Here is a 115,343-nt window from a genome sequence, read left to right on the forward strand (position 1 = left end):
TCTCTTGCTTGTTCTTCCTTTGATTTTTGCAGCTGTTTTAGCTCTTCGATACTTCCATTTATCTCTTGTAATAAATGTGTTGAAAGCTTAGGGACCTCTTCAGTTTGATCCGCTTTTTGTTCAACAGGAAAAACAGCTTCTTCAATAAAGAATGCAATCTCCTTAATATTCTGTTCCGTTGTAAGTTTCCATTCCAGGTATGTTTGATTCCACTGGTTTTGCATTTCAACGGTATGCTGGTGCTCTTTGCCTATTTCTTGCTGCTGAGAATCTAAGGCGTCCTTCTGTTTTTCTTTTTCGAGTTTCACCCGTTTGTTTTCTTGATGCAGCGTTTTTTCTTGTTCAAAATCCTCTAATTTCTCTACATTTTTTGTTAGTTTTTCTATCTTCCCCTTTGTCTTTTCTAGCTGTTGTTTCAACTCTAGTTGTAATTCTCTTTCCTTGTCCTCTTGTGTCTTAATTTCCTGTAGTTTTGTTTTCAGAGAAAGTAGAGTATTTTGTTCCTGAATGATAGCCTTTTCGATATCGCTAGAAAGCTCACTAGATGAAAAACGATCGATTTCTTTCAAAATACGACGCAGGGAAGTTTCAGTTTTTTCAATTTCAGATAGTGTATCTTTTTTGTCATCTATTTGTTTAGCAATCTTTATTTTCCAGCTGGTAAATTGATTTTTATCAATTAATAGCTCTTTCTCTTTTCCGTTAATGATGACAAAGGAAGGCTGGCGCTGTTCCTTGTTCATTTCTTCACGCAAAAAAATTGGAACAGGGCTTTTAAACATTCTACCTGAAAGAACCTGCTGGTTTATTTTTTGCCATTGCTGTACGCTTACGACCAAACCGTATGGAAGGAGCGGATAGGTGATAAGGGTATTCGCTAGTTCTTCGGGACTTAATGATTGGAGAAATTGAGTACCATAAAAAACATCAATTCCAGTCTTCTCATCAATCCATTCCTTTAATTCTTTCACATCTTTATTGGCAATCCAAAATGGCTCATCGTTTAAGGAATGATCGAGTTGTGATTCCCAAAGTTCTTTTTTCATTTGTTCCGCTTGTTGGCGGTTATTGGTCAGTATATCTTCTATTTGTATTGAATACTTCGATAAGAGCGAGTGCGTAAATGGTGCTGTGACATCATCTAATAAACGATGAAGCTTGTCTAATAGCTTCGCTTCTTTCTCCTTTTGCTTTTCATTTGCTAGGTTTAACTCCTCCAGTTTTTCTTCTGAAAACTGAATCGATTGAACGAGCGTTCCGCTTGAAGTGGCAAGTTGATTTTGCTTTTCACTCGATTCCTTATCTTTTGTTTGCAGAACAACTAATGTTGCTTTTTTGTCTTCAATTTGTTTTAAAAAACTGTCGGTCAAGCCCTTTAAGTCATAGGTTAAGCGGTCCCCAAATTCTTTGATGAGTGCTGCTTCCTTTGAATCAAAGTTATGCATTTGCGTATATAGAAAATCAATTTCAGTACTAAGCTGCGCAATGTCTTTGGTCTTCTGTTTATCTTGCTGCGACAGTTCCTTTGCTTTTTTAGTTAAGAACTTTTGATGCCCTACATACTGCTTAATTCCTTCTTGTATCGATAAAAAGGAATGCTCCCATTGCTTTCTCGCTTCTTGTTTAATTTCATCCATTCTTTGGTTCACTTGCTCTAAACCGCTATTTTGTTCCAACGTTGCAATCTGCTGAGAAAGTGAAACAATACTTTGTTCGTTTTCATTCCATTCTTTTAATAAAGCTTGAAAGGCAAGCTGTTCTTTTCGTTCCTGTTTCTCTTTGACAATACCTTGCAGGGAAGTATGTTTTTCCTTTTCCTCGACTAATTTCTTTTCCCAATCCATGACGTCTCTATGTGCTTTTGCAAACTCTAAATTATCCTTTTGATAACGTAAATTTGCCTGCTTTATGATTAGTTTCTCTATGTCTTTCTGTAAAGCAAGCAAACCTTGCTCTTCTGTTTGCTTTAAATGCTCTAACGCACCAAGAAGCTGTCTCCCTGTCTGGATACTTGCCTGTACAATTTCTTTATGTTCTACCCCTTTAGCTAAGTGCTCTTCAAATGGGACAATATCTTCCAAAAATTCTTTATGTGCTTGCTCTCTTTTTAAAAGAACTGGCAGGTCCTTCGCGATACTTGCCTGACTCTTGAATATTTCCACCAGATCGTTCTTTTGATGTTCAGTTCGATGTAAAACCTGACTTACAGTAGGAATGATTCGTTTTTGGAACAGAGAATGATCATCCTCAGCTCCCTCGAAGTATTTCCCAACACCGCCTTCATCCTTATTAATATCCTTCATAATATCCCAGTCTTTACGGTTAATGCCGTAAGTATCAAGGATGCGGTAGTGCTTCTTGGTATCTCGGTAAACGTCATATCCATTCCATTTTAAATAGTCCTTCAAGCTTTCGGTATCAGCAGCCTCACCATTTTCATAAAGTGGAATATGCTCAAGCGCTGCCTCTTCCTTCCGTTCAAATTCTCTTGTATAGAATGTGATATTAGGGAGAATCTTAGCTTCCTGTTCCAATGTTTTATTTTCGTTTTCTTCACTCATCGAAATCCGCTGCTCGGCTGAAAACATTCCTCCGGTTATCAAATGGCGGCGGTCCGCTCCGTCCAATTCCCACTGAATGAGAACATGAAAGGTATAGGGAATAAACTGCTCTTTATTATTAAAAAAGAACTGCTGATAATAACGATTGTTTTGCTTTCCCCACGAAGTTCCTGGTTTAAGTATTTGGAAAATGGTTTGAAGGAACACACCTTTTCCGCCGCCATTCATCATCGCAATCAGACCATTTGTCGATGTTTCCTCATTATGGAAATTAAACGTCGTATCTTTATATTGCTTTTGCATGCCATCATACTTCAGGCCGACTATTCTAATTCGATGGATTTTCGGCATGCTCATCCTCCTCAGCTGTCATTAACTTTTTAAAAAGTTCATAACGGTCATAATCGTGATACAAGTATTCAATCCGCTCAAAAAGCTCATTCTTAGGGATGACCTTAGCGATATCGTCCCGATCCAATATGACAATAAGTCCTTCTGTCTCCAATAAGCGCATAGCGCCCGCAATTAAACCGATTCTGGTTCGTCTATTGCCCTTCTTTAACCCAAAATCGTCACTATCGACCTCCATGTATTTCCACGTGGTCACTACTTCCTTCATATCAATTCGTTCTTCTTCTCCGAAGGCCGGTTGATTTTTAAGTATGCTCTCCCATTTAATGATTAGATCATTAACTTGGCGTTCTAATGCATAGTAGCTAATTCCTTCACGCTTCGTGCGGATTTTTGCTGCCTGGTTGCGATCGATGGCTGCTAAAAAAGACATAATGATGATGCTAATAAGATGAAAATGTTTTTTCGTTTCAACTTGCTTATGCTTATCTTTCAAATGGGTAAAATTCGTTGCAAAAACCGAACCAGTTGGCTGAACCACTAAATGGATGCGTTTAGGTGCTTCAATGATATATGTACCGGATTCGTCTGCTAATAAAAGTACCGTCTGTCTTACTTCCGGATCAAAATAAGTCTGGAAGTGTTCACTACTTTCGTCGATTACTTTTTCTTTTAATAGAGTAAAATAGACAGCGGATGCTTTTTTGATTGTTTCTGCATTCATCACTTATTCTCCTCTACACACATTTTAAAAGCGGTGATTTTCATTTGATACCATAGGAATGGCTCTGCCCGATGGTCGAACATCGTATAGATCTTTAAACCTTCAAACATTTCAAATTGTGGGTACTCCTTCATTAATTTATAAAGAAGAATTTCCCTCTCATCGCTTAAGGTTTCTTCCTTTCGATGGAGCACTTGGACCTTCAGCGGCTTTTTATCGAACATCATCCACAAATCGATGGTTTCAGATTCTTCGAACCATAAATCCTGCACTTCTAATGGCAGCTCTTTTAAATTCATTAATGAAAATTCACCGTTTGTTTGTAAAAACTGAAATACATAACTCCATGCTTTAATAACAGAATCCCAGTTCGTTACCCGCAGTCGAGTAATACTTTCTTCTGGCTCTTCTTCAATGATCGCGTCGGTTACTTGTTTTTCATTGAGCTCTTGCTCACCCCAAATCCAATCAAGCGGCAAGATAAATTCATTCTTCGGCGAGAATAAAGGAGAAAGCACCTTTTCTATGACGGTGAAACCCTGAACGCCTTCCTTCATTAGCCAATTTTCATAAAAGTGCTCTCGAAATGAAACGAGACTGTTCTCCCAAAACAATGAAGGGTTTTCCGCTTTTAATTTCATCTCATAGGAAATATTTTGAATCACTAACTTTGCAAACCGATCATGCAATTGCCTTGTATGGCCAATTTTTTCTTGGAGAAGAATCAATTCTTTCTGTATATAATCATCTTCTTCATTTCTACGTTTTGTCTTTTCTATCATACTAGTAATCGTACGGAAGTGATTTTTCTCTTCTTCAAATTGCTTTTCAATTTCAACTCGATTGTCGGCTCTTTGCCATTCTTCTTCGATCAATAAGATTTTGGGATTGTTGATCATTTCCTTCTGGAAAGAGAATTCATTTGCCATTAAGCGGTTTACGCGTGAAATGAGGTGATCGAGGTTTCGAGTAGCTTTTCTAAAATTACCGTTTTTAATTAGCTGCATACTATAGAGTTGTTCAATCGTAATGGAAAATTCCTCAGCCATTTCCCTGCTCATAAAAATCATTTCCTGAGCCACGTCTGTAAGTTTATAAACAATGGATCCGCCCATCTCCAGATTTGTATACAATTCATCCATGGTCACATATCGAAAGACCTGTGTCTCCCAGGATTGTCGTATTTCGTCGTAATATAAGGCTTCAAACGGTTTACTATACTCTTCTTTTCCCTGATATAATAGTCCGCTCGTAATTCGTTCAATTTGTTTATCATCTGCTAAAAGCTTCATTTGTTTAATAGAATCTTCCACCATATACTTGATATCTGACTTGCGCCTATGATCATCATCATTCAATTCACGATAAAAGATGGTGAGGAGCACTTGCATGAGAATGGTTTGGATATGAGGTTTCAGTTCCCCTACTTCCATTCCCCTGCCAAGCTCAAATAATGGATTTAATCGCTGCATTCTCTGGGCGAAACCTTCCCATGATTCGTTCACACCCATCTCCTCCATGTTTCGATTGTTAAGACTTCTTGAGCTATCCGTTTATTTTCCTGCCATAATTGCATTAATAGATTTTGCTCCTCTTCGGTAAACCATTGAAAGAAGGAATCACGGTATTTGAGGTTTTGTGATTGGCCTTGCTTTTGGTCATTCCTTTGTTCTATACATTCAAGCATTTTACGATAAATTTTCAAGGCAGGTTGAATACAGCATTCAGGGTATTTTTCTATTAGCCTGCTAATAATACCGTATCCCGCAGCGTCAAGATCTCCTGCGTAATAGAAAAGATAGTTGTTGGCAGGAAACATTCGGAAGAAAAAGGAAAAGCTCCGTTCAATTTTCGTTCCTTCACCATAAATAATCAGTTCAGGTTCATAATCAAGTTGATTGGCTTCCAATAGCTTAATGGATGTATGGAAGAAAGAAAGATTCTCGACAATCAGTACCCGCTGAATATCCTTTATTTCTTTCCCCTGTTTCATCCAAAATACAAACGGTTCCCCGTAGTTCACCATCTTCAGCTGCTCTTCTGATACTCCTATTCTAGCTAAAAATCCTTTCCCTTCAGGAAAACTATCACCGTCGAGTAAAAATTTCTCATGACCAAAGAGCTCCAAACTTCTTTCTTCGACTGACACGATTTCCCGTTCCTGACTGGATTGGAGAAAAGAATATAAATTCTGGATTCGCTCCCATTCCTCTGTGGTTTGCCATTGGGGATGGCGTTCATAAAAGGAAAAAGCAAACTGATCACTTAATTTCATCATCGCAAGACGATCCCATTTAGCACTTTGAACTTTTATATTAACCCAGTAATATAAGGGCAGCGCCGGGGTTCTGCCATTATATTGATTATTTTGTATAGGAATAAGGATTCCCTCAGTTTGCAAGGTTTCAATGGCACGGTAAAACAATGTATACCCGTCCATTTCGAAATAATCATCCAACAGCCTGCGCAGCTGTATTTCCAAATCGTTAATATTAATCTTCTTTTTCTGTTTAGGGTGTTGAATATCTGCGATAAAACCTCTCACCCGAGTTTCAATGATGTCGATTGTACTCACCTACTTAAATCTTCTTAGATTCATAGACAATAGATCCCTGCTATCCTTTTTGGACATCCTTATATTATAAACTAGTTATGTGGTGGTTGGTAAATGGATTTTTCTTACTAAAATGGCCGGCTGCTGTTTTTCAGCAAAAATGGATACATTACCATTTATTGTGAAAGGATAAAACATAAACATTGTTGTTGAGGAGGATGGATATGAAAACTCGTACTCCTATCCCTTTAAAAAAATATGTACAAGATAAACATGAAGCCAAATTAAAAAAACAATTAAAAAAGCTGGATCAAAGTGACTCACTAAGCCAGGAAAAAAAAAGAGAACTGATGCAGGATCAAGAATCTGCTCAAAATCAAGACCAAACTCCACAAACTAAAGAAGCTATTCTACTTTTTTCAGCCCTAAAGAAGAATATTGACTTTATTAAGGAAACTATTGGAAATAGTTCAGATATTGTCATAAGGGAGTTTCAAGCGGGTCAAAAGGGCGAAATTAAAATTGGCATCATTTTCACAGAAGGATTAACAAAATCAGATGAGCTTCAAAATTTTGTTCTTAACACCCTTATGGTTGAAATCCGAAATGTGGAGCTAAACTCAATGAATTTGGATACAACTAACCTATTTAATCTGATCAAGAACCATTCTCTTCCTGTTGCAGGGGTTAGTGATATCACTGATTTTAAGCAACTCTTGCTCAATTTATTATCGGGGGATTCTATTCTATTAATGGATGGTTGCTCAAAGGCTATTTCTATCAGTTTAAAACATTGGGCTGACAGAGGCGTAAATGAGCCATCTTCACAGACTGTTGTAAGAGGACCAAAGGATGGATTTACAGAAACGCTCCGGAAAAATACTGCATTAGTTCGACGTAGAATAAAAGATCCGAATCTTTGGATTGAAACACACCAAATCGGGGCGAAGACTCAAACAGACGTGGCGATGATGTACTTAAAAGGTGTTGCCAATGATAAAACGGTCGAAGAGGTACAAAATAGGTTAAATCGAATCAGCATTGATGCGATTCTTGAAAGTGGTTATATTGAAGAGTTGATCCAAGATGAAACCTACTCACCTTTTCCAACCGTGTATAATACAGAACGTCCCGATGCTGTAGCTGCTGCAATCTTGGAGGGAAGGATTGCAATTCTTGTTGACGGAACACCATTTGTCCTTGTCGTACCCGCACTTTTTGTGCACTTTCTCCAAGCAAGTGAAGATTATTATCAACGGACAGATATTGCCATATTAATTAGATTACTTCGGTATTTTGCCTTTTTTCTAGCTTTGTTGACGCCATCACTCTTTGTTGCCGTTACAACGTTTCATCAAGAAATGCTGCCTACACAATTACTCATTAGTTTGGCCTCGCAGCGTGAGGGGGTTCCCTTTCCAGCCCTTGTCGAGGCCGTAATGATGGAGTTAACGTTTGAAATCCTAAGAGAGGCAGGGGTGAGATTACCCAGAGCAGTAGGTTCATCAATTTCCATTGTTGGTGCATTAGTTATTGGCCAAGCAGCCGTGGAAGCGGGGATTATTTCTGCCTCTATGGTCATCATCGTTTCCTTAACAGCCATTAGCAGCTTTGTGTCACCGAACTTTAACATGTCAATCTCTGTTCGGATGCTTCGCTTTTTGTTTATGTTACTTGCTGCTTCGTTTGGGATATTTGGAATTATTTTAGGTCTGATTGTAATGGTCCTCCATCTAAACAGCTTAAGGTCATTTGGGGTCCCCTATTTAGCTCCTTTTGCACCATTTATTTTAAAGGATCAAAAAGACAGCATTATTAGACTGCCACATTGGGCATTATTTTCACGCCCTCGCTTGATAAGTCAGAAAGACATAAAAAGAGAAGATACACCTTCTCCAAAACCATCGAATTAATATGGGAAGCATGAGAGAGGTAGTAAAATGAAAAAAATTATAAGCTTTTTCATTATGTTCCTTCTAATAATAAGTCTTCTTACATCCTGCTGGAGCAGTAAAGAGCTAAATGAGATTGCCATTGTTTCTGCCATAGGGATTGATAAAACAGAGGATGGGTATCTCGTTTCCGTTCAAATTGTTAATCCAGGTGAGATTGCCGGTAAAACCGCTACTGGCCGAACGGAAGTTATAAGGTTTATGAAAACGGGAGATACCCTGATGGATGCTATGAGGAGATTATCAACGGATGTACCAAGAAGAATTTATGTAGCTCATCTCCGAAATGTTGTTTTTGGAGAGGAATTGGCTAAAGAGGGAATCGGAAAGGTCCTTGATGTTCTTTCCCGGCATCATGAAATGCGTTCAGATTTCTTTCTTACGGTGGCTAAGGGATCGAAAGCTTCCGATATTCTAAATGTCCAAACGGCTCTCGAAAAAAGCCCAGCAACAAAACTTTCCAATGCCTTAGAGACTGCAGATAAACGATGGGCACCGACAAAGAGCGTTACAGTTGATGAATTAATAACCAGTATTGTTAGTAAAGGGAAAGAACCTGTTTTAACAGGTGTTCATGTATATGGAAACCCTGAATCTGGCAGTTCTTTTACAAATGTGCAAAATGTTTCACCAAAAACAGGCTTAAAAATTGACACAATTGGAGTATTTAAAAATGATAAACTTATCGGTTGGTTAAATGAGGAGGAAAGTAAAGGCTTTAATTATATTACGGATAATGTAAAGTCTACAGCGGTAACTTTCCCATGTGAAGACGGAAAAATTACAATTAGTACAATACGCTCAAAAACAAAAGTAAAAGGGAAAATGGAGAACGGGAACCCAAAAATATCTATTCAGGTCACTACTGAAGGAGATGTCGGTGAAGTTGCATGCGAATTCGATTTATCGAAACCAGAAAAAATCAAACAATTGAATAAAAAATATCAAAATTGGATTAAAGAAAGAATAGAATTAGCTATTAAAACGGTCCAAGAGGAATATCAAAGCGATATCTTTGGTTTCGGAGAAGTAATTCACCGGGCAGATCCGAAAGCTTGGAAACGTCTTCAAAAAAATTGGGATCAGGAATTTGCCAAATTGGAAGTAACCGTTAATGTGAAAGCGGAGATTCGTCGTTTAGGCACCATTACAGAATCATTTCAAAAGGAAATCGAGGAAAAATGATCGATGTGGGCAATTATTGGGATTTTATTGACAGGGGCTATTATTACTTTCTTCGAAATACCGCCCCTTGTGAAAAAAAAATGGCGGCGTGAAATGATTGTTTATTTCCTTTTGCTTTCAGCAGGTATGACCCTGGCTATTCTATTATGCAAAGATGTTTCCATTCCAACACCGTTAGACTGGATAGCGAAAATTTTTAGTCCGGTAACTTCTTTCTTCGAACGGAATCTGTGATAGGGAGGTGTATCAGCGATAATGCTTGAGAAGGGGAAAATTAATGCTGGTGAATTTAGTATTATAGTCATTACTTTTACTATTGGAACCGCCATACTTCATATACCTGCTTTACTTTCTACAATAGCCAAACAGGATGCCTGGGTTGCGGCTGCATTAACGATTCTACCCGGCTTATTTTTTTTATTTATATATAACCAGTTCATTTCCCTTTATCCATCCATGACTTATGTAGAAATGAATGAAATAATATTAGGAAAATGGCTGGGCAAACTAGCAGCCGTTCCATATCTGTTTTATGTTTTCCACATTACCTCTGGAGGGTATAGAGGGATCGGTGACTTTTTTACAACGCATGTATTGGTAGAAACCCCAACTGAAGTCATCATGATCTTGATTGTATTGACTAGCATAATTGGCGTGCGATTAGGATTGGAAGTTATTTGCCGTACAGCAGTAATCTTTTTCCCATGGATCGTCTTACTGCTTTTGATGCTATTCTTATTTCTTATTCCACAGATCAAATTAGAGAATATTCAACCTATTTTCGGCGAAGGAATAAAACCAATTATAAGTGGATCTTATCACCACCTGGGATTACCCTATTTACAATTACACATTTTATTAATGATAGCACCTTTTGTTACCGAAAAAGCAGAGATGAAAAAAGCTTTTTATAGAGCAACAATCATTGGCGGCGTCATCTTATCCATTATTGTCTTATTCAGTATTTTAGTATTAGGACCTGACTTTACCTCTAGACAATCCTATCCTACCTATATATTAGGGAAAAAAATAAGCATTGGAAATTTTTTTCAACGGGTTGAAGTGATTGTAGCGATTATTTGGGTTTTCACCATATATTTCAAGTTAACTATCTGCTATTATGGGCTTACTCTTGGGTTAGCTCAATTATTTGGGCTGAAAGATTACAAAAACCTTATTTTTCCATTAGCATTTTTAATCTTACCCAGTTCTATTATTATGCACCCAAATGTCGTACACGTTAGTAACTATATAGCTAAAACGCTGACGCCGTTTTCCTTAACGATTTGTTTTTTTATTCCATTACTATTATTAATGATTGGAAAAATAAGAGAGAAACGGGCTTCTGCCAAAGTATCTAACCATTCGTCGGGTTAAGTTCAAATTAATGGTCATACCCTTTTTGTTGACGGCAATAGTCATGAAAAAAAAGAAAATACTGAAGTAATAAAAATCTCACCTTCGATACAAAAAGTGGGATTTTTATCATTCAGTTCTTCCATCTTATTGATTATTTTGGTTAGGGATGAGTTTTTATTTGACTATTTAATGAGCATATAAATCCATAACAGACCTTACTTTTACTGCACTTAATTTAAATCCTGGCATTTTGCATATCGGATCCAGGTCTTTTGAAATTAATAGATTCACATTTTGCGTGTCGGCCCAATGAAAAGGAACAAATACTGTATCCTGGCGAATGGTTTCCGACCATATACTCCTGACAACAATACTGCCTCTTTTGGATTCGATCCTTACTAAGGAACGATCTTCTATCCCGTATTTTTTAGCGGTTACCGGGTGAATTTCTACAAAGGATTCTACATTTCTAGCTGCCAATGCCGGACTTTTTCTCGTTTGTACGCCTGTTAAATAGTGTGCCATCACTCTTCCTGTTGTTAAATAAAGGGGATACTCCTCACTTAGCTGTTCCTTAGCTGGGTCTGGACGGTTAGGGACTGCCACCATTTCTGCTCTGCCATCAGGGTGGGAAAACGAGGTTTCAAACAAACGTGCTGTCCCTTTATGCTCAAGGTCTGGGCACGGCCAAAGGATACCTCCTTCCTTCCGCAGACGATAATAGGTGATACCATAATAATCCGCTTTTCCTCCACGGCTCGCTACCCGCAATTCATTAAAAATTTCTTCCGCACTAGAAAAGTTAAAGTATTCTCCTTTTCCAAGTACGCGAGCTACTTCGCATATAATTTGCCAATCATGTTTCACTTCTCCCGGACAAGGATAACTTGCTTCCCTTAATGTCACCCTTCCTTCCACATTCGTCATCGTTCCTTCATCCTCTAAATAAGAGGAAGCTGGTAAAATAACATCTGCTAATTTCGCAGTCTCTGACACAAACAGATCTACCGCTACTAAAAATTTCAACTTTTGTAATGCCTTTTTAACAAATTGTGCGTTTGGATTGGAAACAACCGGGTTCGAACACATTAAAAACATGCCGGTAATCTCACCGTTATCGATTTTTTCCATCATTTCATACGCGGAAACACCTTTTCTAGGTATTTCATCTTTTTCCACGCCCCAAACACTGGCTATATATGCGCGGTGTTCCTCATTTTCAATCGATCGATATCCTGGCAGTTGATCTGCTTTCTGTCCGTGTTCTCTTGCACCCTGACCATTTCCCTGTCCTGTTATGGCTCCAAAACCACAATTTTGCTTGCCAATTTTTCCAGTTGAAATAAGAATATTGAGGAAATTACGAACAGCTATCGAGCCGTCTGTATGCTGTTCCACCCCTCTTGCAGTAAAAATCATCCCCGAATCTTCTTTACCAAACTTACGAGCTGCTTTTTGAATTTGTTCTTTAGGAACACCTGTTATATCCTCAATTTCTTGTAAATCCGTAGATGATAAATGTTTTAGTACATCCTCAAAACCTTTTACCCGGTCACTAATAAATGCTTGGTCAATATAGTTTTCCTCTATAATCACCTTTAATAACCCATTTGCTAAAGCGGCATCTGTTCCTGGTTTGACTTTTAGATGCAAGTCCGCCATTTTCGTTGTTGCTGTTTCCCGAGGATCAATTGCAATAATATAAGCACCATTTTCCTTTGCTTTCTCAAAATAAGGCATAATCGTGGGCTGACACTCTGCGATATTCGTCCCGGCCAAAATAATACATCGAGTAAATGGAATTTCCTGCAGGGTATTTGTAAATCCTCTGTCGACCCCAAACGTTTGACTGGCTGCAGATGCAGCTGCTGACATGCATAATCGACCATTATAATCAATGTATCTCGTTTTCAAGGCAACCCTTGCAAATTTCCCAAGTAAATAGGCTTCTTCATTTGTGATGGACGCACTCCCGTAAACAGCTAAAGCATTCAATCCATCTTCCTCTTGAATTCTAGTAAAGTTATTCTTAATATGTTCCAATGCCTCTTCCCAGCTGACGCGGACGAATTCCCCATTTCTTTTAAGCAATGGATATTTCAACCGCTCGTTATGAAAACTATGTTGATGGGCATTCATCCCTTTCATACACAATCGGCCCTCAGAAGTAGGGTTGTTTTTTCCAATCGTTACATATTTTTTTCTGGTAACAATGGATTGTTCTAGTAGCTGCATTTTGCATTGCATACTGCAAAATGGACATTGTGTATCATATCTTTTTTCTGACTTCACTTCCTGCTGCTTGGAGCGGAAATACTTCAATAACAATTCCGTCAACAGTCACTCCCCCTTTTAACACTATTTTGAATTTATTATAAAAGGCTCTTCTCTACTAATCTCTTGCGTAAAACAATTTCCTCTGCCAAATGCTCGAGCAGCTGCTGGCGAAGGTTTTCTTCAAATAATACTTCCCTAACATGAACCAATCCCACTCTTTCTACCCATTCCCATGTACGCTCCAGATAATTAGCTGTCTCACGATAATATTGAACAAAACCTCTGATCAACTCAATCGCTTCTTCAGTCGTTGCAGCAACACATAATAACTCACCCGAACGAACATTCCGCCCGCTGCTTCCACCGATATAAATCTCCCAGCCCCTGTCAACCCCAATGACGCCAACATCTTTTGTGGTCGATCCTGCTCCGTTATGCAAGCAAGATGATACACCCATTTTGACCCGGTAAGGGCTAGTAAGAAATTCAAAATGCTTTTCGAGGCTAACTGCGAGCTCAATAGATGGTTTTTTATCACATGAACAAATATGTTCCCCTATACATGTTTTAATGTTTTGGACACCATTTGCTTGGGGTAAACTTAACGGCATGTTTAAATCTGCCCATACTTCCGCCAAATCATCTTTCTTGACACCAAGTAAATGAATTCTTTGGTCACTCGTAATTGCCACATCGTTTATATGATACTTTTCAGCTACTTGAGCAATTTTTCTTAATTGCTCTGGGTTTGTTAGACCACCATACATTTGAGGGATAAGGGTATAGGTCCCATCAGATTGAATTCCTGCATTCATTTTTTCGTTTATAAAAAGAGCTTGTTGTTTACTCTCATATTCTGGATTAATCATTCCTAAATAATAGTTAATTGCTGGACGGCAAATAGAACAGCCTTCGTTATCTTTCCAATCTAAGACTTCCATAACTTCCTTTAGAGATGTTAATCCTTGTCTCTGCATCTCCCGAATAATCTCATCATCATTTAACGTGGTACAAGAACACAGACATGACTTTTCTTCTAAGACTTCTTCAAATTCATTATTCTGTATATATGACAGCAGGTCGGCCACGAGTGGTTTACATCCTCCGCAGGAGCTTGAAGCTTTCGTACACTTTTTTACTTCTTCAAAAGTAGTTAACCCTTCTCGTAGAATAGCCTCCTGAATAGTTCCTTTCGTCACACTATTACAATTACAAATAATCTTACTAGCTGGAATCGAGCCTATAGAAAATTCACCGCCCTTTTCCTGTGGAAATAGTGAAACCTTTTCTAACTCGGACACATCCTGATGTTTGAGAATCATATCTAGCAGCTTTGTTCGTTCTTTTGTATCACCAAACAACACTGCGCCGATAATCTTATGATCCTGAAAAACTACTTTTTTATAAACTCTTTCAACCTCATCAAAAATCTTTATAGATTGGTTTGAAGAATCCTCATCATGAATGATTCCTACTGTAAACAGGTCTACTCCTGAAATTTTCAGTTGGGTAGAGAGAACACTTCCTTCGTAGCCTTGCCCTTCTATACCACAGATCCGTTTTGCTAATGCTTTACCTTGTTCATAAAGAGGCTGTACCAACCCATAAACCATTCCACGATGCTCCACACATTCTCCTACTGCGTAAATGTTCGGTACACTAGTCTCCATATAGTCATTTACTAGAATCGCTCGGTTTGTTTCAATTCCGGTTTCTTTTGCAAGTTGAACATTCGGCCTGACACCTGCAGCCATCACAACCAAATCGGCTTCAACTTCTGTCCCATCATTAAAATGGACACCTTTCGCCCCAATACCTCCAACTATTTCTTTCGTCTCCTTTTCTAATAGGAACTTCATTCCTAGACTTTCCAGTTCTTTTTGAAGCATTCTTGCTGCTGTTTCATCTAACTGCCTCTCCATTAAATAACTGCCAATATGAACGACATACACAGTCATCCCGAGATTAAGAAGTCCCTTTGCTGCTTCTAAACCCAATAAACCTCCACCAATCACCACTGCTGTTTTATTTTTTTTAGAGATCTCTATCATTTTCTGACAATCTTCAATTGTTCTGAACGTAACGACTCCCTGTTTATCGGCACCTGGAATCGGAAGGGAAAACGGAACAGAGCCAGTAGCGATAATCAATTGATCATAAGAAACGATTCGGTTTTGATCCGACTTAACAACCTGTAAATGTTTATCAATTTCAATTACTGTTTCTCCTGTATACAATTGAATATGATGACGCTCATACCATTCACGGTTATGCAGCGTAATATCTCCAAAAGAAGTGCCTCCCTGTAAAATGGAGGATAAAAGAATACGATTATAATTTACGTGGGGTTCACTTCCAAAAATAGTAATCTCAAAACCTGAAGGATCCAGCTTTAATATTTCCTCTATACAGCGGACACCAGCCATTCCGTTTCCCACTAATACCAGCTTTTTTTTACCCATTTTAAACCTCCAGCTGTTATTTCATCTCATATTAAACTTAATGCCATCAATTATCACATAAAGTCAAAATAAAAAAACGAATCACGTTATATTTCCTTACATACTAGTTTTCTCTCAGCTAAAGGAAGAAAGAATCCTTATGAAGATTTAAATTTTTTTGAATAAGCGATAAACCTTGTAATTCTACGGATTTTTCATGGAAGAAAAAAATACATGTGTTAGGTTTCTTCACAGCAATTGAGACAAAATATCATTAACAGACTATTCTTAAGACTATAAAAACTAGGAGGTATACAAAAATGAAAAATAATATTGGATTGATTTCATTCGTCATTTTATTAGCTAAAGTCTTATTTTCAAAAGGAACGAAAAATATCGGGTGGTAACAAAGATTACTTGAGAGGAGTAGATTAAGATGAAACTAGCAGATTTAAAAAAGGCAGGCCACACACCATCATTAGTGGCGTCATTTCTATACTTTGATATCAGTTTTATGATATGGGTGATGTTGGGGGCATTAGGGGTTTATATCACAAACGATTTCAATCTTTCACCTTCTGAAAGAGGTCTAATAGTAGCAGTTCCTATCTTAAGCGGTTCATTTTTTCGACTGATTCTTGGTTTCTTAACCGATCGCATTGGTCCTAAAAAAACAGCTATCAGCGGGATGACTGTGACGATCATTCCACTCCTATGGGGATGGTTATACGGTCAAACACTTACAGAACTTTTCCTGATTGGAATTCTTCTTGGAGTAGCAGGTGCAAGTTTTGCAGCGGCCATTCCAATGGCGAGCCGGTGGTACCCGCCGCATTTACAGGGATTGGCCATGGGTATTGCAGGTGCAGGTAACAGCGGTACGCTATTGGCTACTTTATTTGGACCTCGTTTGGCCGAAACGATTGGCTGGCATAATGTAATGGGACTTGCACTTATCCCCCTTTTCATTGTTATGGTTTTATATGTTGTAATGGCGAAGGATGCCCCATCACAGCCCAAAGCAAAACCGATGAAAGAATACTTTCAGGTTTTTAAACAAAAAGACACCTTATATTTCTGCCTGCTTTATAGTGTTACCTTTGGGGGCTTTGTCGGGCTATCTAGCTTTTTAAGCATCTTTTTTGTAGATCAATATCAGTTAACAAAGGTACATGCTGGTGATTTCGTTACCTTGTGTGTCGCAGCCGGAAGTTTTTTCCGACCAGTTGGCGGATACATCGCAGATAAAATCGGCGGGGTTCGATTGTTAACATTCTTATTTATTGGGGTTGGAATCACCATGTTCAGCATAAGCCAGCTTCCTGCCCTGCCAATTGCTATTGCAGGATTGTTTATCGGGATGCTTTGTTTTGGAATGGGTAATGGTGCGGTATTCCAATTGGTTCCTCAGCGATTCCAAGAGGAAATTGGTGTGATAACTGGTATTGTCGGAGCTGCTGGCGGCGTGGGAGGATTCTTTGTTCCTAACATACTGGGGTCACTTAAACAAATGACAGGAACGTATGCTGCCGGATTTTACATTTTAGCCGGGATTGGATTATGTGCCCTTATCGTTCTAGTCATGGCTCAAATATCCTGGAGGAAAAACCTGGAGTCAAATCGTGCATCCATTTAAAAACAATGAAAACAATGGGGACGGTTCTCCTGGACTTTTTGGTCCAGGAGAACCGTCCCCTTAGCTTTTTAACGATTTTAATAGGAATATTCTTTAACCTTCTTTCCCGTATTTTGCTTAATCATTCCGTCCTCTACATATATGATTCGTTTCGCCATGGCCGCAATACTTTCATCGTGGGTAATCATTACGATTGTTTTTCCTTCATTCTAATTACCGGTTTTACCGCCTTGTCCACCTTGACCATCACCTGTTCTTTTCTTTCTGATTGTAATTTTCTCAATGGTTTTCCCATCGTCCTGATAATAAATGGACAACGTTATACTAGATGTTAATTCATTCATACTGTTTTCCGTTTCCACCATTCCCTCTTCACCTCTGGTCATTTCTATTTTCTGTTGTACCTGAATGATGATTGATTATCCTTATTATGGAGGAACATCCTTAAACTTTTCTTAAACTTAGAAATTCAATATAAAAACAAAAAAATCTAGTCTATGTGAATATGGTAAAATTAATAGAGTAGAAGTTATTAACCTTTACTAGAAGGTCATGTTTGTTTATTATGTAACAGATACTATTAAGAATTGTTTAAGGTTTATACTGCACAATAATAGGGATTGATAGATAGATAGAGGACGAAAACTTGGCTTCGAAGGAGCTTTGTAGTCTTTTGGATACGAAAGGAAGAGGCACCATGAAAAGGATTAAATTGTTACTTTTCCTACTTGTTCTAGGGATCAGTACTATTTTTATATTAAAAGACAAAGAAACCACACCGTCTAAAGCAACAGGCATTGAACAGAAGAAAGATGTACCCTTACCGACAGAACTCCATCCCGTCGTAAAGGAACGTAGCGATCAATTAGTCCAACAAGCAGCAAAGATAGGAATTGTTGTTTTGATTACTGACGGTTTCCGTAGTATAGAAGAGCAGAACACCATTTATGAACAAGGACGTACTACAGAGGGAAATATTGTCACGAATGCAAAAGGTGGAGAATCCTATCATAATTATGGGCTTGCGATTGATTTTGCACTTGAAACTCCTTCAGGAGATGTTATTTGGGATCGTCAATATGATGGCAACCAAAACGGAAAGCCCGATTGGTCCGAGGTAGTTAAAATGGCTAAGGCACTAGGGTTTGAATGGGGCGGAGATTGGAAAGATTTTAAAGATTACCCACACTTCCAAATGAATTTTGGACTGACAATTGCCGATTTACAGAATGGGCAAAGACCAGATGAATCATCAAACCTGGCGGATATACAGTGACAAAAGGGGACGGTTCTCCTGGCCATTTTTGCCAGGAGAACCGTCCCCTTGGTGTTCTATTTGTGGTCGATAATCGCCCAATAGGCTGGTTTTACATTGTATTCCGGATCAAATACAAATGGTGCATCTTTTCCTGATCTTCTTTCTACTCTAGCATATGTTGCGTTTGCGTTTGTTACTACGTTACCATCTCCATCATAGTAAACATCTGCACGGTCGTTCAGCCATGTATGGTTATCGGCAATTCCCCAGAATGTGACATTACTGATTTTATCGCCCAATTTCTCATATAATTTAAATAAACGGTCATAACGGTCTGCTTGATCTATGAATTTCTGTTCTGGAATAGAATCATAGGTAGGATACGCTCTTACTGGCCAGCCATACATACTCACATCAAGTTCGGTAATTTGGTTATCTAAGCCCAGATCCGCAAACATCGTAATTGACTTTTCAATATCTGCTTCAGAAGGCCAGCCAATTTGGATGTGGGACTGATGTCCAACGCCATCAATGGAAACTCCCTGGTCCAATAAGCCCTTAACTAAGTTATAAAGACTGCTTCGCTTAGGTTCAACTTCTGTATTGTAATCATTGATATAGAGCTTAATGTCATCTCCACCAGCTTCTCTGGCTGCCTCAAACGCAGCTTTTATATAATCTGCCCCTGCGATTCTGTACCAATTGGTATCGGTGCGCAAACCACCGCCATCAGATATGACTTCATTTACCACATCCCAAGATTTCACATCGTCCTTATAACGTTCTACAATTGCTTTAATATGGGCCTCTAAGCGCTGTAATAACAGTTGTTTGTTTGCTTCACGTTTTACTGGATCTGTTTCATTTGGCATCCATTCACCTTGTTTATTAGTAAAGAACCAATTTGGTACCTGTTGATGCCAAACAAGCGTATGGAAGCGAAGTTCCATGCCATTTTCTTTGGCAAACTTCACAATTTTATCAGCATTTTCCCAGTTAAACTGCCCTTCTACTGGCTGGATACTGCTAGGCTTCATGACATTCTCTGCTACGATACTATTAAAATGTCGCTTTAACATTTGTGAGTCTTTTGCATCTAACAATTGATAAGGCTCCACGGCTGCACCGATGGTGAAAGAATCTTTATATCGTTGGTCCAATTGTGGTGCTGTTAATCCGCTAATACTTGGTTTATTTGAGATATTTGTCTCGGCACCAACTGTCGATCCTACAGGTAATAATAAGGCTAAAGCTAATCCAGAAAGGATAGGTTTACGTAGAACTTTTAGCATGTTTTATTCTCCTTTTTAATAAAAGACTTTTATTTTGAAAAGGCTTACTAAAAACTCTGAACTAAAAATAGTTTACAGGTTTACAATTAATAAATTGGTTAAAAGGATTAAAGTTCTGTAATTACTCCTTACCAACCTCCTTTTTAAATTCATTTTGTAAAAGACATTTCTCTTTCCAAGAACTTTCTATCTTTTCTGATTTTATTTTAACTAAAATAACTTTGTTCAAATACCCAACAAACTAAAGGTTTTACTTCTATTACTAAAGGTGATAATTTCAATAAAATAGATGTTAAGTGAGAGGTTAATAAAGCATACAACAAAAAAAAGGCATCATTTAATGAAAATGATGCCTGCAACTTTTCTTCCCTATTATGGACTATTCGAAAGAACCTTGATGTTTTAGTGGTTAATAAATGCGACCCTTATTGACCACAACTTAAAAACCGATACTATCTTTTAAATTAGACAAGAATACCAATTTCACTACGCCATCAAGTATTTATCCACTTCACGAGCAACTTCACGGCCTTCGTTGATTGCCCAAACGATGAGGCTTTGGCCTCTTCTGGCATCGCCTGCAGCGAACACTCCTTCTACGTTTGTTTTGAATTCACCATATCTAGCAGAAACCCTTTGGTTGACTGCCTTTACACCAAATTCGCTTAATAGGGGCTGTTCAGTACCTTCAAAGCCGATTGCAATAAACACAAACTGAGCTGGCCATACCTTTTCAGTGCCTGGGATTTCTTTAAAATAATAACGACCTTCTTCATCCTTTAGCTTTTCCATTTGGATGGTGTGAAGTTCTTTTAGATTCCCATTCTCATCGGCGACGATTTTCTTTGTTTGAATTGAATATTGGCGTGGATCTTCCCCAAATTTGGTTTCTGCTTCCTTATAAGCATAATCCATGGTAAAAACGTTTGGATACGCTGGCCATAAATTATCAGCTGTACGTGCAACAGGTAATTGTGGATGCTTGCCGAACTGAACGACACTCTTGGCATTTTGACGAAGCGCTGTTGCCACACAGTCGGCACCTGTGTCACCGCCACCGATTACGATGACGTCTTTATCTTCTACATTAATAAATTGACCATCCTCAAAGTTCGAATCTAAAAGACTTTTTGTCGCTAGCGTTAAATAATCCATCGCAAAGTGAATTCCCTTTGCTTCACGACCTTCAATCACTAAATCCCTCTGTTTTTGGGCTCCTGTACAAAGGATAACCGCATTGAACTGTGCTTGAAGTTCTGCTGCTGTGATATCTTTACCCACTTCTGTATTCGTAACAAAGTCAATTCCTTCCTGTGTCAATAAACGAATCCGGCGTTCTACAACCTCTTTTTCAAGCTTCATGTTCGGAATTCCATACATCAGCAAACCACCTGGACGGTCTGCACGCTCATAAACCGTTACGGAATGGCCAGCTTGATTAAGCTGATCGGCCGCTGCCAAACCAGCAGGGCCGGAACCAATAACCGCCACTTTTTTTCCAGTTCGTGACTTTGGAATCCTCGGTGTGATCCATCCGTTTTCAAAGCCTTTATCGATGATTGCTTGTTCTATATTCTTAATTGTAACTGCTGGGTCTGATATGGCTAACGTGCATGAACCTTCACATGGTGCCGGACAAACCCTGCCTGTAAACTCAGGGAAATTATTTGTTTTCATCAGCCGGTCGAGTGCTTCTTTCCAACGGCCGCGGTACACTAGATCATTCCACTCTGGGATCAAGTTGTGAATCGGACAGCCTGACGTTGCTCCTTGAATCTCCATTCCGGTATGGCAGAAGGGGATGGAGCAATCCATGCACCGCGCCCCCTGAATACGTAACTTTTCATCAGAAAAAGGAACCGTATATTCGCCCCAATCGTTTTGGCGTGTTAGTGGATTCCTCTCTCCCACTTTTTCGCGGGCATATTCCATAAATCCCGTTGGTTTCCCCATTGTTCCTCTCCCCTTTCTTAGCGGTTTACAGCTTCCTGCTGTTTAGAATGTGTTGGTTTTGCAGAGGAGTTCGCTAAAAAGGCGCTCATGACTGCTTCTTCTTCCGATAATCCTGCTAATTTTTGCTCTTCTATTAAATGAATCATCCGTTTATAATCCTTCGGAATGACTTTGACAAATTTTCTAACACACTTTTCCCAGTTTTCTAGAACACAGCTAGCCTTTACACTTTGAGTGTAACGGAAATGGTTTTCGATTAACTGTTTTAGCTCATCCTGTTCGACAGCAGTAGATAACGATTCAAACTCAATCAGTTCCTGATTACATAAACGCTTAAATGCATCTTTATCTTCTGCTAGAACGTAGGCAATTCCGCCGGACATTCCTGCTGCAAAATTTTTGCCTACATCACCTAATATAACAACACGCCCGCCAGTCATATATTCACAGCCATGGTCACCTACACCTTCAACAACCACATTGACGCCGCTATTCCGAACAGCAAAACGTTCGCCTGCACGTCCGTTAATATAAGCTTCACCACTTGTTGCCCCAATAAAGGCGACATTTCCAGCGATGACATTTTCTCCAGAAGCGATCTTCGTATACTCATCTGCTCGAACAATAATCTTTCCGCCAGATAGACCTTTACCAACATAATCGTTTGTGTCTCCAGTAAGCTCTAAAGTCATTCCTTTTGGTACAAAGGCACCAAAGCTTTGTCCTGCAGAACCGGTAAATCTTAGTGTAATGGTATCCTCTGGAAGACCATCTTCACCGTAGCGTTTGGAAATTTCACTCCCGACGATGGTTCCCGCCACGCGATTGATGTTTGAAATAGGGAAGGTTAAATCTACAGGTGTCCCCTGGTCTAAAGCTGGTTGAACTGCCGGAAGAATTTGTTTAATATCTAGTGATTCGTCAATTTTGTGATTTTGTGGAGTTTTGAAGGTACGGTGTCCTTCAGGCTTATACAGCAACGATGTCAAATCCAAATGCTGTGCCTTCCAATGTGCTTTTGCCCGCTCACTTACCGTTAATACATCTACGCGGCCGACCATTTCATCAACACTTCTGAAACCTAGCTCAGCCATAAGCTCACGCACTTCCTGAGCAATGAAACGCATAAAGTTCACGATATAATCAGCTTCCCCCGTGAACTTTCTGCGAAGCTCAGGGTTTTGAGTCGCAATACCAACCGGACATGTATCCAAATGACACACGCGCATCATGACACAACCAAGAACAACCAGTGGTGCAGTTGCAAAGCCAAATTCCTCTGCCCCAAGCAGGGCTGCCATTACAACATCCTTACCTGTCATTAATTTTCCGTCGGTTTCAAGCACAACCCGATCACGTAAACCATTTAACATAAGCGTTTGGTGTGCCTCTGCCAATCCAAGTTCCCACGGCAAACCGGCGTGCTGAATGCTGGTTTTCGGTGATGCACCCGTTCCGCCATCGTAACCGCTAATTACAATTACATCGGCTACTGCTTTTGCCACACCGGCAGCAATGGTTCCGACCCCGCCTTTTGAAACAAGCTTAACGCTAATACGGGCGTCGCGGTTTGCATTTTTCAAATCATGAATCAGCTGCGCCAAATCCTCGATGGAGTAAATATCATGGTGCGGCGGCGGTGAAATCAAGCTGACTCCCGGCGTTGCCCCACGCACGTCTGCAACCCATGGGTATACTTTTGTACCCATCAACTGTCCACCTTCACCAGGCTTTGCTCCTTGAGCCATTTTTATTTGCAGCTCTTGGGCATTAACAAGGTAATGACTCTTTACACCAAAACGACCGGATGCAACCTGTTTAATCGCACTTCCTCTGTTGTCGCCATTTTCATCTAAACATGAACGGCTTGAATCTTCCCCGCCTTCACCTGAGTTGCTTTTTCCACCTAAACGGTTCATAGCAATGGCTAATGTTTCGTGTGCTTCCTTACTGATGGATCCAAATGACATCGCACCTGTTTTAAAGCGGCGGACAATTGAATCAACTGATTCTACTTCTTCAATCGGCACAGCTGGCTGCGCTCCATTAAAGGAGAATAAGTTTCGTAAGAAGCCAAGTCTTTCTTCATTTGCCTGTGTCGAATATTTTTTAAATAATTCATAATCACCGTTGCGGCACGCCCATTGCAGGGTATGAATGGTTCCTGGATTAAAGGCATGGTGTTCACCATCATGTCTCCATTGAAAGTTACTGCCTGACTCTAAGGTCTTGTCGGTTGATTCATTAAATGCTTCACCATGACGCAGCTTCGCTTCTTTAGCGATGGTGTCTAACCCAATTCCTCCAAGCTGGGAAACTGTTCCTGTGAAGTAGGTATCGATAACATCTGAGCTGATCCCAACTGCTTCAAAAATTTGAGCACCACGGTAGCTTTGCACCGTTGAAATCCCCATTTTTGACATGACCTTTACTACACCCTCAGTCATGGCATAGATATACTTCTTCACTGCTTCTTGATAAGTGAATGGTATCGTTCCTTCCTCAACAGCTTGCTGATAGGTAGCGAAAACAAGATATGGGTTAATCGCATCAACACCATATCCAAGTAGTACAGAAAAATGGTGAACTTCTCTTACTTCCCCTGTTTCAACAATAATGCTTGCCTTGGTTCTTAATCCTTCACGAATCAAGTGTTGATGAAGGGTGCTGGCTGCCAATAACGAAGGAATCGCAACTCCTGCTGCATTCATATTTCGGTCAGACAGGATAATTAAGCTTGCCCCACCTGCAATTGCTTGGTCTGCTTGACGGCAAATTTCGTTAAGGCTATTTTCTAAATCCTCAGCGAACAGGATGTCGATTACTTTGCTTTTAAATAATTCGTTCATCTTTAAATCTTCAAGTTGGCTATTCGTTAGGATCGGTGACTCCAACTGAATCCGACGGCAATTTTCTGCTGATGGATGAAGTAAATTCCCTTCTGCTCCTAAATAGGAAATGGTTGAAGTAACAATTGATTCACGAATCGAGTCAATTGGCGGATTGGTTACTTGGGCAAATAATTGCTTAAAGTAGTTAAACAAAGTTTGAGGGCGGTCTGATAAAACTGCAAGCGGCATATCATTTCCCATCGCTCCGAGTGGATCTTTACCTTCAGTCACTGCCGGAAGGATATATTTTTGAATATCTTCATACGTATAACCAAAGGCTTTTTGAAGGACCAGTAACTCAGCAGGGATCTCTCCTTCAGCCTCTACGCTATCTTCCAAGCGAACAAGCTGTTCATTTAGCCATTGCTGATAAGGCTGTTCCTGAGCCAATTGTGATTTGATTTCCTCGTCGGAAATAATTCGACCTTCTTCTAAATCAATCAAAAGCATTTTTCCCGGGCGAAGTCGCTCTTTGTACAATACCTTTTCCGGCTCAACATCGATGACACCGACCTCAGATGAAAAAATAATATAATCATCTTCTGTTACATAATAACGAGCTGGACGCAGGCCGTTCCGATCCAAAATCGCACCAATTTGTTTTCCATCGGTGAAAGAAATAGCGGATGGTCCATCCCATGGCTCCATTAGTGAACTGTGATATTCATAAAAAGCTCGCTTTTCCTCAGTGATATGAGGGTTTTCAGACCATGGCTCTGGGACTAACATCATAGCTGCATGGGCTGGCTTTCTGCCGGCAAGGACCAAAAATTCAAGCGCATTATCTAAGATTGAAGAGTCACTTCCATCCGTATCAAGGATTGGCAGTACTTTTTCCAAATCCGTTCCAAACGCCTCTGATACAAATTGACTTTCCCGCGCCTTCATCCAGTGAATATTTCCCTGAAGTGTATTAATCTCACCATTGTGAATTAAATAGCGGTTTGGATGTGCTCTTTCCCAGCTTGGAAATGTGTTTGTACTAAAGCGGGAATGCACTAAAGCAAACGCCGAGACAAAATTCTCATTCTGCAAATCCAAATAGAACTGATCTACTTGTTCAGGCGTTAACAGACCTTTGTAAACAATAGTCCTGCTAGAAAGACTAGCAAAGTAAAAACGATATTCTGATTCCTTTGCCCATTTTTCTGCTTGTTTTCTAATTACGTATAATTTTCGTTCAAACGCTAATGAATCCGTACTTTTTTCGCTATCAGCAACAAACAACTGACGAATGACAGGACAGCTTTCCTGTGCTGTTACCCCTATTGGTTCGGGATTAACTGGGACTGTTCTCCAGCCAAGCACCGTTTGACCCTCTTGTTCGACCATTTTATTGATATAGTTTTCAATTTCTTCCCGTTCACGATCATCCTTAGAGAAAAACAGCATCCCCACACCGTATTTCCCTTTTTCTGGTAATTTGATTTCTGGACATTCTTGGCGGAAAAATTGATCCGGTATTTGAACCATAAGTCCGGCGCCATCGCCTGTAAGCGGGTCACTCCCCTGTCCGCCGCGATGATCCAATTGACAAAGCATCTTTAGTCCTTTTGCCACAATATCATGTGTTGCATTCCCTTTTATGTGAGCATACAAGCCGATTCCACAGGCATCATGTTCAAATTCTGGACGGTAGAGACCTTGTGCTTTTGGTAGTTGATGATACGTCATTTCAAATCTCTCCCTGTTAGTTTAATTGTCGAAATAGTTATATCCACTATTCTAGGTTTTCTATTTAATTCAAACAATATATAATTTATATCAAACCAATCTAATTCTTATATTAATGAAAGAAGGAATAACAATGGAGCTTCGTCAATTACGTTATTTAATCGAAGTGGCAGAACGGCAGCATGTTACAGAGGCAGCTGATCATCTAAACGTGGCACAATCAGCCGTTAGCTATCAAATTACCAAACTGGAAGAGGAGCTAGGGGTTAAGTTATTGGAAAGGGCCGGCAGGAATATTAAGATTACACCGATCGGAAACATTTTTTTACAATTTGCAATAAGTGCTTTAAAAACTTTAGATGAAGGAAAGGAAAAAGTAGAAGAATATCTCAATCCCCTAGGAGGAACGCTTCATATTGGATATCCTTCAAGTCTCTCCATCTATTGGCTTCCAAATCTTATTTCGGCTTATAAGGAAGTCGCTCCAAATGTTAATTTCCATTTGCGGCATGGCTCCTATGCCTACTTAATTGATGCGGTTAAAAACGGTGATATCGATTTAGCCTTTCTCGGCCCTGTTCCCATGAAGGAAACCGATCTCGAGGCCAAGATTTTATTTATGGAAAATATCGTCGCCTTGATTCCTGAGCGTCATCCCTTGGCTGATAAAAAAAGGCTGAATTTAAGTGACTTGCGGACAGATCCATTCGTTTTATTTCCAGATGGATATGTCCTTCGAAAAATTGCTGTCGATGCCTGTCATGAGGCTGGCTTTGAACCGAACATTGCGTCCGAAGGGGAGGATATGGATGCATTAAAAGGACTTGTCTCCGCTGGAATCGGCGTTAGCCTGCTGCCTGAGAGTACTTTCTATGACTCGGTTCCACGGTTCACAGTCAAAGTACCTATTGAAACACCCAAAGCCATGCGTACAGTCGGGGTTATTACGCCTAAACATAGAGAAATTGGACCATCCGAAAAGAATTTTCATCAATTTCTAATCCAATTTTTCAACCGGTTGGACCAATACAAATAATGAGTTTCACAAAAATCACTCTCCTTGAGCTGCGTTTGGCAATAGAAAAAAGGATTTAAATGCTTATATTTACGGTTAATCCAAAATGTACATGGGAATAATAAAAAGTGTTCGTAAATTTTAAAAATAGAAAGGAGATAATTACATGCCACAAGGAGCTACTGAAACAAGCACCTTAAAAGTTGGTGATATGGCACCTGATTTCACAGTGGAAGCCCATGGCGGCCGCAGAGTGACTTTGAGTGAATTCCGCGGATCTAAAAATGTATTTCTTTGTTTTTATCCTCTAGATTGGACCCCAGTTTGAGGCGCGCAAATGCCTTCATATGAGGATGATCTCCCTCGTTTTGAAGATTTTGATACCCAGGTCCTGGGTATTTCAGTCGATAGCGTTCACAGTCATGATGCATGGGCAAAATCTATTGGTGGAATATCATATCCGCTTTGTTCCGATTTCTATCCACATGGAGAAGTTTCGGAGAAATATGGCGTTCTTCGTAAAAACAAAAGCGAACCAGCATATGGAGCTTCCGAACGAGCCCTCTTTATCATTGATAAAGAAGGAATCGTTCAATGGATTGATGTTCATCCACTTGATAAGCAGCCTGACAACGAAGAGTTGTTTGATGTTTTAAGAAAACTTTAATCCTAATTTTGTTAGTAGAATATAAGGAGGCTGTGTATGGAACTATCAAGAAAAGCTATCCCATATACACCTAGCACCAAACCACTGCATGAAATGACTATTATGATTGTTTCCACTTCTGGTGTTCATCTAAAGGATCAAGAGGCATTTAACACCGATCCTTCAGTAGGAGATACGACCTTCCGTATTATTCCAGGAGATGTTGATGCAAAGGATTTAACAGTCACTCATGCAGCCCCAAAGGAGCATTATAATACAGTTGCCCCGAAAGAGGATATTAATTGCGTTTTTCCTATTGACCGACTGCGGGAAATGGTAGACGATGGAGACCTAGGCGGGGTTGCTGAAAAACATATGACCATGATGGGTTATTCCATGCGTTTAAATATTATTAATAAGGAAACAATCCCTGCACTCGTAAAGGAAGTAGTTCGTTCCAAAGCGGATGCTGTCCTTTTAACTGCCGGCTGACCTCTCTGTCATCGCACTGTAGTTACAGTGCAGCGCGGCATTGAATCTCAGGGAATTCCTACAACATTGATTACGTTGGACGTTGAACAATCCAGCTTGATGAGGCCGCCACGGGCTATACATCCAGTAGGGTTCGAATTTGGACATTCGTTAGGAAAGCCTCATGATAAAACAACACAAATGAAAGTATTAATGGCAGCACTGGCAGAACTAAATGAAAGACAAGAGCCAGGAAATATACATGATGTACATTTTCCATCTTATTAAATAAACCAAGGGGACGTTTCTTCCGGCCTTTTTAGGCCAGAAGAAACGTCCCCTCTGTTTTAGACCGGATATACAGGGTGTTTTCGTTCTGAGAAAATGAGATATTTGGAAGAATATGCCTCGAAACGATTTACGAGTTCCTTACGTAATGAGTTTGCTGGGATAATTCCGTCAATCACCATTTCAGATGCCAAATTATAAATATCAATATCCTCTTTGTATTCCTCACGCTTTTGTTCGATAAAAGCGGCACGCTCTTCTTCTGGAAGCGCAGCAATTTTATTGGCATAAACGGCATTAACGGCTGCTTCTGGTCCCATAACTGCAATGGACGCGGAAGGTAAAGCTAGACACGCATCTGGTTCAAATGCAGGACCAGCCATTGCATAGAGACCAGCTCCATATGCTTTACGTACGATAACAGAGATTTTCGGAACACTTGCTTCAGACATCGCTGAAATCATTTTCGCACCATGGCGAATGATTCCTGCCCGTTCTACCTTTGTACCAATCATAAATCCAGGCACATCAACTAGAAATAAAAGTGGAATATGGAAGGCATCACAAAGATTAATAAATTTCGCTGCCTTATCGGCTGAATCGTGGAATAATACCCCGCCTTTAACACGCGGCTGATTGGCAATGATTCCCACAGGTTTCCCATCCATGCGGGCAAGTCCTGTTATCAGTTCGCCAGCAAAAAGTTTTTTGATTTCAAAGAAAGAGCCTTCATCAATAATCCCATTTATTAGATCAAGCATATTAAATGGTGAATTTTGATTAACTGGAATTAACTCTTCCAATGGTTTCTTCAATTGTTTAGGATCCACAGCCTCACGAACTGGCGGTTTCTCTGAAAAATTGGCTGGAAAATATGAAAGATAGTCTCTAGCCATTGAAATGGCTTCTTCTTCATTTTTCGCAAGAACATCACCACAGCCTGAAACAGAACAGTGCATGCGAGCGCCGCCCATTTCCTCCAAGGTTACATTTTCACCAATTACCATTTCAGCCATTCTTGGTGATCCCAGGTACATCGACGCATTTTTATCAACCATAATAACAATGTCACAAAAAGCTGGAATATAGGCTCCACCAGCAGCAGATGGCCCAAACAGAATACAAATCTGAGGAATTTTACCAGAAAGTTTTACTTGATTGTAAAAGATTCTTCCTGCACCACGACGCCCCGGGAACATTTCCACCTGATCTGTTATCCGCGCTCCAGCTGAATCTACCAAGTATAATAATGGCACTCGAAGTTTTTCAGCTGTTTCTTGGATTCGAATGATTTTTTCAACCGTCCTAGCTCCCCAAGAACCAGCTTTGATGGTTGAATCATTGGCCATCACACAGACTGTCTGTCCATTAATCTTTCCCATCCCTGTCACAACACCGTCTGCAGGAAGATCACCCGCCATACAGTTTGCAAATAGACCATCCTCTAGTTCAATGTCAGAATCGAATAATAATGATAAACGATCCCGGACGAACAGTTTTCCCTGCTCTTGGTTTTTCTCATGATATTTGGGAGGTCCACCCTTTTTAATTTGGTCAACTCTATCATTTAACGTTTGTTGTAGAGGTTTCATATCCACAGTCATTTTTCCTCCTCGATTCATGTAAGTTTCTTATTCCCCAATATAATTTGGAGTACGTTTCTCTTTAAAAGCCTGTAATCCTTCTAACCGATCTTTTGTTGGAATCGTCACTTCATAGGCATTTTGCTCAATGGCAAGACCGGTGTTTAGGTCAACATCATAGCCCTTATCGATTGCGAACTTTGCTTGTGTAACGGCAATAGGGCCATTCCGAACAATTTGTCCTGCAATATCTAACGCTTTATCTAGTAAACTTGCAAATGGGACCGTATACTCTACTAATCCAATTTTAAGGGCTTCATTTGCATCAATTCTTCTAGCTGTGTATATGAGCTCTTTGGCACGTCCCTTTCCTACTAATCTTGGTAAACGCTGTGTTCCGCCGGCACCAGGTATAATTCCCAGTGATGTTTCCGTTAGACCAAGCTTCGCAGTTTCAGAGGCAATACGGATATCACAAGCAAGAGCGAGTTCCGTTCCCCCGCCAAAAGCTACGCCGTTCATAGCGGCTATGACTGGTTGGGGTAATAATTCTAAAGAGTTGATAGTATCGCGAATCAAAGAAACCGTCTTCCTCACCTGAACCGCATCCATACCAGCTCTTTCTTTTAAATCAGCTCCTGCACAAAAAGCCTTCTCCCCAGCCCCTGTAATCACGATACAACGTACTGATCGATCATATTTACATCTAAGAAGTGCGTCACGGAGACCCTCTAACATCTCTATCGATAAAGCATTTGCAGCTTCTGGCCTATTTAACGTAATCATCATGATTCCGTTATCCATCTTGTTAACCACTATGGTTTTACTCATGATCTCACCTTTCTCACACAGTACTTCCAAGCGTTCCACCCAGCGCTGAGCTTGCGGCTTGAAAACTTTTACTAGGTAAAGTTCTGCCAATCTTTTCCTGAATAAATTGCGATGCATGAAGTAACTTATGCTGATCAACTCCAGTGTGAATGCCCATCCCGTGAAGCATATAAAGTAAATCGTCTGTTGCTACGTTCCCAGAGGCACCAGGCGCATATGGGCATCCTCCTAAGCCGCCAAGGGAAGAATCAAAAGTGGTAACCCCCATTTCTAATGATACTAAGATGTTGGCCAAAGCCGTTCCCCTTGTATCATGAAAATGCATGGCTAAATTATCAGCAGGAAATCTCTTCAATAAAACCTCCAAAACATCTTGAACTTGCTTTGGATTAGCCACACCGATTGTATCCCCGAGAGACAGCTCTGCAATCCCCATTTCAAATAAGTTTTCCGAAACTCTTATGACACTTTCGATTTTCACATGTCCTTCATACGGACAGCCAAATACGGTTGAAACATATCCTCTGCTAATTTTCCCTGCCATAATGGTTTCTCTAACCAAATCTCGTAACACAGGAAAAGTCTGATCAATACTTTTATTGATATTTTTCTGATTATGAGTTTCACTAGCTGACATAAACACTGCGATTTCGTCTACGTTCGATTGAAATGCCCGTTCCAAGCCACGAAGGTTTGGAACGAGTGCTGTATAGGTGACACCAGGCACTTTGGTAATGCCAGTTGCAACCGCAGTTGCATCTGAAAGTGCAGGAATCCATTTTGGATTCACAAAAGAGGTAATCTCAATATGTTTAAGTCCACTTTCTGACAATTGATTAATCCAAGCAATTTTATCATCTGTTGAGATAAAGGTCTTTTCGTTTTGTAATCCATCACGAGGACCAACCTCTTTAATCGTTACCCCTTCCGGCCACTTCATTGCTCCATCTCCTTTCCACCTTACCCAGGCTTATTCGACTACTACAATGACGTCCCCTTCATTTACAAATTCGCCCTCTGCCACTTTTACTTCTTTCACCGTTCCATCGAAATCAGCGGCAATTGGAATTTCCATTTTCATCGATTCTAAAATTACAACATCCTGACCCTCTTCTACTTGATCTCCAACTTGAACTAATACCTTCCACACACTTCCTGCCATACTTGCAATGATCTCACTCATGATAATTCCTCCTATTTTACCTTGTTTGTTTTATTCGTTTTTAAATACTTGCTGACAAAGTCTGTTGTCGTATCGCCCGAATGGAATGCTGAATGAGCAACAACTTCTTGCAACATAGGAATATTTGTTTTAATTCCTTCAATATGATAATCGGCCAATGCAGCTTGCAGGCGATTGATTGCCTCTTCACGGCTGCTGCCTTTGACAACCAGCTTTGCAATCATGGGATCATAAAAAGGAGTGACCACGGATTGACCGTGAATCGCTAATTCATGTCGAACACCCGGTCCGTCCGGCAACTCTAATTTAGTTATTTTTCCAGGTGAAGGGAAAAATGTTTTAGGATCTTCGGCATAGATTCGAACCTCAATCGCATGTCCCTCACGTTTGACATCTTCCTGAGAAAAATTCAACGGTTCACCTGCAGCAATTTGTAATTGTTGTTCGACTAAGTCTAATCCTGTAATTTCTTCTGTAACTGGGTGCTCCACCTGTAAACGAGTATTCATTTCAAGAAAATAGAAATTTTGCTCTTCATCCACTAAGAACTCGATGGTTCCTGCATTTTTATATCCAATTGATTTTGCCGCTTTGACTGCAGCCTCGCCCATCTTGGTACGGGTATTTTCAGTTATAAACGATGATGGGGCTTCTTCTACAACTTTTTGATGACGGCGCTGGATCGAACATTCACGTTCCCAAAGGTAAACGGTATTTCCAAAACCGTCTGCTAAAATTTGAATCTCAATATGTCTTGGATTTGCCACAAATTTTTCAATATACATTGATCCGTCGCCAAAGAAGTCAGTAGCCCGTTTTTGGTTCCCGGCAAAAGCTTTTCGGATTTCATCGCCGTTATGGACCACTTGCATGCCAATTCCTCCACCCCCTGCGGAGGCCTTCAGCATTACAGGGTAACCGATTCGGTCTGCCACTTCTACTGCTTCCTCTGCATCTGTCAGCGGGTAGGTAATCCCTGGGACGACAGGTACACCTGCTTCCTCCATCACTTTGCGTGATTCAATCTTACTCCCCATTTTCGAAATAACCTTTGGAGAAGGGCCGATGAAAATAAGACCTGCTTCCTCACAACGGCGGGCAAATTCAGCATTTTCTGAGAGCAGTCCATATCCAGGGTGGATTGCTTCCGCTCCCGTTTCTCGAGCGACCTCTAGAATTTTATTGATATTTAAATAGCTTTCTGCTACCCGTGATCCTCCGATTAAATAGGCTTCATCTGCGATCTTTACATGTGGGGCATCACCATCAGCTTCGGAGTAAACTCCAATCGTTGTAATCCCTAAGGCCTTGCATGTACGTATTACACGAACAGCGATTTCGCCGCGATTAGCAATTAATACTTTTTTGAACATGCCTTTTTCACCCTTTCTAGCTTCTATTAAAATAGGTTCCATACTCGAAGCTTCATTACAATGATATGTAAAAATTTACGTATTTTTTCAACTATCTTTAACTCTCATTCTTGTAAATGGAACCAGTCATTTGCCAAAAATGTTCCTGACAAATGACTCGCTCTATAACTACCTTTTAACGGATGTTTTTTCAGCAACAACCTTTTGTATTTGAAGAACGGTAGCTGGATCTTCTAGTCCTGTAATGTCGCCTTGAACCTTACCTGATACCACAATTTCCTTTAATAAGCGGCGCATGATTTTTCCGCTGACTGTTTTCGGCAGCATATCTGTAAAAATAATTGATTTTGGAGCTGCAATCTTACCGATTTGTTGAATGATTTGAGCATTTATTTGCTGCTTTAATTCTTCTGTACCCTCAAAGCCATCGGCGAGACGGACAAATACAAACGGAACCTCACCCTTAATTTCGTCAGGGATTCCAATAATCGCAGTTTCAGAAACGCCTGAACATTCTAGTACAGCACTTTCCATCTCCATTGTACTTAAACGATGTCCTGCTACATTAAACGCATCATCCGAACGGCCAACAACCCATAAATATCCGTCATGATCGATTAATGCCAGGTCGCTGGCATAATAGCAGCCATCTACTTGGCTAAAATAGGAGGCGTAATATCGCTCTGGTTCTTTCCAAAGTGTTCGGCAAAGCATAGGAAATGGTTTTCGAATAACGAGATTTCCGAGCCTTCCATGTTGAACTGGATTTCCTTCTTCATTAACAACATCCAAAACAGCACCTAAAAAGGCAGTGCCAGCAGCACCCGGTTTCATTGGTGTCAGCCAGGCTGCTCCCGCAATTGGCGACCCCGCCGTTTCGGTTTGACCCCAAGTATTATTGATATATACTTTCTTCTTTCCTAACACGTCATATGTCCAATACCATGTCTCAGGATCGAAAGGTTCTCCAACAAGAGAAATTACATCGAGACAAGATAGATCAAATTTCTCTAAAACCTTTTCTCCCATACTTTTTAACATTCTTAATGCGGTTGGGGCAGTAAATAGTTTATTCACCCTGTATTTTTCAATAATTTGATAAAAACGGTCCTTGGTTGGATAATCCACTGCTCCTTCAAAGATAACGGTTGTTACACCATTTGCTAAGGCACCTGTAATTCCCCAAATATGCATGGTTAACCAGCCGATATCCGCAGTACACCAGAAAACATCGTCATGATGATGATCCATATGATACTTGGCATATATATAGTTCTGAATGACAAAAGCCATGCCGGAATGTACAACACCTTTTGGTTTACCGGTGGTACCACTTGTATAAAAAACTATACCGCTATCATTTGCTTCGATTCTCTCAGGATCACAAACAATGCTTGCTGCTTTTGTCTGTTCATGCCACCAGTAATCTCTGCCTTCTTTCATTTGAACCTCTGAATCTAGTCGGTTTACAACAATGACAGCTTTGATAGAAGCGATTGATGGTACAACCTGGTCGACTTTTTCCTTTAGACGAATGACTTTCCCCCTGCGTTCAGTTGCGTCCGCCGTAATCAATACTTTCGGCTCAAAATTGACTAGTCTGTCCGTCAATGATTTTTCGGAATAACCTGAGAAAATTGTATTGTAAATAGCGCCAATCCGAAAACAGGCTAAAACAGAAATAATCGCTTCAGCTAAATTGGGAAGAAAAATAGCTACACAATCGCCTTTTTTTACTCCGAATGATTTAAGAACATTCGCAAAACGATTTACTTCGGCAAGAAGCATGTTATACGTGTAAAATTTACTGTCCCCGTTCTCACCCTCCCAAATCAGAGCGGTTCGGTTTCCTGCACCATTTTCGATATGCCGATCTAGCAAATTTACACTCGGGTTACTAATGCCGCCGGTAAAAAAGCGAAAATCAGGAAGTTCTCCACTTATGGTTTCTTTCCATGGTTCATACCAAACAAGTTCACGTGCTGCACGGTCCCAGAATGTTGCAGGATCTACTTGGGATTGTTTAAGAAGTTCTTGAAAAGCTTCGGTGCTTCCAATCGAGGTTGAACGCACTTTTTCTTCTGCTGGATAAATGAGTTTACTATTTGAAACGACTTGTAAAATTCCACTGATATCCATATACTGGCTCCTTTAACAATGATATTTTTTCACTTAACATCCGATTTGTTTAGCAATTACCATTCGTTGAACTTCTGATGTTCCCTCACCAATTTCCAAGAGTTTTGCGTCACGGAAGAATCGCTCAACTTGATATTCCTTCATATATCCATATCCGCCATGAATTTGAACCGCTTGGTCACATGCACGCATACAAATTTCCGAAGCAAATAACTTTGCATATGCGGCTTCCTTCTTAAACACTCGTCCTTGATCCTTTAACCAGGCTGCTTTGAAAACCATATTCCGGGCTAATTCGATATTCATGGCCATGTCAGCCAGCTTAAATTGGATGGCCTGGAAGTTGGATAGACTTTTTCCAAACTGTTTTCTTTCTTTTGCATATTGAAGAGATTTTTCATATGCTCCTTGAGCAATACCTACCGCCATGGCACCAATTCCAATTCTTCCACCATCAAGAGTAGCTAAAAATTGTTTGTAACCGTTTCCAATTGTACCTAACAGATTTTCTTTAGGAACTCTTACATTGTCCATGATAAGTTCTGTGGTGTTCGAAGCATGTAGACCCATTTTTTCGTAGTTATCAATCACAGTGAATCCTTTAGCATTAGTAGGAACAATAAATGCTGTGATACCGTTGATTCCTTTAGAGCGGTCTGTTACCGCGGTCACTGCCAGGTGCTTGGCGTAGCTTGCATTCGTAATGAAACATTTAGAGCCGTTAATGACCCACTCATCTCCATCAAGAACTGCTGTTGTTTGGGTTCCCCCTGCATCAGAGCCTGCATTTGGTTCCGTCAATCCAAATGCCCCGAAGGATTCTCCAGTACAAATGGGTGTTAAGTATTTTTCTTTTTGCTCGTGGGTACCAAATAAATTAAGTGGAGCCCCGCCTAATGAAATATGTGCGGAATATGTAATACCTGTGGATGCACAAACACGGCTAAGTTCTTCAACGACGATTGCAAAGCTGATTGTGTCTGCTTCACCACCCCCATATTGTTCAGGGAAAGGAAGACCCATGATGCCTAGCTCTGCTAATTTTGAAAATACTTCCTTAGGGAAATCCCCCGTTCGATCACGGTCATCGGCCCCTGGAGCAACCTCAGCATCGGCAAAATCCCGAATTAAATTGCGGATCATCTCTTGTTCTTTCGTTAAATCAAAATTCATTTATTTACAACCCCTTCCAATATCCTGATTGTTTTAAGTAAAAAAATATAAAAACAAACTAGTAAACTCACTTTTCTATGTACAGCCCCCCTTTCATTACTGTCTAAATTTTCTTATAATCAGAATATAACGATTAGCATTATTATGCTATGTACGTTTTCATGAATATAGTTGTAATAAATTTGTGACTTTTACACAAAAACATAAAATGGACCGAAATGTAAAAGAATTTAATTTCATAGAGGAAGAGTGATGAACGATGCAAGATACATTAACTCATCGGCAGCTAAAGTCCTTAATCCATGTGTCCAACGTAATTAATTCGAAATTAGATATTAATACCATTTTTGAATCCATCATGAGTGAAACGATATCCGTGGTTGAAGCTGCTGGGGGCGGCTCGATATGGATTTTTGACAAAAACCAGAATCGACTGATCGCAAAATCAGCGCAAGGATTATTTTATCCACATATTTTTAGGCAAATTAAACTTGTCAGCGGTGAATCCATGACAGGAATGGCTTTTGCAGCAAAAAAATGTCTTATTTTTTGGGATGAGGGGGAAGTTAAACAGGCACTTTCTACATTAACACCATATAATAGAGATTTATTAGATCAGGCTATTCCGAGTAATTTCCACTTTACCTCTGTCATTTCTTCCCCAATTTTACAAAAGGGAAAATGTATTGGGGTCATTACATTAGACTCGTTTGAACAATCATTGCAGTTTAAACAAGAGGATATTCATTTATTAGAAGCGATTGGTCACCAAGCTGCGGTTGCCTTGGAAAGATCCAAACTATTTTTTGAAAAAGAAAAAATGGTTCACACGCTTTCCCATTCCATTGAAATCCATCGAAACTTAGCTAATCTTGTTGTGAATGGAGAAGGTATTCAATCCATTTTGAATTATATACATAATACAATTGGACAGCACCTGTTTCTCTTTGATGAAATAGGAGAGCTAAGGGCTTCCGCATGTCATTCCTCATTTTCTATTGAAATGACCGAATATATGAAAGCGTATGCAAAGCAAATTATCCTAACACTAGAAAACTCACATACCGTTTCCGAAATAACATTAATAGACGATACATATCAATTAGTTGTTTTACCGCTTGGATCTAAGCAAAAGTCTCTTGGTGGTCTAATCATCCTTTCTCAACAAAAAGTTAGTAATGTGGATATCGCCGCTCTTGAACATGCTTGTACGGTCATTTCTCTTGAACTTGTAAAAGAGCAAGCGGTATTTGATACACAGCAGCGTTTAAGAGGCGAATTCGTAACCAAGCTTTTTTCAGGACAGATTGATGAGGTACTAATTCAGAAAGCAAAAAATTTAAATTTTGATCCTAACTGGAACTACGTGGCTATTATCATTAATGTTAAGGATAAAGTAAACGAGCAAAAGGTTTTTGGTGATCCCGTTATAAGAAATTTACTCCATATGACTAATATGACATTGCTTGGTAGGAACTTTCAAGTAACGGCAGTAAGGGATAAAAATCAAATTGTTGCTCTTCTCTCCTTGCACTCAAGAGTTTCTTCGTCCAACATTGTTGCTGAATTAAAAGAACTTGCAAAAAAGTTACAGTTAGAAATCAATAATAAATATAGTGAAATAGACGTGTCCATCGGCATTGGAAGAATGAAGCAAGGTCTTACCCTTATCCATGAGTCATTTGTAGAAGCGACCAAGTGCATAAAATTTCTCAAAAACTTTTCCTTTGATGATAGAGTCATTAGTTATACCGATCTTGGGGTTCAAAGGTTTATTTTACAAAATTCAGAGGAAGAATTAATTGATTTTATCCAGGAAGTTTTAGGTCCTTTAATTCAATACGAACAATCTAGAAAAGGCGAACTGTTAAGCACGCTTGTTGTTTATTTAGACCAAAATCAAAACATCAAGAAAACCGCAGAATCCTTGCATATTCATATAAATACCCTAAGCTATCGTTTAAAGCGTATTGAGGAAATTCTAGTAAGTGATTTAAATGATAGCCATTCCTTATTTAATATTCATTTAGCCATAAATATTTATCAGTTTATAAAAGATAAAGATATATTACAGAAGATTAAAAGTTAAATTACTAGAAACAGGAAAAAAAGCCCAATTATTAAAAAGAGCAAATTAGGTAATAGGGTCCGAAACGAAATGATGGATAAGTTCTATTGATTCATTTTTCTAACTACATTAATTTTTCAGTTAATATCTATAATCTCCTCTGGTAATATACTTAATAACTACCAGTTATTTCTATACTCGAAATAATAAAGTGGTAGCTATTACATACTGGGGGGAAATTTCTATGAAAAAGTTTTCAAAGGTTGTAATCCCAACCGCGATGGCATTTACCATGGCAATATCGTCTACTGCATTGGCTGGACCTCAATCAAATCCAAATGGACCTTATATTGAGGGTGAGCAAAACATCTCTTTATCCAGCTATATGTCAAATGAGGAACTAGCCAAAACGCTTAAGAACCTAGAATCTTCATCTAAAGGGAAAATGAAGTTAGAAGTTGTCGGATATTCTAACCATACATTAGATGGATATAAGACAGAAGCAGAAAAAGGAGATCCCCTTTATCTTGTCAAATTCGGTGATGCCAATCCTAACAAAAAAAGAATCTTAATTACAACGCAAATTCACGGTAACGAACAAATTGGAACAGAGGCTGCCATTGATATTATTCAAAAATTATCAAACGGCGGACAGGAAGTCGATGAAATCCTAGAAAACGTGTCCATTTGGATTATGCCAAGAATTAATCCTGAAGGATCAGATAATACATTTGAAGGAAAATGGTACCCTACTCGTTATACACACCAAACCTGGCTTCCAGAAAATATAGCTCTACCTGCAGATACATTGGCGCCTTGGTACTATAACGCAGATGGCAGTGAAAGAGGTCAGGCAAATGATGGTCGTGTGGTTTATGGAATCCCTGGTTACGACCAAAACCGAGACTACAATCCAAATTTAGATTTTAGGGTAGAAGAGGAAGATCCAGCTGAAATAGCACAATTCCTGAATAGTAGAGAAACCAACAACAGCAATTATGGCGGTTTCTATGTAACAGCCGAGGCACGTACCGTAACAAAGGTTTTTAAAGAATTTAGACCTGATGTATTTGTTGATGTTCACCACCGCGGATTTAATACCCTTTCTGACGAGGACAACAGATCTGTCCCTGTCCAAGTCGCTGCTGTAGTGGCAGACCCTTATACGGATCCGTTCACAGGTAACTACTATGAAGTCGACGCAGATGTATTGAAACTAGGGAAACAAGTTAACGCGCTTGCCAATCTTGCTCTCCAAAGAGGGAACTCTCATTATGGCGCTGTTCAAAAATATCCTGATGTTAACCTTCCAGGTACAGCACTTGGAGCGTTTGCTTTAAATGATGCTGCGATCATGTTGATTGAAATCAAAGGACAAAGCCAAACACTTGGACAAAAACAAGCCGGGATGCTAAAGGAAACAGTAAAAGTACCATTATTTGAAGTATTTAAAGGACTTGCCGACGGATCGATTCACGATGTGGATCCGGCAATTTATGACGCGATTCCAGAATCAACAAACAGAATTGAAGACCCTACAACAAGGGATTAATATCTTCTTATCAGAAAGAATATACATTGAGGCTGACCCTAAAAGTATTAGTAACCATTACTTTTAGGGTCAGCCTTTTTTGGTATTCTAAAATTGAAACTAACGTCATGTTGAGTTTTTTATCTTAACCGCAAAAAAACAAAGCACATTTACTTATTCATGCTTTGTCCCTTTACTATACTATCTTCCAAATGTTCTTATATAATCGGGTTCCTCTAATAGATTCAAACTTTCTATCTCTTTAATCACTTGAACATTTTTTGGGAGAAGTACGAGCGCTTTATTGACCACTGTAATTTCATATTCAATATCACAGACAGCTGGTACTTGTCCAATAATCTTTTGAGCCAGTTCAAATGGAACTTCCACCTGAGCGATTTTGTGACCATTCGAAACACCATTTCCGTTAGACAAAGCTTGTTTTTTACTAAGAATATGAATTTCTCCAACTTGAACTAATTTTCCTTCATCATTCTTGAAATCATATGTACGAGCAAAAATAACAACTTCCTGCCGTATCACAATACATTTCACCTCCATTAATTAACAATTCACTATCATTATATGTTCTTTATTAAGAACATTCAAGTAAAATGTCCCTCTTAGGTAAAAAGCGAAATAAACTCTCTCGTATGCAAATGAATAGTAAAAGGGAAAGATAATAAGGCTGAAGAAAAAAATCATTACGGGAAGGAAGATATCAAGTGGCAGATATGACTCTTTTTATTAAAGAAGCAACAAGTATGGTACCAATTCAAACAGTTGAAACCATTCTTATGCAAATGGATGGTATTGAAAGAGCCTTGGTTGATACAGAGGATGGTGAGGTGAAAATTACTTATAATGAAAATCAGGTTGCTCAGGAGAAAATTATTAGTAGGATTCAAGAGCATGGATTACACCTTTTAGAATAGGTGCTAAAAAGGCAAAACCGCCACATTCTAAATAAACGGTTTTGCCTGTTATTAGCACTTCTGAATGGTTTATAAGACCTCTCCATTACTTTCAATCACTTTTTTATACCAATGGAATGATTCTTTCTTTCTACGTTCTAGTGTTCCACTTCCGTCATCGTTCTTATCGACATAGATAAATCCATAGCGCTTCGACATTTCACCGGTTGACATACTGACTAAGTCTATACAACCCCAGGCGGTATATCCCATCAGTTCCACGCCATCTTCTATTGCCTCCCTCATCGCCTCGACATGTTCCCGGAGGTAATCAATCCGGTAGTTATCATGGATGGAACCGTCTTTCTCCAATTGGTCGTACGCGCCTAATCCATTTTCAACCACAAAAAGTGGGACCTGGTATCTTCCATAAAGCTTGTTTAAGCTGATACGTAAACCAACCGGATCAATCTCCCAGCCCCAGTCACTAGCCTTAAGGAATGGGTTTTTTACACCGCCAACAATATTTCCTTGTGCCTTTTCTTCTTCAGTTTTTTCTTTTTTATCCGTACGGGACATGTAATAACTTAATCCAATATAATCTACAGTACCTTCTTTGATAATGTCCAAATCACCATCATGAATGTCCAATTGTATATTCTTCTCTTTAAAGAAGCGCTTAATGAAGGCTGGATATTCTCCGCGTACATGAACATCTGCACAGAAATAATTAAACAATTCCTCTTCTTTCAAGGCATACATAATGTTTTCTGGATTGCAGTCGTAAGAATAAACAGGAGCAAAAAGAATCATACAGCCAATTTTTGCACTTGGAATCAATTCCTTACAGGCTTTTACTGCTATAGCACTAGCAACAAATTGGTGATGGAATGCCTGGAATGTCTCCTGGTAATGATTTTCTTCATTTTGAGGGGAAAATCCCATACTCATAATTGGCATCTTTAATGCACCGTTGATTTCATTGAAGGTCATCCAATATCTCACTTTATCCTTATAACGTTTAAGAATGACATTCGCATACCTTTCAAAAAAGGCAACAACCTGGCGATTTCTCCAGCCCCCATATTCTTTTACCAGGTGAAGCGGCATTTCATAGTGAGAAATCGTGACTACAGGTTCAATTCCATACTTCAGTAATTCATCAAAAACCTGGTCGTAAAAAGCCAACCCCTCTTCATTTGGTAGCTGCTCATCACCATTTGGGAAAATCCTTGTCCACGCTATCGACATCCGAAACACTTTAAAGCCCATTTCGGCAAACAGAGCGATATCCTCTTTGTAACGATGATAAAAATCTATGGCTTCATGATTTGGATAGGTATATTTCTCGCGATTGATTTCAAAGTTAAAACCAGCAGACATTAATATTTTCAGGCGCTCTTTTCCGCCCGGCAGAACATCGGCAATATTTAAACCCTTATTCCCTTCATTAAATCCGCCCTCTATTTGGTTAGCAGCAGTTGCACCGCCCCATAAAAAACCTTCAGGAAACACCTTTTGTGTAGAATTCAATCCTTTAATCCTCCAATCAGTTTACTGTAGTTAAAACAATAGATAACAACCATTATTTCAGGAGGTTTAAATAAACCCACATACCCTACTTTTTAACCTACTCTGTTTTTCCAAATTTATTATAAAGTTGTAATGCTTAAGCATTAAAAGAACTGCCATGGTCAACCTAGTTGACGATGTATTTTAAAGGAGGTAGCACTGTGTTTAAGATTGGTGATTTGATTGTCTATTCAGGACATGGTATATGCAGAGAATAAAAGAAAGCCAAAATCCCAATTAGAGAATTTTGGCTTTTCGTCATTTAGTTGATGTTCACTGACTGATTTAAATAACTTTCCACTCTTTTATTTGAAACATAGCTATGGAGAATCATTCCAAGAATCACAATAAAAATACCGACCCAGGATATTGGGGTAGGAAGCGGTATGGATAGAAATAGTAGTTCCCCAACTAATGCAAAAACCACTTCCATGGACTGTGTTGCTTCAACAGCAGCTAACTTTTGCATATTACCTCTAACCATATCTGTGGCCATAAAAAATAAGACAGTGGCAATAATTCCTGAAGAAAGTGCGACCAATAAGGATTGGATACTTTGCCCTCTACTAGGCAATCCGACGGTAAACAACCCATAAAAGGAAAGTAAAAGCCAGAAAGGAAGACTTGCTAATGTCATTCCTAACACTCGTTGATAAGCATCTAAACGGCCTTCACATACATCCATCATTTTGCGATTTCCCAAAGGATAGGCAAATGATGCGATTAGAATTGGGACAACTCCCAATAATACATTTTCTAATGAAAGTTGCTTTGCGTGTTCCAATTGCATGAGAACAATACCTAATAGAATAATCATTGACATGATTAGACCTCTAAAGGGAATTTTCCCTCTTATCTGTAATGTCCCATTCTTTGTATGGATCGTTTCGAAAAATAACGGTGCCAGTAATGCACCTGAAATAATCGTAATTTGCCATGTACCCGCGATCAGCCAGCCTGGTGAGTATGCAGAGGCAAAACATAAGGGAGCATAGAATAACCCGAAGCCAACAAAACTCCATAGTATCCATTTCCCTGGTTGTTTTCTCATTTCATTCCAGAGCGGTCGTAGGTTTTTCCTCATGATGACAATGCCGAGGAGAAATGGGACCATAAAGATATATCGGAGCGAGGCACTCCAAATCCAACTGCCGCCAGACAACTCCATAGATGCATTAAGAACAAAAGTAAAAGCAAAGAAGAAGGCTGCACAAATACCTATTACGATTGATTTCACTGAACTCACCTCTGCCCCACTTGCTGTGATAATAGTTCGCCGAGACTTAGCCAGTTATCTTCCACAAGACGGACTACTCTTTCATGCTCGTGATTTTTACATGCTGAAATTATTTGTTGGTGTTGTTCTACCGATTTTAACCCTTTAACTGAAATGAATTGTGAGATTTCTAGACGTTGAATTTTAGGAACAATAAGTTCCAATGTCAATGCAATTTCAGGGTTCTTTGCCACGTCTAGGAAAACCTTGTGGAAAGATCCATCTGCCTCCATTGCCTTAATCACATCACCCTCTTCAATAGCCAGTCGCAAAGTCTTATTGCTAAGCTCTAACTCTTCAATATCCGTATCCTTTAATAAAGGACTTGCCAGTCGAGCAGCTAGCGCATGTAAAGCTGCTACAACTGTAAATGCATGTTTCGCCTCCTCTAACTTTAATGGTGCTACGCGGGTAGATGATCCTGGAAGTGACTCAACAAGTCCTTCATCCTCAAGTCGTTTAAGTGCTTCTCTAACAGGAGTTCGGCTAATTCCAAACTTCTCTGCTAATTCTTTGTCACTTAAGCGTTCCTCAGGTTGTAATTCAAGGTTGATAATTGATTTTTTTAAAGTTTGATATACTTCATCTCTAAACGATAAACGTTTAATTGGTTTTATCATGTTCTTTTCCATAAAACCAATATATCGCATATTGGTTTTTTTTACAATCAATTCAATCCTCCATCATCGACATAACATTCAACTATTATTTTGAATGTACCGTAAGTAACTAAGGATTGTTTTGTTCAATATTTTTTTTAATCGGGTTAATTATTTTTAAATTACACACTCTATTATTTGGAGGCGATAAAAATGGAAAATCAAAAAAATCGTCAAGGAAATAATAATCGCGAAAATAACAATGACAGTGGAATTATGGACAAAATTGGGCAAGCTCTAGAAAATGTTGTGGATGCCGTTACTCCTGATAATCAAAATAATGGTCAAAATAGGGGGCGAAATAGAGACAACCAATAATACTTAAACTACAACGCCATTTTATGGCGTTTTTTATATTACATTAGAAGTGGGCAATTTTACTTTTTTGTTGAGAGAAAAATTTTCAAAAAAGAAGAGACGCTACTATAGCATCTCTAGTTAAAACCCAACATCTATGAAATAATTGAAGATCTTAATTAAACACTGTAATTCCTACATAAACTCCAGCTAAGAAAATAGTTGTAATGACAATGACGTGTAAACGATACTGACTAAAAGAAGAAATCCATATCGTCTCCGGTCTAAACGAATGAAGTACAAGCAGCCAAAGCCTCCCACGATTATAATAAACAGTATGACTAGTGCTTCGTAATTCATTGTATCACCCTATCAATTCCAATTAATCCCTCTGTCTTATTATGTAAATATTTAGGAGGTGTACTCAGAACAAAAAACTCTATTTAAGCTTTTCAGTAGCTAAATCATACGAATTCTTTAGTGTTAAAACCAGAATAATAAACCGTTCCATTAGGAACGGCAACTGTAATTATATAACTGGTAAGAGACTGTTTTATCAATTAAGAGTGCCTACTCTTTTTCTGTTATGTACCATCCTTCAGGCTTTTTTTCAATATGAAATAAATCCTCATCGAATTTTTTTCGAAGCATTCTATATTCTTCATTTTCAATTTTTATTTTCGTTACTTTGATTTTTTTTAGCGTTATTTCAGGTTTTTTGACTTCGATAATCAAATCATTAATCATAAAAAACGTTCGTTGATATCTCATACTCCACTTCCTTTCCCTTTTATATTACTTACGTAAAGAATTTGCCAAACATTAATAAAATCCTTGTAAATTTTCTGTAAAATGTCGCCTCGCCTTGATTGAACGAACTCCACATACAAAATATATACATACTCTTTACATTAAATTAATAATGAAGTTACGAACTCCTAATATAATTTAGTGGTACTTACAATTAAAGGAACTATTTTCCACTGGTGTCCGTCCCTTAAACCTTTCCAGCCCTTTTCTTTAGAATTTTATTAACATACTTTATATTAATCACATTATTTCTGGACATTTTCAAATAGCATAAGGTAGATGGTATTAGGAAAATTTGCAGTATTGATAAAGTATAGATATAGCTATAGGGCTCGGTGAATCGATTGGATAAAATTCCAAGCAATATCCCAACGCCTGCGTTACCTACTGCCCTGCCCAAACTATTGAATAGGTTAGCGATACTAAATGCAATCCCTCTATATTCAGGAAGATTTACATCTGTTAAGAGTGCCATCCAATTAGGTGTGTTGGCTGATTGGGCCGCAGAAGCAAAAAGAGATATGACAAACATAAGTGTTATCCATGGATTTATGAAAATTTGTTCTAAAATGCTGACTAAAATAATGAATTCATTTTTGCCAGTTGATACTGATAGGTTTGTCATTGGCAAATTAAATAACAAAATATACAAGGGCATTGAAATAAAAACGAAAAATGCAGTTAAATAAGCTCTTCCTTTAAAGGATTTCCTTTGGAATTTATCGCCGAGATGCCCGAAATAGATGGACGCTATACCTCCAATCTGAAAAATTGCATAAAGATAACCTGAGACAATCACTGCTGTTCCCATACTGTAACCATGCTGCATTATTTTATATATATATAAGGTTGGTATCCAAATCAGGCTCCCTGTTGCAATATTCATCAAAAATGCCTGCAAAAACAAATATACATTGCTGCCATTTGAGTTAAACAATTTTATATGTTTTGCTTCCTGATTCTTGGTGTAAGAATCTTTTAGTTTTAATTCTGATTCAGCTCTGATTGGATTTTGGATAAAAAGAATACTAAAAACAACAAACAAGCCAATAAAGCCAACAATTTCAAAAGGCCATTTCCAGCTGTTGTTCTCAACAGTTAAAGAAGCCAGAATAGATCCTGATATTCCGCCCATTCCTTGTGCCATGCCCCAAAAACTTAAAATGAAACCGCGTTTTTGATAGGGAATATAATCGGTTATAACACTGAAACCAATTGACGCAATACAGCCTAAGCCAAACCCTGTTCCTATTTGAAAAATCAAAAGTTGAAAATAACTGTTGCTGAATGAAGTCAAGAATATTGATACAGTCCAAATGAGTGTACCTGCAATTAACATCTTCTTACGTTGATACTTCCTTGAAAGGTAACCCCAATAAAGAGAGGAAATAGAAGCGACTAAGATATTGGCGGCTGACACAAAACCCAAACTAGCAATATCTACTTTTAAATCCTTAGCCATGTATTGGATAAGTGGAGGAAATAATCCAATAACAATATGTTCAAAGGCAGCAAGTATAATAATTACAAATATTGTATACCTGATTTTCAAATTTGAGCTTTTCAAAGACAATACTGCCCCTTTGTATATGTTTTTAATACATTTACAATCTTATCTAAGTTTTCCATCTCTTAATTCGAATTTAATAAAACTTAATATGAAATTTACATTTTCGTGGTAATTTTTGTTTTACTATTTCATTAACAAGGGGCTGATCTTTTGGAAAAGAAATTATTAATTATTTCTTCCGACCATACAGGGCATGGTCATAAAAGTATAACAGAATCTCTATGTGAAAGGGTTAAAACTCATAATGAAGTAAAAATACATGTAGTTGATGGTTTTTCACTAGGTAAACAGTTGCTGATAAATATAGGAAAATCCTATGGCCCAATTACAAGAAATTCAGAAAATCTATGGAAGATGATTTGGAAACTTTCAGCTTTAAAACCCTCTTTGGTTGATAATTTCATAGAAGCTTTAATTAGGGAAAATTTTCTAAAATTACTTGCCGAGGTTAAACCAGATCTCATATTATCCGTTCATCCTAACTTTAATGGGTCAATCTTGAACATATTAGAAAAGCAAAATATAAATATCCCTTTCATTACTCTAATTGCCGATCTTGTAAACATTTATCCCCTTTGGGCGGATACTAGGGCAAATTACATTATTAGTCCAACTTTTGAAGCCCAAAATAAGTGCATTGAATTTGGGATTCCGGATGAGAAAATAAAGGTTTCAGGATTTCCAGTCCGATCCCGATTTTTTCTGAAGAACCATAACCAACGAAAATTTTATAAAAATGGACAATCTTTAAAATGCCTGATCATGAGCGGTGGAGAAGGTGTAGGAAATATGAAGAAAATAGCTGAAAACCTGCTTAAAGATTTTGATTGTACAGTAAAAATTGTTGCCGGGAAAAATGATAAACTCAAAATGAAGCTGGAAAAATCCCTTAAGGCCAAATATGGTGATAGAGTTGAGATTTATGGTTTCACCCAGAATATCCAAGATTTAATGCTAACTTCTGATATCGCTTTTACCAGAGGAAGTCCTAATGTTATGTTTGAGGCAATAGCATCCAATACTCCCCTTATTATTACTGGGGCTTTGCCCGGTCAAGAAGAGGATAATCCAACCTTCGCTGAAAAATTAAATTTGGGAGTGGTATGTAAAAATCCAAAAGAAATTACGCAAACAATAAACAAATTAATTGAAAATGATGGAGAATACCTAAATAAAATTATTTACTGCCAAAGAAAATTTATAAATGCAAATGCAGCTGAAGACATTCTACAATTCATTCTGAATGTCGGTGATCCTAACTATGAAGAAACAAAAGTAAAACTTTCTTAAATTCAGTATTTAAATAAAGGCTCTGTTAAAACTGAATGTTGATTTCACTGTGTTTGGAAAATAAGCGGAGAATTTCCGTTTAAATTGGGAAATACCCATATTTCCTTAAAAATAAGCGGAGTTTTTCCGCTTATTGCATCCAAATCCTTGGAATTTGTCTTATTTAAAGTAGCTTAACCGGAATATCTCCGCTTATATCTGCTTCTTAAGCTTCCTCTATATACAATAGCCGGAAATTCTCCGCCTATGAATTCTCAAGCCTACACGAAAATCAACAATGAATAATAACAGAGCCTAAATAAAAATTAGCAGACTCAAAATGTTATTGAGAAAAAACATGTTTGAGTCTGCTTCTCTCATTTTTCACTATATTTGATGGATCGTATGCATCAATATATTCTTAAAAACAAGCTCTGGTCTTTCCTCCGTAATTAAATGTCCTGTTTTTTCATATGTAATTAACTTGGCATCCGGTAAATCTCGAACTAATTGCCGACCTACATTTACAGGTACGACTCGGTCATCCTCTCCCCAAATTAATAGTGTCGGAACTTGAATATCTTGAAGTTGTTGTGGTAATAAATCACCTTCACGATGACGCAGCAATCGAATTAAAGCTTTATAAAATCCTTTTTCGGATAGCGGTCTACCGAATTCATGAATTAATTCATCATTGATCAATGTTTGGTTAAAAAAGACGTTTCTCAAGTGATCTTTAACGTCTTTTCTTCTAATATAATAATGAACGAATTTTTCAAAGAAAGGTAAATATGAACTGTATATGAGAAGTTTTTTTGCACGTTTCAAATAACCAGAACTACATAACAAAACGATTTTGTTTAATTTCTCAGGAGCGATTAATGCCATATTTAGCGCAATTTGCCCCCCCATTGAATGAGCAACTACATAAGTGTTAGGAAAACCAAACTTGTCGATACATTCAAGCATTAATTTCGCATAATTTTGAAAACTATAAATAAATGAAGTTGACTTTTCACTTTTCCCAAATCCGGGAAGATCAACGGCAATGATTGAAAACTCCCTTTGTAATAAAGGTATAATACGACGAAACGTATAGGTAGAAGATGCAAAGCCGTGGATCAGAAGGATTGGAGGTTTGTCATTCAACAGGTATTCACAGTACAAGTTGATATTAGCTACTTTAATATATGTTTGATTCAATTGATATACAGACAACGGGTTCCACTCCTCAACGTGTATATTATTTAGTGTTATTATTTATCAATAAAAACACGGGAATGCAGAGAATAAAAAGAATTGTCTTCTGCTCTTATAAATAAGAATTTAGAACTAAAGATTTACCCTGAATTTACGAAATTTTAAGATTAGTTCTTCCTTTAGACTCATTTATATCTAGGAACTTCTTTTTATAATAAAGAAGGGTTTAAACTAAATAGATTTATAAGGAGATGTTTTCCGTTGAAAAAGCCTTTATTTAAAGCTGGGAAGAGATTAGCAGCAACTACTATGGCATTATCCGTCTTAGCTGCTCCCATTTCGTATAAAACTGTGATGGCTGCCAAGCCCGATCAGACAGGAAAACACGAGGTATCCTTAAGGATTCTTGGGACGTCAGATATTCATACTAATCTTTATAATTATGATTATTATAAGGATGCTGAAACATTGGAATTTGGTCTGGCCAAAACAGCTACCCTTATCAATGAGGCGCGAGATGAAGCAGTGAACAGTCTCCTTTTTGACAATGGTGACCTGATTCAAGGAAACCCGCTTGGTGATTATAAAGCAAGAGTGGACAAGCTTGAAGACGGAGAACTTCATCCAGTCTTTCAAGCAATGAAACAATTAGACTATGATGCTGCAACTGTTGGAAATCATGAGTTTAACTATGGATTGGAATTCCTTGATGAAGTGTTGGACGATGCGCCAATGCCTTATGTCAATGCGAATGTTTATAAGGATGACCAAGATAATGATCCAACAAATGATGAGAATTATTTCAAGCCTTACACCATTTTAAAGAAGAAAGTAGTAGACGAAAGCGGAAAAACGCAAGTGATTAAAGTTGGGGTAGTCGGTGCAGTGGCTCCACAAATTACCCAATGGGATAAGTCCAATCTTGAAGGGAAAGTCACTGCGAAAGATATTGTACAATCAGTCGAAGCGCAAATCCCGAAAATGAAAGAAGAAGGTGCGGATCTTATCATTGCCCTTGCCCACTCTGGAATTGGCGATGAAACAATCGTTGAGTTGGAGGAAAATGCCGCCTACGACCTGACTAAGGTAAAAGGAATCGATGCCATCATTTCCGGTCATAGCCATTCCACATTCCCTGGAAACTATTCAAATCTACCAGGAGTAGATTCGGAAAATGGGACGATCAATGGAGTTCCTGTTGTTATGCCAGGAAGCTGGGGAAGCCACCTTGGTGTCATTGATTTAAAAATAGCAAAAGAAAAAGGGAAATGGGTAGTTAAACAATCTGAGTCAGAATTACGAGCCATTTATGATAAAACAACGAAAGCAAGCTTGGCTGAACCTGATAAGAAAGTATTAGCCGCTGTTAAAGAAGCACACGAAGGTACCGTTAACTATGTCCGCCAGCCGGTAGGAACAACGACAGCTGATATTCACAGCTATTTTGCCTTAGTTCAGGACGACCCTTCCATCCAGATTGTGACCAATGCTCAAAAATGGTATATAGAGAAAAAAGTGCAGGGTACCCCTGATGAAAACCTGCCAATTCTTTCTGCTGGAGCGCCATTTAAAGCAGGCGGAAGAAGTGGAGCCAGCTACTATACATATATTCCTACAGGAACGATTGCGATTAAAAATGTCGCTGACCTTTATCTTTATCCAAACACAATAGCAACGGTAAAAGTTACAGGTGCGGATGTAAAAGAATGGCTTGAAATGTCTGCTGGGCAGTTTAATCAAATTAATCCAATTGCGGATACAGAGCAACCATTGATTAATACGAGTTTTCCAACCTATAACTATGATGTAATTGATGGCGTAACGTATGAAATTGATGTAACAGAACCAGCTAAGTATGATGGAAATGGTAATCTTGTAAATCCTGAGGCAAACCGTATTAAAAATTTACAGTACAACGGCCAGTCAATCAATTTTGAACAGGAATTCCTTGTTGTGACAAACAACTACCGTGCAGGCGGTAATTTCCCTGGTGTTAAAAATCAAACAGCCGTGGAAATGTATCCTGATGAGAATCGGCAGGCAATCATTGATTATATTCAAGAACAACAAACCATTGATCCGTCTGCGGATGGAAACTGGACCTTCTCCCCTGTTGCAAACGAGGTAAAGGTTGCGTTCGAATCTTCTCCGGCCGCGCAAAATGCGATTACACGTAAAAGTGGTATTGAATTTATTGGTGAAGTTACAGGCGGATTTGGCAAGTATTCTATGAGACTACCAGTTGCAGAATCTCAAGAGCCATTCGAGCTTCAGCTTTTGGGAATCAATGATTTTCATGGTCAGCTGGACACCTATAATTCCAGTCTTAATGCAGGTGGCGTCGAATATTTAGCTGCTTATTTAAAACAACGTGAAGCACAAAACCCTAATACATTGCTCGTTCATGCTGGAGATGCCGTAGGTGCCAGTTCACCAGTTTCTGCTCTATTGCAGGACGAACCAACAATCACTATCCTGAATGAACTTGGTTTTGATGTAGGCACAGTTGGGAATCATGAATTCGACGAAGGTGTCAAGGAAATGATGCGTCTAATCAATGGAGGAAGCCATCCGAAGACAGTCGATAAATATGGTGAATTTGAAGGGGCAAGTTTCCCTTATATCGCAGCAAACATTCTTAATAAGGAAACAAAAGAAACGATTCTTAAGCCTTATCATATTGAAGAAGTTAACGGAGTACCAGTTGGATTTATCGGTGTGGCTTTATCAAATACTCCGGACATTGTCATCCCAAGTGCAACAGAGGGAATCGAGTTTACTGATGAAACAGAGGCTATTAACAAATATACAGCAGAGTTAAAAGCACAAGGCGTTGAAACAATTATTGTTTTAGCCCATAATCCTTCCTTTTCAAAAGCAGACGGCACAGGTGCAGGACGGAACCCCTGTTGAATTGAATCAAACTTACACAATTACCGTGAACAACTATATGGCTGGCGGCGGAGATGGCTATACAGTACTTGCTGGCATCACTAACCGCACCATCGATGTAGTCGACCTGGATGCATTGGTGAATTATATCAAAGCCAAAGTTGAAGTTAACCCTCAAATTGAAGGCCGCGTGACAAAATTAAATTAATAGCAATTAATTTTAAAAGAGTACTAGGTTAATGCGGTATCAAAAAAGACGACTCTAAAATTCTGGGAAAAGAATTTTGAGTCGTCTTTTTCATTATTATAATTTGATTAACCGCAACTCGGTGTCCAAGCACTTAAAGAGCATTATCTTGTTAATTGAGCCTTTTTCAATTTAAGGTCGAAGCGATCAGCATTCATTACTTTGACCCAAGCAGCGATAAAGTCACGAACAAACTTTTCTTTATTATCATCTTGAGCATAAACTTCTGCTATCGCACGTAGAACTGAGTTTGAACCAAACACGAGGTCGACTCTAGTTGCTGTACGCACTACTTTACCTGTTTTACGATCGCGGCCTACATAGACGTTTTCTTCCACAGGCTTCCACTCTACTCCCATGTCAAGCAATTTAACAAAGAAGTCGTTCGTGAGGGTTCCTACACGATCTGTGAATACACCGTGTTCTGCGCCGCCGTGGTTGGTACCTAGAACACGCATACCGCCAACAAGCACCGTCATTTCTGGTGCAGTAAGGTTTAGAAGCTGTGCCTTGTCTACAAGGAGCTCTTCTGGACTTACAGAATACTGCTTCTTCTGATAGTTGCGGAAACCATCTGCAACAGGCTCTAGTACTGCAAAGCCCTCTATATCCGTTTGCTCTTGAGTGGCATCGCCACGTCCAGGTGCAAACGGAACGGTTACATCAAAGCCTGCATCCCGTGCAGCCTTTTCTACTGCAGCACTACCACCTAGTACAATCAAATCGGCAAGACTAACTGTTTTATTTAATTTACTTTGTATGTCTTTGAGTACACGAAGCACCTTTGCGAGAATTTCTGGCTGATTCACTTCCCAATCCTTTTGTGGTGCAAGACGGATGCGGCCGCCATTAGCGCCGCCGCGCATATCTGATCCACGGAAGGTACTTGCGGAAGCCCAAGCCGTTGTTACTAACTCGCTGACTGTAAGTCCTGAGTTCAGGATCTTTGCTTTAAGCTCTGCTACTTCTGCGTCTGTTAATTCATAATCTACTGTTGGTACAGGATCCTGCCAGATAAGATCTTCTTTAGGAACCTCTGGACCTAGGTATCTAACTTTAGGACCCATGTCACGATGAAGAAGTTTGAACCATGCACGGGCAAATACATCGGCAAATTCTTCAGGATTCTGATGGAAACGACGAGATATCTTTTCGTATTCAGGGTCATAACGTAATGCCATATCCGCGGTGGTCATCATAGTTGGAACTTTTATGGATGGATCTTCTGCATCCGGTGCAAGATCCTTCTCATCAGGATCTACAGCAAGCCACTGATAGGCACCTGCAGGACTCTTTGTAAGCCACCATTGATACTTAAATAATAAATCAAAGTAACCATTATCCCACTGTGTGGGATTAGCAGTCCAAGCACCTTCGACACCACTGGTAATGGTATCACGACCTTTACCACTGCCGTGTGTGCTTAACCAACCTAGGCCTTGTGCTTCAATAGAAGCAGCTTCTGGTTCTGGACCAACATGTGCAGCATCTCCTGCACCATGTGCCTTACCAAATGTATGACCGCCGGCTATTAATGCCACTGTTTCTTCATCATTCATTCCCATACGTGCAAAAGTTTCACGGATATCGCGACCACTTGCAACAGGATCTGGTTTACCGTTTGGACCTTCAGGGTTAACATAAATCAGACCCATCTGAACGGCAGCAAGTGGATTTTCTAATTCACGCTCTCCGGAGTAACGACTATCACCCAGCCATTCGGTTTCTGTACCCCAGTAGATGTCCTCTTCTGGATGCCAGATATCTTCGCGTCCTCCTCCAAAACCAAATGTCTTACCCCCCATGGATTCAATGGCAACATTACCTGCTAAAACGAGCAAGTCAGCCCAAGAAATCTTGTTGCCATACTTTTGCTTAATCGGCCATAGCAGCCTGCGAGCTTTATCAAGATTGCCGTTGTCGGGCCAACTGTTAAGTGGAGCAAACCGCTGTGCACCTGCTCCCCCGCCACCGCGTCCGTCGGTAATCCGATAAGTACCTGCCGCGTGCCAAGACATACGAATAAATAATGGACCATAATGTCCATAATCAGCAGGCCACCAATCTTGACTGGTTGTCATTAGATCCTGAAGATCTTGTTTAAGAGCATAGTAGTCTAGTTTTTTAAATTCTTCTGCATAAACGAAATCTTCTCCCATAGGGTTAGATTTTCTGTCATGCTGATGGAGAATGTTCAAGTTTAACTGGTTTGGCCACCAGTCTCGATTTGACGTTCCGCTAGATGTGTGACTAGTAGCACCTCCATGATGAAACGGGCACCCTTCAGCTTTAGCATTGTTTTTAACGTCCATACTTTTTCCCCTCTCTTTGTAAAACTATGTAACTAATAATTATTCTTCTAGTGGTAGAAAAATAAACTGGCTGATAATAACTATTCTATTTATATTCTACTAAGCTATTACTAAAAATTGAAAAAATAACCAAGATAATCACAAAATTGTAACATTTAGGAGATCTATTGCGGCCTTTAATTCTCACCAAAAAAGACTGCAGGTGCGGAAACACCATACAGTCTTTTGACAAGTAATCAATTTATTTTATACCCACTGAATAGACCCAAACTCACCATGCGGATGGTTTTGTAATTTATATCTTCTATACTCGTATTTTAATTTAGATAGCGGCAATATATAAAGCTGTTGATCTTCTTTTTTATACGCGTTTAAAAAAATTAATTTATTGATAAGTTTTTGCCGCTTTTTTTCATCATTATTTCTCATCAGAAACACTCCTTTAGTTTTACAAAGTCTTTCCCTCATTACAACAGCTAATAATTTGATTTTTTGATTAAGTTTATTATAACCCTACAATTCCTACCTGTAAAGTATGAATTAAGAATAAATTTACTAATCCTCCAGATCTGAAGGGGGAGGATGGAAATGTATAGATTGCCATTTTTATGTTGATGAATCCTTTTTTTAAAACAAAAATATTATTACTATATTAACAAACTGTTAAACAATAGGTTTTCCTAATTCTTCACAAAAATAATGTCAGATGAATAGGTCAACAAGATATCACCTCAGATTTTTTTCTACAATAATTGCCAATATTCTACACATTATTTTACTGCTAAATAGAGTAAATTTTTCTTAGTTTATGATTCTTAAATCATTCTATAATTTCCTTTTCTTTTTTGATTAGTAGCAGTTTCTACCTCCTATCCCCCTTCCAAGTGCCAATGAAAATACTCTTCAATCGGATACTTCATACATTGAATAAGAAGCTAAATTTGTCGATGAATTAATGATTTCACTTCCCACCATATGTAGTATCATATGGTAGAAATCATACATAGTATAATAAATTCACTATAGGAGAGATTCAAATGACTATAAACGAAGTTGTGATTGTAAGTGCTGTTAGGACACCAATTGGAAGTTTTCTAGGAAGTTTACAAAATGTTTCAGTAAAGGAGCTTGGGGCGACAGTTATAAAAGAGGCCATTCTAAGAGCTGGCATAACACAAGATAGTGTTGATCAAGTTATCATGGGAAATGTTTTACAAGCAGGAGTTGGCCAAAATCCAGCAAGACAAGCTTCACTTGCTGCTGGTGTACCTCAAGAAACACCAGCGATAACAATTAACATGGTCTGTGGATCAGGCTTGAGAGCCGTCCACTTAGCAACCCAGGCTATTCTTTCGGGAGAGGCTGAAATTGTTGTTGCCGGCGGAATGGAAAATATGAGTCAATCACCATATTTAGTAAAAGGCAGTCGGAATGGATTTAAGATGGGAGATCAAAAATTACTAGACAGCATGATTCAGGACGGATTGTGGTGTGCTGAGAATGACTATCATATGGGAATCACAGCCGAAAATCTTGCAGAGAAATATGAAATCACCCGGATGGAGCAGGACGAATTTGCGGCATGGAGTCAACAAAAGGCTCAGGCAGCAATTGAATCGCAACGATTTGTGGATGAAATTGTCCCTGTTGAAATACCTGGTCGAAAGGGACAAGTAACCATATTCAGTCAGGATGAGTTCCCTAGATTTGGAACAACTACAGATAGTCTAGGAAAACTTCGTCCTTCATTTAATAAGAATGGGACTGTTACCGCTGGAAATGCTTCAGGAATTAACGATGGTGCTGCGGCTTTAGTTGTTATGAGCCGTAAAAAAGCAGAGGAATTAAAACTTAGACCCATGGTAGTTATTAAAGCAAATGCCATAGCTGGTGTTGACCCAAGTATTATGGGAATTGGACCCGTCCCAGCAGTAAAAAATGCTCTACAAACAGCACGTTTATCATTAGAAGACATTAATTTAATTGAAGCAAACGAAGCATTTGCGGCCCAATCGATTGCAGTAGACAGAGAACTGCATTTTAATAAAGAAAAGTTAAATGTAAATGGTGGGGCAATTGCATTAGGTCACCCTATCGGTGCTAGCGGAGCAAGGATTTTGGTGACATTAATTCATGAAATGAAAAAAAGAGAAAACCGCTTTGGTTTAGCGACGTTATGTGTTGGCGGAGGCCAAGGTGTAGCTACCATCATAGAAAATGTTTAACAGGTGATTTTCATTTACCCATTAACTTTCCATGATCAAATGTATAGGAGGGGAAACCTTTGAAAGTTAGTGAATTTGAATTAAATGTGAATAGGGTGCTAGATAATAATAGTTGTCATGTTGATAAGGAAAATGATTTGAAAGTTAATCCTCAGTTTCTCTTTAATGAATATAAAAGATTCTATAAAGCCGAACGCTTTCTGGAAGCATTAGAGTTTCTTAGTCATTCTCTAAAAAGAGGATTTCCTAGCGCGGAGTTCGAAATGGGGCAACACTGCTATTATGGTAGTGAACAATTAGGAATCGTCAAAGACTATTGTAAGGCTTTCAATTACTTTTCTGTTGCTGCAGCACAGGGACATGCGGAAGCTCTTTATTACCAAGGGTTCATGTATCTTAAAGGTATAGGTGTTGCTTTGGATATGAATCAAGCTCTCCTCTCCCTAAATATTGCTGCAAACCAAAATGAAAACAAAGCATTAGATATACTAGGTAGGATTTATCACTTCGGATACAGTGAACTTTTACCAGATTATAAAAAAGCCGAAAGCTACTATAGGATTGCAGTCAACCAGGGTTATCCCCCTTCCATGTTCCATCTTGCATTATTATTTGAAAATCAACACAGATTTCAAGAGGCTTATGAATTAATGACCCAATCTGCGAATAAAGGGTATATAGAAGCAATTAATTATAATATGAGCACATATATGTAAAATATTTTAGTGACAACAAAGCAGTAAACGTACATTGGGTTGGTGCCGTTCGTTGCTGTCTCGAGAAACTTTTTCCGAAAAATAAAAATCCCCCTTCCGCTAATCCAAGATTAGCGGAAGGGGACTTATGAATAGAGAAATTGGGCTATTCAAGTTTATATATATATTCTGAGCTAGAAATCTCTAAGTTACTCTAATTCTACCAACTCTTCGATTACGATTACGATCAATATTATTCAGTGCTCTTTGGGACTTAGAAATACCAGGAAATGATATGAGGCCAGCCTTATACAGGACACACCCAATAAAAGTAGCAAAGATTGTACTTCTGATTAGATACCAGATGAATCTTATGCCAACGTTACGTAACATGTTTTCACCTCTTTAACCTCTCATTGATGATAAATATGATGAAACCATCTTTTTTATGTCGTCATATTCAAATCTGCCAATCCTTCCTGGCCGAAAATTATTATTTCTCTATTTATAAAACCCTATTGGTGGTTTACCACCCATGATATTTGTTAATGTTCTGGAAACCTCTAATACTTTATTTCCGTAAAAAGATACATCTGCGTCTGGTTGGCTTGATAGAAATAAGCAGCTGATAACAAGTTTTACCTCACCATGCAAATTAAAAATAGGAGCTGCAACCCCGCACACACTTTTGCTACAGTGCAAATGTCACAATACAATAAGAAAAGTGGGAACACTACTTCTAAAACATAGGAGGAGAATTTCCTGCTAATGTATATAGGGGAAGCTTAAGAAACGGATATAAGCGGAGATATTCCGATTAACTGCTTTAAATAAGACAAAATCCAAAGATTTGAATCATATAAACGGAAAAACTTCCCTTATTTTTAAGGAAATATGGGTATTTCCCAATTTAGCCGGAATTTTACCGTTTATTTTTCATATACAGTGAATTCAACATTCAGTTATATCAGAGCCTAACCTTTAATAAAAAACAACAAAATTTTTCTGTATATGAATTGCTAGTAAAAGTGTAGTGTTTTTTGCTGCGGTACGACAAAAAGACCTCCAATTAAAAACATTGGAAGGTCATTTTGCATTATATTTTAATGTTTGCGATAAATAACGGAACCCGCTACTTATTCAAAAACGCTGGTGTTTTTATGCTTAGCACGCCTCGACTTACTTGATACCTTTTTCAGCTTGTAATAATCTTCTTTTCCATGAGTTCCCTTTTACATAAATATTTTCTGAATCATAACTTAATAGAATCGATTTTTTCAAAAATAAAGCTTTCATTAGTAACGTGATGAGTATTTGCTCTGGTTTTCCAATATCGCTAAACGAATAAGTTTCAGTTTTATTTCTTTGCTTAATGAAAGCCATTCCGGTTTAAAGATTTTCATTTTACATTCCCCCATTAGAGTATTGTTCGGTTTCAAAAAGTTTATAAACGACTTATTTTGCAACAATATTCAGCTGAGATGTGTTAGATTTTTATTCTATTTTTATCATTCCCGTTCCCTCGATCTCTTTAACATTTTTTGTTTTCCATTTTATTTGAATTTTCTACATTTTTTTCATGTTTTATAGGTTTGAAGATAAATTAATAAGGGCTATAGAAACGATAATGGTTTATTCTCTCTTTCTAAAGGGTACTGAATTAACATCCCATTTTAATAGGAGGTAATATTCAAATGAACAATGAACAGTACCCAAGCAAATTACCTGCACAAGAACAAAACCAGCAGCCAGGAATTGAGAAGGATATGAGGCCACTTCCAGAAAGCCAAAATCCGAACTACAAAGGAAGTAACAAGCTACAAGGAAAGAATGCGATCATTACAGGAGGAGACAGTGGAATTGGACGTTCGGTAGCAATAGCTTTTGCGAAGGAAGGAGCAAATGTTGCGATTATTTATTTAAATGAAAGCAATGATGCCGAAGAAACGAAACAGCTGGTTGAGGAGCAAGGTAGAAGATGCCTATTAATTGCTGGAGACATTGGTGATGAATCCTTCTGTAAAAAAGCTGTACAGCAAACAATAGATGAGCTTGGCGGCCTTGATATCCTTGTCAATAATGCCGGTGAGCAGCATCCCCAGGAAAGTATTATGGAAATAGATTCAGATCAGCTGGAAAAGACATTCCGTACAAATGTTTTCTCTATGTTCCATTTAACAAAAGCCGCCTTACCGTATTTAAAGGAAGGAAGTGCAATAATTAATACAACGTCCATTACAGCCTATCAAGGGCACCCAAGGCTGCTCGACTATTCTTCTACAAAAGGTGCGATTACAACCTTTACAAGGTCTCTTTCCATACAGCTGGCCGAGAAAGGAATTAGGGTAAATGGAGTGGCTCCAGGACCTATTTGGACACCCACTTATTCCTTCTACTTTTACTGCGGAAGAGGTAAGTAAACATGGACAGGATACACCGATGAAGCGCCCAGGACAGCCGGAGGAGGTAGCTCCTGCATATGTCTACCTTGCATCGCATTCAGATTCATCCTATGTTTCTGGACAAATTCTGCATATTAATGGTGGAAAAGTCGTTAATGGGTAGATAGATTCCTTATAAAGGTATGTAATAACTTGACTAAAGCCCATATACCTAGCCATCATATCTGTGTTTGTCCCCCAGCACTCTGTAAAGTTAAAGCTCTGGGGGCAAGCACTAAAAAAACCATACAAGTGAAATGCACTGTATGGTTGAATAGTTAATGTGTAGGAAAAGACTCTCACTCTTCCCCGCCAAATCGAAGTTTCAATCGAAAACATTACCCTGTTCTTCCCAACAAAATATGGTGGTTCGAGTAATACTTAAAAATTCCCGCGGCCGTTTCTGCGATAAAAAATAAACATAGGGAATCACCTCTGAATATCTTTAAACAAACGATAACATAAATAACTAGAAGAAAAAAAGGGAATAGCTTACTCTTTTTCTATCAAAATTGCGCTTTAGCTGTCTTCTTTATCGCTCTATCAATTCAAACGTTTACAATATTTATTTCTTTAGTTTGTTGTATTTTAATATTCTAACTATTGTTTTTATTCAAAAAGTATTCTATAATAACTTTCATTACAAAAATTCAAAGTCAGAGGTGTAAAAAATGAAAGTTTTAGAGAAAGTAAGCCAATTCGCCGGCAGTACCTTTGCCGTTTGGGTGCTATTATTTGCAGCCTTTTCGTTTTTTTGGCCATCCGCATTTACGTGGATAGCACCACATATTTCCCTCCTATTAGGGATCATTATGTTTGGAATGGGACTAACATTGTCTGCAGGAGATTTTAAAGAAGTTTTCAGACGTCCAAAGGATGTGGCGATTGGAGTTATTGGTCAATTTTTAATCATGCCTGTTCTTGCTTTTTTACTTGCAAAAGGATTACAATTACCTCCTGAAATTGCTGTAGGAGTCATTTTAGTAGGTTGCTGTCCGGGGGGGACTTCATCTAATGTTATGACTTTCTTGGCGAAAGGTGATGTTCCCCTAAGTGTAACCATTACCTCAGTGACAACACTACTAGCACCTGTGGTAACACCAGCACTTATTTTATTACTTGCAAGCGAATGGATTCCTGTAGATCCAGGCAGCCTATTTGTTTCCATTGTAAAAATTGTGATTGTACCTATCGTCCTAGGGGTATTCATTAAGAAATTATTTAATCGTCAAGCACAGGCAAGTGTAAAGGTCCTTCCGCTTGTATCCATTATAGGAATTGTTTCGATTGTAGCCGCAGTAGTATCTGTTAACCAACAAAATATTGCTAAAACGGGGTTAATCATCTTTGCAGTTGTTATCCTCCATAATGTCCTTGGCTATTTACTGGGCTATTTCTTTGGAAAGTTATTCAAGATGGATTTATCGAAGAAAAAAGCAATTGCAATTGAAGTTGGAATGCAAAACTCCGGCTTAGGTGCTGCGATTGCTTCAGCACATTTCTCACCATTATCTGCTGTACCAAGTGCAATTTTCAGTGTTTGGCATAATATATCTGGTCCTATATTAGCGACCCTATTTAATCGGATGGATAACAATAAACCGCTCGATGCAGATACAAAAAATTCACAATTAACAAACTAGATAACCACACCTTCATTGTTGGAAATCATCGACCACATGAAGGTGTGTTTTTTTGAAATTGTGAAAATGGGTTTGTCACCCAATTCCCCAATTAATCTTCTTTCTCTTTTTTGAACATCTTTTACTGCTACTTCAAAAAGTTTTTTTCGGAAATTTAAATGATAAGAAACCTTCTAATAACATTCAAAAATACGCGCATATTCCCATCCTATTAAGAAGGTGCTGACCAGTATGTTTATTTGGTCATATATGTTTGAGTATTTTTCATATTTTTTTTCATAGTTTTCACTAGAAAACCGCCTTTAAATCTACGTGGTTCATACGAAACGATGAAAGCCTTCGGATCATATTGTTCAATAAACTTCATGACTTCGGTTTCAACGTTACGCTTTGTCAAAATTTCTAATTGATACCTTTTACTGTCACGGCCGCTCCCTTCAAAGACGGTCACCCCTAGTCCTTTATTTCTTAATGCTTCAATTAACTTTTCATTTTCGTCCATTAAATTAACATATAACGTAGTGTATCCAATTGCTAATTTATTTTCAATACGTGTTCCAATGAATAGCCCTACACCGAAGCCAACGGCATAAATAAGCTTTTCAGTAAGGCTTTGATTACCGGAAAATACAATGGATAAGCTAAAGATTGAGATTAAAGTTTCTAATATACCGAGTAATGAAGCTGCTATACTCATGTTTTTAACTAAAAAGATCGTCCGCAGCGTCATTATCGGGACATAAACCAGTTGAAGGATAAAAATCACAAGAAGATTTACTAACATATTGATCTCCTTTTCTACGTAAATTTTTTCTGGATGTTAAAAAATCAATTTCGCGGTTTATAGGTACCTTTCCTGCAAAGACTCGTTGGCCCTATTTATTCACACACACTGATACTCTTCGCGCTTCATTGACCGATATGATACTATCCCCCTTCTCATTTACTGTAAACCTAATGCAGCATCCTGTAGAATAAATGGAATCATCCCTGTGAAATGGTCTTTTCGTGACCAGGACTACAGGGATGATTATTAATGTCTCAATCAGGCACCCGTTCCAATCTTTGGATTATACTGTTGCGGAGTCTTATTGATGAACGACTGGGAAATATTTTCCCAAGCCTGACGTGTTTCAATAAAATCGTTATAATGCTTTTTCACATTGCGGTGATAGTTTTCCAGTTCGGTAGCGATCTTCATGAAATCTTTCCTACCAAAATACTCACAGATTTTTGGCAAAGTGGCAGCCAGCTGTTTACTCATCTCCAAGATTCTTTTTTCGTAATTTTTAGAATCTGTAATATATAACCACAGCGGTTTATAACGGACCCAGCCGATGCATGCTTTGTAAAAACGCTGAATCACCTCTTCAGAGTCGGCTTTAATGTAGTCTAATTTTGTAGGCAGTACTCCATCCAGCAAATGCTTGTATGTAGAGAAACCATCATGAAAGGTATAGGTTGGTACACGCAGCACAGTGCGGTCTTGAAGGCAAGTTCCCAAAAAGGTATCTTCCCCGCGTGCGTTTGGGGGGTTGTAAAAAGCATTGACACGTTCTGGATTTGTCAAATTAATACAAAGGTTGGAGCCGGAAATAAATTTAGAATGGCTGACCTCTTCTACCTCCTCTGCCTCTCCATTAACCAATACCTTTGTGTCAGCATAGGTAACACCGCCATTTTCCATTACCGATTTAATCTTATCCCAATTGACAATATCATTACTAATGGCTTGAATGAAGGTCTGGAAATCGGATTCCTGTAAGATATTATTAAATTCAAGATATGGAATAGGAGAGATATACCCGCAATGGTGGCCATTCGTAATATCGGCATGCTGAATATGTTTCAGGTGGGTACGGAGACCCTGCTGCCCGCCCCATACGGCTATTCCGCGTGTTTTTGTAACAGCTAAAGGATATTCGTCATCATCAAAGAACATCAGATAATCAATGCCTTCCTTTAATGCCATATATTGAATAATATTGCGCTTACCTGCATATCCTCTTCCGAAAACGAGCTTTGCCTGTCTCTCATTAATAATTCCCTGCTGGATTAAGCTGCTGATTTCTTTTTGCATCCTTTCATTTCCAATAAAGCAGGTCCCGTCAACTTGTTCCAATAATTCAGTGCTCACATTCGTGTAATCTGTGGATTGGGTATTGTGGTATTTTAAGTCGTACGCAACAAATAAGTTTAAACTCACCTTATCACTGGAGGTTAATTCAGATTCCAGCCAATTAAAAATATACGTTTTTAAAACCTGTTTGAATTGCTTGCGTCCTGTTGCAAAGCCAATACCTACTTTAATTTCCTTTTCCAATCGTAATCCCCTCTTCCTATTAATTTTCTAATCATTATAAACATTCTTTCTGCTATACAGGTTTTGTTATTAAACGTTGTCAGCTCTTAACGGGGCATTGGTGGTACACTTCACATAAAATTCGCAAAGTTAAACCCATCCATGCTAAGTTTCCTGCCTATTCGTGATTTTTGGCGGTTCCAGACAGTTTTTATGTACCCTATTATGTTTGATTTAAACAAGGAATTTTTTAAAAGTATGCATATTGAGACTTTAGGTTCATATTTGATTAATATTAATGGAAATTATCAATTTAAAAAAAATAATAAAAAAGTAGCAGAACCTCAGCTCCGCTACTTTATAGTTTAAAAACCGATATGGATTACTTCTTCGATTCTCCCTGAAACTTGATCACTTTCGAGTAATTGCCCTTACTTCAAATCATACTGAGCTAATAAAATTCATCGTATTTATATAATTAACAAATGTCCTCTGTTAACCTCAAGAAAAACTTCAAAAAACCCATAAGTATCATGGCTGGCGGGACCGTGTGGGAATCGAACCCACCAGACCACACACGGTGGTCTCAAGCAGTTTTGAAGACTGGACGTCCTTTATTTACTATCTTCCCTGTCATTTAGACAGTTTAATCCCCGCCAAATCAACTTCAAATTAGTTTTATTAAGTATATCGCTTATTTTTTTCTAATTATAAAAGGTATAAGCTGTTGAAAAGATGGATGTTAATGGTCTTAAGCCCTCGGATGGGAGGGCTTAGATTTAAAAATTTTTATTTTTTGCAGCTTTAAATTCGCTCTTTTGCCGAATATTCCCTGAAGAGCTTCCAACAAGAACTTGAAACAATCCTTCTTCAGCAACCCATTTTTTTAACCTATCATCGAATGCGGAAAGGGCTCTCTTTTCGATTGTAAATTGTACAGTTTTGGTCTGGCCCGGCTTTAAGTAAATCTTTTTAAAGCCTTTAAGTTCCTTATACGGCCTTGGAAAAGTTGAGTTTTTATCATGAATATAAAGCTGGACAACTTCTTTGCCAGGAAGGTTTCCTGTGTTCGCAACGTCTACCGATACAATCAGTGGTTCATTCCGATCCAAGTTTAGCTTTCTTGAACTTAGTTTAAGATTCGAGTACGTAAAGCTCGTATAAGAAAGACCATGGCCAAATGCATATGCTGGTTGTATTCCTTTTGTATCATAGTAACGATAACCAATAAAGATTCCCTCGGCATATCGGACAGTATTTTTGGAAAGATCCCCTGGGAAGTTGCCGTAGGACGGGACATCACTGTATTTTACCGGGAAAGTTACCGGGAGTTTTCCGGAAGGATTCACCTTTCCGGAGAGGACATCGGCAATCGGGTTTCCTCCTTCTTGTCCCGGCTGCCAGGCCAGCAATATAGCATCCGCATAATCTCTCCAACTCACAACCTCTATCGGTGCTCCAATATTCAATACAACCACCAACTTTTTACCTTCCTTATGATAAGCTAAGGAAAGGTCTTTAATAAGCTGAACTTCCGCTGGTTTCATATTCATATCGGGCCGATCCGCACCTTCTGTTGAAGCCCTTCCGATAGATACTAAACCTATATCGGTATGTTGCGCCAAAAAAGCAGCATCGGCTTTGCCCAAGCCTTCAACCATCTTGTTCCCGTTTTTAGAATCAACTATTGAATAATTTGCATTTTTTAAGCCTTGTTTAAGCGAAACAATGTCTTCAGGCATAACATTTACTTGGGAACTTCCGCCTCCGCCGATGATAATTCCCTGTTTATTGCGCTTAAGATCTACAACCGCATTCTGCCCGGCTACCCCAATGGTATGGACTCCTTTAAAAGGGAGGGTATGATCTTTGTTTTTCAGGAGTACCATCCCTTCCGCTGCTGCTTCGCGGTCAATCCGCTTACCTTCATCAGCAGTTCGCTTGGTAAGAGACGTTTTATTGTAATTAACATTCTCATACTCCCCTTTGAAAGTAGGAGTCTTCAACACAATCCGTAAAATATTACGAATTCTAGTATCAAGTACACTTTCACTAAGTGTTCCATTCTCAACGGCGGCTTTAATTAAATCCGGTGTAGGGGCGGATGCTTTTGTGTACACTGCTTTGATTAATTCCGGCATAGGCATTGGTCCTTTGTACACCCCAGGCATAATCAGATCATTTCCGGCCGCCAGCGCACCAAACGGATTCTTGACAGCCCACCAATCGGACATAACAAATCCGTTAAAGCCCCACTCACCCCTTAAAATATCCGTTAATAGATATTTATTCTGAGTTGCAAAAGCACCATTGACTGAATTATACGCACTCATCACAGTCCATGGCTTTGCTTGCTTTACAGCCATTTCAAACGCAGGAAGATAAATTTCTCTCAACGCACGTTCCGGTACAATCGCATTGATTGTTGTCCGATTCGTTTCCTGATTATTGGCAGCAAAATGTTTCAGTGAAGTACCTACGCCTGTGGATTGAACACCATTGATAAACGATGCAGCCATAACGCCGGCAAGGAATGGATCCTCGGAATAATATTCAAAATTTCTTCCTCCTAAAGGATCACGATGAATATTGACACCAGGTGCCAAAAGGATATCCACACCGTATTCCCTTGATTCCTTCCCCATAGCTCGTGCCACCTTTGCCATTTTGTCGACATCCCATGTCGCCGCAAGCAATGAGGGAATTGGAAACGCAGTTGCGTATCTCGGGGGAGCCCCGGCAAATAAACCGCCGATCCTGACACCGGCTGGGCCATCAGACAGGATGATTGATGGTATGCCCAAACGCAGAATAGCGTTTGTAGCACCAGCGACACCGTTTGGACCTGGGTAACCCGCTCCAATCACAAGACTGGCCTTTTCATCCAATGTCATTGACTTGATTACCTTCTCAATAGAAGCTTCATTCACTAGTTTCGGGGAGATGCTGTTTTCAAGTGCGGCGGTTCCTTTTCCATTTGCAATGAGTATGAAAACGGATATTATGCCTGCAGTAACGATCTTGTAAAATTTGTTATCCATCAAACCTTCCTTCCAGCAGGTCTCAATTTTTCGATCAACCTTGTTTTATTCAAACTTTTGGATTTTCGCCGGTTAGTTTTGTGAAAAATCCTTTTTCTTCTTTTTTCCTTCATTCCTATTTTTTATCCAATTGAGTGAATTTCAATTATTTAATTTTACTAATTCTAACTCTTTATATCAGTCCTTTTAGCTCTTTTGCTCTCATTAATGTTTCAAACCGTTCAGTTAGCAATTTGTTTGAAGCACTTTGTTTCGTTTCGCCCTCCAAAAAACCACGATTTGTAACGGTTTTTCTTCCTTTTCTCTTGGTTTGATCAGCCATAAAAAATCCTCCTTAACTAAATGGATTTTCCCATTAGCAAGGAGGTCACACAGTCTTTTTGACAATAGCACCAACAGTCCATATATACAAAAGAGTTTTATCTAAAATTTTCCAAAGCGATAAAAACGTTGTTAAATCAATGTTTTTGGCGGGACTGCGTGGGAATCGAACCCACTCTTAGCTAACTAGTGTATTCTTGTGATTTGTAATTTTAAAAAATTGAGCAGCAAGCATGGCACCTGTTTATGCCCAATATTGAAGTGCTTTTCTTTACATGCAAAGTTTTACGACTACAAACTTGATTTTTCTTGTTTAAGGAAGTGAGCTAAATTACGTCAATAATGACATGTTGGCTCCATTCCAACAAATTACTTTTAATCTTTGGACAACTTATTTCTTACCAAGGGTCTTTTTTATATTCAAACCTCATCTTTCTTTATACAGGAATACTGCCTATTACTTAAATAAGCAAGAAGCATTATATACCTTCCCAAGGATTGCTACTCAACTTTGGACCGAACCTTGTTTTTAATAACACTAGCCCAGGACCTCTTGCAAACTCCAATAATGAAAAGGCACCGGCAGGGGTTTCTACTTGAACATCAACTCTTACCGGGCTTCTTTTTAATTCTTCTACAATCTCCCTCGCTATAAAAAACTCCAATGGTTCTGGTGAACGAAGGATCAGGTCTAGGTCACTTGTTGATGTCACTGTATCCACCCCACTGGCAAGCTCAAAACCAACACTTCCTCCAGGCCCCCATGAAAGCCTGTGAGCATTTAAAATGTCTGCAGCGAACTCCATAGCTGTGAAAACCGGTGCTTGTTTATCTTTCCACTGTTCTCTACCGATAAGATCTTCAGGCTTAATTTGTTTTATCACACAATGTTCTGGTAAAAATGCCCCAAATCTCTGGTTTCTTTTCTTGCCCCTAATACCAATGGCTTCCTGCCCTTTTGGTGCATGTACCCTGCGGACCACAACAAATGGTGCTGTCACCAAAGAATGTACGACCCATTCAGGGATTAAAGAGTGGCTGATGATATCCTTTGGATTAATCTTTAGCAAGTCATGTGGATCTAACGCCATTGTTCTGCAAGCTTTTCCCGAACAAGTATCGAAGGTGCCCTCCCACCTTCTCGGGCAAAAGAAGTGTTGAGTCTGCTGCTAAGATCCCTTCGACTGTTTTTGGTGTCTTCAATGGCTTCAACTAATTTACTGAATACCGCCTCTCGGTCTGAAATCCCTGGGGAATCTGCATTTATACCACTCATTAGGGAAAATAGTGCACCTAATTTTTCAAAAGAACGAATATCATAGGCCATTGCAGGAACTTTTTTTGTTGCTTCTTCCAATTCTTCAATGGTACGCTGTGTAATCCTTGCTGCTGATTGTTTGGACATGACGTGAACATTGACCCCTTCATCCTCTAAGGCTATCAGACGGCTGGCTTGCATTCCGTGGGAAAGAAAAGCACCCGAAATAGCCTTTCCTGGTATGAAGGCAATGACTGGATGACCTACTAATCTAGCAGAAGCATAGGCATCAACTGCGGCAGCACATGCCTGATGAATTCCGAGCAGTTCTTCGCGGTAGCCATAAGCCTGGCTTGGTACATCAACAATCGCGATAATTGCCCGCTTCTCCTGGTGCCGATCCTCCTCGATCACATCACGAATATGTTTAGCAATCATCCATCCCTCTTCAAGTCCGAATTCACCGCACCGTGCTCTTGGGAAGCGGCTAAATTTATCCGGTACAACCGCGAGGAAACGCGCCGGGACGTTCCCGATAAAGGAATCTGCGCAAAGTACAGAAGGGGTTTTACTGATACTTGTGGTTCCATTCGTTAAGAGATTAAACCATTTATGTCCTCTGCTTACTATCTCATTTTCCTGTATGGTCCTCTCAAAGCTATATTCAGCTAGTTTAGTATTCTCGGACTGCTTCCATAAGTGACGAGCTTTTTCCGGCTTAATTGGTTCTGAAGTATCGACCGATTGTAAAAACGTTAGATACCTCTCGACCTGAGTGCTTCTTGGGGAATTTTCTGCCGCTTTTTTAACTGCAGAAAGAATGGCATGCTGAAAAGCTTCAATATCATCATCCACAACTAGATTGGCGAATCCCGTTGCTTCTCTTTGATTCCCGCCAATTGTATTCCAGATTAACTGACGATCCATGGAATCGAATTCCTCAATCCCGGCTTCTTGCTCAATAACTTCAGGCCCATTTAGTCCAAGCCGTCCTTCACGGGTCATGATTAAGATGCTGCATAATCCAGCCGTAATGGACATCCCGCCAAATGCTCCAATTTTTCCGGGAATAATGCCGATAACCGGAACATATTCCCTAAGCGCAACGATGGCAGCCCCGATTTCTGCAATTGACAATAGACCATAGTTTGCTTCTTGCAGTCTTACTCCTCCTGTATCAAACACAATGACTGGGTACACTGATCCTCCTGCTTTATTTTCCTCCAGAGCAAGTTCCAGTGCACCGGCAATTTTAGCACCTGAGACCTCCCCAATTCCACCTCCTTGGAAATTTCCTTCTATAGAAATCACCAATAAAGCAAGACCATGCAGTTCTCCCCTTGCAATCACCACACCATCATCACTTTGTGGTACAATGCCCTGAGGTTCCAAATGTGGTGATTCCATTCCTGAGAATGGGTCCAGTAATTCCCTATAGCTGTATTCATCCAACAAGGATCGTGCCCGTTCACGTCCCCCGCATTCAACAAAGCTATTTTTTAGCGTATCCAGCATCGTTAGCCACCTCCAATGCTTGTGATAAACGTAATGTTACAACTCCTGGAGTGGCACCGAAATCATTAATCTTTATAATGGCTGAAACCTCGTGCTGCGAAAAAAATCTCTCTAAAACGGACTTCCATGTTTCTTTAAACCCTGTTGTACCAGTTCGTATAAGTACTTCTGCAAATGCTCCTTCTGAAGGTTCCATCAAAATTTCCAAATCTCCAGATCCAACTACACCCACATGTGAATTCGACTCCAGTCTTTTTGTTGCGGGAAAACGAAACATTATTTTTTCCATTTGGGCCCTCCTTATTTTCTAATGAGCGAGTACTTACTGAACTCCGATAAATAGCTCGTGTTATTTTTATACAGATAATCAAGGAATAATGTAGCGGCCAGTAAATCCGCACTACCGCCTGGGGAAGCATTGCACTTAATTAAGAATTGGCTTAGTTCTTCTAAAACCTTCCATCCTGTCTGTGTCCAAACTCCGCCTAATATCAGGATTTCAGAAGCAAGTTCCTTCGTAGCGATCAAGCTTCCAGCCCCTCCCCGATGTAAAATACATGTGTCATCAAGACTTGCCATAAGGGCAATTAAGGTATTCAACCTGCAAAGATCCTCTTTGATGCCTCTGCTCCTGGAATCATAAAGAACAGGTAAACATATGTTTCTTATATGCGGGAACCCTTGCTGGGCTTCCCCCAGTGCTCCATTGACCCCATATTTTTCTTTTACTCTTTTACCATTTGTTATTTGTTGTGGCAGGTTCCGATCCGGGAAGAGGGCAAGCTTTCCTGCTTTTTTAGCAATATGGTCCAAAGATGTCTCTCCAGGGTTCATGGCGGCGCTTGAAACAAGCAATCCTAACGCCCAGATAGCACCTTTGTGTGTATTCACACCCCCTGTAGCTTGGAACATATCGATTTCCCCTTGGCGACCGATAGCAGCAATCTCTTCCCTTAATTCCTGGGATGGGACCCTTCCATAGCTTACCTTGGCAATTTCTCTGAACGCCGGCTCTAATGATTTAGCCGATTTAATCATTAGTTCAATAGACATATCATGATGGGAACCTGTGCTTTCAATGTCAACAAGACCTGGCTTTGGCGTCAGTTCTGCCTCCTCAATCAGCGCTCGCACTGCTAAAATTGCAAGATTCTCTGTGTAAGTTTGTAATTTTTCCATTGTCCTGTACCCTGTTACCAGCTTCGGAATTTAGCAGGTGGTTCATATAAACCATCTGACCATTCCACCAGCTCTTCAATATTTTTAGCAGCAAGCAGGGAGCGCTTTGCATCGGTTCTTCTAATTCCTAGATCCTCAGGAAGGGCAATTAGTCCTTCTCTTCTCAATTTATCCGTCTTTCTGACGTCATGTTCAAGCCCAATCGGAGTAACGCCTGCGATAGCCGCTATCGCCTGCCTGCGTTCTTCCATGCTGTTTGCCTTATATAAATAGGCAATCCCTTCTTCTGTAACAATATGTGTGACGTCTTCACCATAAATCATGACTGGTGCAGTTGCGAGACCTGCATCATTTTTTACATCCAAGGCATCCAAAGATTCAACAAACACCGGTTTATTTCCGTTTTGGAATGTTTCTACGACCTGGACTACTAGCTTTTTTCCACGTGAAAGCGGGTTATTATTTGTCTTCATATCCAGCCACGCCTCAGAAGAATGTCTCCTTCCACCCGGGTCATGCCCCATATTTGGTGCACCACCGAACCCTGCAAGCCGCCCGCGGGTAACAGTTGAAGAATTTCCGTAGGTGTCTATTTGCAGACTTGAACCGACGAACAAATCAACGGCATATTGCCCTGCCAGCTGGCATAATGTCCGGTTCGAGCGCAAACTTCCGTCACGGCCTGTAAAAAATACATCCCTCCTTGAAGCCACATATTTTTCCATTCCAACTTCCCCGCCAAAGCAATGAACACTCTCTACCCAGCCGCTTTCAATTGCGGGAATCAGTGTAGGATGCGGGTTTAACGCCCAGTGTTTGCAGATCTTTCCTTTAAGCCCTAGCTTTTCTCCATATGTAGGAAGTAATAATTCCACAGCAGCTGTATTATAGCCAATTCCATGATTCAACGACTTTACTTGATGCTTTTCATAAATACCACGGATGATCATCATTGCCTGCAGCACCTGGATATCTGTAATATGGCGAGGGTCACGGGTAAAAAGTGGCTCAAGTTGATATGGCTTGTCAGCAACTACGACATAGTCAATCCAGGAACCAGGTATATCAACACGAGGAAGTTCGTCCACTAACTCATTCACCTGCGCAATGACTATGCCATCACGAAAAGCTGCTGCTTCAACTAGAGTTGGTGTTTCCTCCGTGTTTGGACCAGTATATAAATTCCCGGCAGCATCAGCCTTGTCAGCAGCCACTAGGGCAACCGAAGGGATTAAGTCAATAAACAGCCTGCCATACAACTCTACATAAGTATGGATCTCACCCATCGTAAGCTTCCCATCCTCCAGCATTTGTGCAATCCGATGGCTTTGCGGGCCTGCGTAGGAAAAATCTACTTTTTTAGCGATTCCATATTCAAACAGATCCAAATGCTCAGGCTGGGAGATACTCGACATAATCATATGCAAATCATATAATTGTTCCGGGTCTGCCTTGGCAAGAGCAGCCGATAGGAATGATGCCTGCTTCTGATTGTTTCCCTCTAGAACGACGCGGTCACCAGGCTGGATTAAGGTTTCAAGCGCCTGGACAATTTTGTTTGTAGGGATAATTCGATTGCTCGTTATGTCTTTCATTTTCTCCATTCTCTTTTCTTTTGCCTCTAATCGTTTTTTCCAAGAGTGTTTTTTAATTGCCTGCATTTGCTTCTATCCCCTTTCTCCTATCAATCTTTTATACTTAAGAATGTTCAGAACAGAAACGCCTAGCCAAAACCAAACAATTTCCAAACCCGTTTTCATCCACAGAAAGAGAACGGGCACCAGGCAGTGCTTTTTTGGATAAACTGGTAAGAACATTTCCTGGAGGCATCTCAATAAAAAGCCTTGTACCGTGCTCACAAAGTATGGAAGAAATATCATGCCACATAACGGGATGGGAAACGTTAAAGGCAAGATCCTGCCTAACCTGTTCCGACGATCTTAAAAGCCTTGCCGTCCGGTTACAAGCATATGGAATGACTGGCCGTCTAAATTTAATTTTTGACAATTCCTCATGTAACGATCTAGAAACTGAGTTTAGCAATGAACAATGGGACGGTATGTTCACATTTAGAAGTTCCGCTGTTCTTGCCCCACTATTTCTGGCACGGTTAATGACCTTGTTGAGAGCAGTAACAGAACCTGCAATCGTGATTTGGTCCGGAGCATTGACATTTGCCGTGTATACAGGTTCTGTCTCTGTAAAACAAGAATTTGCTAGTTCTTTTACTGTCTGTTCATCCATTCCTGTAATGACACCCATTCCATAGCCGCTAGGAAAGGCCTGTTCCATTAGCTGCCCTCTTAGCTTTATCATTCTTAAAGCATCAGCAAACCCAATGGCCTTACATGCAACGGCTGCACTAAAAGCACCTGCAGAATGGCCTGCCACAAAATCTGGAAATACCTCTTCTGCTTCAAATACTTTTAAAATTGCAACTGAGGAAACAAGAAGGCTTATTTGAACTGAGACAGTCGATATCAAAGCTTCCTTAGAATCAAAATTGTAGGCGTTTTCTACAAGTACCTCCATGGATTCTTGAAGAACTGCCTCAACAGCAGGATGTTCAGGCAGTTCCTGGAGCATATTCGGTTTTTGAGAACCTTGGCCAGGAAATAAAAATGCGAGCTTCACCAACTTTCACCACCTTGTTTGAAAACTCAACTACTCTGATAATCTTGTAAAAACCTTATTTATTCTGCGAACCTAACTTTTTCTTCATACTTGAAATGACATCCTCGTTATGACGTTTCAAAAGATTGGCTGCTTCCTTGATGTTTTCTTCTCTTAAAAATTCAATTAACATTTGATGTTCTCTTACAGACTTTTCAATATTTCCATCGTTCGCAAACGATAGGCTTTGGATTCTTAGTAGTGGCCATCCAAGCCTTGAGTACATCGTTTTAATGGTCTCACTTTTACTCATTTCCACAAGTGTCATATGGAAAGAGTGATTTAGTTGGGTATATTGATGAACTTCCGCCTCATCTTTCATTTTTTCTAAAATATCAGCCATTTTTTGCAGGTCCGTTTGGTCTACTCCGTTTCGGCCAATACGTTCGATGGCCATCGTTTCAAGCATGTTGCGTATTTCAAGAAGATCATATATCTCATTCTCCGTATATTCTTTGACCACGGCTCCTTTTCTTGGAATTCTTTCCACAAGGCCTTCTATGGAAAGTAGATAAATAGCTTCCCTAACAGGAGCACGGCTAGTTCCGTACTCTTCTGCATAAATATGTTCGATTAGTTTATCCCCGGGGATTAGTTCCCCCTTAAGAATTTGATCTGTAATATGTTCAGCAATATAATTTGATAATGCATTTTGAGTAAATTTATTCGTTTTCATGACGAAGTCTCCTCCAATATTTTTAAAAATAGTCGACTGTCGATTTTTATTATAGCGACTGAATCAATAGATTTCAATATATTTTGAAAATTTAAAAAAAGATTGACATTTTATTTTCTCACGATTTATTATGAGTTTTAGGAATACAGTCGACTGGCGATTCTCTTATCTTTGTAAACGCTTTCCTTTGTTTCAATTTTCTTCTGAGTATAGACATACGTTTAATTGTTCTGTTCGCTTTCAGTTTTATGCCTGTTGTTTAAAAGAAAAAATTGAAAAGGAGAAATTGCATGATTATTTTTGGGGTCGCAATATTATCTATCTGCTTTTTATCTGGGGTGTTTTTTGGAGATCTCTTAGGTCACATACTTGGAATTAACGCAAATGTCGGGGGTGTAGGCTTTGCAATGCTCATGCTGATCCTACTTGTGGAGTACTTAAAAAAGAAAGATAAGCTTAACAAACAGACACAAGAAGGACTTGCTTTTTGGAGTGGAATGTATATTCCGATCGTTATTGCCATGTCAGCACAACAAAATGTAGTTGCGGCCCTAAATGGAGGTTTTTTGGCTATAATTGCTGGAGTAGTCGTAGTGGTGATTAGCTGGGCCGTAGTTCCTCTTTTAAGCAAGGGTGGCCAGGTAGAGATTCTTGAAATGGATGTGAATGGAGGCGAGCAGGGTGTTAGACATATTAGGTAATCTTCTGCAAAATAATGGGTTAATTGTTGCTTTTGCCATTGTTGGGTTAACTATGTATCTCTCTTATTTTATCTCTAACAAATTAACCAGGGGTCGCATCCATGGGTCTGCTATTGCCATTACCCTTGGTCTTGTCCTCGCTTACATCGGCGGAGTGGTTACAGGAGGAGAAAAAGGGTTATCAGATATTACCCTTTTTTCTGGCATCGGGCTAATGGGCGGCGGAATGCTCAGAGACTTTGCTATCGTTGCTACCTCCTTTGGGGCAAACTTTAGTGAAATCAAGAAAGCTGGTGTAAACGGTGTCCTGTCCTTATTTGTTGGTGTTGTCCTCTCTTTTGTCGTCGGTGTCATTATTGCACTTGCCTTTGGATACAGAGATGCAATTAGCTTAACGACCATTGGTGCTGGGACGGCTACATACATTGTAGGACCAGTAACAGGATCGGCCATTGGTGCAAGTTCCGAAGTTATTACCCTTAGCATCGCAGCAGGACTGGTAAAGTCCATCTTGACAATGATCGGCACACCATTTATTGCAAAATATATTGGATTGAATAACCCGCGTACTGCCATGGTATACGGCGGAATCATGGGCACAACGAGTGGAGTAGCAGGAGGATTAGCCGCAACGGATCCAAAACTAGTTCCTTACGGAGCTGTAACCGCCACTTTTTATACGGGTTTAGGCTGCCTGCTTGCTCCTTCTGTTTTATTTTTGCTGACAAAGGCTGTTTTTGCATAATGTAAGAACATTATCCTTCGTAAAACTATGTACTTCTAGAGCAGTTTTCTCCCTTGACAATTATTTAATACTTTATGTAAATTACGCCCCACAGAAAATGACTTCAAGGAGATAGTATTGTTTCAAAGCAATCTTGGTATTTCTGTACCTAACATGACTAAGATTGCTTAATTTTTTGGAATACATTGGTTAAAGGCGGTTTTGTATTTTAGAATTTTTCTCTAAAACTATTAATTTCAGAGCTTGCTTTACCTAATAACTAAGTCTGGTTTTTTTTTAAAACTATGCTTCCCCTCGATGAAACGTACAGTTCCCGATTTTTGCACACATAACAAGAGAATGTGTCGTTCCAATATTCCCTTTATATTGCACGCCCCTTAAAAGTTCTCCATCTGCTAGGAAAAAAATAAGAAGAGGGGAAATTGCCCCTCTTCCTAATCGGTGTTAATTCATATAGCGATATTCCCTCAGACTATTCAAAATGGAGATTTCCTGCAATAATTTCTCTCCCACATTCGTTTCTCTAACCTTTTTTCTCTTTAGCTCTTCATCTACCACTCTTTTAATTGATAAAACGTCTGTCCCGTTAAGTAAAACTTCTTCTTTTGAATTAAAATGCTTATGGGCGACCAGTTGCATACCGAAGGAATTATATAGTAACGTATATCCTGCTATTCCTGTTGTTGATTGATAAACTTTGGAGAAACCTCCATCGATCACAATCATCATACCATCTGCTTTAATTGGATTTTCTCCCTCAATTTCTTTAACTGGTGTATGCCCATTGATAATATGACCCTGGTCAGGATTCATATCAAATTCTGTCAAGATTTTGCGGCAAATTTCTTCATTTTCACGTAAATAGTAATATGGGTTCTTTCTCTCTTTATGGGTCGCCTTGTCCTTAATAAAGTACCTCTCAAAAGTGGTCATTTCTCTTTTTCCAAAGAGTGATGAATATTCTCCTGTCCATAAATACCAGACCATATCCGTCGCAAGGTCATCCGTGACTTCAGGGTGTGCAAAGGCATGACGTAAATACCGTTCAAAAACATCAAGTAATTCGCGGCCTGAATAGGTATTATTTTCAATAACCATTTTTTCCATATTCCCTTTTTCATCTAAAGGAATACAACCATGTATTAATAGGTTTCCGTTATATTTTAAATAGAGACTCCCTTTCTTCATCAGGAAGTTCATATGTCTGGCAAGCTTTTCTGAATGCTGGACTGAAAATAATAATCTTTCCATAACCTGCTTTTCTTCTTCTAATAATTGTTCAGGCTGCTCTGGATTTACCGTTGCAAAGCACGTATTTTCTAAAGGATAGGTTTTTCCATAAATCGTTATTTCGTTCTTGTCATAATCGATTTTCTCCAGCAAAAGCCTTTCTGACATATTGAAATACGGGCGTCTCTTTATAATAGGCATTTCAAGTTTGAACTGAATCATCGCAATGGCTTGATGAATTTTCGTTATTTGTAATGTTTCATGATCAGATAGCTTCTGATCAGAATGTACCTTAGGTCTGAAAGCCGGATTATCCTGATAGTATTTCTCCGCAAGATTCAGCAGAGGCCTAAGATTGATTCCATATACATCTTCAATAATATCAAGATTGTCATATCTTGCGCTGATACGAATGATATTAGCAAGACAAACCATTGAACCTGCAAAAGCACCTATCCATAGTACATCATGGTTTCCCCACTGAATGTCAACGGAATGATAATTGATCAGAGTATCCATGATTTTATCAGGTTCGGGTCCCCGATCATAAATATCCCCCACTACATGAAGATGGTCGACAACCAATCTTTGGGTGGTATACGCAAGCCCTGTTATGAGTTTATCAGCCTGACCCAAGGAGATAATCTGCTCGACAATTTCTTTATAATATTGCTCCTTATTTTCAGATTGGTTCGTTTTGTATAGCAGCTCTTCTATAACAAACACAAACTGACTCGGCAATGCTTTTCGTAATTTCGACCGTGTATATTTGGAGGAAGCATGAGAAATAAGCCTGATCATCCGCTCAATGATTACAATATACCATCGGTTTAATTCTTGTTCATTGCTAAAATGACTTTTCATTAATTTTAATTTTTCTTCAGGATAATAAACTAATGTCGCAAAATCATTTATTTCTTTTTCAAATAAAACGTCTTGAAACAAGTCTCTGATTCTCTTTTTTACATTCCCCGAACCATTTCTTAATACATGTTGAAAAGCTTGATACTCCCCATGTAAATCGCTGACAAAATGTTCTGTCCCCTTTGGAAGATTAAGAATGGCTTCTAATTTAATAATTTCAGTTACCACTTTTTCTTCGCAATCATATTTTTGAAGGAGTAAATCTAGATATTTTGAGTTCAAAAGTATGTATCCCCTTTCAAAATTCCCCATATATTTTCGTTGTAAAAGATTGAGATTAATTATGTATTATATCAGAAAAGACAAATAATAGTTTGTAATATTTAGAATTTGATTTCCTTAATAGAATCGTATCAGCAAGTTGACCAATGTTGTTTTTCCGGCACCAGTAGGACCAACAATTGCCGGACGTCAAAAAGCCTTGATTTCTCAAGGCTCACTTTCTTACTTTTTTTGATAAGTTAAAGGTGTTACACCAGTAAATTTCTTAAATGCCCTGCTAAAATAAGCAGGGTTATTTTTAAAGCCTATTTTTTCTGCTACATCGCAGATCTTTAAATGATTAGTTTGAGCGATAAGTTCCATCGCCCTATTCATACGATATTGCATTAAGTAATCTGTAAAGGTTTGTCCGGTTTCTTTTTTAAATTTCTTACCTAAGTAGTCCTTATTCATAAAGATTATTTCTTGAGCGAGCCACTTTAAAGTTAAATCAGGATTACTTATTTGTTTATCAATCTCTTCAATAATTTGATTTATAACCATACTATATTGTTTTTTGGCATTGTCTTTTGGATAAACTTTGCCTAGATCATTTGTAATGTTAATTAAATCTGTTTTGATAGAGTCTATATTATCCGTTTGGAATATAACTAATAGAGCACCTGACTGATAATAAAAGAGCTCAGAATTATCCAGTCTAGAAGCCTTTATTGGATTGTGATTTAACAGATAACTAATCTGATTCATATATTACCCCCTATCTTATTATTAACTTGATTAATATAATAATAGGATATGAGTACGATCAAGCAACTACATAGCCCCAAATAGTTTAGGAACAAACAAGGTAATGGCTGGAACATACGTTACGAGCAGTAACGTAACAATTAAACCTGCCATGAAAATTAATAATGGTCTCGTTACAGCCTCTATGCTAACTCCCCCAACACTGCATCCGACAAACAAACTGCTTCCGGATGGTGGACTCACGATACCGATACAGAGGTTAAAAACCAAAACAATTCCAAAATGAACAGGATCCATGCCTATTTGAGTTACAATTGGCAAAAAGATAGGGGTAAAAATCAGGATCGCTGGTGTAATATCCATTACGGTGCCGACTAATAACAATACAACATTAATAATCAATAGAATAACAATAGGATTATCTGAAATGGATAATACAGCCTCGCTAATTGCAGCTGGTATACCGCTAAACGCCATTACCCAGGACATGATCGATGAAGCAGCAACCAGAAATAGCACAATACCTGTCATAACAACTGTTTCACTCAAAATGTTGGGAACATCGGACCACTTTAAGGTTTTATAAATGATAGATAGAATAACGGAATATAAAACAGCGACGGCAGAACCTTCCGTTGCAGTAAAGACTCCTCCTGCTACAATTCCCCCGATTACGATCACGATGAGCAGTAAGCTAGGAATGGCTTCAATAATAACTTTTGTACCCTCAGAAAAGCTCGGTCTTTTTGCTACTGGATATTTCTCTTTTTTAGCAATATAGTAGGCAATAGCCATAACTGTTAGCCCCATTAGGATTCCCGGTACATATCCCGCTAAAAACAATGCGGCAATGGATGTACCTCCGCTGACCATCGAATAAATAATAAATGCTCCGCTCGGAGGAATCAGTAAACCTGCAGGAGAAGAGGCAATATTTACAGCTGCAGAATATGCTTTATTATACCCTTCCTTTTCCTGAAGCGGAGCCATAGTACCACCGATGGCAGCCGCTGCCGCTACTGCAGATCCTGAGATCGACCCAAACAGCATGTTCCCTACGACATTCGTATGAGCTAGTGATCCGGGAAGACTACCGCCCATCAACTTTGCCAGGTTGACAAGACGCAGGGCGATTCCCCCGTTATTCATAATAATTCCTGACAAAATAAAGAAGATAACTGCCAAAAGAGAAAAACTGTCGATCCCAGTTACCATTTTTTGAGCTGCCGTAAAAATGGCAACGTCAAACGGTACAATCAATATCGCAGCAATAAAAGAGGCTATCCCTGTAGCTACAGAAATCGGGACCCCCATTGCCATTAAAATAATAAAGCTTATTACCATCACTAAACCTGTTTCAATCGCACCCATGAAAAACTCCTCCTTTCATCTCTATAAAATTTTTTCTTTCTTTTTCAACCAATCGGGCATATTTAATAGTTGATAAATGATAATGATCGCTCCGGAAATAGGTACAATGGAATAGATCACTCCCATTGGAATTTGCAGAATTGGTGTCAACTGTGTCATAGTTGTGGATACTATGTTTAATCCGCCTTTGATCATGACTGCACCGGCAAAACTAATTATGAACAAATCATTAACCAGTCTAAGTGCTTTTTGATTTTTTCCTTTTAATTTATCCAATAAACCGGTTATCGCCAAATGCTCGTTTTTGCCGAAAGCATAACTTGCTCCTAACATAGTGGTCCATATAAGTCCGAAACGAAGCAATTCTTCTGTAATCGTGCTCGGATCACCCAATATGTATCGGCTAAAGACCTGCCAGATTGCACCGATAACCATGATGACGGTGAATAAGCACCCTACAAACATAATTAACTTATCCAGAAAACTTCGTATTGTTTTCATAACCTAAACCCCTTCTTTTAAATCGGTGTCTTTTTCTATTGTTTTTTTCCTGTCATGGTAACTTTGTCACTCAAAATAAAATAGAAAGGGCAAGCCATTATTTCGCCCTATCATTTCTACTAGCAAGGCGCAGCTTGACCCTTTCCTCTATTATTTTAGAGCTTCAATTGCATCCATGATTTCTTTGATTTTAGGATCTTTCTTGCTATATTCCTCATGCATCGGCTTAACCTTTTCGATAAACGGCGCTTTATCGACCTCGTTGAATTTCACGCCCATCTCGGACTCTGCTTCTGTTATCGCCTCTTCGATTGCTTTATTCCATAGTTCCTTTTGGTATTCTGTAGACGACCCCGCTGCATCAGTTAGAATTTTCTGCTGTTCTTCAGATAGGCTGTCCCATGTAGCAGCACTCATAACGAGAATATCTGGGATCATTGTATGCTCATTGATTGAAAATTCTTTCGCAACTTCTCCGTGCTTTCCAGTTGTTAATGCGGTTTCATTACTTTCCGCACCATCAATAACTCCCGCTTGCAGTGCCGTATAAACCTCTCCATACGCCATTGGTGTTGCGTTCCCACCTAATAATTTCACCATATCGATTGCTGTCGGTGAATCCTGAACACGAATCTTTAAACCTTTTAAATCATTTGGAGTATTTATCGCCTTATCTTTTGTATAGAAGCTTCTTGCCCCAGAATCATAGTAAGTCAAACCTACAAATTTTTTATCCTTGTTTGCCAGGTAAAGCTTTTGAACCGCTTCCGATTCCATGGATTTATAAAAATGATCTTTGCTGACAAATAAATATGGGAGACTGAAAACAGCATATTCAGGAGCAAAGCTCTCCAGAGCTGCGGCGCTCACTTTCGTCATATCTACAGCTCCGCCTTGCAGCTGCTCTAATACTTCTTTTTCTGCTCCAAGTACACCATTAGCAAAAATTTGAATTTTCATTTGCCCATCAGACTCTTCTTCTACCTTCTTGGAGAAATCAGCAAGTGCTTTGTGAACCGGATGGTCTTCACTCATGTTATGGGCAAGCTTAAAAGTTTTCTCCTCTACCCCAGTTTCCTTTCCGCCTGTGTCAGCTGCATTGCTTCCTGCATTGCCACATCCAGCCAAAAGTCCAGCTATTAATATTCCAGATGTAACAAAAGATATTAATTTTCTCATTATAATTGACCCCCATTTTCTAAATTATTTATTTTTCTTAAATCTCAGAAAAATCAATGCATATTCTTTTACTTATTTATACTTTGCTTTAATCATTTCCCTCCCCTAATACTCTTGCATTAAACATGATGTAAAATCTTCGTCTCCATTCATTTCAAATGAAAAGTGACTCTTTCTCCCCTTCAGTTTGTAAGCCTTAAGGATTATGACGAAAAAAAAGAGACCCACAACAGAAGGACCTGAATAAAATAACAGGCAATCCGTGTGAGTCTCCATTTCTCCGTCACATATTATTAACTTAATTACTATATTAATAGTTTTTGAAAACGATGTCAATCCGTTTTTTTCATAGTTTCACCTAATAGACTTTAAAGACATTAAAACAGCCCCACCAAGCACTAACCTTGTGGGGCTGTTTATTATTTGCTTAATGTTTCATCAACCTTATATCAAATACTCAATATAAGCTGCATTCAACGTATCTTAATCAGTCTTCGCTTTTAATTTTAGCTGAATCAGCCTTCCACAAGTGATCCTCTACAAAAGCGGCATAAAACAACTGCCAAACTTCCCAGTCATGCGCTGCAGGAATCTCAAGATAAGAGTGGTCGATATTCTTAGCAGTCAGTGCATTGCTTAAATCTTGCACCGGTTTAAGCCCAAAATCCCAGGTACCCGCACCCATCATTACGGAAGGTTTGTCCAAATTGCTGTAAGTGTCGATATTTTTCAGTTCATCTCCATTAGCAGCTGCACTCCAAATACCAAAATAAGCAAACTCATCAGCATGGTAGTAATACATCCGACTGGTAGTTATCCCACCCATCGACAAACCAGCGTAAGCGCGCCCCTCAGGTGTATCATGCACATTGTAGTTAGCTTCAATATAAGGCATGATATATTCAAACTGGTCTTCTTCTATTTTTTTATAGTCCCACCCAAAGTCCTGATTATTCATGGTCACTACCACAAACGGCTCTGCAGTTCCATCTGCAATCAGATTATCCATAATATTAGCCACTGCGCCCTCATTCATCCAACGTAATTCATTGCCATACTTATCGCCAGAATTGCCATGGGACAGGTAAAGTACCTTGTAAGGCTTGTTGCGGTTTTCATTGTATCCGTGAGGCAGGTAAACAGCAAGCCCGCGTTTATCACCGGCAGCTCCTGTATAGGCTACGGTTTCCACTTTGCCATTCTTACTTTTACGTGGAAGCTCTACCGAGCGATCCAGCCACTCTCCCGTTCCCATTGTTTTCGAATTATATGGAACATATACCATACTTGACAAGCTATCAATACCTGTCGCAGTATTCATCAGCGTCGGATTGTTAGGGTCATCCAGTCTTGTGGTTGTAGTACCATCCGGATTGGTAATGCGGAAATTGTAGACAAAAGCGCCGCTGGACAGAGGAACTTTGACCCCCCACAAATTTTTGCCCAGTTTTTCCATGGATACATAATATGTAGTATCAGCATTACCGCCAGCAGGGAACATGCCCGCTTTATACTCCTCCGGTTTATATGGGCGTGAAAACCCATCTTCGATTGTGAAATGATGGAAAGTGTCGCTATATAGTTCAACCTTTGTTGCTGCTTTAGTCTCATCCTCGTAAATAAACGTTGCATAATAGCCGGTTGGAGAAGCTGTATCCGCCTCCACAGTTACGCCGGGTTTATAATCAGTGTAATCAACTCCAGGTGACTCTGAAGCAAAGACTAACATGTTGTTGCTAAAGATCGAGCAAACCATTAAAAGCATGATTCCTAGAATTAAAATTTTCTTCATTACCCTACTCCTTTCTCTCATACGAAATTAGTTAGTATTGTATAGTTTTATCAAGGTGTGATTTGATTATATTATTTTTCGAAATTATTAGAAATGTAAAATAAAGAGGTTAAATTTCACAATAAAGAGGTGTTCTATTAATTAATTTGAGGAGATGGAGGACGTTTGAAGTTTGTGAAAAAAAATAACCCAACAGTGTTTACAACTGTCGGGTTCCTTCTTTTATATTTTTAAGTCTGCGCTTAGGATTTATATACTGTAACTTATCTCTTGTAGTTAAAATCAGGTATTTCTGTCCAACGTCTTTTAAGCTCATGTGCTGCATATTTTGGTTTCCGATCGCGAGTAAAGATACCTTTTTTGTTTCCTTGAACTCGGACAATTCCTTGACCGGTTGCAAAATCAGCAAAATTCCATACCTGTTCACCAACGAAATGATTAAATTCATCAAACACTTCGTGGTTTGCTCTATAGAAAGCTACTTGGTATTCTTCGGTAAACATAACAGGTTCGACATCATGTAATCCAGCAACTGTATCAGCGCCATACTCGGTCATCATAAATGGCTTTTCGGGGCAACGTTTAAGCCAGCTATTAAATTCCGAACGAAGTTTTTCTTTAGCAGAGTCCAAATCACCACCGTCAACATACCAACCATAGTATCGGTTAAAGGTAAGGATATCCAGCAGTTCCGCTACTTGGTCCTTTTCAGGTGAAGATTGTATTTCTGTAACAATCGTTACAGGACGTTTTTGCGGGTCCGTTTCTTTTGCCAGCTGGACTAACGGTTTAAAGTATTCATATGCTCCCTCTTCTTCCGTTGCCGCTTCATTCGCTATATTCCACATAACCACAGAAGGATGGTTTTTATCTCGTTCGATTAATTCTTTGATCACTTGTTGGTGATGTTCGAATGTTTTTAGCTCCTTCCAGGTATCCCGTTTCTGTCCGCCCAAAAACACTACCATCATGTTCAAATGCAAACCAACTGCGGGTACTTCATCAATAATAACAAATCCTTCACGGTCAGCTAGACGCATGATTTCCTCCGAATATGGGTAATGTGCTGTCCGGAATGAATTTGCTCCAATCCATTTCATCAGATTGAAGTCCATTACGTTAGCAACTTCGTCAAACCCTCTTCCGTGCATCGGTGTATCTTCATGCTTACCAAATCCTTTAAAATAAAATGGCTTATTATTAATAAGGAAATTTCCATCTTTAGCCTCTACCGTTCTTACACCAAACGGCTGTTCATAAAGATCGATCACGTTTCCATCTTTTTCCAATTGAATTTGAAGGGTATATAAGTAGGCATTTAATGGCTCCCACAGCTGTACATTTGGGATGTTGATGGTACCTGCAGCACCTTCTGATTGTCCTACAACAACTCCAGATTCGTCTATGGCCTTTACTTTAACTTGTGAGATTCCGGCTAACTCAATAGAGTAATGAACCTTTCCATCTATTTCAGTTACAATGGTTACATCTTTAACATGAGTAGCAGGTGTTGTGTAAATTTTCACGGGACGGTGTATGCCAGCGTAATTGAAGAAGTCAAAATTTGGTCGGTTACTTAATACTTTACCTTTACCAGCTATATCCTTTTCTATTACTGTTCCAACTGGTAAAGTCGAGTAATCAACAATGTTGTTGACTGCAACCGTTAAACGATTTTTACCTTTTTTTAAAAAATTATTTAATTCTGCCTCAAACGGTAAGAATCCGCCCTTATGCTTCACAACTAGTTCACCATTTACAAATACCTTAGCTAGATGTGTTGCCGAACCGAATCGTAATACCACACGCTCAGATTGAAGTGCTGCAGGGATAGAAAATTCCCGTTCATACCAAACCCAGCCAACATGATCGCGTATACTTGCATTTACTCCAATATCATTATAAGAGGATGGAACCGCCATGTTCATTGTGTCGGTTAATTTAGCATTTTGCCAATTATCCTTAAAGCCAATTCCCGAATCAAGCTTAAAATTCCAAATCCCATTTAAATCGATGATACTACGTGTTTCCGTAACAATAGGATATAACATTACTATCTCTCCTTTTTATAAAACCCATTGACATGTTTATGAATCTATTTGACAAGATTTTTGTATTTTAAAGTTATTTGTTCTGGGACACTATCCAAAGCCTCATTAAGCTGTTTTACTAGAGTATCTAACATATCTTCATTAAAATTCTGTGGGTTAAAAGCCACCAAGGCCCGTAGTGGCATAAATTTCATCATCGCCTGAAACATTTGGAATTCATCTGTGTCTTCAGATCTGTTTGCAAATGGGCTTCCTGCAAATACCTTAGTTAAAGTTTTTTGTGCAATTGGAGAAAGAACTAGATCTCCCATTAAATCGCCAATAGTTGTATTTCGATGTACAGATTTTTTAATAGACACAGTCGATTTAACCTGTACTCTTCCTTTTAACTGAATATCTGCTGAAGACTTACCTACCAAAATTTCAAACTCACCACTTTCAACATGCCAGTCTTGAAGGTCGACATTATAATAAGCAAACGATCTTTTATCCAAGACAAATGAAACTATTTTTTCTTCACTCGGTTGTAATTGCACCTTTTCAAAGCCTTTTAATTCTTTTTCAGGTCTTATCACGGTACTTTCCACATCCCGTACGTATAGCTGAATAATTTCCTTCCCTGCCACATTCCCTGTGTTCTTTACTGTAACTGATATTTCAACTAATTCATTATCAAAAATTTCTTCATTATTTATTGAGAGATTAGAATATTCAAAGCTTGTATAGCTTAATCCATAACCAAAAGGAAATAACGGTTCGATTCCTTTCGCATCGTAATAGCGGTATCCAACAAACAATCCTTCCTTATATTCTACTTTGTCACCTTCACCTGGGAAGTTGAGATAGGAAGGGTTATGACGCAGTTCCTTCGGGAAAGTTTCAGCTAATTTTCCGCTTGGATTTGCCGCACCAAATAGAAGATCGGCGATTGCGCCGCCTAGTGCCTGGCCTCCAAGATATGCTTCAAGCAATCCTTTTACTTGGTCAATCCAAGGCATCTCCACGGGTGCACCGTTACTTAACACAACTATAACATTAGGCTGAACTTCTGCTACAGCCTCAATTAAACCGCGGTGATTGTCTGGAATTCTTAAATGCTCTCTATCATATCCTTCAGATTCGTAACGATTAGGCAGACCCACAAATAGTATGGCAACATCAGCTTTTATGGCTGCTTCTTTTGCCTCAGTCAATAAATTTTCATCGATTGCATCCTTTTCCAGTTCATAACCTTGGGCATAAAAAACACTTGCATTTGGAGCCGAATTTTCAATTTCATCAAAAATATTTTCAAGTTTTGTCGGGTTCACATGTGAACTTCCTCCCCCTTGGTATCTTGACTTTTTGGCAAACTCACCGATCACCGCTATAGTACCATCTTTTTTCAAAGGGAGAATATGGTCTTCATTCTTTAAAAGAACCATACTTTCTCTTGCTACTTCTCTAGCTAACTGGTGGTGTTCTTCCTTATCGTAGGTTGCATTTTCTTTGTTGTTATCAACTGCCTTAAAAATAATATTAAGAAGCCTTTCTACCGCTAGATCTAATTTCTCTTCAGATAGCTCACCGTTCTTGACTGCTTCCACAATTTTTTTGTCCCCTAGACCATTACTTGAAGGCATTTCTAGTTCCAGACCTGCTTCCAACCCCTTGGTGCGTTCATTTACCGCACCCCAGTCTGAAACAACGAAGCCTTCAAATCCCCATTCTTCTTTTAAAATATCGTTTAATAACGTCTTATTTTCTGAAGCGTATTCACCATTTACCTTGTTATAAGAGCACATAACTGTCCATGGCTGAGATTTCTTAACTGCGTTTTCAAAGCTAGCAAGGTAGATTTCTCTTAAAGTTCTTTCATCAACGATTGCGTCAACAGACATGCGGCGATGTTCTTGGTTGTTAGCGGCAAAATGTTTAAGAGAAGTACCAATTCCCTCACTTTGAACACCCTTAATATGACTTGCTGCTAATTCCGAAGAAAGATAAGGATCTTCTGAAAAATATTCAAAGTTTCTTCCACAAAGAGGCGAGCGTTTAATATTGGCTCCGGGTCCAAGTAATACGGCTACATCCTCAGCCTGACATTCTTCTCCTAATGCAATCCCAACTTTTTCTACAAGTGAACGATTCCAAGTACTGGCGAGACCAGCTGCAGACGGAAAACAGGTAGCCGGCACACTATTATATAGTCCCAAATGATCTGCACTTTCCTGCTGCTTCCGTAAACCATGCGGACCGTCAGTAACCATAATCGATGGAATCCCCAGTCGTTCAATCCCTTTCAAATGCCAAAAATCTAATCCTGAACAAAGGCTCGCCTTTTCCTCAAGCGACATCTCGTTAATTAATCGTTTAATATCTCTTCTCATAATATCCTCCTTATAATAACTGCCTTTTTTTAATTGGTGAATTTTTTAAAATCGCAGTGTTTTACTTCTCATACGCACCTTCCACTCTTTGTAACTTAGTGAAGACATTGCTGCTAAAAAACATTAGTAGTAATGCAGGCACACTCCCACTAAAAAAAGGAATGAATCCGGGAAATTTACCTAGTATTAAAAAGAAACCTCCTGTTAGTACTGTCATTACGAATGTTGTAATGGGATTAATCGTCATTAAGATAACCGCATTTTTAATTGCTGCTCTAACCCCAACCTTAAAATGTACAAGAACAGGAAAAATATATAATAAGGTAAGGAGGAAAATTAAAATCATTACTACATTGGGAATATAGAGTAATTTTAGTATTGGTAAGGTTATTGCTTCTACAATCTTCATATTAGAATATAGAAAACAGCCTAAAGCGATAATAATCAAACCGGCACCATTACTTTTTATAAATTCATCTTTATAAACCTCCCAGAACGTTTGAAATACATGAATATCCTCCTTCATGACCCATTTTCGGACGACTGCGAACATCGCAGTTGTTGCAGGGAAAAAACCTAGAACCACCAGACCAAGAAAAGTAAAGAGAATCCAAAGTAGGTTTACATACATTAATCTCGTAACCCACTCAGAAATACCATAAATGCCCCTCATAAATGCTCCCACTAAATACTCACTCCTATATGGCCACCATCCGTATCCTATTAAGGAAAATAGCCCTAACCTATTTGATAGAGCTATACATTTTCCTCTTTTACCCCTTACCCTTTAACTGAGCCTAACGCAATTCCCTTTACCAAGTATTTTTGGAAAAATGGATACGCAATTAAAATCGGTAATACCCCGATAACAGCAATCGCCATACGCACTCCTGTAGAAGGAATTTGCGCAGCTGCCTCACTTGCATTGGTTCCCAAATCGCTGCTAGCTAAGAACTGAATATCGGCCAGCATCCTATTTAATATATTTTGAATACTAAATAGGGATGGATCGGTGATATAAACCATACCGTTAAACCAGTCATTCCAATAATGAATCGTTTGAAGCAATCCAATGGTTGCTAAAATTGGTAATGATAAAGGCAGGATGATGGAGAAAAAGGTCCTAAATTCACCTGCCCCATCCATTCGGGCTGATTCAATTATAGGCTCTGGAATGGATGTGATAAAAAAGGTCCGCATTAATAACACGTTAAAACCATTCATAAGCAAACCAGGTACAATTAAGGCCCAAATCGTATTTTTCAAATCAAACATTTGGGTGTAAACAAGATAAGTTGGTACGAGTCCACCGTTGAATAATAAGGTAAAGAAAACGAAGAAAGCAAAAAAGTTTCTAAAAGGCAGGTCACGGCGAGAAAGTGCATATGCCAAAAACGCAGTTATGGCTAAACTAACAAATGTTCCAACGACTGTTACGAAAATGGTAATGCCGTAAGCCCTTAAAATACTTGATGAATTTTTAAATAAATACTCATAGGCTTCTAAGCTAATCTCCCTAGGGAAAAAGGAATAACCATCCTTTAAAATAGCTGTTTCACCTGTTAGAGAAGAAGATAAAAGAATAATAAAGGGAATGATACTGCCTGCTGCTAAAACGATTAAAAAGATATGGGAAACCCATTGCATGATTCGATCAGATTTATACATTCTACTCCACCTCCAGCTTAAAATAATGCATTGTCTTTACTTTTTCTACGAACAAGATAGTTCGATAATAAAACCAGTACAAATCCAACGATAGATTGATATAAACCTGCTGCAGCTGACATTCCAATATCCCCAAGCTGCATTAAACCTCGGTAAACATAAGTATCAATAACATTGGTGGTATCATAGATTGCACCTGAATTCATTGGCACTTGATAGGAATAAACCAAAATCAGAGTAGAAGATCCGCCCAATTGCTAGTAATGTCATCATGATAATGACGGGCATAATCGATGGAATGGTAATGTGAATCATTTGCTGCCATTTATTTGCTCCATCTAAAGTAGCAGCTTCATAGTACTCTTGATCGATCCCAATAATAGCTGCCAAGTAGATGACACATAAGAACCCCACACCTTTCCACATATTGATAAAGGTTAAGATATACGGCCAATATTCGGCTTCGTTATACCATGAAACTCCATCAAGCCCTAATAATGGCAGGATTGTTTTGTTCAAATAACCAACATCTTCACTTAAAAAGGCAAATCCCAAATAACTAACAATGACCATCGAAATCAAAAATGGCAATAAAATGACACTTTGATAAAAGCTTTTCATTAGTTTATTTTTAATTTCATTAAGCATTATGGCTATACCGATTGCCAAAATGGTATTTAAAATAATAAATCCTCCATTATATAAAATGGTGTTTCGGGTTATTACAAAGGCGTCTCTTGTACGAAATAAGTATTCAAAGTTTTTAAAGCCGATCCAATCACTGGCTAGGATTCCCTTTGCATAGTTAATATCTTTAAAAGCAATGATTAGTCCGAACATCGGTAAATAATTGTTGATCAATAAATAGATTAATCCAGGCACCATCATGATAAATAGAGGTAAAAACCTTTTAAATTTGATCATCCTCGTGTTTGCCTTGCTAACAGGCAATGCATGGACCCCTGCTTTCATTTTCTTTACTGTAACTTCTGACATCCATTTTTCCCCCTTACCGATTAAATTGTTTCCGCTTACAAAAGTCCTTTATTTCTTGCTATATTTTTATTTTAGCTGACAGGTTGAATTGGAAATATCGGTATTACGACTTCTTATTTTCGTTTATCCGACTATTAGGAATTTGTTTTTTTTATATTTCAGTCTCGAAAGGTCATCAAAAAAGAGAGCTAAACATTAGCTCTCCATTTCACCCTTATTTATTTTTTTTCCATTCGTCAAACTGTTTTTGTTTCTCGTTAATTATTTTACCAAGTCCAGATTCTTTAAGCTTATTATTAAATTCAGCTAAACTTTTCTCTGGATCAAGAGTACCTGATTCAAGTCCTAACTTATATTGATTTAATACGTTCATAGAGGCTGCGATTTCTGTTTTTACTGAATCAGGATTGAAAGTAAAACCAAAGGCTGGGGACAATACAGCCGAATCGTTATGCTTTTTCATAACATCCCAATATTCCGCAGTATTTCCTTCCCAAGGATATGTTAGGAAGTTGTTTCCGATTTCCCACTGGTTAAATACATATTTTGATTCCTTCACACCATCTGGCAATTTAATGGTTCCATCTGAGTTTTTAACATAATGTTTACCTTCAATTCCAAGATCAAGTAAATTCATAATATCTTTATCAGAATAAAGTAAATTGATGAATTCCATTGCTTTTTCAGGATTTTCACTGTTCCGGGCGATGGACATATTAAAGCCTGTCGCTGCATCCGTATACGAATATACATCCGAAAGTTTTACTGATACCATATCATGCCCTGTTATTCCCTTCTCTTGCACATCAAAGCCTGGCTTCATTTTAGCAAAATACCCAAATCCTTTATTTGCTTTCACAAGGTTAGCAGCTGATTCTTTCGATGTAGCTGAATCCTTGATAATATAGCCCGCTTTAAACCATTTTCTTGCTAATTCAACAGCTTCAACATATTGAGGATCTTCAAACATGTTTACAATTTCCTTATCTTTAAAGGACACTACTCCAAGGTTATCGCCCAGCACATCAAATTTTCCAGCTGCAATCGCAGTAGCAACCGACGTTCCCATTGACGTGTTTACTACAGGTGTTAAAGTTGGTTCGTTTTCTTTGATGGTCTTAAATACATTTTCCAAGTCGGTATATGATTTGATTTTAGAAAGGTCAATACTATATTTATCAACTAAATCCTTTCTCATAGCAAATCCATAATAAGAACCCCAGTCTCTTATACTTGGAATTCCGTATATTTTATCGTTAACTTTATTACCTTCCAGAAGATGTTCAGGAACTACTTTTGTAATATCTTGACCATGTGACTTAAGTAAATCATCTAATGGGATATACAGCCCTTTGACTGCTTGTGTATTGTAGCCATAGAATGATGAAGATAGGACTAAATCTAGTTTTTCATTGCTTGTTAACATCAAGTTTTGTTGCTGCTGCCATGCAGCACCACCGATTGGCACCAATTTAACGGTAGCATTAATCTTCTTTTTAGAAATTTTATTAATTTCTTCTTGAACCAAAGGAAGATCGTCAATGCTTGAAGTTGTAGTTAAATATACCATTGTAATTTCATATGTTTCATCCTTTGAACTTGTTCCTTCCTTTTTGCCGGTACTGCTTTCTTTTGAGCTGCAGCCAGCCAAAACTAACAAGACTGACATAATAATCATGATAAACTTCGTAAAACTCTTCATCTTCTCTTCCCCCTTATATTATTAGTTGATACGTTGAAAACCCTATCTGAAAGCGCTATCAACCATCTGATTTTAGTATAGAGGATAGATAAAAATACACTTACTAAAAATACGACCTTTTATTTTCATTATTACGACTTTTTGGTTGAAAGTGATAGTCTTCTAAATTCCATTGGATTTAATTCCGTTGACTTCTTAAAAATGGTAGAAAAGTAGGAAAAATTTGAATATCCTGCAGCTAAAGCAACTTCACTAACAGGTAAACTAGTCTCTACTAACAAATTTTTAGCATATTCAATCCGTTGCTGCTGTAAGTAGTCAGATAGCGATAAACCTGTTTGTTTTTTAAATATCCTTGTTAAATAATCTGGATTTAGATAAACGTAATTAGCAATGTCTTCCCGTGTTAGCCGTTGTTCGCCTAAATGATTCTGGATATACTGCTTTACCACGTCAACTACAGATCCCTTTTCTTGAGGAAGATGTAATTGGTTCATCGTTACCTCCACAATAAAAATAATCCAATCTTGGAGAGAGCATAACGACTTTAGTACTTTTACAGGCTTTTCGGTGAGTAAGTTTTGTGAAAATACTTGATTTGCCTGAATGCCTTTAACCTGAAGGACATAGAAAATTTGTTGTAAAAAGTCTTGATAAAATAAATGTAAAGATTGACCGGTAATATAATCGAGTGTTTTCCACCGTTCAAAATAGTTATTAAGCTGATCCAAAAATTTTTCCTTTTGTCCGCTTTTCATTAAATTTGCCCATTCCGTAGAAGGAAACTGAGGATAAGAGGATAAACCTTTTTTCTCGTTTTTATAAAGAATTGTTTGATTGCTAATCGTAACATTATTGCTATCAAGTTCTATTAATTTATGAACCATACTCATTACGTCTTGGATACCCACCCGATTTCCTAAATAACAACAAAGATCACATGAATGATTTTGAGAGAATTGAGAAATATATTGATCCAATTTATTTGTAAGTTCATTCAAGTCCACTGGACTTAAAAAGGGTATAATAACCAATACATAACCGGTATCTAAATTAATCACATCCGCATTGATACCGTTATTTGAAATTACTTCAGACATTACTTTTTGAAGAGCTGCTAATTTAACCTTTTCTTCATGAACTGTAAACTCTTTTTTCCACCGTAAAACATTGAATAATACAGGCAAAAAGGTTGTTGATTCAAAGTACGATACGTGATGCTTTTCGAGATGTTCCGCAATCTCATTTGCATCAGATGGGATAACTTGTTGGATTAAATCTAACCAGAACCGCTGCCTTAGTACTTCACCATGATTCTTTTTTAGTTCTAGGTAAGATTCCTCAACATTTTTAACCTCTTGATCCTTTTTTATTTTTTCCAAAGCTTCTTCAATAACCTCTTCTAGTTCCTCATAATCAACTGGTTTTAATAGATAGTTCAAGCTTTTTAGTTGCAGTGCTTGTTTAGCATAGGAAAAATCTGAATGGCACGTTAGAAAAATAGCTTCTGTATCAGGATAGTTTTCCCTCACCCACTTCAATAAGTCAAACCCTGACCCTTTTGGCATTTCAATGTCACATAATAACAGGTCTACCTGATTATTTAAAAATACTTCTTGTGCCGACGTTAAATTATGAGCAGTATATACGTTTGAAATATTAAATTTATCCCAATTAACCCCGGCTTGTACACCTCTTATGGAATGTACCTCATCATCAACAATAAGAACATGATACTGTTTCATAACTACTACCCCTTTCACCCTTGCATCACTTCAGCGGGAATTCGAATCCAAACTGCTGCTCCCCACCCAGGTTCATTTGAAAAATGTATAGACGATTTTTCTCCATATAGCAGCGTTAATCTTTGTTTAATGTTCCAGATTCCTATTCTTTCACCTTCATTGCTTGGTAGATATTGATCATTTTCTAATGCATTTAATATTTCTTCTGAGAACCCTTCACCTGTATCTTGGACTCTGATATTAATAAACTCAGGATTCACATCCTTGCTTATCATGATATAGATTTCCATGTGTTCGTCTAAATTAAATGCGTGTTTAATTGAATTTTCAGTAAGGGTTTGAATCATAAGTGGTGGAATTTTACATTTCTTCAACTCGGGTGGTACTTCAACAGAATAGTTAAAGCTCTCCGGAAACCGAAGTTGTTGAATTCTTAGGTAATTCTTAGTGTGTTTGATTTCGTCATTAAGACTAACAAAATAGGAATTACTACGGAACATGAACCTGAAATAATCCGCTAAACATTTTGCCATTTCCTGGATAACACTAAACTCCTTTACTGTAGCTAAATTATAAATAATATTTAACGAATTAAGGAAAAAATGCGGATTAATTTGCAACTGAAGGTGCTTTAGTTCCGCTCGTTGAAGATTTAATTTTTCTTCATATACATTTATTTTTAAATCCTTTATTTCTGAAACCATATGATTGAAGGTTTCATTCATCACTTCGAATTCGGTGGAATTCCGATTCATAGGAAGGCGAATTTCGAGATCTCCTTTCCGGAGTTTTTTCATTGCGGAAACTATTCGATTGATAGGCTTCAGAAATATTTTTCTCATTACAAAAATAAAAAATAGTAAGAACAAAATAGCGAGAAAAGTAATAATAGACGAGATTCGCTGTAAATAAGGGAGCTTCTCTAGTATTTCACTTTCAGGAATTAAAGCTACAAGATAAAAATCACCGATATGAGACTTTTCTCTCATTAGAACAAACTTGTCGTTTTCCCCAGTTACCGAATAATTTCCTTCGCTAAATGTTAAATCTATTTTATTTTTTTCAATAAATTGCTTATTTGTAATCGCTTTTAATTCTGACGTAGCCAAAATGGCTTTTCCAGTTTCACCAAAATCAATATATTTAAAAGGCGTGATCAACTTGTCCATATTCACCCAGGCACCAACATATACTCCATTTATGGAATAATATTGGAGCAAGTAATAATTATTTTCACCTTTCCATATATTCCATTTGCCTTCTGGTAAATTGTTAGGTTTTTTTTCAAACAAATGCCGAATTTCTTCTTGTGCCTTAAATCGTTCTGAAAAACTATCAGAAAGTTTTACAGTATTGATAAAATCCTTATTGGGTGATGAATAAATAAAAATAGAATCTATTGCAGTGTAGAAATATGACTGATTTGTGATGGAATTAAATACACGTATTTTTGCTTCTTCATAATCATTAGGATCAAGCGTTTCGTTGTATTGCAGAAAATATAAATCTGTATTGTTTTGTGTTATTTGAAAAATATAGTTTCCTACACCTTTCAGACTCCGATCGATTTGATTCATATAAATATTGAGCATGTTTTTATTTGATTGCGCTACCTGGTTACGAATGACCTCAACTGCATAATAGTTATTTACTATATGAACCACAATTAATGGACCGATGATTAAAAATACACATAGAAAAAGTTTAAATAGCAATGAATTATAAAGTTGCTTGAAAGAATGCATTGATAATCCTCCAGTTGTGCTCCACAAAAAAATATTATTCTCATTATACAATATCCTTTTTAACAAAAATTAAAAAAATTTAATTTCCAGTAAGAAGTAGTATGGGAGTCAACAGACCTAAATCTATTACCGCAATTCTTCAATCCAGTATTAACTAAAAATCCAAATAATGTGCATGGATTAGAATAATTGAACTTAGATTAATTCAACATTCTGCATGAACTGTTTGAAAGTGTGGTTAAGGAAAAACATGGGATAAAGGCCTCAAGCAGTTTTCAAGTTTGCATGGCATTTGTTTTTCTAGTATCTCAGGCACCGAATCTAATAGAAGTAACCCCACAGGGCAAACACTGTCGGGTTACTTCGGGTATAATTAGTTTATAAGTTTCTACCTAGGAAATCCCTTTGGATTCGATACAATGTACCAACACATTTGGATTAATTGTCAAACTCAAATCAGGTAGCTCTAAAAAATTCTTTATCGCTAGAGCACAAGCACCCATACCACAAGCATTAGTACCGAGATCGGATATATATATTTCCTTATAATTACTAATCGATGTTTTTATATTTGATTTAATTATACTCATGGCTTCAGGAAATTGTTTTAATAGTTCACTATTTAACACGAGTGTTTCTGGATTTAGTAAATTAATAATATTATTTAGACCGATAGATACGTACTTTATATACTCATCCATTGCAGTTATTACTGCCGGGTTTCTTGCAATAACTAGATTTTTAATATCCTCGTAGTTCAATATAGGTTTAGCCAGTTTCTCGGATATTTGTTTAAAGAAGCTCACTTCAGAAGCATATAACTCCCAACAACCCGATTTACCGCAATTACATGGTTTTCCATCAGGTTGAATAATCATGTGACCCATTTCACCTGCAAATCCATGATACCCTTTCACCAAGTCTCCATTCATTAAAAATCCCATGCCTATTCCAGAATACATACTTATATTAATTAAGTTCGTGCATTGATGAAAATTAAATACTTTTTCGGCAAATGCACATAAATTTGCATTATTTTCAACAGTAACTTCTATGTTTACATTTTTCTCTAGATCAGTCTTTAAGTCCTTGTTATACCATCTATGCTGTGGAACAAAAGAGATGATTTTGTCATTGGTCACTGTTCCATGTATTCCAATGACAACACCAATAATCCCAAAATGACTATGAGAAAATTTTTGTTGGTATGCACGAATTTGGTTGATTAAGATTTGAATAATTTCATCATAGTTTGAATTTTTTAACTCTACTCTGTCAGTATGAACTGGGTTCCCCATAAGGTCAGATACAGTAAATTTAATATCCCGATAATCTAAATCAATTCCCAATGCATAACCAGCATTTGTCCTAAGAGAAAGCATAATCGGTTTTCTTCCAACACTGTTATACTCTGTATGGGATTCGATAATTAATTCTTCCTCTAAAAGATTCGCTGCCTGTGCAGAAATGGTTGCCTTTGTTAATTTTGTTATAATCGCTAAATCTGACCTCGAGATCGGCCCATGCTTAATAATCTTACTTAATATCAAACTTTTATTTATCTTCTTTAGATAAGAAGCTACACCAAGTTCCATAACGTTCACCCTGCTATTCAAGTTAATTACCATTTGCAGCTTTTTGGTAAGATTTTGGTTGATCCACAGGAATGACAGCAGCGTTTAATACCTCATCTACCGAAGATGAATATTTGTTTTTCTCTTCTACAGACCAATTTAACCTATCACCTAAATAAGCAATTACTTGCTTCTTCCATTTTCTTACGGTTTGTATATCAAATAAAATGGCACCTGTTCGGCGGTTTAAGAAATCTATCGGTGTAGCAACCATTTCATGTTCAATGGCATAAAGTAATTTTGCAAATAACACTGTAGGTAATTGATATTTTTTTGCATCAGACATATTATTTTTCAATAATTCAAACACTGTGTTACTATTGGATCCATATATTTTCACTAATGTTTCAGCCTCTTCTTTACTAAGACCAATTTCCATACCTCTTCTAACTGTTGCAGTAATAAAAGATGGAAATAGTTTTGAACCTCCAACATCACCGCCTGAAATTGGGAGATACTTCGTTTGGCACGATTTAAAACTTCTCCCCTCTGATTTTAATTTTTCTGCCAATAAATCAACCACCATTTCAGCCATTTTTCGGTAGCCTGTTAATTTACCTCCAGCAATGGTGATTAAACCCGAATTGGATTCCCAAATCTCATCTTTTCGAGAAATTTCTGAGGCATTTTTTCCTTCTTCGTAAATAAGCGGTCGTACACCTGCCCAACTCGATTCCACATCTTTTTCACTTATTTTCACTTCAGGGAACATATAATCAATCGCATTTAAAATATAACTACGATCACTTTCTGTCATATTAGGGTTTACGGCATCTTCATTATAGAAAGTATCTGTTGTTCCGACATAGACCTTTCCATCACGAGGGATCGCAAACACCATCCGGCCGTCTGGCGTGTCAAAATAGATGGCTTGTTTCAAAGGAAAACGGGATTGGTCAATTACTAAGTGGACACCTTTTGAAAGCTGTAGGAATTTCCCTTTTTTGGATTGATCCATTTCACGAATTTGATCTACCCATGGTCCGGCAGCATTAACAATCTTTTTGGCATGTATTTCATAAATCTCACCTGTCAATTGATCTTGGACCAATGCACCGATTACCTTTCCATTTTTATAAAGAAGCTTTGATACTTTTGTATAATTACAAGCTATTGCCCCTTTTTCCACCGCCGCTTTCATAACCTCAATGGTCAGCCTTGCATCATCTGTACGATATTCAACATAATAACCGCCACCCTTTAAGCCAGATTTTTTTATAAGCGGCTCTTTTGCTAATGTAGACTGGGGGTTTAGCATTTTTCTTCGTTCCGACTTTTTAACACCAGCTAAGAAATCGTATACACGTAGACCAATGGATGTGCTAAATTTCCCAAATGTACCTCCCTTATGAAGTGGTAACAACATCCATTCAGGCGTTGTTACATGCGGGCCATTTTCGTAGACAATCGCCCTTTCTTTTCCAACCTCTGCCACCATTTTAACTTCAAATTGTTTTAAATATCTAAGCCCGCCGTGAACTAATTTAGTCGACCTGCTTGAGGTCCCAGCAGCGAAATCTTGCATTTCAACTAGAGCTGTATTCATTCCTCGGGTTTGTGCATCAAGGGCAATACCAGCTCCTGTAATTCCTCCGCCTATCACTAATACATCAAAAACTTCTGTTTTGAATTTGTTAACAAATTCAGTTCGATTTAGGTTTGAAAATTGCATCATTTACTCCTCCTGCTTGCTCAATATAATTTAATTTTTTCAGGTGAAATAAAAAGAGACCACAAAAGACATTATCAATAAAGATAATGTTTTTGTGGTCTCTCCGACTTCTCCTGCCATATATTAACTTGTTTTTAGTATAACATTAAGTAAGGAAATTGAAAATAATTATTTAAAAGCCATTGTTGCTTTCACTGCTTTTTTCCAACCGTTATATAACTTATTTCTATTTTCAGCAGACATCTTCGGTAAAATAGTTCGGTCAACAGCCCATTGCTTGGCAATTTCCTCTTGGCTTTTCCAAAAGCCAACAGCAAGACCCGCTAAATATGCTGCTCCTAATGCGGTAGTTTCACTTACAACTGGTCTTTCTACTGGAACATCCAAAATATCACTTTGGAATTCCATTAGGAAATTATTTTTCACTGCCCCGCCGTCAACACGAAGAGTTTTAAGTTCAATTCCAGAATCAGCTTCCATCGCAGATAATACGTCTTTTGTTTGGTACGCAAGAGATTCTAAAGTAGCTCGAATTAAATGTTCCTTTGTTGTACCACGGGTTAAACCAAAAACGGCACCTTTTACATCACTATCCCAATAAGGAGTTCCTAAGCCTACAAACGCTGGGACCAAATAGACGCCATCGTTGGAATCGACTTTTGCTGCATATACTTCACTATCCTTTGCATCTTTAAACATTCTTAATCCATCACGAAGCCATTGAATGGCAGAACCCGCCACAAAGATACTTCCCTCAAGTGCGTATTCTACTTTTCCATTCAGCCCCCATGCTATAGTGGTTAATAATCCATGCCCTGAGCGCACAGCTTTCTCACCCGTATTCTTTAACATAAAGCAACCGGTACCATAAGTGTTTTTGGCCATTCCTTCATCAAAGCACGCTTGTCCGAACAATGCTGCCTGCTGGTCACCAGCAACCCCTGATATTGGAATCTCATTCCCAAAAAAATGATAATCAACCGTTTTCCCATAAATTTCTGATGATGGTCTAACCTCTGGCAGCATCGATTTAGGTACACCTAAAATATCCAATAATTCATCATCCCACTTTAATTCATAGATGTTGAACATTAAGGTCCGTGAAGCATTAGAATAATCGGTTACATGTGCACGGCCTCCGGAGAGTTTCCAAACCAGCCAAGTATCAACCGTACCAAATAATAATTTTCCTTGAGCCGCTTTATCACGTGCCCCTTCCACATGATCGAGGATCCATTTTACCTTTGTTCCTGAAAAGTAAGGATCAATTAACAGTCCTGATTTGTTACGAAACAGGTCATGATAACCTTTTTCTTTCAACTCTTCACAAATCTCACTTGTTTGTCTTGATTGCCAAACAATGGCATTATAAACTGGATGACCTGTTTCTTTATCCCAAACTATAGTTGTTTCTCGCTGATTGGTGATCCCTATACCTGCAATTTGCTCAGGTTTAATTTCGGATTCTGATAAGACTTCGGCAACAACTGAAAGAATGGAACCCCAAATTTCATTAGGATTGTGTTCGACCCAGCCTGGCTTTGGAAAATATTGCGTGATTTCCTTTTGTGCAGAATGAACAATTTCCCCCTTTTTATTAAAAAGAATAGCACGGGAACTAGTTGTTCCCTGGTCTAGAGATAAAATGTATTTTTCCACTATTAATATCCTCCAAAAATATTATCTTATATATGGATATAAAAAAAGAGATTCACAAACAGAATTAACCACAAAATGGGTTTCTGCGTGAATCTACTACTCTCCGTCACATAACTTTACTTGTTGAGGAAAGTATACAATTCTACTAAAACATTTAAACAACTTTTTTAACATAAATATGTTGTTTAAATGTTTTAAAAAAAACCCTCCCATAACTCTCGTTTTGAAGTGGTTATGGCTGTAGCTCCTGCCATTAGTGCAGCATCTACATCTTCAGAATTTCGAATTAACCCCCCAGCAAGGATAGGTATTCCTACACTCTCCTTAACTTCTTTAATAATCTTCGGCATTGCTCCAGGCAGGACTTCAATGTAATCTGGCTGGGTTTTTGCTATTAATTTATAACTTTTTTCAAGAGCATGACTATCAATAAGGAAAATTCTCTGTACAGCAATTACACCTTTTTGCTTTGCCTTTTGTATCACACTAGATTTAGTTGAAATTAAGCCGTATGGCTTGAATTCTTGACAAATATACTCTGTGGCAAAATCATCATTTTTGATGCCGTTGATTAAGTCCACGTGGTAAATCATTTTCTTTCCTTTTTCCTTGGCCATCCTATTAATATGTTTTAACTGAGCAATATGCATATCTAAAAACACACCAATTTCGTAAGGACTTCTCAAAAAGGATTCGAATTCCTTCATATTTGAGGATGCAGGGATAATTTTCTGGTTCATAAAATTAATTCCTTTCATCGCTGTTCTTTCATTTTCAATAACTGGCTGAATGGTTTGATGATTGTAGGTCATCAGACACCTCATTTCTCTTTTCACTCTGATTAGTGTGACTTCCCTCAATCGCTTCTTTAATTTTTTCTGCTACTGCATTCATTGCTTCTTGTGAGGTTACTTCCCCATTTAGAGCTTTCATAATTGAGTCTCTCATATAAGAGGAAACCTGGGAAATGACCTCTTGATTTCGCCAATCTTCCGCTGCAATAAGTGGCGTATTTTCTAATTCATTTGAAAATATTTTAAACATCTCTTTGCCAAACTCGTAGTTTAATTCATTGTTATCTAATCTTGAACTTAACAACAGGGACTCTTGATTAAATTTAGCATTTACTTTTTTTGATGCTAAATATTTAATAAAATCAGCTGTTTCGTCTTCTACCTCTGTATTTTTAAAGCCCATGATATATTTTCCTCCTGGTACAGAAGCACGAATCTCTTTTTTAGGAAGATATGTTACCCCCCACTCAAAGTTCTCAATATCGCTATAGTTGCTTAACATCCAGTTTCCAGATAAGTGAGCAGCAGCCTGTCCTGAGCGGAACAGTTTAATTGGATCTTCCACACCTAACCAAACAGATTCAGGAATAATCGCATCTTTATGAAGTTTGATAAAATAATCTAATGCTGCTACGCCTTTTTCATTATTAATTGCTGGTGCAGAACCATCTTCAGTCATTAGGCTTCCGCCAAATTGATAAACTAAAGTGGAATATCTTCGAGGTGTAAAATCAACTAACAGCCCGTGTTTTGCCCCGCCTTTATCATTTACTGTTTTAAGAGCTTCGGCAAATTCATCCCAGGTCCAAACTTCGTCAGGGGTTTGTGGAACTTGCACTCCTGCTTTAATAAACAATGTTTTGTTATAGATGATGCAGTTTGCAGTAACATCCATCGGTGCTGCAATAATTTTATTCCCTTTTACATAATAAGGTTTAATTGCTGGGAGAAATTGAGAAGTAAATTCTTCCGCTCCCCCAACATATGGTGTAAGATCTAATGCAAAATCCGCAAAATTCCCAGTATCTGTTATACGCGCTAATGCTGGAGGTTCCCCTCCTGCAATCATTCTTTTTAATTTTGTATTTAAATCTTGATAAGCCACTTCTATTAAATTTATTTCAACATTTTGATTTTTTGCTTGATAATCCTTGATAATCTCTTTCATTACCTTTCCCTCTACACCGTCACTAAACCAAAGGAAATCCAAGGTAACTTTCTTTTCATTGTCTGGTACGGTTGTTTCTTTTGGACTCGGGTTGTTAGCACATGCTGATATTATTAATAAAAAAATCGATGTTATAAAAAAAATAGAAATCGTTTTCAATGATTGTTTCATAGGATGATACTTCCCTTTCTATAATGCTGCATTCGGGATGTGAAATTCTTAAAATCCCACTATACATTATACAAAAAAAATACCCTATAGTTAGACTGTTTATGTATATCTATACTATAGGGTCTATTTAAAAAATAGGGATAAAATCCTTTAAATTTTATAACTGATAAACAAAACTTCCATCATCTGTTTGTTGTAAAGGCTGTCCGTTCACCACTAGTTCACGCGTTTCACCTTTTGGCAAATGGAATGTAATTTGCTTATATGACAACTCAAAGACCCCTTCTTTCTTTAAAGAAACTTCCAATCGATCACTAGTTGTTTTCATGTGGACATGAAATTTAGTATGATTTTCTTGGTAATTTGAAGAGATTCCGTCATCCTCGTACAATACATAATCTGATGTACCTGTTTGTTGGTGAGGGAACAACTCAAATCCCCGTTCATCGTTTGTTTTTGTTAGAAATGAACAATCTGCTTCATTCACTGGAATAATGCTGCCTGCTTTTACAAGGAACGGTGCATACGTTAATGGTGCAGGTATCGTTACAGTTTGTCCACTTTCATACCAGGTTGATGTATGATAATCGTACCACCCTCCATCGCTCTCTGGTAAATACACTGTTCGCTCAGTAGCTCCTTCTTCTACAACAGATGTCACTAGTATTGAATCACCTAACATAAAATCATCACATTCTTCAAATGTCTTTTTATCTTGACCAAACTCGTAGAATGTTGGTTTAATGATAGGCTCATACTGATCGTGAGCATTGTATAACAAAGTATACAAATATGGAGTTAATCTGTGTCTAAACTTAATTAAATCCCTTATATGGCCTGCTGTTTCTTCATACATCCAAGGAACATTGACCGTTTGGTCGTCATTCCAAGAATGAATCGTAAACCTAGGATAGAAAATTCCATTTTGCACCCAACGGACAAACAATTCCGGTGACGGTGCAGGACCGGAAAATCCTCCAATATCATGACCGATATTATATACACCTGATAAGCTTAAACCAACGGCCATTTTAATATTGTATTTTACGGTTTTCCAGCTCGTATAATTATCACCTGTCCATGTTTGAACATATCGCTGCATCCCTGGACTACCAGAACGTGAAATTAAATATGGTCTTACTTCTGGTGAAAATTCCTTTTGGGCCTCATAGGAAGCTTTCATCATTAATAATGGCTGTAAGGCACGTACAAGTTCAAAATTTACCTCTTGTCCAAACCCATTGCTTTTTACATTTTTCGTCCAAATTTCAAACTCATTGTTATCATTCCATGTAGAATCAATACCATATTCCAGTAATGCTTCAGTTACCTTCTTTTTCCACCATGCATAAGTGTCTTTATTTGTAAAATCCAAATAGGCTCCAACTTCATCCCAAAATTGTGCCATTTCAGGCGTTTTGCCATCTTCAGATTTAATAAACATCCCTTTATCTTGTAATTCTTCGAATAATGGGTGGTCTTTTAACAAGCAAGGTTTAATGTTCGCACAAAGATGCACATTCTTTTCATGATATCCATCTGTGAACCCTTTAGGGTCTGGAAATTTATCTCTATTCCAGTTAAATACATAACGTTTATCCCCAATAGACGTATACCCTGATGATAATTGGAACGAATCACAAATAATATCATGTTCTTCACATAATTGCAGGAATTCATTTAATCTTTCTTGAGATTTCGGTAAATCAGTATACGTCATCGTAGATCCCGAATAGCCCAGGCTCCATTTTGGCTGGAAAATCGGTTTTCCGGTTAACCAAGTGTATCTTTTTACAACATCCTTTACTTCAGGACCAGCAATGATATAGTAATCTAAATCACCGGCATCTGATTGGAAATAGCGATACCAGCCATGATAATTATCCATCTCATTTCCCATATCAAAAACTGCTTTTGACATATTATCGTAAAATATTCCAAATGAAATATTTGTCTTATCTTTTCGGGTGATATAAAACGGGATATGTTTGTACAATGGGTCGGTATATTGGGCATCGTAACCCATTGGATCGACATTCATCATACGATAGCGCTTACCATAGCGATCTGTTTCGCCCGCCTTTTCCCCCAAACCATAATAGCTTTCTTCTCTCGTTCTCTGGATATAATGGAATATTCCTTCACCTAATGAACCATCAAAATTATAGGCTTGTGTTTTTCGGTCATTCATAAAATGAATATATTCTGATGTTTCCGAATTCTTATAGTACCAATTTACAATGAATCCATTTAATTTAATTTCAATCTTTAATGTGGATGTTTCAATATAAAATACTTCATCTTTTTCGTATGAAACATAGGGTGGCAGACTAAATGGACTAACATCCAATCTGTGTCTACCTTCCATAGGGACATCATCCATCCCCGGTGCTACTAACCAAGTGTGTTGCAGTGATAGCTCTTCACCATCTGTCATCAAAACACGGACAATATCATTTTCTAAAACAAATACTCTAGCAATAAAATTACTTTTATCCAATTTAAAAGATAAACAATTATTGTCTTCATTGATAAACTTGAACATGTATTTTTCACGGATTGACATAATTTTTTCACCTTACGCTTTCTAGAGAGTGACTTACTCAAGCAGATTTTATTTTACTTTCATTATTATCCTTCCAGATGTCCTCATACTTAAACCCAGTAAGATTTTCAACAACTTCTTTTGTTTGTGGATCCACTTTAAGTTTTGACCCATTATTTTTTAATCTATCAATTTCATCAACTAATATTTTATGAGTTTGTTTATTTAATTTAAACGTGAAAACAACTAGTAATGCTGCAACAAGAAGTACTGAAGCGCCTATGACCATAGTATAAACGATTGTCTGTATTGCCTCTATCGTCTGTGTTTTTTCTCCTGCAACAAAACCGCCCCATTGTAGTACAAGTCCCACAACCATAGTAGCCAATGCAACAGACGTTTTTCTGGCAAATGTCATAACTGCTGCAAATAATCCTTCACGTCTTTGTCTCGTTACAATCTCGTCAATATCCGGAATGAAAGGGAATACATTCCATGGTGTAAAGTCTAAAATTGCTCTGCCAACTTGATAAAAAGCAGCAATCACAAACAGCATGACGACCATAGAATCAGGCTTAGTTAAATAGACTACATAAAACGCTCCCAAACAGATAAGCATTACGGAATAGGAGATTTTATACAAATTACCAGGGCCAACTTTTATCATTAAGAAACCAGCTACCAGCATAATAGGCACCCCAATTATACTGAGTGATAGTAAGTCTGCAGCAAGTGATGATGAAATACTTAGAGCAAACACACAGAAATATACAAAAACAGCATTAAATACGTCTTTAGCAGTGAAGGATAATAAATAGATCGCTAAATGTTTCCGGAAGCTTTTTATTTTCAAGGTAGTTACATATTCCTTTAAAACGCTTCCAATACCACTAAGTGTTTCACCAAAACTTTTAGATTTGTTGGATTGTGCGATTAATTCTCTTTCTTCTTCAGGTGTAAGCTTGTTTTCCCATGTTACTTTATAAGAGATAAAGATACAGATCGCAAAAAGTATGGCAAAAAATACAGCATTGATAAAATAAGCATACGCATTATCTTCACCAAAGTACGCGATTAATCGTGCAGGAACAAACGTGGCTAAAAATACACCTGTACCAGACATGAACATTCTTGCTGTGGATAATTTCGTTCTTTCATTAAAATCCTTTGTCATCTCGGATGGCAGCGTTTCCCATGGAATTAATACTAATGCCATAACAATTTCAAATAACAAATAGCTTAATAGATAGTACCAATAATTCATTCCTGTAAACCAGAGCAACACATATGCGACCATTAGAGGCGAACCAATTAATAGAAAGAAACGGCGTCTGCCAAACTTTCTTCCCAATTTAAATTTATAGAAGTTATCTGTGACACTCCCGATAGCTAAGCTCACTATCGCATCCACTATACGAGCAATAGCAATAATAGAGGCACCCTCAACAGGAGATAATCCCACAAATGTCGTATAGTAATACATTAACCAAGCGGCAATAACGGTGAAAGCACCGCCGCCCATTATGTCCGTTAACCCATAACCAATGGCTCTAGGTATGGTAATCTTTTTCTTGATATTTGTCATATAATCCCCTTCTCTCTCCCTTATAAAATTTAACGACTTATCCCCCTGTTGCCAGCCAACGGTCTAGTGGAGGGTTAAAATATTGTATTCCCTCCTCCGATTGCAATCCCTTACAAAAATAGTTGGAAGTGCTTTCTTGTTTTTAATATTACCTGACTGTCATAAGAGAGAAAGGTTGAAATTTTTGAAGTAGTTGTTGAAAATATTGACTACCGTATAAAAAAGCCGCATCACATAAATTTCATGTGATACGGCCATCAGGGAGGAATATTAAAAATTTGACTACCTGCATTTCTTATATTCAGAAGGTGTAGTTCTCATAATTTTCTTAAAAACTTGACCAAAATATCTTGCGTCAAGAAATCCTACCATGATTGAAACTTCGTTCGTTTTTAAATCAGTAGTAGTTAAGAGCTTTTGTGCCACCTGAATCCGTTTTTCCGTTAAGAAATTACTAAGATTTTCGCCGGTATCCCTTTTAAAGGTCCGGCTTAAATAACTAACACTAACACCAAGTTGTTCTGCAATAAACTGTGCATTTAAATTTGGATTCGCATAATGTTGTTCAATAATTCGTTTTGCCTGCTCAACTACACCTATGTTATTTTTATTCATTGTTTCGTAAAGATGATTTTTTACCTTCACACAGGTTTGCTTCATAAATTCAAGTAGTTGATCAAAGGTTTTACACCGTTCAAGTTGTTCATATCCAACGGTCATTGAAAAATTTTTATCCCATTTTGCAACAACTAATCCCAGTTTAATTAATAACTCTAAGCAAAGATTTAATACTAACTGTCTATCAAATGTGTATTTTAGCTCCTTGAATAGTGCCTCAATTTCAAGCAGAATCTTCTCAAGTTCCCATTCTTCAAACTTTTCAATAAAACTCCCTAATTTTGCTGAGAAATTATTATTATTATTATTATAATGTTTGGTGCTAGTTTCAGAATAAATATGAATTTTACCTTTCCCAACAAAATAACTCCGTGATAATGCTGTGATAGATTGTAAGTAAGAGGAGTGTAAGGTGTTGATAGAAGTAAACATTCCTCCAATACCAATTGAAACATGGGTGCGATCCTCAAAAGAAAAATCACCCAATATATTTTCAGCAATATCTTTTAATCGTGTTTCTACCACTTTATCTGGCATCAATAGTGAGAATGAAGGTATTACCAAAAGTTGTTGATCATGCGTTACAAATCTTACTTCCTTATTTTTTGATAGTAATAAATCCTTGATGGATTTTGAAACAGAATCAAAGGATAATCTATTTTGCGTATCACTATACATTTCTATTGTTATCACAGCACCTTTTCCAGGTGTAAGATTGATACTTTGTTTTATATTTTGTGTCGGTACTATCCCCTTAACTGTCATTTCATATAATAATGATTGTTCTATAATGGGTATACTCTCTTGAAGAGCATTTTCCATGTATTCATAGTTTTTCTCTTTATGTCTTTTTTGCTCTATGGTATTTACTGCATTTTTAATCACTACCATTACTTCTTCTACGACTGTTGGTTTAAGTAAATAATCAAAAACACCATATTTAAAAGCTTCTTTGGCAAATGTAAACTCATCATACCCTGACAAGAGAATCATTAGGATATCTTTATGATTTTGATGAACGAATTCCGCCAATTCTAGGCCTGTATGTCCCGGCATTACAATATCAGACACAACGATATCTGGCTTAAGTTTATTAATTAGTTCTTTTCCTTCATAACCATTCGACGCCATTCCGCAAATTTCGCAACCAAGGGCTGGCCAATCGATTTTTTCAGATAATCCTTTGCTAATAAATGGTTCATCGTCAATAATAAGTACTTTCAACATCAGGCTCCCTCCCTTCTTATAGGTAAAGTCAGCTCAAACGAGGTTCCGACGTTAATATTACTTTCAATCTTTAAACCATTATCATCACCAAATAATAATTGAATCCGGTTTTGAACATTTAATATCCCATTTCCTGTTCCTCTGTTGTCATCAAGACTTACATATCTACCCTCAGAAAGAGAGGCCACTGTATTTTCATCCATACCTACTCCATTATCTAAAACTTCAATGTGTAATTTGTTATTTTTTATTTTCCCATTGATAAATAAGTATCCGTTTCCAATTTTCTTTTCTATTCCATGAATCATGGCATTTTCAACGATTGGCTGCAGAATCAGTTTTGGAACTAAACAATTTTTAGCCTCTGGATCAACGTTAACAGAATAATGAATTCTGTCTTGAAACCTAATTTTTTGAATCGTCATATAATCATCAATATAATTAATCTCTTCTTCAAGTCTAATGAACTCCCCATTATTAGTAATACTTTTTTTCAACAGCCTGCTTAAAGAGGTTGTCATTTTACTAACTTCATCCGATTTCCCAAATTGTGCCATCCAATTGATTGTGTCTAGAGTATTATAAAGAAAATGTGGATTTATCTGGGCTCGAAGTGCTCTTAGCTGTGCATCTTTTTCATTTATATCCTTCTGATAGATGTCCGAAATTAAGTTGTTAATTTTACTCATCATTCTATTAAAGCTTTCGCCAACTCTTCCAAGCTCATCCGAACGGTCGATCTGAAGCTGAACATTGAAGTTATCTTTTTCAACCTCATCCATCACCAAACTTAATTTGTTTAAAGGTCTAACAATATAATTAGTACTTATCCAAATAATAATGATACCAATAATGATCGCTACTATTCCAATTAAAAAGATGGTCTTACCAATAAGTGCAGGGCCTTCCGAAATCTCATTCAAACTTATTAAAGAAATGATTTTCCACCCTGTTAATTCAGATTGATAATTGTTTATAATCACTTTCCCAGAATCCGGGATTTCTATTAATGTATCGGAATTAGCTAAATGTTTAGATGAATTTGACAGCCATGAAGTAACGGCACTTAATTCCTTATCATTTGAATTAGATATAACCACATTATTTTCTTTATCCAGTATAATAATATGTCTTTCTTCAGTCGGATCAAATTTCTGAATTCGCTCCTGTAAATATGCTTTATCCATAGACATTGTTAGATAACCAATGACTTTCATTTTATAAGAGTGTATATCGTAGATTGTCCGATTCGCTGTAATTACAGACTTCTCAACGCTCCAAGTGACTTTTCCACTTGAATCATAAAGTTCGGGACGTAATGTATTAAAAAATTCATAGTTTTGGTTATTGACACTTCTTCTTAAATTGACTCTTACTCCTTCAGTGTCATAAAGATAGACAAGATCGACTTCATTAAACATGACAGTTTCATCAGTTATTTTAGATAATAAGTTTTTATTTAAGAAATTTTTTTCTTTACTATTTTCGTATGCCTCTGGCAATATTTCTTGTACATCATTGTTGAAAGTTACACCATCCATCACACGATTAAAGGATTCCACCATATTATCTATACTTTTACTTATTTGCATGACCATAACAGTATTATATCTAATTGCCTCATTAATCTGGATATTTATAGCAATCGTATAGGTAATAATTGCAGTCAGCCCAATTATTAGACTGATACTTAGAGCATTCAGGAATAGCAATTGATTTTTCAAATGGCGAAATCGAAAAAAACGTTTAAACTTCATCTTCATACACCGTTGCTTCTAAATCGTATATATTTTTTATAAACTTTATCTTTAGAACTACCAGATACAAACTAAATTCACTTAACATATATAACCCTTGAACAAATCCCTTCATCCTGCATCCCCTTTTTAGAACACTTCTATTGTGAAAACCATTTTATTTATCTTAATATAACAAAATTTAATCAAATAGATAAGGGGCTGATAGCTTCCAATAACTTCAACAAAATTATTACCATGATAAAATTCTTCCTATTTCCGATAGAAAAGCAAGCACCAATGAAGTATTATTAATTCTAGATAAGTTGACCTGGTTTGGTGGTTATAAACTAATCCTAGTGGTAGGTCCAAATCAAATACTTCACCCAATACCTATAGGGCGTATGAGAAAATAATCCGTGTGAATCTGAAACTTGGACTAGGACATCACAAGTTACAAGATTTAAACCTTAGATTTACAAAATTATTATGATTCTACTTAAATGAGAGTTCGACTAAGTTAGTAAATTATTCAATTAAATTTATTTTACTATTATTCCCCATCCATCGGTTCTGTCGGCAATGTGGGTAGACTTTTTAATATGTCATGGTCATCCTTATCACCCTTTAGACCATCACCATCAAAATCTTCGGTGTATGGATTGTATTCTTCATAATCATTACTCCCACTACTTGTTACAAGGAACTAAAATAATCCCAATAGCTAACAAAGCAACTAAACCTATCCCTATAAAGAAACCAAATTCGGGACCCTTCTTCATATGCTTTGGTGGGATATCCAGTTTATGCATATAAAACGATATATACCTAATAGTGTTTATAAACCTAAACAAACTTTTTTTAAAAAGTGAAAACGTTCACAAAATTATGTGGTAATCGCTTACAAAATGGTATATAATTATATTAAAATTACAACTTGAGAGGTGAAGCAGCATGAAAGAATATATTTTTCTTCTAGAAGAACCGGTGGGTAACAGAGAAATAAAGATCATAGCATCGGGAATGACGGAAGCCTTCAAAAAAGCAAAAGAATTTCGAAAAAATATTGTCCAAGATACTAAATTAAAGGTCAATATGATGTTAAAAGGTGTTAGATATACGGATTAACCTTAGGTCAAATTTATGTTGAAAGGAAAATCCTACACTATATGTTCTTATTAAGATTAATAGTAGATAAATAAAGGAGAACACATTCGAGGTTAACGAAATGTGTTCTCCTTTAAATTTATATTTTTATATACTGGGTTTCTTTACTGAGCACTGGTCATTGGATAGTTGTATCCGCAGCGAAGCTTTTCGTACCAAACCAAAATAGGAAAGGAAAGCTAGAAAACTTGAGCAAAAGATGGTGACGCCCATAGGAACGCCTGCAAAAAGTGGTGCGTTTAATAGTAGAGCGGTATGATTAAGATTTAACTTGCTCTTTTGCCAATACAAATGAATTCCTTAATGTCCCAATCTCTTCAATTTTACATTCAATTGTATCTCCAGCACCGACAAACTCTGCTCCAACCGGACTGCCAGTCAGGATGACATCCCCCGGCTTAAGTGTCATCACCTTTGTTAGATAGGATACCATTCTTCGGATAGGAATAATCATTAACTCAGTTGCACTATTTTGCTTCTCCACACCATTGAGTCTTGCTTCCACTTTCACAGTAAATGGATCTAATTCTGTCTCAATAACTGGCCCTAGTGGTGTGAAGGTATCAAAGGACTTACCAATGGTCCAATGCCCGTCTTGATGAAAAAATTGAGGAGCTGTTACATCGTTCCCAACCGTGTATCCGAACACGTAATCCAACACTTCTCATGTTTCAAGAATTTGCTCTTTCGTACAAATACCATGGTGAAGCCAGTTTGCCAAGTGCTGGCTGGAAATTCGAAATGTAGCACGGTCTTCCATTAATTCCAAATTATTGATATCTAATACTTTTGAGCAGCCAACCCCCTGGTCAACCCAGCGGACAACATAGCCTAAAAGAGTTTGACAGTTGTTGTTAAGCTCTTCCTAAATTTCCTCAGGAGTCCAGGATGGTTTTTTAATTACTGAGAATTGTAAGATATCTTCTCGGAAGTCTGCAGTCAGATGGAGCATTTGGTTCTGCACCTTTCTAACATCTACTTCATGGTAATGCAATGCGTGCAATACCGCAGCAGTTGGAGATGGCCCACATGCCTTTTGCCAATCTTTGCACGGCCTTTATCCGTTCTTCCCCAACGGGCGTCAGCTGCATTAATGGTGTAGCGGGCATTAATGACTGGGACAACTAACTACGGTCCGGCTTGTACGGTAATTTCAACATCGACATTTGCAGTCGTAATCTCAAAATCTTCTACTTCCGGTTCAAGATAGCCAATTTTCGTTAAAAATGAATGATAGGATTCGAAGTCAAAGTCTTCCCTGTGTTCACTGATACCATGTATTAAGTATGTTTTGAATATCATCACGAACCGCCAGCAATTCCTTGTTTTTAGGTGTTAAATCGCTGATTAACACTTCAAAACCGGACTAAAATTGATCAGCATCCACTCCGCTTCCTGGAAGAGCCTCCGAATTAATAAATTTATAGAGTTCCTGAGCCACTTGAATTTTTCCTTTTTGTACATACTTTGTCATCGCAGGTTTCCTCCATTGATTTCTTAAAAAATGGCTCTGTTATTATTTAATGTTGAGTTTTCGTGTAGGGTTAAGAATTCATAGGCGGAGAATTTCCGGCTATTGTATATAGAGGAAGCTTAAGAAGCAGATATAAGCGGAGATATTCCGGTTAACTGCTTTAAATAAGACAAAATCCAAGGATTTAGATACAATAATCGGAAAAACTCCGCCTATTTTTAAGGAAATATGGGTATTTTCCAATATAAACGGAAAATCTCCGCTTATTTTCCAATCACAATGAAATCAACATTCAGTCTTAACAGAGCCTAAAAAATAGTAATCTTGGAAATTATGTTCCAACCTAGTGGTTTGTTATTACAAAACACTGTTTCTTAATTTGTTTTAAAAAAATAGATTACCCAATTGATTTTAATAATTTTATAAAAATGGCGTGCCCAAACTGATATTAGTTTAGGAACGCCATTTTTTTACTAAAAGTTATTTCTATTTAATAAAAATCTTTTATGTCACAATGAGGCAAAACTCTTTCCGTTCAGATAATAAGCGGACTCCTGAAATGTGCTAAAAGCGACTTCTACTTCTGGAAATTCGAGTGCTTGAATATGTTTGGTTACAATGCTGGCAAATTGATCTTGAATTTCCTGACCGCGATTGAACCATTTTACTTCAATTAATGGGTAACCCGGTACTTCATTGCCATCAAATACATAAGTAGAATGGACAATTTCTAAGGTGAAATTGTCCGTTCCACATGCACATAAATCCGCCAAATCTTGTACTAATGAAGTACTAACTGTTTTTACCTG

86 protein-coding genes and 5 pseudogenes (2 of these 91 cut by a window edge) are annotated in these 115,343 nt (G+C 38.1%); 24 read left to right on the forward strand and 67 right to left on the reverse strand.

Translation table 11 applies throughout. The annotated features are described in order from the left end of the window. The 4 genes in view from QFZ28_RS19105 to QFZ28_RS19120 are tightly spaced (each overlapping or abutting the next) and all read right to left on the reverse strand, a layout consistent with a single transcriptional unit that may run on beyond the window. A protein-coding gene (locus QFZ28_RS19105; protein ID WP_307196119.1) for a hypothetical protein crosses the window boundary here: on the reverse strand, positions 1–2,912 show its 5' portion. It extends 1,549 nt beyond the left edge of the window; only the first 2,912 of its 4,461 coding nucleotides appear in the window; its start codon is at positions 2,910–2,912; its stop codon lies beyond the left edge, outside the window. Next, complete coding sequence (locus QFZ28_RS19110) at positions 2,890–3,636, reverse strand: DUF6063 family protein (protein WP_307196120.1); 747 nt, start codon at positions 3,634–3,636, stop codon at positions 2,890–2,892. The genes QFZ28_RS19105 and QFZ28_RS19110 overlap by 23 nt, the downstream gene beginning before the upstream one ends. Continuing rightward, positions 3,636–5,147 (reverse strand): hypothetical protein, encoded by a 1,512-nt coding sequence (locus QFZ28_RS19115; protein WP_307197074.1) that lies wholly within the window; start codon positions 5,145–5,147, stop codon positions 3,636–3,638. Before QFZ28_RS19115 ends, QFZ28_RS19110 begins: the two co-directional genes overlap by 1 nt. Further along, positions 5,138–6,211 carry a Wadjet anti-phage system protein JetD domain-containing protein gene (locus QFZ28_RS19120; RefSeq protein WP_307196121.1) on the reverse strand — a complete coding sequence of 358 codons (1,074 nt, stop codon included), beginning with the start codon at positions 6,209–6,211 and terminating at the stop codon, positions 5,138–5,140. Before QFZ28_RS19120 ends, QFZ28_RS19115 begins: the two co-directional genes overlap by 10 nt. Positions 6,212–6,414: 203 nt before the next feature. On the opposite strand from QFZ28_RS19120, the gene QFZ28_RS19125 reads away from it, so the two are divergent. From QFZ28_RS19125 to QFZ28_RS19140, 4 genes are read left to right on the forward strand one after another with little or no spacing between them, the layout of a single operon-like run. Next, positions 6,415–8,103 (forward strand): spore germination protein, encoded by a 1,689-nt coding sequence (locus QFZ28_RS19125; protein ID WP_307196122.1) that lies wholly within the window; start codon positions 6,415–6,417, stop codon positions 8,101–8,103. 27 nt (positions 8,104–8,130) lie between these two features. Beyond that, positions 8,131–9,327, forward strand: coding sequence for a Ger(x)C family spore germination protein (locus tag QFZ28_RS19130; RefSeq protein WP_307196123.1), 1,197 nt, complete (start codon positions 8,131–8,133; stop codon positions 9,325–9,327). Between the two features lie 3 nt (positions 9,328–9,330). After that, positions 9,331–9,561, forward strand: coding sequence for a hypothetical protein (locus QFZ28_RS19135; RefSeq protein ID WP_307196124.1), 231 nt, complete (start codon positions 9,331–9,333; stop codon positions 9,559–9,561). A gap of 21 nt (positions 9,562–9,582) precedes the next feature. Continuing rightward, entirely contained in the window at positions 9,583–10,704 is a 1,122-nt protein-coding gene (locus tag QFZ28_RS19140; protein WP_307196125.1) for a GerAB/ArcD/ProY family transporter, read from the forward strand. A gap of 168 nt (positions 10,705–10,872) precedes the next feature. Here QFZ28_RS19140 and nasC read toward each other — a convergent pair whose 3' ends face one another. Beyond that, on the reverse strand, positions 10,873–13,023 hold the full coding sequence (nasC, locus tag QFZ28_RS19145) for an assimilatory nitrate reductase catalytic subunit NasC (protein WP_307196126.1): 2,151 nt from the start codon (positions 13,021–13,023) through the stop codon (positions 10,873–10,875). A 35-nt stretch (positions 13,024–13,058) separates the two neighbouring features. Continuing rightward, positions 13,059–15,425, reverse strand: coding sequence for a nitrite reductase large subunit NirB (nirB, locus tag QFZ28_RS19150; protein ID WP_307196127.1), 2,367 nt, complete (start codon positions 15,423–15,425; stop codon positions 13,059–13,061). 415 nt (positions 15,426–15,840) lie between these two features. On the opposite strand from nirB, the gene QFZ28_RS19155 reads away from it, so the two are divergent. Next, complete coding sequence (locus tag QFZ28_RS19155; protein WP_307196128.1) at positions 15,841–17,040, forward strand: nitrate/nitrite transporter; 1,200 nt, start codon at positions 15,841–15,843, stop codon at positions 17,038–17,040. A gap of 209 nt (positions 17,041–17,249) precedes the next feature. Here QFZ28_RS19155 and QFZ28_RS19160 read toward each other — a convergent pair whose 3' ends face one another. Then, positions 17,250–17,405 (reverse strand): hypothetical protein, encoded by a 156-nt coding sequence (locus QFZ28_RS19160; RefSeq protein WP_307196129.1) that lies wholly within the window; start codon positions 17,403–17,405, stop codon positions 17,250–17,252. 332 nt (positions 17,406–17,737) lie between these two features. Between QFZ28_RS19160 and QFZ28_RS19165 the strand changes: the two genes are divergently transcribed. Next, positions 17,738–18,316 carry a M15 family metallopeptidase gene (locus tag QFZ28_RS19165; RefSeq protein ID WP_307196130.1) on the forward strand — a complete coding sequence of 193 codons (579 nt, stop codon included), beginning with the start codon at positions 17,738–17,740 and terminating at the stop codon, positions 18,314–18,316. Positions 18,317–18,372: 56 nt separating this feature from the next. Here the strand turns inward: QFZ28_RS19165 and QFZ28_RS19170 are convergent, their stop codons facing one another. The 3 genes from QFZ28_RS19170 to gltB form a co-directional block, all read right to left on the reverse strand. Next, positions 18,373–19,590, reverse strand: coding sequence for an endo-1,4-beta-xylanase (locus tag QFZ28_RS19170; RefSeq protein ID WP_307196131.1), 1,218 nt, complete (start codon positions 19,588–19,590; stop codon positions 18,373–18,375). A gap of 486 nt (positions 19,591–20,076) precedes the next feature. After that, the gene (gene gltD, locus QFZ28_RS19175; RefSeq protein ID WP_307196132.1) at positions 20,077–21,543 is read right to left on the reverse strand and encodes a glutamate synthase small subunit; all 1,467 of its coding nucleotides are present in this window, start codon (positions 21,541–21,543) and stop codon (positions 20,077–20,079) included. Between the two features lie 17 nt (positions 21,544–21,560). After that, a complete protein-coding gene (gene gltB / locus QFZ28_RS19180; RefSeq protein WP_307196133.1) occupies positions 21,561–26,108 on the reverse strand; it encodes a glutamate synthase large subunit in 4,548 nt (1,515 codons plus the stop codon). A 133-nt stretch (positions 26,109–26,241) separates the two neighbouring features. On the opposite strand from gltB, the gene QFZ28_RS19185 reads away from it, so the two are divergent. From QFZ28_RS19185 to QFZ28_RS19200, 4 genes are all read left to right on the forward strand, one after another. Beyond that, positions 26,242–27,144 (forward strand): LysR family transcriptional regulator, encoded by a 903-nt coding sequence (locus QFZ28_RS19185; protein WP_307196134.1) that lies wholly within the window; start codon positions 26,242–26,244, stop codon positions 27,142–27,144. Between the two features lie 190 nt (positions 27,145–27,334). Next, positions 27,335–27,790 carry a redoxin domain-containing protein gene (locus tag QFZ28_RS19190; protein ID WP_307197075.1) on the forward strand — a complete coding sequence of 152 codons (456 nt, stop codon included), beginning with the start codon at positions 27,335–27,337 and terminating at the stop codon, positions 27,788–27,790. Between the two features lie 36 nt (positions 27,791–27,826). Continuing rightward, entirely contained in the window at positions 27,827–28,261 is a 435-nt protein-coding gene (locus tag QFZ28_RS19195) for a glycine/sarcosine/betaine reductase selenoprotein B family protein (RefSeq protein ID WP_307196135.1), read from the forward strand. Positions 28,262–28,336: 75 nt separating this feature from the next. Then, the gene (locus tag QFZ28_RS19200; RefSeq protein ID WP_307196136.1) at positions 28,337–28,528 is read left to right on the forward strand and encodes a hypothetical protein; all 192 of its coding nucleotides are present in this window, start codon (positions 28,337–28,339) and stop codon (positions 28,526–28,528) included. A 59-nt stretch (positions 28,529–28,587) separates the two neighbouring features. Here the strand turns inward: QFZ28_RS19200 and QFZ28_RS19205 are convergent, their stop codons facing one another. From QFZ28_RS19205 to QFZ28_RS19235, 7 genes are all read right to left on the reverse strand, one after another. Further along, positions 28,588–30,120, reverse strand: a complete 1,533-nt coding sequence (locus QFZ28_RS19205) for an acyl-CoA carboxylase subunit beta (RefSeq protein ID WP_373428151.1) — start codon at positions 30,118–30,120, stop codon at positions 28,588–28,590. A 39-nt stretch (positions 30,121–30,159) separates the two neighbouring features. Next, a complete protein-coding gene (locus tag QFZ28_RS19210; protein ID WP_307196138.1) occupies positions 30,160–30,942 on the reverse strand; it encodes an enoyl-CoA hydratase in 783 nt (260 codons plus the stop codon). 13 nt (positions 30,943–30,955) lie between these two features. Continuing rightward, positions 30,956–31,882 carry a hydroxymethylglutaryl-CoA lyase gene (locus QFZ28_RS19215; protein WP_307196139.1) on the reverse strand — a complete coding sequence of 309 codons (927 nt, stop codon included), beginning with the start codon at positions 31,880–31,882 and terminating at the stop codon, positions 30,956–30,958. Positions 31,883–31,912: 30 nt separating this feature from the next. Continuing rightward, positions 31,913–32,125, reverse strand: coding sequence for an acetyl-CoA carboxylase biotin carboxyl carrier protein subunit (locus QFZ28_RS19220; RefSeq protein WP_307196140.1), 213 nt, complete (start codon positions 32,123–32,125; stop codon positions 31,913–31,915). Between the two features lie 11 nt (positions 32,126–32,136). After that, entirely contained in the window at positions 32,137–33,498 is a 1,362-nt protein-coding gene (locus tag QFZ28_RS19225) for an acetyl-CoA carboxylase biotin carboxylase subunit (protein ID WP_307197076.1), read from the reverse strand. Between the two features lie 168 nt (positions 33,499–33,666). After that, entirely contained in the window at positions 33,667–35,637 is a 1,971-nt protein-coding gene (locus tag QFZ28_RS19230; RefSeq protein WP_307196141.1) for an acetate--CoA ligase, read from the reverse strand. Positions 35,638–35,670: 33 nt separating this feature from the next. Then, complete coding sequence (locus QFZ28_RS19235) at positions 35,671–36,810, reverse strand: acyl-CoA dehydrogenase (RefSeq protein ID WP_307196142.1); 1,140 nt, start codon at positions 36,808–36,810, stop codon at positions 35,671–35,673. Positions 36,811–37,069: 259 nt separating this feature from the next. Between QFZ28_RS19235 and QFZ28_RS19240 the strand changes: the two genes are divergently transcribed. Both QFZ28_RS19240 and QFZ28_RS19245 read left to right on the forward strand, forming a co-directional pair. Beyond that, a complete protein-coding gene (locus QFZ28_RS19240) occupies positions 37,070–38,899 on the forward strand; it encodes a helix-turn-helix domain-containing protein (protein WP_307196143.1) in 1,830 nt (609 codons plus the stop codon). 223 nt (positions 38,900–39,122) lie between these two features. Next, on the forward strand, positions 39,123–40,430 hold the full coding sequence (locus tag QFZ28_RS19245; protein WP_307196144.1) for a M14 family zinc carboxypeptidase: 1,308 nt from the start codon (positions 39,123–39,125) through the stop codon (positions 40,428–40,430). 180 nt (positions 40,431–40,610) lie between these two features. Here QFZ28_RS19245 and QFZ28_RS19250 read toward each other — a convergent pair whose 3' ends face one another. Then, positions 40,611–40,952: a hypothetical protein gene (locus QFZ28_RS19250; protein WP_307196145.1), complete on the reverse strand. Its 342-nt coding sequence runs from the start codon at positions 40,950–40,952 to the stop codon at positions 40,611–40,613. A 191-nt stretch (positions 40,953–41,143) separates the two neighbouring features. Between QFZ28_RS19250 and QFZ28_RS19255 the strand changes: the two genes are divergently transcribed. Beyond that, positions 41,144–41,344 carry a heavy-metal-associated domain-containing protein gene (locus QFZ28_RS19255; RefSeq protein WP_307197077.1) on the forward strand — a complete coding sequence of 67 codons (201 nt, stop codon included), beginning with the start codon at positions 41,144–41,146 and terminating at the stop codon, positions 41,342–41,344. A 69-nt stretch (positions 41,345–41,413) separates the two neighbouring features. Here QFZ28_RS19255 and QFZ28_RS19260 read toward each other — a convergent pair whose 3' ends face one another. The 3 genes from QFZ28_RS19260 to QFZ28_RS19270 all read right to left on the reverse strand — a co-directional run bounded on the left by QFZ28_RS19260 (position 41,414) and on the right by QFZ28_RS19270 (position 44,803). Further along, the gene (locus tag QFZ28_RS19260; RefSeq protein ID WP_307196146.1) at positions 41,414–42,856 is read right to left on the reverse strand and encodes a glycoside hydrolase family 1 protein; all 1,443 of its coding nucleotides are present in this window, start codon (positions 42,854–42,856) and stop codon (positions 41,414–41,416) included. Positions 42,857–43,157: 301 nt separating this feature from the next. Next, positions 43,158–44,132, reverse strand: coding sequence for a DMT family transporter (locus tag QFZ28_RS19265; RefSeq protein WP_307196147.1), 975 nt, complete (start codon positions 44,130–44,132; stop codon positions 43,158–43,160). A 5-nt stretch (positions 44,133–44,137) separates the two neighbouring features. Further along, positions 44,138–44,803: a GntR family transcriptional regulator gene (locus tag QFZ28_RS19270; RefSeq protein ID WP_307197078.1), complete on the reverse strand. Its 666-nt coding sequence runs from the start codon at positions 44,801–44,803 to the stop codon at positions 44,138–44,140. A 180-nt stretch (positions 44,804–44,983) separates the two neighbouring features. On the opposite strand from QFZ28_RS19270, the gene QFZ28_RS19275 reads away from it, so the two are divergent. Beyond that, entirely contained in the window at positions 44,984–45,148 is a 165-nt protein-coding gene (locus QFZ28_RS19275) for a hypothetical protein (protein WP_307196148.1), read from the forward strand. Positions 45,149–45,697: 549 nt separating this feature from the next. Here QFZ28_RS19275 and QFZ28_RS19280 read toward each other — a convergent pair. Together QFZ28_RS19280 and QFZ28_RS19285 are read right to left on the reverse strand one after the other, a co-directional pair. Continuing rightward, positions 45,698–45,898 carry a hypothetical protein gene (locus QFZ28_RS19280; RefSeq protein ID WP_307196149.1) on the reverse strand — a complete coding sequence of 67 codons (201 nt, stop codon included), beginning with the start codon at positions 45,896–45,898 and terminating at the stop codon, positions 45,698–45,700. Between the two features lie 226 nt (positions 45,899–46,124). After that, positions 46,125–47,510 (reverse strand): MFS transporter, encoded by a 1,386-nt coding sequence (locus QFZ28_RS19285; RefSeq protein WP_307196150.1) that lies wholly within the window; start codon positions 47,508–47,510, stop codon positions 46,125–46,127. A gap of 147 nt (positions 47,511–47,657) precedes the next feature. On the opposite strand from QFZ28_RS19285, the gene QFZ28_RS19290 reads away from it, so the two are divergent. Continuing rightward, the gene (locus QFZ28_RS19290) at positions 47,658–48,797 is read left to right on the forward strand and encodes an MGDG synthase family glycosyltransferase (protein ID WP_307196151.1); all 1,140 of its coding nucleotides are present in this window, start codon (positions 47,658–47,660) and stop codon (positions 48,795–48,797) included. A gap of 366 nt (positions 48,798–49,163) precedes the next feature. On the opposite strand, the gene QFZ28_RS19295 is transcribed toward QFZ28_RS19290, so the two are convergent. After that, positions 49,164–49,994 (reverse strand): alpha/beta fold hydrolase, encoded by an 831-nt coding sequence (locus tag QFZ28_RS19295; protein WP_307196152.1) that lies wholly within the window; start codon positions 49,992–49,994, stop codon positions 49,164–49,166. Between the two features lie 243 nt (positions 49,995–50,237). On the opposite strand from QFZ28_RS19295, the gene QFZ28_RS19300 reads away from it, so the two are divergent. Next, positions 50,238–52,889, forward strand: a complete 2,652-nt coding sequence (locus QFZ28_RS19300) for a bifunctional 2',3'-cyclic-nucleotide 2'-phosphodiesterase/3'-nucleotidase (protein ID WP_373428088.1) — start codon at positions 50,238–50,240, stop codon at positions 52,887–52,889. Continuing rightward, positions 52,867–53,076, forward strand: a complete 210-nt coding sequence (locus tag QFZ28_RS29835) for a 5'-nucleotidase C-terminal domain-containing protein (RefSeq protein WP_373428089.1) — start codon at positions 52,867–52,869, stop codon at positions 53,074–53,076. Before QFZ28_RS19300 ends, QFZ28_RS29835 begins: the two co-directional genes overlap by 23 nt. Before the next feature lie 143 nt (positions 53,077–53,219). Here the strand turns inward: QFZ28_RS29835 and katG are convergent, their stop codons facing one another. Then, the gene (katG, locus tag QFZ28_RS19305; RefSeq protein WP_307196153.1) at positions 53,220–55,427 is read right to left on the reverse strand and encodes a catalase/peroxidase HPI; all 2,208 of its coding nucleotides are present in this window, start codon (positions 55,425–55,427) and stop codon (positions 53,220–53,222) included. A 246-nt stretch (positions 55,428–55,673) separates the two neighbouring features. Beyond that, positions 55,674–55,856, reverse strand: a complete 183-nt coding sequence (locus QFZ28_RS19310; RefSeq protein WP_307196154.1) for a Fur-regulated basic protein FbpA — start codon at positions 55,854–55,856, stop codon at positions 55,674–55,676. A 608-nt stretch (positions 55,857–56,464) separates the two neighbouring features. On the opposite strand from QFZ28_RS19310, the gene QFZ28_RS19315 reads away from it, so the two are divergent. Beyond that, the gene (locus tag QFZ28_RS19315) at positions 56,465–57,652 is read left to right on the forward strand and encodes an acetyl-CoA C-acetyltransferase (protein WP_307196155.1); all 1,188 of its coding nucleotides are present in this window, start codon (positions 56,465–56,467) and stop codon (positions 57,650–57,652) included. 59 nt (positions 57,653–57,711) lie between these two features. After that, entirely contained in the window at positions 57,712–58,368 is a 657-nt protein-coding gene (locus QFZ28_RS19320; RefSeq protein ID WP_307196156.1) for a tetratricopeptide repeat protein, read from the forward strand. Between the two features lie 1,158 nt (positions 58,369–59,526). On the opposite strand, the gene QFZ28_RS19325 is transcribed toward QFZ28_RS19320, so the two are convergent. Then, complete coding sequence (locus QFZ28_RS19325) at positions 59,527–59,730, reverse strand: hypothetical protein (RefSeq protein ID WP_307197109.1); 204 nt, start codon at positions 59,728–59,730, stop codon at positions 59,527–59,529. 311 nt (positions 59,731–60,041) lie between these two features. On the opposite strand from QFZ28_RS19325, the pseudogene QFZ28_RS19330 reads away from it, so the two are divergent. Then, positions 60,042–60,912, forward strand: a pseudogene (locus QFZ28_RS19330) (SDR family oxidoreductase). Positions 60,913–61,459: 547 nt separating this feature from the next. Further along, positions 61,460–62,431: a bile acid:sodium symporter family protein gene (locus tag QFZ28_RS19335; RefSeq protein WP_307196157.1), complete on the forward strand. Its 972-nt coding sequence runs from the start codon at positions 61,460–61,462 to the stop codon at positions 62,429–62,431. Positions 62,432–62,666: 235 nt separating this feature from the next. Here the strand turns inward: QFZ28_RS19335 and QFZ28_RS19340 are convergent, their stop codons facing one another. The 11 genes from QFZ28_RS19340 to QFZ28_RS19390 form a co-directional block, all read right to left on the reverse strand. Next, complete coding sequence (locus QFZ28_RS19340) at positions 62,667–63,215, reverse strand: DUF2179 domain-containing protein (protein ID WP_307196158.1); 549 nt, start codon at positions 63,213–63,215, stop codon at positions 62,667–62,669. Between the two features lie 261 nt (positions 63,216–63,476). Next, the gene (locus QFZ28_RS19345; RefSeq protein WP_307196159.1) at positions 63,477–64,754 is read right to left on the reverse strand and encodes a hypothetical protein; all 1,278 of its coding nucleotides are present in this window, start codon (positions 64,752–64,754) and stop codon (positions 63,477–63,479) included. Between the two features lie 758 nt (positions 64,755–65,512). Further along, positions 65,513–67,774 (reverse strand): glycoside hydrolase family 3 C-terminal domain-containing protein, encoded by a 2,262-nt coding sequence (locus QFZ28_RS19350; RefSeq protein ID WP_307196160.1) that lies wholly within the window; start codon positions 67,772–67,774, stop codon positions 65,513–65,515. A 172-nt stretch (positions 67,775–67,946) separates the two neighbouring features. Continuing rightward, entirely contained in the window at positions 67,947–68,096 is a 150-nt protein-coding gene (locus QFZ28_RS19355; RefSeq protein ID WP_307196161.1) for a hypothetical protein, read from the reverse strand. Positions 68,097–68,574: 478 nt separating this feature from the next. Further along, complete coding sequence (locus tag QFZ28_RS19360) at positions 68,575–69,186, reverse strand: malonate decarboxylase holo-ACP synthase (protein WP_307196162.1); 612 nt, start codon at positions 69,184–69,186, stop codon at positions 68,575–68,577. Then, positions 69,177–70,868: a biotin-independent malonate decarboxylase subunit beta gene (gene mdcD, locus QFZ28_RS19365; RefSeq protein WP_307196163.1), complete on the reverse strand. Its 1,692-nt coding sequence runs from the start codon at positions 70,866–70,868 to the stop codon at positions 69,177–69,179. The genes QFZ28_RS19360 and mdcD overlap by 10 nt, the downstream gene beginning before the upstream one ends. After that, complete coding sequence (locus tag QFZ28_RS19370) at positions 70,846–71,157, reverse strand: malonate decarboxylase subunit delta (protein WP_307196164.1); 312 nt, start codon at positions 71,155–71,157, stop codon at positions 70,846–70,848. Before QFZ28_RS19370 ends, mdcD begins: the two co-directional genes overlap by 23 nt. Before the next feature lie 11 nt (positions 71,158–71,168). Beyond that, positions 71,169–72,047, reverse strand: coding sequence for a triphosphoribosyl-dephospho-CoA synthase (locus tag QFZ28_RS19375; RefSeq protein WP_307196165.1), 879 nt, complete (start codon positions 72,045–72,047; stop codon positions 71,169–71,171). A 14-nt stretch (positions 72,048–72,061) separates the two neighbouring features. Continuing rightward, the gene (gene mdcA / locus QFZ28_RS19380) at positions 72,062–73,708 is read right to left on the reverse strand and encodes a malonate decarboxylase subunit alpha (RefSeq protein WP_307196166.1); all 1,647 of its coding nucleotides are present in this window, start codon (positions 73,706–73,708) and stop codon (positions 72,062–72,064) included. A gap of 37 nt (positions 73,709–73,745) precedes the next feature. After that, positions 73,746–74,681, reverse strand: coding sequence for an ACP S-malonyltransferase (locus QFZ28_RS19385; RefSeq protein WP_307196167.1), 936 nt, complete (start codon positions 74,679–74,681; stop codon positions 73,746–73,748). A gap of 55 nt (positions 74,682–74,736) precedes the next feature. Continuing rightward, positions 74,737–75,396: a GntR family transcriptional regulator gene (locus QFZ28_RS19390; protein ID WP_307196168.1), complete on the reverse strand. Its 660-nt coding sequence runs from the start codon at positions 75,394–75,396 to the stop codon at positions 74,737–74,739. 290 nt (positions 75,397–75,686) lie between these two features. Between QFZ28_RS19390 and madL the strand changes: the two genes are divergently transcribed. Next, complete coding sequence (gene madL, locus QFZ28_RS19395; RefSeq protein ID WP_307196169.1) at positions 75,687–76,097, forward strand: malonate transporter subunit MadL; 411 nt, start codon at positions 75,687–75,689, stop codon at positions 76,095–76,097. Next, complete coding sequence (madM, locus tag QFZ28_RS19400) at positions 76,078–76,842, forward strand: malonate transporter subunit MadM (RefSeq protein WP_307196170.1); 765 nt, start codon at positions 76,078–76,080, stop codon at positions 76,840–76,842. Before madL ends, madM begins: the two co-directional genes overlap by 20 nt. A gap of 248 nt (positions 76,843–77,090) precedes the next feature. On the opposite strand, the pseudogene QFZ28_RS19405 reads toward madM, so the two are convergent. The 24 genes and pseudogenes from QFZ28_RS19405 to QFZ28_RS19520 all read right to left on the reverse strand — a co-directional run. Continuing rightward, a pseudogene (locus QFZ28_RS19405) lies at positions 77,091–77,241 on the reverse strand (fructose-bisphosphatase class II); the annotation flags it as partial. Positions 77,242–77,286: 45 nt separating this feature from the next. Beyond that, positions 77,287–79,218, reverse strand: coding sequence for a fructose-1,6-bisphosphatase (gene fbp / locus QFZ28_RS19410; RefSeq protein ID WP_307196171.1), 1,932 nt, complete (start codon positions 79,216–79,218; stop codon positions 77,287–77,289). Positions 79,219–79,440: 222 nt separating this feature from the next. After that, positions 79,441–79,965, reverse strand: coding sequence for a helix-turn-helix domain-containing protein (locus QFZ28_RS19415; RefSeq protein WP_307196172.1), 525 nt, complete (start codon positions 79,963–79,965; stop codon positions 79,441–79,443). Between the two features lie 66 nt (positions 79,966–80,031). Further along, positions 80,032–81,336, reverse strand: a complete 1,305-nt coding sequence (locus tag QFZ28_RS19420; protein WP_307196173.1) for a TRAP transporter large permease — start codon at positions 81,334–81,336, stop codon at positions 80,032–80,034. Positions 81,337–81,357: 21 nt separating this feature from the next. Then, positions 81,358–81,837, reverse strand: coding sequence for a TRAP transporter small permease (locus QFZ28_RS19425; RefSeq protein WP_307196174.1), 480 nt, complete (start codon positions 81,835–81,837; stop codon positions 81,358–81,360). Positions 81,838–81,987: 150 nt separating this feature from the next. Then, positions 81,988–83,016, reverse strand: coding sequence for a TRAP transporter substrate-binding protein (locus QFZ28_RS19430; RefSeq protein WP_307196175.1), 1,029 nt, complete (start codon positions 83,014–83,016; stop codon positions 81,988–81,990). Positions 83,017–83,503: 487 nt separating this feature from the next. Continuing rightward, positions 83,504–84,808, reverse strand: coding sequence for an alpha/beta hydrolase (locus QFZ28_RS19435; protein ID WP_307196176.1), 1,305 nt, complete (start codon positions 84,806–84,808; stop codon positions 83,504–83,506). A 263-nt stretch (positions 84,809–85,071) separates the two neighbouring features. Then, complete coding sequence (uidA, locus tag QFZ28_RS19440) at positions 85,072–86,859, reverse strand: beta-glucuronidase (protein ID WP_307196177.1); 1,788 nt, start codon at positions 86,857–86,859, stop codon at positions 85,072–85,074. A gap of 44 nt (positions 86,860–86,903) precedes the next feature. Then, complete coding sequence (locus tag QFZ28_RS19445) at positions 86,904–89,228, reverse strand: glycoside hydrolase family 3 C-terminal domain-containing protein (protein WP_307196178.1); 2,325 nt, start codon at positions 89,226–89,228, stop codon at positions 86,904–86,906. A 61-nt stretch (positions 89,229–89,289) separates the two neighbouring features. Next, the gene (locus QFZ28_RS19450) at positions 89,290–89,913 is read right to left on the reverse strand and encodes a YesL family protein (protein WP_307196179.1); all 624 of its coding nucleotides are present in this window, start codon (positions 89,911–89,913) and stop codon (positions 89,290–89,292) included. 95 nt (positions 89,914–90,008) lie between these two features. Continuing rightward, the gene (locus tag QFZ28_RS19455) at positions 90,009–90,896 is read right to left on the reverse strand and encodes a carbohydrate ABC transporter permease (protein WP_307196180.1); all 888 of its coding nucleotides are present in this window, start codon (positions 90,894–90,896) and stop codon (positions 90,009–90,011) included. Positions 90,897–90,913: 17 nt separating this feature from the next. Continuing rightward, a pseudogene (locus tag QFZ28_RS19460) lies at positions 90,914–91,820 on the reverse strand (ABC transporter permease). A 286-nt stretch (positions 91,821–92,106) separates the two neighbouring features. Next, positions 92,107–93,594 (reverse strand): ABC transporter substrate-binding protein, encoded by a 1,488-nt coding sequence (locus QFZ28_RS19465; protein WP_307196181.1) that lies wholly within the window; start codon positions 93,592–93,594, stop codon positions 92,107–92,109. Positions 93,595–93,725: 131 nt separating this feature from the next. Then, entirely contained in the window at positions 93,726–95,339 is a 1,614-nt protein-coding gene (locus tag QFZ28_RS19470) for a response regulator transcription factor (protein ID WP_307196182.1), read from the reverse strand. 14 nt (positions 95,340–95,353) lie between these two features. Next, the gene (locus QFZ28_RS19475; protein ID WP_307196183.1) at positions 95,354–97,084 is read right to left on the reverse strand and encodes a sensor histidine kinase; all 1,731 of its coding nucleotides are present in this window, start codon (positions 97,082–97,084) and stop codon (positions 95,354–95,356) included. A 392-nt stretch (positions 97,085–97,476) separates the two neighbouring features. Further along, positions 97,477–98,679, reverse strand: a complete 1,203-nt coding sequence (locus QFZ28_RS19480) for an ROK family transcriptional regulator (RefSeq protein WP_307196184.1) — start codon at positions 98,677–98,679, stop codon at positions 97,477–97,479. A gap of 22 nt (positions 98,680–98,701) precedes the next feature. Further along, on the reverse strand, positions 98,702–100,390 hold the full coding sequence (locus QFZ28_RS19485; RefSeq protein WP_307196185.1) for a glycerol-3-phosphate dehydrogenase/oxidase: 1,689 nt from the start codon (positions 100,388–100,390) through the stop codon (positions 98,702–98,704). Positions 100,391–100,558: 168 nt separating this feature from the next. Continuing rightward, positions 100,559–102,049 (reverse strand): glycerol kinase GlpK, encoded by a 1,491-nt coding sequence (glpK, locus tag QFZ28_RS19490; protein ID WP_307196186.1) that lies wholly within the window; start codon positions 102,047–102,049, stop codon positions 100,559–100,561. Between the two features lie 194 nt (positions 102,050–102,243). Further along, positions 102,244–102,789, reverse strand: coding sequence for a glycerol-3-phosphate responsive antiterminator (locus QFZ28_RS19495; protein ID WP_307197079.1), 546 nt, complete (start codon positions 102,787–102,789; stop codon positions 102,244–102,246). A 34-nt stretch (positions 102,790–102,823) separates the two neighbouring features. Continuing rightward, complete coding sequence (locus QFZ28_RS19500; RefSeq protein WP_307196187.1) at positions 102,824–104,182, reverse strand: ABC transporter substrate-binding protein; 1,359 nt, start codon at positions 104,180–104,182, stop codon at positions 102,824–102,826. Positions 104,183–104,339: 157 nt separating this feature from the next. Beyond that, on the reverse strand, positions 104,340–106,748 hold the full coding sequence (locus QFZ28_RS19505) for a glycoside hydrolase family 31 protein (RefSeq protein ID WP_307196188.1): 2,409 nt from the start codon (positions 106,746–106,748) through the stop codon (positions 104,340–104,342). Between the two features lie 37 nt (positions 106,749–106,785). Then, complete coding sequence (locus QFZ28_RS19510) at positions 106,786–108,312, reverse strand: MFS transporter (protein WP_307196189.1); 1,527 nt, start codon at positions 108,310–108,312, stop codon at positions 106,786–106,788. A gap of 282 nt (positions 108,313–108,594) precedes the next feature. Next, a complete protein-coding gene (locus tag QFZ28_RS19515; protein WP_307196190.1) occupies positions 108,595–110,157 on the reverse strand; it encodes a response regulator in 1,563 nt (520 codons plus the stop codon). Then, a complete protein-coding gene (locus tag QFZ28_RS19520) occupies positions 110,157–111,920 on the reverse strand; it encodes a cache domain-containing sensor histidine kinase (protein WP_307196191.1) in 1,764 nt (587 codons plus the stop codon). The genes QFZ28_RS19515 and QFZ28_RS19520 overlap by 1 nt, the downstream gene beginning before the upstream one ends. A 927-nt stretch (positions 111,921–112,847) precedes the next feature. On the opposite strand from QFZ28_RS19520, the gene QFZ28_RS19525 reads away from it, so the two are divergent. After that, the gene (locus QFZ28_RS19525; RefSeq protein WP_263326275.1) at positions 112,848–113,021 is read left to right on the forward strand and encodes a hypothetical protein; all 174 of its coding nucleotides are present in this window, start codon (positions 112,848–112,850) and stop codon (positions 113,019–113,021) included. Positions 113,022–113,319: 298 nt separating this feature from the next. Here QFZ28_RS19525 and QFZ28_RS19530 read toward each other — a convergent pair. The 5 genes and pseudogenes from QFZ28_RS19530 to QFZ28_RS19540 form a co-directional block, all read right to left on the reverse strand. Further along, positions 113,320–113,724: pseudogene (locus QFZ28_RS19530) on the reverse strand (fumarylacetoacetate hydrolase family protein); the annotation flags it as partial. A gap of 3 nt (positions 113,725–113,727) precedes the next feature. Next, a pseudogene (locus tag QFZ28_RS29840) lies at positions 113,728–114,084 on the reverse strand (malate synthase G); the annotation flags it as partial. Positions 114,085–114,188: 104 nt separating this feature from the next. Next, positions 114,189–114,362: a hypothetical protein gene (locus QFZ28_RS29845; RefSeq protein WP_373428090.1), complete on the reverse strand. Its 174-nt coding sequence runs from the start codon at positions 114,360–114,362 to the stop codon at positions 114,189–114,191. Then, a complete protein-coding gene (locus QFZ28_RS29850; RefSeq protein ID WP_373428091.1) occupies positions 114,325–114,414 on the reverse strand; it encodes a hypothetical protein in 90 nt (29 codons plus the stop codon). The genes QFZ28_RS29845 and QFZ28_RS29850 overlap by 38 nt, the downstream gene beginning before the upstream one ends. Positions 114,415–115,043: 629 nt before the next feature. Next, a protein-coding gene (locus QFZ28_RS19540) for a DUF1904 family protein (RefSeq protein WP_307196192.1) crosses the window boundary here: on the reverse strand, positions 115,044–115,343 show its 3' portion. 36 nt of this gene lie beyond the right edge of the window; the window shows 300 of its 336 coding nt (coding positions 37–336); the start codon falls outside the window, past its right edge — the gene reads right to left on this strand; its stop codon occupies positions 115,044–115,046.

Source organism: Neobacillus niacini (genome assembly GCF_030817695.1).
GTDB classification, from domain to species: Bacteria; Bacillota; Bacilli; order Bacillales; family Cytobacillaceae; genus Neobacillus; species Neobacillus niacini_F.

Coding starts and splice junctions, on each gene's coding strand:
- QFZ28_RS19110 (WP_307196120.1), bottom strand. CDS start 3,636: ATGAATGCAGAAACAATCAAAAAAGCATCCGCTGTCTATTTTACTCTA.
- QFZ28_RS19115 (WP_307197074.1), bottom strand. CDS start 5,147: ATGGGTGTGAACGAATCATGGGAAGGTTTCGCCCAGAGAATGCAGCGA.
- QFZ28_RS19125 (WP_307196122.1), top strand. CDS start 6,415: ATGAAAACTCGTACTCCTATCCCTTTAAAAAAATATGTACAAGATAAA.
- QFZ28_RS19130 (WP_307196123.1), top strand. CDS start 8,131: ATGAAAAAAATTATAAGCTTTTTCATTATGTTCCTTCTAATAATAAGT.
- QFZ28_RS19135 (WP_307196124.1), top strand. CDS start 9,331: ATGTGGGCAATTATTGGGATTTTATTGACAGGGGCTATTATTACTTTC.
- QFZ28_RS19140 (WP_307196125.1), top strand. CDS start 9,583: ATGCTTGAGAAGGGGAAAATTAATGCTGGTGAATTTAGTATTATAGTC.
- nirB (WP_307196127.1), bottom strand. CDS start 15,425: ATGGGTAAAAAAAAGCTGGTATTAGTGGGAAACGGAATGGCTGGTGTC.
- QFZ28_RS19155 (WP_307196128.1), top strand. CDS start 15,841: ATGAAACTAGCAGATTTAAAAAAGGCAGGCCACACACCATCATTAGTG.
- QFZ28_RS19160 (WP_307196129.1), bottom strand. CDS start 17,405: ATGGTGGAAACGGAAAACAGTATGAATGAATTAACATCTAGTATAACG.
- QFZ28_RS19165 (WP_307196130.1), top strand. CDS start 17,738: ATGAAAAGGATTAAATTGTTACTTTTCCTACTTGTTCTAGGGATCAGT.
- QFZ28_RS19170 (WP_307196131.1), bottom strand. CDS start 19,590: ATGCTAAAAGTTCTACGTAAACCTATCCTTTCTGGATTAGCTTTAGCC.
- gltD (WP_307196132.1), bottom strand. CDS start 21,543: ATGGGGAAACCAACGGGATTTATGGAATATGCCCGCGAAAAAGTGGGA.
- gltB (WP_307196133.1), bottom strand. CDS start 26,108: ATGACGTATCATCAACTACCAAAAGCACAAGGTCTCTACCGTCCAGAA.
- QFZ28_RS19185 (WP_307196134.1), top strand. CDS start 26,242: ATGGAGCTTCGTCAATTACGTTATTTAATCGAAGTGGCAGAACGGCAG.
- QFZ28_RS19195 (WP_307196135.1), top strand. CDS start 27,827: ATGGAACTATCAAGAAAAGCTATCCCATATACACCTAGCACCAAACCA.
- QFZ28_RS19205 (WP_373428151.1), bottom strand. CDS start 30,120: ATGAAACCTCTACAACAAACGTTAAATGATAGAGTTGACCAAATTAAA.
- QFZ28_RS19210 (WP_307196138.1), bottom strand. CDS start 30,942: ATGAGTAAAACCATAGTGGTTAACAAGATGGATAACGGAATCATGATG.
- QFZ28_RS19215 (WP_307196139.1), bottom strand. CDS start 31,882: ATGAAGTGGCCGGAAGGGGTAACGATTAAAGAGGTTGGTCCTCGTGAT.
- QFZ28_RS19220 (WP_307196140.1), bottom strand. CDS start 32,125: ATGAGTGAGATCATTGCAAGTATGGCAGGAAGTGTGTGGAAGGTATTA.
- QFZ28_RS19225 (WP_307197076.1), bottom strand. CDS start 33,498: ATGTTCAAAAAAGTATTAATTGCTAATCGCGGCGAAATCGCTGTTCGT.
- QFZ28_RS19230 (WP_307196141.1), bottom strand. CDS start 35,637: ATGGATATCAGTGGAATTTTACAAGTCGTTTCAAATAGTAAACTCATT.
- QFZ28_RS19235 (WP_307196142.1), bottom strand. CDS start 36,810: ATGAATTTTGATTTAACGAAAGAACAAGAGATGATCCGCAATTTAATT.
- QFZ28_RS19240 (WP_307196143.1), top strand. CDS start 37,070: ATGCAAGATACATTAACTCATCGGCAGCTAAAGTCCTTAATCCATGTG.
- QFZ28_RS19245 (WP_307196144.1), top strand. CDS start 39,123: ATGAAAAAGTTTTCAAAGGTTGTAATCCCAACCGCGATGGCATTTACC.
- QFZ28_RS19255 (WP_307197077.1), top strand. CDS start 41,144: ATGACTCTTTTTATTAAAGAAGCAACAAGTATGGTACCAATTCAAACA.
- QFZ28_RS19270 (WP_307197078.1), bottom strand. CDS start 44,803: ATGGAAAAGAACATGATAAAACCAATTAAACGTTTATCGTTTAGAGAT.
- QFZ28_RS19275 (WP_307196148.1), top strand. CDS start 44,984: ATGGAAAATCAAAAAAATCGTCAAGGAAATAATAATCGCGAAAATAAC.
- QFZ28_RS19280 (WP_307196149.1), bottom strand. CDS start 45,898: ATGAGATATCAACGAACGTTTTTTATGATTAATGATTTGATTATCGAA.
- katG (WP_307196153.1), bottom strand. CDS start 55,427: ATGGACGTTAAAAACAATGCTAAAGCTGAAGGGTGCCCGTTTCATCAT.
- QFZ28_RS19310 (WP_307196154.1), bottom strand. CDS start 55,856: ATGAGAAATAATGATGAAAAAAAGCGGCAAAAACTTATCAATAAATTA.
- QFZ28_RS19315 (WP_307196155.1), top strand. CDS start 56,465: ATGACTATAAACGAAGTTGTGATTGTAAGTGCTGTTAGGACACCAATT.
- QFZ28_RS19325 (WP_307197109.1), bottom strand. CDS start 59,730: ATGGCTTTCATTAAGCAAAGAAATAAAACTGAAACTTATTCGTTTAGC.
- QFZ28_RS19335 (WP_307196157.1), top strand. CDS start 61,460: ATGAAAGTTTTAGAGAAAGTAAGCCAATTCGCCGGCAGTACCTTTGCC.
- QFZ28_RS19340 (WP_307196158.1), bottom strand. CDS start 63,215: ATGTTAGTAAATCTTCTTGTGATTTTTATCCTTCAACTGGTTTATGTC.
- QFZ28_RS19350 (WP_307196160.1), bottom strand. CDS start 67,774: ATGGATAACAAATTTTACAAGATCGTTACTGCAGGCATAATATCCGTT.
- QFZ28_RS19355 (WP_307196161.1), bottom strand. CDS start 68,096: ATGGCTGATCAAACCAAGAGAAAAGGAAGAAAAACCGTTACAAATCGT.
- QFZ28_RS19360 (WP_307196162.1), bottom strand. CDS start 69,186: ATGGCGTTAGATCCACATGACTTGCTAAAGATTAATCCAAAGGATATC.
- mdcD (WP_307196163.1), bottom strand. CDS start 70,868: ATGCTGGATACGCTAAAAAATAGCTTTGTTGAATGCGGGGGACGTGAA.
- QFZ28_RS19370 (WP_307196164.1), bottom strand. CDS start 71,157: ATGGAAAAAATAATGTTTCGTTTTCCCGCAACAAAAAGACTGGAGTCG.
- QFZ28_RS19375 (WP_307196165.1), bottom strand. CDS start 72,047: ATGGAAAAATTACAAACTTACACAGAGAATCTTGCAATTTTAGCAGTG.
- mdcA (WP_307196166.1), bottom strand. CDS start 73,708: ATGCAGGCAATTAAAAAACACTCTTGGAAAAAACGATTAGAGGCAAAA.
- QFZ28_RS19390 (WP_307196168.1), bottom strand. CDS start 75,396: ATGAAAACGAATAAATTTACTCAAAATGCATTATCAAATTATATTGCT.
- madL (WP_307196169.1), top strand. CDS start 75,687: ATGATTATTTTTGGGGTCGCAATATTATCTATCTGCTTTTTATCTGGG.
- QFZ28_RS19415 (WP_307196172.1), bottom strand. CDS start 79,965: ATGAATCAGATTAGTTATCTGTTAAATCACAATCCAATAAAGGCTTCT.
- QFZ28_RS19420 (WP_307196173.1), bottom strand. CDS start 81,336: ATGGGTGCGATTGAAACAGGTTTAGTGATGGTAATAAGCTTTATTATT.
- QFZ28_RS19425 (WP_307196174.1), bottom strand. CDS start 81,837: ATGAAAACAATACGAAGTTTTCTGGATAAGTTAATTATGTTTGTAGGG.
- QFZ28_RS19430 (WP_307196175.1), bottom strand. CDS start 83,016: ATGAGAAAATTAATATCTTTTGTTACATCTGGAATATTAATAGCTGGA.
- QFZ28_RS19435 (WP_307196176.1), bottom strand. CDS start 84,808: ATGAAGAAAATTTTAATTCTAGGAATCATGCTTTTAATGGTTTGCTCG.
- uidA (WP_307196177.1), bottom strand. CDS start 86,859: ATGTTATATCCTATTGTTACGGAAACACGTAGTATCATCGATTTAAAT.
- QFZ28_RS19445 (WP_307196178.1), bottom strand. CDS start 89,228: ATGAGAAGAGATATTAAACGATTAATTAACGAGATGTCGCTTGAGGAA.
- QFZ28_RS19455 (WP_307196180.1), bottom strand. CDS start 90,896: ATGTATAAATCTGATCGAATCATGCAATGGGTTTCCCATATCTTTTTA.
- QFZ28_RS19465 (WP_307196181.1), bottom strand. CDS start 93,594: ATGAAGAGTTTTACGAAGTTTATCATGATTATTATGTCAGTCTTGTTA.
- QFZ28_RS19470 (WP_307196182.1), bottom strand. CDS start 95,339: ATGAAACAGTATCATGTTCTTATTGTTGATGATGAGGTACATTCCATA.
- QFZ28_RS19475 (WP_307196183.1), bottom strand. CDS start 97,084: ATGCATTCTTTCAAGCAACTTTATAATTCATTGCTATTTAAACTTTTT.
- QFZ28_RS19480 (WP_307196184.1), bottom strand. CDS start 98,679: ATGGAACTTGGTGTAGCTTCTTATCTAAAGAAGATAAATAAAAGTTTG.
- QFZ28_RS19485 (WP_307196185.1), bottom strand. CDS start 100,390: ATGCAATTTTCAAACCTAAATCGAACTGAATTTGTTAACAAATTCAAA.
- QFZ28_RS19495 (WP_307197079.1), bottom strand. CDS start 102,789: ATGAACCAGAAAATTATCCCTGCATCCTCAAATATGAAGGAATTCGAA.
- QFZ28_RS19500 (WP_307196187.1), bottom strand. CDS start 104,182: ATGAAACAATCATTGAAAACGATTTCTATTTTTTTTATAACATCGATT.
- QFZ28_RS19505 (WP_307196188.1), bottom strand. CDS start 106,748: ATGTCAATCCGTGAAAAATACATGTTCAAGTTTATCAATGAAGACAAT.
- QFZ28_RS19510 (WP_307196189.1), bottom strand. CDS start 108,312: ATGACAAATATCAAGAAAAAGATTACCATACCTAGAGCCATTGGTTAT.
- QFZ28_RS19515 (WP_307196190.1), bottom strand. CDS start 110,157: ATGTTGAAAGTACTTATTATTGACGATGAACCATTTATTAGCAAAGGA.
- QFZ28_RS19520 (WP_307196191.1), bottom strand. CDS start 111,920: ATGAAGATGAAGTTTAAACGTTTTTTTCGATTTCGCCATTTGAAAAAT.
- QFZ28_RS19525 (WP_263326275.1), top strand. CDS start 112,848: ATGAAAGAATATATTTTTCTTCTAGAAGAACCGGTGGGTAACAGAGAA.
- QFZ28_RS29845 (WP_373428090.1), bottom strand. CDS start 114,362: ATGATATTCAAAACATACTTAATACATGGTATCAGTGAACACAGGGAA.